Here is a 115,343-nt window from a genome sequence, read left to right as displayed (position 1 = left end):
TTTTCGTCGCGGAGAACCGTCTCCGCGTTGCCGCTGCAGAGGATTTTTCCCGCGAAGACGACGTAGCTGCGGTCGGTAATCGTCAGCGTTTCCCTTTCGCGGTGATCGGTCAACAGGATCGAAATTCCCGAGTTGCGGAGGTCCGCGATGATGTCCTGGATACTGTGAATCGTCACGGGATCAATGCCGGTGAACGGTTCGTCCAGCAGAATGAGCCGGGGCTTGCTCGCCAGGCAGCGGGCGATTTCCAGCCGGCGGCGTTCGCCGCCCGACAGCGTGGAGGCGATCTGCCTGCGTTTGTTCGTCAGCCCGAATTTGTCGAGCAGTTCGTCGAGTCGGAACTGGCGGTCTTTTCGAGAGAGGGGCAGAAACTCCAGCACCGCAATGATGTTCTGCTCGACGGACAGCTTGACGAAGATGCTTTCGTCCTGCGGGAGATAGCCCATGCCGAGCTGCGCCCGTCGATAGAGCGGCCAGTTCGTGACGTCCTGACCGTTGAAGATCACCTTGCCGGCGGTGGGCGTCACCAGGCCGCAGGTCATGCGGAAGCTGGTGGTCTTGCCGGCGCCGTTGGGTCCCAGCAGGCCGACGATTTCGCCAACGCCCACATTAAAGCTGACGCCGTCAACCGCCCGCTTGGACGGATACTGCTTGATCAATCCATGACATTCCAGCAGCGACATCGTCCAGTCCTCCATGACCTTGAGCAGCGAATAGGGAGTAGCGAATAGCGAGCAGCCAGAGGAAGATCGTGGATCGCTTATCGCGGATCGCCAGAGTCAAGTCGGCCTTGGCTTTTTTAATCTCAACTCTCAACTCTCAACTTATTCGCGTCTTTACGTTCCACTTTGCGCCGTTGCGTGAAATCTGTTCGCTTCCGTTTTCTCTCCGCTCTGCGCCTCTGCGGGAGATGTTCCTCGTCACCGAATCCGATGCATCCGCCAGAACTGCGGATAGAACGGAAACGTCACGCTCGGGTAATTCTCGACTTCGGATCGGGGCATGGTGGTGTGATTGAATAACGCGTAGCCCTTACCGTTGTTCAGGAACGGTACGCCGTGGGGCCAGAAGATGAAGAAAGCTTTGCCCAGGAGGGCGCTCCGCTTCACCGCCGGACGATTGACGGCGTCCCGACTGTTGGGCCACAGCCGGCTGTCCTGGCTGCGCGGACTGTTATCCCCCATCACGAAGTACTCGTCAGCCGCCAGAGGATCAAACTCCGCGGCCCGCGATCGCTCGCGGTACAGCCGAGCCCACTCCGTGGGATTCGTCAGTTGCTCGTTGAGATCGCGGGCGGAGATCTGCACCTCGGAATCATGTCCGCTGTAGCCGGTCGAGTCGTTGGAAACGCTCTCGGCCCGATAATAAATGTCCCGCTGCAGCAGCAGCTCGCCGACAGTCACCCCCAGACCCGACGCGGCAATTCCGACCGGAACCAAGTCCGCAATCTGTGGCGAAGGATCGGGGGGCGGCAGATACTCGGCGGCTTCCCCGAACGGGATCAGGCGGTCGTCGATCCACAGACAGACTCGATCGTCGACGTTCGCCAATGAAACCCGATACTTCCCGACGCCCGTGATCGGCGTCGCCGCCTTGCTCAGCTCGATTTCGCGATCGTCCCCGTCGCCGGCCAGGTCATCCGTGTGAGTCAGCGTCGCCGTTCCCGATGGCACGTCGATCCGCACCCGATACCGGCGTGCGCCTTCGACAAGTTCGAGGACCAGTTGCGCATTGGCTCCATTGACCTGTTGAATGTCGATCAAAGCATTGAGCGTCAGATCGCCGACCCAGAACTGATGATCGTCGGGGTCGGAGTTGGGAGTTCCGCTGGTGCTGTTGTAGCCGCAGTAATCTGTAATCAACGACGGTCGGGGCAGGCTGTGTGGAGCCTGCCCGTCGGCAACCGCTTCCCAGTCAAAACTGGTGGGAATCAGATGCTGATACCGCAGCCATTGCAGCTCCGACCCGGCGGCGAGCGAGTACGTCCGCTGGTCAGCTTCCCTGGACCAGCCGGCGGGGTCCGGAGACCAGCGGTCTACAGCCTCGGGAGTATCTTTCCGGACCAGCGGCTGCCAGCGCTCCGGCCAACCCTTTTCCAGGAGTTGGCGGGGGGGATGGGCGTCGTCGTAGACAAGCTGCTGCAGAACGCGCTGCTTGGAGGGGTCGTTCTTTCGCAGAATCCGGAATTCCCCCTGTTCGCCGAGCCGGGCGTAAGCATCTCCCCGCTGAATTCGCACGGTCTCCCCCGGCAGCCCGACCAGACGCTTGATGTAGTTGGTCTGGGGGTCCTCGGGATATCGGAAAACCAGGACATCCCACCGATCGGGCTCGCCGAACTCGTAGGGAAACTTATTGACCAGGATCCGATCCCCCTTGAAGGCCGGTTCCTGATACACATTCATCGTGAAGCGGCAGTTCGGGCAGGTCGCGTTGCGGACTCGGGCAATCAGAATCTGCTGCAGTTCCCGATCCAGTTCATCGCTGGCTCCGACGGTGAAATGGACGCCGCACTGAGAGCAGCAGACGTCCTTGTGCCGCCCCAGCAGCGTCGGCGCCATGGAACCCGTCGGAATAATAAACGCTTCCGAAGCGAACGCCCGAAATATGATTGCCAGGATCAGGGCGACAAAAATCGATTCGACCGGCTCGCGGAGTCCGTCCTGGTGACGAATCTGGCGTCCGGTGGTTTCGGCGCGGACAGTCGGCTTCGCAGCGGCGGCGCTGGCGGACATCTGTGATAAACCTTTGGCAGGCTTCATGTTTCTGTCGAGTCGGGGGCTGCCGCTCCAAACTATACTCGACGCAGCGTCCGACGGGAATCCGAACCCGAATTCGCCAGGTCCCGCACTCCTCTCAGTTCAACGGCGATGACGAATTTTGGTTCACCGCTGGCTGCCAGGCCGTTGACATCTGGCAAAATCGACTCGATTCCAGGTATCGTGGCAAATACCAGCGCAGATCGGTTCAAACGCTCAATCCGTGTCGAGAGCCGGTTTCATCCGCCAGTTCCCTGGGGGAGTCGATACCACGTTGGCGAGGGGTTTCTATGGCGACATCGGACTCCCGGATAACGAGTGGCGACTCGGTATCGACGTCAATCACGCTGCTGCTGAACAGCCTGAGGCAGGAAGATGCCGAGGCGATGCGGCAGCTCTGGGACCGCTATTTCGCCAGCCTGGCGGCCCTGGCCGAGAAAAAAATCCGCGGGACGCCGGTCCGCGGCAGCGACGGCGAAGATATCGCCGCCAGCGTGATGGAAAGTCTGTGGAACGGCGCCCGCAAAGGGAGATTCATCGACGTCCGCAATCGCGACGAACTGTGGTGGCTGCTGCTGGCGCTGACGCAACGCAAAGTGGCCAGCCATTTGCGCAGCGAGCAGGCCGCAAAACGCGGAGGCGGCAGTCGGCGACTCTCGCTGGATGAGCCTGTCGGGAGAGACGGCGGTCTGCTGAAAGATCTGATCGCCGTTCCTCCCCAGGAGTCTGACCTGATCGCCATAAACGATACAATTCAGCACTGGGTGGGACAAATTGTTGATCCCCGGACGCGCGAGATTGCGGTTTTGACATTACAGGGGTCGACGGCCGAGGAGATTGCTGCCGAGGTTGACGTGGCAGTCGCCACGGTTCGCCGAAAACTGAGAGTGCTTCGTCAACGCTGGGCCGAGGAATTGGATCGATGAACAATGTCAGTCATGCGCATCACGGCGTGGCGCTTGCCGAGGAAGTGTTGATCGACTCTGTCTGCGACCGTTTCGAGGATGCGTGGAAACACGGAGATAACCCCGAGATCACACGATTCCTGGCGACCACCACCGCGGTCTTGCGCCCCCGTCTCCTGATTGAGCTCGTCCGCCTGGATCGCGAATACCGGGTCAAGGCCGGTCAGACGGTGGAGCTGCAGGACTATGAAAGCAAATTTCCTGGCGATCTGGAGTCACTTCGCGCGATTGCCGATGAGTTTCAGTCTGCTGCGGCGTCACCGGCAACCGTTCAAGCCCCCCGCCGCGTTTTTGCAGCGAAAGACCGGGTTGGCGGGCTGATCCTGGTCAATCTGATCGGGGAAGGCGGATTCGGCGATGTGTGGATGGCTCACGATCCGCAATTGAATCGCGATGTCGCCGTCAAGATCGGGCGCACCGGATCCTCCCGCTCCATGCCGAACGCTCTGCTGATCCGGGAAGCTCAGGCGATCGCCCGCCTGAATCATCCGGGAATCGTGCATGTTCTGGCGACCGGAGAAGAAGACGGCATACAGTTTATCGCGATGGACTATATCGCAGGCCAGAATCTGCAGGACTGGCTCAAAGAGAATTCGCTGTCCCCGGAAGGCGCCGCACGACTCTGCCTGCAGATCGCCAGCGCCATCGATCATGCGCACCAGCGGCAGATCGTGCATCGGGACCTGAAGCCGGCCAACGTGATGATCGATCACGCAGGGAATCCTCACGTCACAGACTTCGGGCTCGCAAAACACTCTTATCGCGACTCCACGATTGGCCAGGACGGTGGGATTCTGGGCTCAATCGCCTACATCAGTCCGGAAATGGCCGCCGGACGAGGCCAGCAGACCGATGCGAGATCCGACATCTATTCCCTCGGAGTCATCCTGTATGAGCTGTTGACCGGCGCACCGCCGTTTGTCGGCGACGTTTCGCAGGTCTTACGGCAGGTGGCGGAGTCAGAACCAATCCCAGTCCGCAGGCGGAATCCCCTGATTTCCCCGGATCTGGAGAACATCTGCCTGAAAGCAATCGCCAAGCGCCCAGCCGACCGATATGCATCGGCGGGCGAGTTCGCGGCCGATCTCGATCGGTTTCTCGCAGGCCGGCCGGTGGTTGCACGACCGATCTCGCTTCCCACGCGCCTGGCCCGCTGGAGCTATCGTCATCGCTTTGCAGTCTTCCTGGGAACCGGTCTGTTCGCCGCCGGCGGCGCGGCGGCGGCGTTTGCAGTCGGGGCGATGAACGATGATCGGGTCCGCGTCGAGCTGCAGACAGAGCCCGCAGGAGCTCGGCTGGCCTTTATTCCGCTGGACTCGCGATCCGGAACTCCCGTTCCCGAAAACCTGCAGCAGTCCCGCTCCCCGGCCGACATCCGCCTGAAAGCCGGTGAGTACCTGGTCGTGGCCGCCCTTGAAGACGGACGGTTCCATGAGGTCTTCCGGAAAGTCCCCGGTCCCGGCGACGTCCCCCAGCCAGGGCTGCTCTTCCACAAAACGTGGACGCGGACCCCTTCGGGGACGGTCCGTCTGCCGCCGATTCAAATTCCGGCGGCGAACATCGCAGACTCCATGGTGCGAATCACCGGCACTGAAAATTTCGCGGCCGGTCTGCCGATCGCCCCGGTGCATTTTGCCGTGCCCGACTTCGATATTGAGCCCTTTGAACTCACTCCCGCCGACTATCGTCGGCTGACCGACCTGCCGCTCCCTCCCTCCGCAAAGGATCTGCCGCCCGATTTCGCCCTGCCGACATCGTGGGACAGCGCCGTTCGGATCGCCGAACTGCTCGGCAAGCGTCTCCCCGACGAGATTGAGTTTCAGTATGTGACAACCTCCGGCGGAAGTCACACGTATCCCTGGGGGGACCGCCTGCCCGCCGATCCCGCCGGGGCTCTCAAGGCGGCTCCCGTGGGGACTCCCGACTGGGACCGATTGCCCACTCAGCCACCGATCTACGGGATGTGTTCCAATCTGCCGGAGTGGACGTCGACTCGGGCGCCGGGACTGTTATTTCCCGACTTGCGGCCGATGGTGATTCCTGCGGGGCGGCTCGATGATCCTCTGCAGATGGGAGGCGATTTGAGCCGCAAGCGGATCGCGGGAGGAGCGGTTCATCTCGTGCCGACGGCGCCCACGCAGACGTTTCCATTTCCGAGACTGTCGACGGGTTGGCCGGTTACGGATTTAAAGGCGATCCGGCTGGTTCGGAGCAGCAGGGCGAGACTGACTCCTGCCGACTTCCTCCGGAGGCTGCCGGTCGCCAACAGGGCCGGCGATGGAAGGACCTATTGATTCCGCGATTCCGCCGCGCTGCGGACGGTTCAGACGTCGGGCGCCGCCGCCAAACCGGCAGCGACGCCCGACGCGGTGGAGTTCAACGCCGATTCGCGCGGGACAAGACGACTCGCTAACCGCCTGCAACAGCATTACTTCACCTGCAGCAGCAGTACCTTGTGGAGATCATTGCGGCCGTACTGCGTGCGGAGGATTCCCTTCGGAAGTTCGCAACGGAACGCGCGGGCGTCGTTTGCGTCGACGCCGCTTTCCGCCGGTTCCAGTTCGCCAATCCGATAGACGGTCTGGGACACCGTGGCCTCGGAACGCATTTCGTAGCCAATAAAGATCTCGCGTTCGAGCGGAAACTCGCGATCGGCTCCCCGGCTTTCGAGCGTCACTCGAACCCGGAAGCAGACATATTGACGCCCTTTTTCGTCCTTGAGATAGAATCTCAACCGCGAATCTTCTGCGGGCAGGAATTCCGCGAACTTCAGCGCCTCTGGCGAGACATCGGCCGACGCGCCATCGCCCGTCAGTCGCGGATCATGAGTCGGTTCGACAGCCTTCTTCCGCCCAGAAAACGTCGGGGCAACTCCGTTGCTGGCAACTCGCAGAGCCGGGACGCAGTCGGGGCAGTACTGAGGGCACGCATAATTGCCCGCCACCACTGTCGGGGTGCCAGGCGAAGTGCAGGGAGTCATCGCGTCGTAGTAAAGCGAGTAGTAATAGTACGAATTCGGTCCCTCCTGCCCGACGACCATCATCGGGCAGGTCTGGGGCGGAGAGACGAGGCTGCCGGCCGGCAGCGGTATTCGCGGCGACTGCGCCGCGGCATAATCCGCCATCAGGCTGGCGGCCAGCAACGCAACGGAACTCAGGACGGATTTCAAGACTCTCATAAACCTTGCTCCTGCAGGCCCGCAAAGGCAGTCACAATTCTCGGCCAGATCCGGCGCCAGATTGGCGGACGGGCCGTGTTCGCTGTTTCCAGGAAGATCGCCCGAATAGACGACGTGTCGATCACACAGGGCCGGTTCGTGTCCGGCGCATGCAGACCTGACATCTGAACGAGCTGATCGCGCGACTTGTCAGTCGTCCGTCGCATCAGCATTCAGAACGATTCTTGTTCAATTGTGCTCGCAAGAATCCTGGCGGACAGCGAAACCTGATTCGAGTCCATGACAAAGCCGATGTTTTGTCGACAGGTGTCGATTCTTCCCGTGGAATCGACAGATTCTCGCAATTCACCGAGTCTGGAATTCCGCAGCCTCTTCGAAGTCCGCGGCAAACGGCCACCAACCCGGACGCGCACGTCGGATCGAGTTCACCGGGAAGAGAGTGCTCCGAGGCGCGTCCCCGGCCCCTGGGACAGCATCACCAACGATCAAAACGCCGGAGGAATGCTGCGGACAGGCAGGGGCACTTACGCCTTGAAGACCTTCGGCAGATACCCACCGGGCTGAGGATGCTCAGAGGCCAGCTCCAGCAGACGTCCGACAATGTCATCGGGTCCCACTCCGTCCGCTTCTGCGTTGAAGTTCGTAATGAGACGATGACGCAGGACGGGGGCCGCAATCGCCCGGACGTCCTCGGTTGCGGCGGCGGGGCGGCCCTGCAGGATGGCGCGGGCTTTGGCCCCCAGCACCAGGTACTGGCCGGCGCGCGGCCCGGCTCCCCAGCTCACGTACTTCTGCACGAAATCCGGCGCGCCTTCCTGCCGTCGCGTCAGCCGGGCGAGTTGCATGGCATAGCGGACGACGCTGTCCGACGCAGGAACGCGACGGACGAGCCGCTGCAACTCCCGCCACTGGTCGCAGGTCAGAACGCGATCGAGCGTCGGGGGAACTCCGCCAGTCGTCTGGCGAATGATCTGAAACTCTTCGTCTTCGCTGGGATAGTTGACAAGGATCTGAAACATGAACCGGTCGAGCTGAGCTTCGGGCAGCGGATACGTCCCCTCCTGCTCGATAGGATTCTGCGTCGCCAGCACGAAGAAAGGATCGGGAAGCGAATGTCGTTGTCCGCCGGCCGTCACCTGCCGCTCCTGCATCGCTTCCAGCAGCGCCGCCTGGGTCTTGGGGGGCGTCCGGTTGATTTCATCCGCCAGCAGCACATTCGAGAAGACCGGCCCGGGGAGAAATTTGAAGTCGCGCTGACCCGTCGACTTGTCCTCCTGAATGACTTCGGTCCCGGTAATGTCGGCGGGCATCAGGTCGGGGGTGAACTGGATGCGGTTGAACGTCAGATCGAGAGTATCGGCGAGCGTCCGGACCATCAACGTCTTGGCCAGTCCCGGCACCCCGACCAGCAGCGCATGTCCGCCGGCAAGCATCGCGATCAGCATCTGTTCGATCACAACCGTCTGACCGACGATCACCCGACCCAGTTGACCGGTAATCTGACGATGGGCCGTCCGGAGCCGTTCGATCGCCGCCAGGTCCTGTTCGGATTCGGAAATGTCGGAACTGGTCACGCACGAGTCTCCGGAAGGGGCTCGGCCTGCGGATTGCCGAATCTGGTCTGGCCGCACGCCGTCGGCATCATCGGGGGTTCCGAGCCGGGTTGTCAAACCCGCCGTCGCATCACCGGTCCGCGGACTTCACGGCTTCCCGATCCGTTGCGGAACGGCGTGCGTACCGCAACTCCTCGGCCGCCCGGCAGGCGCCGACGAACGCCCGCACGCACAGCGCGATTGCCCCCAGTTCCAGAACGAAAGCAATCATGAAGGCGATCAACGGGAGTTGCGGTGAATCCGGTCTCAGGCCGAACGTCCCGAGCAGGGCATTCCAGGCGGGCAGTCCGACGTTTCTGGACGCTTCCGGGAAGTACCAGACTGAGAGGGAGAGAACGTCCAGGGCGATTCCGCGGAAAATCTGTCGGCAGCCGCGAGGATACCAGCCGATCAGGCGAAGGGCGAAGAATGCGGCCACTCCCCAGCCGACGGCGTGAATCGCGAGCAGAATGAGGCCAGGCAGCATCGACGGAACTCCGCACGAACGCGGCGGTCCTCCCGCTGACGAACGACGCCCGCTCGCATCAGTTTATGCTGCCTCTACGCCGTGAACCAGACCCTGTCACGCCACCCGCTGCTGGAGGACCGGAACGACCTCGGCCAGCACGCGCCGCATGTCGGCGACGATCCCTCGTTCGAGCTCGTCGGTCGAGATCCCCTCACAGGCGCGGACGCAGGCTTCAATCCGGCGGACCATCTCGCGGTTGGCGGGCGTGTCGACTCCCATCAGTTCTCCCTCGACAGAAAGGACGAACATGGGCGTGGAAGTCGAAGATTGCGGCCGATCCATTGGGCATCCTCGGGCAGAGTGGGCAAATCGCGGCACCGAAGACCGCCGACCGCCGAAGACTCGCGTGAGCATCGGTGGAAATCGGCATTCCCCGAGGCCGCCACGCAGGCGATTTTGCCGCCGACGCCATTTTTGCAGAACTGCGGACAGAACGGGGCGTCGAGGACGCATCGGCAGCGGCCGAAATTGAGCCGCCAGACTATTCCGTCGCGGTTTCCGGAGGGAACTGCAGTTCGTTGCGGACCGTCCTGACCCCCGGTTCCAGGCGGGCCAGATTCGCCGCCAGCCGGGCGTCTCGAGCTGTGGGGACAGTTCCGGTCAGCACGACTTCGCCATCAGCCCCTGGAGCCAGATCGATGTTCTGGAATTGCGGATATCGGCGGGAAATGCCGGTCAGTTGCTTCTGATAGGAAGCCTGAATTCTCGTTGGAGAGGGCTTCGGAAAGTCGAAAGCCACTCTCTGACGCGGACGAATCGCCGGTGCAGTCGACGTCTGACCTCCCTGGTTTCCCCCCCCTCCCGTCAGCAGATTCAGCAGATTCTGATTCTGCCCGCCACCGCCCCGGTTGCTGCCCCCGCGGTTCTGATTGCCTCCGTTGAAATTGCCCGTTTGCCCCTGGGTCGCTCGGCCGATGAAGCTGCCCGACGTATTCGCCCCGAGAAAGGAATTATTCCCGGCGCCCGCCTGACCCGCCTGTCCAAATCCGCTTTGACCGCCCCCCTGTCCGAATCCGGACTGGCCAAACCCCGATTGCCCGCCCGCGGATCCAAACGACGATCCGAAACCGCTCGCTCCCATCCCGCCGCCTGCGCCGCCGCCGGAGGCAGTGCCGAACATGTTGGAACCGACCCCCAGGCTGGTGGCCGATCCGGTCGAGCCCCGAGGCGCAGGCGTCGCCTGCGCCCACACGGACTGCTCAGCAACGAACAGAAACCCGGCAAGAACTGCAAGCAGCATTTTGGTGCGCATGGCGGACCTTCCGCGCGGCGGGAGGAATGGACTCTCTTTCTATTCTCTCGGCAACCGGGCGGACCGGCAAGCAGAATCTTTCCCGCCACGGCGTGAATCGACGGGGATCGTCAGACATTTCTGTCCCGGAAATCAATTCACCGGATCGACTGGATGATCGCCTCGACCTCGTCCTGATTCCAGACCGAATCCTCCAGTTCCAGCGTGAACGTCACCATTCCCTGCTTGCCGGTAAAGCTCCCCCGAACCTGATGCAGGGTCGTCTTCGAGCCCGCATCGTCCCCTTTTTCAAAGACAAACTCCGCTTCCTGCCCGCCAAGCTGAAAGGTTTTCGTCTCGCTCGACGTGTTGACCAGGGTGTGGAACTGATCCTGTTTCTCATCGAACGACTCGGCGAACCCCTTCTGAAAGCCTTCTTTGAAATCTTTCTCGTCGCCCATCCGGGGCAGGACTTCCATCAGCATCAGCCGGCCCTTGCCGTCGGTCCGCTCGAAGTGCACCAGCCGCATCAGCATCATGAAGTTGTCGATTTCCATCGACTGCCGACCTTCATAATCCGCCGGCAGCGTGATCTCGCAGATCTCGGCTCCCTTGGCGGCGACCTGCTGAGGATTGGTGGAGACATTCGGGGCAAAGCTGTAGCCGACGAAGCCGCAGACGCCGCAGCAGGCCAGCATGCCCATGCCGCCCACTATCCCAAAGACCAGCAGGAACTTCGAAAACGTGCTCATCCCCCGCTTCGGCTGAGCCGGCGCCTCGTCGTCCCAGTTGTCGCGGTCGTCCACCATTGCGGAAGTCCTTCACAAGTATTGGTCTGTCGGCCCGTGGCCGCATTGTTGGTCCGGCAGAGACAGGAGTCAAACGAGGCTCTGCCGCGCACGGATCAATGCCCCGCCGATTTTTCCACTGGCAAATCCATCCGCATGCCGCTCGCCCACTGGCGAAACCCCAGCTTCTCGTAATACGGAATCAGCGTCTCCGCGCAATCCAGAATCACCTTATAACAGCCGTGCTGACGGCTGATCTCGATCAGATGCCGGACGATCATCCCGCCGATGCCCCGCCCCTGCAGATCCGGATGCACGGCGACATCCTCAATGTGCCCGACCAGACCGCCGTTGTGCAGGAACTTGGGCTCGATAAACAGCGATGCAGTTCCGATCACCCGATCATTTTCCAGGGCGACAAACGTCGAAATTCGTGCCCGCAACCGATGCTGAAAGACGCCGATCGCCTCGTCCTCGGTCAACTGCAGCGCGGAAAACGCCGCCAGGCAGTCGAGGAAGCCCCGCTGCAGGTCGGTGGCGAACATCTGCCGAACTTCGATCGAACCGGCGGTTGCGGACATTGCGACGTGACCTGACTGAAGGGCGCTGCACGGGACATCAACAGACACACAATGTCGGCGCCCCCATTCCACCGTCAAGCGAATGCAGTCGCGCCGGACTCCGCATGGTCCTGTACGCGTTCGACGACGCCGTTTGGTTTCAACGGCGGGCCTGTTCGGCGCGCAGTCGGACGTAGTCAATGCCAACCAAGTACGACTTCGCCGCCTTGGCGTTGGCCCCGACGATCTGGAGCGACAGCACATGCGGACCGGGTTTCAGCGCCAGCTTGGAAAAAGTCAACACCCCCGTGGTGACGACCTGCGGATCGTAGAGATCAATCGGCTTGCCGAGCGGCTGCCCATCCAGCGCGAGTTGCACAATCCCATAGTCTCGCGCGCAGGTCAGGACAACATCCAGCTCCGCCGGACCGGCCTGCTCGGGCAGCATCACCTTCAGCGTGTCCCCCGGCCGGCCACCGGTCCAGAAGAGCTGTTTGCCGCCGCTCCACTTGTCGCCGGTAAAGCCGGTCATGGCCTGCGTCCCGACGTTGCCCGACGACGTCTTCGTCTTCAGCGATTCCCCTTCCAGAACCCCGGCGACTTCGCCGGTCGTTTCGTCCGGGGTCACCTTCGGCCCGCGGAGAGCTCTCGCTCCTTCGGCCGACGGCGCCGGCGGCCCCTGATAGCGTTTCGGCTGGGCGGCGTCCCAAGTCGCTTTGTCGACTTCAGTCCGGCGGTGCAGCAAAACGTGCCCCCCGACCATGCCGCCGACGACGATGTCCGGCAGATTGTCCTTGTTGAGATCAACCACCGAAATCTGCCGGCCGACGCCCGCCACGTCGTCGATCCGATACGGCGCCCAGTCCACGCCGTCCGGACCGCGGACGAGCCGGAACCAGTAGATCACCGCCCCCGCATCCCACATCGGGCTCCCTTTGTGGTGCGAATAGTAGGTCTTGCCGGTCACAATATCCTGCAGTCCGTCGCCGTCGATATCCGCCAGCGCCACCGAATGCAGCTCGCTGAAGACCAGCCCGTACCGGTTCTCGGCGGCGTGCGAGCCCATAATCAAGTGCGGCTTGAAGGCGATCTCGCCGTCCTGCTGAACCTGTTCAAACCAGGACAGGCCGAAGTCGTGGGCGGCCAGGCTGGTGATGACATCATTGTCGCCGTCGCCATCGACGTCGTAGGCATACATCTCGGCCCCGCCATAGGCGTTGGTGAAATCGGCGTCGTGCGACGGCCAGCGGGACGTCGTCGCAGCTTCGGCAGGCTGCTCGTACCAGCCCTTGGCGTGGATAATGTCCAATCGACCGTCGCCGTTGACATCGCCGATCCCGAGGCCGTGCCCGAACCGGTCGGCGGTCACCTTCTCGGAAATCTGGTGGAACTTCCAAGCTTCGAGCGGCTTCTCCCAGTCGATCGTCGCAAAGCCGAAAAAGCCTCCGCGAGTGCAGACCAGTTCGGGACGCTCGTCGCCGACCAGATTGATGAGCTGCGGCGATTCGTTGGCGACCGAATCGAACACCTGGTGCTTCTGCCAGTGCTTGTCGAAGGCACCCGCGCCGGGGTTCTGATAGACGTACGCCGGCGTCCCGGGAAAACCGACCGTGAAGACGTCTTTCCAGCCGTCGCCGTCGAAGTCGTAGATCCAGGCGAAGAAGTGATCGGAATAGCCTTCTCGGTTCTGCGGCCTGGGAGCATAAATCTCATGCTTCGTGGTGAAATCGGGGCCTTCGTACCAGTGCGGGCCGTAAACGGCGTCGCCGTGACCGTCGTGATTCAGATCCCCGCCGTTGGCCCCCTCGGAGTAGTATTCCGTCGTGAGCGGCTTCCGCTCGAACGTGTCGAGCGAATGCTTGTCGGCGGCGGACGCCGGAGTCGAAGACGCGACGGCCAACGCCATCAGCAGGCCGGTCAACAGAGCGGACAAAGCGCGGCAATTCACAGTCAACATCCTGGGAGTTCCTCGTGTGGCTCGAACGGCCGCTATGATGCCGAGTCTCTCCGCGGAAGGAAAGAAGTTTGTTCAGTTTCCAGCGATCACACTGGTTCCGGAAGAGCGTCTGGACGAGACTGCATGTCTGCGATTCGCGGGCGGGCCAAGTTGGCTGGTGATCCGACGACGGGCCGGCAGCGTTATCGATCTCTGCCAAAACTGACCGCAGTCGAGACAATCCTTTGCCAGGGCCGTTCAAAATGTCGTTTCCCGTTGCAACGCTGGCTCGACTGTGCGTTCTGACCGCTGTTGCGGCGGGAAGCCTGCTGCAGGCTCAGGATGCGAATCGCATCAACCTCGAACGACCGGGGCCGCGAGACTTTATCGTCGACAATGCGAACCTGATCAGCGAGGCCGACGAGCTGAAAATCCGGCAGCTCGCCGACAAGCTCCTGACCGACAAGGCCGCGCCGATCATCGTGGTCACCATCGAGTCGATGGCCGCGCACGGCGGAGCGGGTCTGCGGATCGAAACCTTCGCCCGGCTACTCTTCGACCAGTGGGAAATCGGGCCGGCCAAGCTGGGCGAGAATCCCTGGAACTACGGCATGCTGCTGCTCGTCTCGCGCGACGACCGCAAGGCGAGAATCGAGCTGGGAGCGGGCTGGCGGCACGACAAGGATGTCGCCGCCCAGAAAATCATGGATGAGCTGATCATTCCGCATTTCAAGGCGGGCGACTTCTCCGGCGGCATCGTCGCCGGCGTCGAGGGTCTCGACAAACTGGCGCGGGACCTGAAACTTCCACAGGCAGTCGCACCGCCACGACCGGCGTCGCACTACTGGATCGGCCTGGCATTCGTCGGGCTGTTGATTTTCACCGTCGTCTCGCTGATCCGGCGGGGATCGAGCGGCTGGGCGTGGCTCTTCTGGGGCGTCGTCTTCGCCGTGATCGGGACAATTCTCTATCAAATGGCCACCAGCCGATCCAGTTCCGGAGGCGGCGGTTACTCCGGGGGATCGTTCGGCGGCGGCTTCTCCGGGGGCGGCGGAGCATCCGGTTCCTGGTAATTGGCAACGGAGACGGGGCGAAACGTGACAGAACCAGACCATCGAATCAGCGATGCTGATCGCGAACGAGTCAATCGGGCCGTCCGGGACGCGGAGTCCGTGACCAGCGCGGAGCTCGTGCCGGTCGTGGCGCAGTGCTCCGGTCGGTACGATCGGGCGGAAGACGTCGTCGGGCTGTGGGGGGGCCTGCTGGCGCTGGCCGTCGTCTGGATGATGCTCCCCTCGACCGTCGCAGACAGCGGTAGCTGGGGGCATCCGTCGCCGGGCGGGCAGCTCGTCGCCCTGCTCGCGGCCGTCGTGGCGGGCTTTCTGGTCGGTGCCATTCTGGCCAGCCGGTTGCCGGAACTCCGGCGACCGTTCACCCCGTACCGACAGATGGAAGAAGAAGTCCTGCTGCGGGCCCGGTCGGTTTTCTACGACCAGCGCGTGCATCACACGGCGGGCGGTTCCGGGCTGCTGCTGTACGTGTCGCTCTACGAGCGGATGGCGGCGGTGATCGCGGACCAGAGCGTCCTTGAGAAACTCGGCCAGGACCAGATCGACTCCCTCTGCCAGGAACTGACACAGCAGCTCCAGCACCGCACGCCAGTCGATGCCCTGTGCGCCACGCTCGAAGTCGCCGGGCAACGACTGCGAACGGTCCTGCCGCGCAGCGAGGACGACGTCAACGAACTGGCCGATGCGCTGGTGGTTGTGGAGTGAGATGAAGTGGTCAAGGCTTTGCCGCAGGCAGCCGCCCTACGGTCGCCAGTCCGCCCTCTTCACAACATCTTTCACATCAATCGGCCCCTCGTCGCAAAGTAACGCATGGAGCTGCGGGTCCTGCAGCACTTCCGCGACCGCCATCGGCCGTCCATCGACGAGGAGCTCACTGGCCATCAACCGCACGCCGTGGCTGTAATCCAGATACCAGTCGACATGGCCGACATACAGAGTCTGGATCGGGCGGCCGTCCGGCTGATGCCAGCCGTAGATCGCCACCTTGTGCGGCTTCTCGCGCAGGCGATTGCTGAGCACCACATCTTTCTTGATCCCCGCCGTCAGCGGACCGGGAGGCTGCCCTTCGAACTGCTTCTCGATCAGCCACTGATGCTCGAAGAACGTCGCCAGGGCGTCGCGATTCTCCCTCAGCGGTCTGGGCGGAACTCTCCGCGACGCGGCGGCAAAGATGTCGTCCGAGATCTTTGTCGTGATCAGCGACGCCTGCAGCTTGCCGGCGAGGATCGCTCCCGTGTAAGGCGTCAGCGGCAGACGGAAGAAATCCGCGTCGGAACCGACGGCGAGATAGTCTGACGTCACGTAATAAACTGCCGAATGCGACTGGCCGGTGGCATCCGTCGCGGCCACTCGGATCGGTACCAGCCGGCGGAGAAACTCGGGGATGTTCCCGCGGGTGATCTCGCGGACGACGGCGGCTTCGCGAGCGACGCGATCGAGGTCGGCAACCTGCCGGTAGAACTCCGATCCGGTGACGGCATCCGCCGGACGGGGTGGCAGCGGCAGGCTGCGTGCGGAAACATCGTTCGCCACGACCGCCGCCGGGGGCTTCGCTTCTGCAAACGGGGCCGACTGAACCCAGGCCGTATAGGCGCGTGGTCCGCCGAACCGGCCCCAGGCATCCTCCCGAGGTCCGCCGACGGTCAGGCTCTGCAGCAGTCCGTTCATCTCGCCGACGAGAGCCGTGTGCAGGATCTTGTTCTCGGGATTGGGATGGACGAAGACTTGCACTTGGCCGTCGAGCGCAGTTGTCCGTCGGAACGGCCCTAACTCGGATTCCGTCAGCGGAGAATCCTTGCGGACATGGGCCAGCAAGCGGTCGGTCGCCCGGAACGTGCCGCCGTCCGGACCGACCACCTTTTTCCCGTTGAACGTGATCTCCCGATCGTCGTAGGCAATAACAACCAGCCGCCGCGAAGGACTCCCCTTGAGCCACGCCAGCAGCTTGTCGGCATGCTTCTCGTCGGAGTAGGAATAGTTCGCGTCGAGGAATGCGATCCGCTCAATCGCGTCTGGGATCGCGTCGACTGCCTCAATCCATCCATGCACAAAGGACCCGCCGCCGCTGTGGCAGGCGAGGTCGACGTGGTCTGCCGCGAATTCGCGGGTCAGATTCGCCACCAGGTCGCGAACGATCTCACCCGCCTCAGGCCGCTGCTGTCGAAAGGCGGGCCAGCTCAACTGGGGCGCCTGCACCACGGCGAGCAGAATGTCTTCGTCGGGTGTGACCTCCCGCTGCCGGCGAACCTGGGCGGCGATGTGCTGAATGTCGAAACGCCAGTCGAGATCCTTCGCCGCCGCACAGCCGAGCGTCTGCTCCAGAGTATTTCCGTTGGGCGTGGCGAAGATCACGAGCCGCCGTTTGCCCCTCTGCAGCCGGACCGGGGCGTCGATGAAAACTCGCACACCGGATGAAAGCCGGGTCGAGCGGACCTGCTCGTCGAACTGTTCGGTCCTGATGAAATCAGGCAGCAGCGTCTCCGCTCCGTTCACGGGCGCCTGACCGAGGACGAATACGCAATATCCGATGACTGCGAACAACCGAACCTGCATGGGGTGCTCCACGAGCCTCGGGGACTTGCCGGACGCGCCGGCGCATGCCGCGATTCACCGATATAATAGTGCTGCTCGGCAGCCGCCGAACCATTCTCCCGATCGAATTGTCCATCCGCGCATTCCGAACCCCTCCAGTCCCTTGCGAAAGACCCTCCATGTACGTCCCGGCGGCCTTTGCCGAGCACGACCTGGCGAAGTTGCACGATTTTATCGAGCAACACAGCTTCGGCCTGCTGGTCTCACAGGTGAACGGCGAACCGTTCGCGACACACCTCCCGTTACTGCTCGAACGCGCCGCCGGGCCGCAGGGAGCACTTGTCGGCCACGTCGCCCGGGCGAACCTGCAGTGGGAATCGCTGGCAGAGCAGGCAGTGCTCGCAGTTTTCTCAGGGCCGCACGCCTACATCTCCCCGTCCTGGTACGAGGCCGACAACGTCGTCCCGACCTGGAACTACTCGGCGGTGCACGTCTACGGCCGAGTGACGCTGATCGACGATCCCGACAGTCTGTTCGCGCTCGTCCAGGCGACGACCGAGGCCTACGAGAAATCCCGGCCGGTCCCCTGGGCGGTCGGCGAGCGAAACACCTTTCTGGACCGTCTGCTGGCGATGATCGTCGGCTTCCGGATCGACATCGAACGAATCGAAGGAAAATGGAAGCTCAGCCAGAATCATCCCGTCGAACGTCGCCAGAAAGTGATTCGGGAACTGCGAAAACGAGACCAGTCGGATGACTCCGAAGTTGCCCGGCTGATGGAGCAGATGCTCCCGGCGGATGAAGAAGTCTGACGCGGATGGTCGCCTCGGGCGCCAGTCCGAAATGCACGACGTCATTGTCGCGCTGCTGAATCTGTGGGGACTTCACATGGAGGCAACTGGGGAATGAGATCGAGTTTTCGAAACCTTGGCTCCTCGCCATCTGACACTTTCGACATTCCGCCTTCGTCATTCGACATTTCTTCTCACTCCCCCTTCCACACCGCCGGCCGCTTCTGCAGGAACGCCGCGATCCCTTCCTGCGCGTCGTGGGCCACCGCGTTCCGCGTCATCACCTCCACGGCATCGGCGTACGCCGTCGGCTCGTCGAGATGCATCTGCCGGTAGAACGCCTCCTTCCCCAGCCGGACCGTCAGCGGGCTCGATGCGACAATCGCGCCCGTCAGCTCGGCGACGACCGCGTCGAGATCCTCCGGCGCCGCGATCCGGTTGATCAGCCCCGCCTGCAGCGCCCGCTCGGCATTCAGCGGCTGGCCGGTCAACAGCATCTCCATCGCCAGTTTGGGAGTGATGTTCCGCACCAGCGGCACCATCGGCGTCGTGCAGAACAGGCCGATCTTCACGCCCGGCGTCGCGAACTTCGCCTCCGACGACGCCACCGCCAGATCGCACGCCGCCACAAGCTGGCAGCCCGCCGCCGTCGCCAGCCCCTGCACGCGCGCGATCACCGGCTGCGGAATCTGACGGAGCTGCTGCATGACCTGCGAACAGCGATCGAACAGCCGGCGGTACTCCTCTTCGCTCCGCCCGGACATCTCCGACAGATCGTGTCCCGAACAGAACACCGGCCCCGCCGCGCCAAGGACCACCACCCGCGCCGTGGTATCGGTCGCAATGGCCGACAAAGCCCCGCCTAGCTCAGTCAGCAGCTCCTCCGAAAGGGCATTGCGACGCTGAGGCCGATTGAGGGTGACGCGCACGACGCCCGCCGAGTGTTCGACGAGCAGATTGGGAGCAGCAGCGGATTCCATGATGGTGATTCCTGGGACATTGCAGCGATTGATCGATGCCAACGATTGTCTCAAACGTCAAGGAAAACGGACAGCCAACGCAATTCGGACGAAATACGCCACCCCTTGTCGTGCCGTCTCGACCCCGAAGGGGTCAAAGAGGGTAGCCAGGGGTTGAGCGAAGCGACACCCCTGGCGGACTGCGACGACGAAGTCGCCGGTTGAGGAGCGAAGCGCCCCCCCCGGCAATCCAGACTCGCCACTCCACCCCGGCACAAAGGTGTTGGCGGACGCTGGTGTTTCCGCTAGCCTGCCGTCGACGCTCGCAGTGAATTCAGTCCCCCGGAGCCCTCGACATGCCGCACGGATCGCAGCCACGCCACTTGTTCGGTTACGCCTCGCTGGCGATCCTGCTCCTCGCCGACGTCGCTCAAGCCGCCGACTGGCCGCAATTCCTGGGCCCCGCCCGCAATGGGATCTCCGCCGAGTCGGACCTGATTCTGCAATGGCCCGCCGATGGACCGAAAGTCCTCTGGCGCGTCGAGGGAGGCGCCGGGATGTCGGGCGTGGCCATCCTCAACGGCCGTGCCATCACACTGATTCAAACTGACGGCGACCAGATTGTCCTGGTCCTCGACGCGACCACGGGCAAGACGCTGCAGGCCGTGCCCGTCGCCCCGGAATTCGACAATCCCATGGGAGCCGGCCCGCGCGCGACGCCTGCGCTCGCCGGTGATCGCGCTTACGTCTACACGGGCGAAGGCATCCTGGCCGCCGTCGACGTTAAGGATGGCAAAGTCGTCTGGTCGCACGATGTCGTGAGCGAGCTGGGCGGCAAGCCTGCGGAATACGGCATGGCCTGTTCGCCGCTGCTGCTGGGCGACAACGTCATCGTTACGGCGGGGGCCTCCCGAGGGACGGTGGCCGCCTTCGATGCCGCAACCGGGAAGCCGGCCTGGCAGGCCGTGGCCGGGAATGGTCGGGACACCGCCGGCTACTCGTCCCCCGCGCTGCTCAACGTCGGCGACGAACAGCAACTCGTCGCATTCGAAGGGAAAGCCGCCATCGGACTCGCGCCAGCGACCGGCAAGCTGCTGTGGCGCTATCCCTACGTGACCGACTACGACTGTAACATCGCCACACCGATTTCGGTCGACGGAAAAGTCTTCATTTCCTCCGGCGAGAACCACGGCAGCACGCTCCTCGACATCGTCAAGACCGGCGACTCGTACAAGGCAACCGTCGCCTGGGAATCGCAGGGACCAAAGAGCGTCCTGCGGACCGAATGGCAGACGGCGCTTCTGCACGACGGCCATCTGTACGGCTTCGACAACGTCGGCAGCGCCGGACCGGTGACGCACCTCACCTGTGTCGAAGCGGCGACGGGCAAGAGAAAGTGGCAGGAACTGCGGTTCGGCAAGGGAAATCTGATCCTCGCCGACGGCAAACTGTTCGCCACGACGATGCAGGGAGAGCTGGTGGTGATCAAGGCATCGCCCGAGAAGTACGAAGAGCTGGGGCGACAGACGCTGCTGCGGTCAACCCGCCAGGCGCCGGCGCTGGCGAACGGAATGCTCTACCTCCGCGATGACCGCGAGATCGTGTGCGTGAACGTGAAGGCCGGCAACTGAACCGTTCGGCTGATCGACGCCGGGAATATCGCAGCAAACTCTCAGTCCGGTTCAACAACCGGCATCGCAATCTTCCGTCGCTTCCGCTTCTTCTTGCGCGGCGGATCGATCCGCCGTTCCAGCATCTGCAGCCCCATTCCGCCGGTAATGATGAGGGCCTCGACCACCAAACCGCCAATCAGCAGTCCCCGTCGCTCCGTCATCACATAGCCGATCACCCACGGCGCCGAGGGAATCTGCGCCACGCTGTGCCAGGCGAAGTTGCCGACCATCTGGACGGCAAACGCACGCGACGCAGCCCGCGGTCGCAGACCGCGCAGATCGATCGGATTGCCGTCTCGACTGGCATAGGCCGAGGCCGCGCAGCACCAGAATAAAATCGCCGCGACGATCGAGACGCCGATCGTCACCTGCGGGATCGACCAGTTTGCAGCGACAGGTGCGTCTTCACTCATGATCGGCCCGGCTCCCGGCAGCGATTTCTCTCGGGGGAACCCAGAGCGTGGGCAGCCCCCGGCAACTGCGGTATATTGAGTCCCGGCGTGCTCCGCCGTCCAGTGTTTTTTTCAGGATCTGCACCATGAGTGTTTCCCGACGTTCGTTCCTCAGCACGGCGGCCGCCGGCGCCGGACTGGCCGCCCTGGCGCCGCACGTTCATGCAGGGGCGGATTCCGCAGCGGATCTGAAATCGATCGGCAAGACGCCTCATACAAAGTTCGCCGTCAACTGCGAAATGTGGTGGACGAAGTTGCCATTTCTCGACCGCATCAGAAAGACGGCCGAGCTCGGTTTCCCCGGCTACGAATTCTGGCCGCTCGCCGGGAAAGATCTCGACGCCGTCGCGTCGCTGTCCCAGGACCTCGGCCTGGAAGTCGTGCAGTTCACCGCGTGGGGCTTCAAGCCCGGCATGAACGAACCGAAAAATCATCCCGCCGTCGTCCAGGCCATCAAAGACGCCTGCGTCGCCGCGAAGAAGCTCAAGTGCAAAAAGGCCTGCGTGGTCGCCGGCGACGATGTCCCCGGCATGACCCAGGCCGAGATGCACAAAAACGTCATCGCGGCCCTGAAGAGCGTGGCGAAGATCGCCGAGGACAACGACCTGACGCTGATCCTCGAGCCGATGAATATCCGCGTCGATCACAAGGGGCACTGTCTGTACGGCAGCGCCCCGGCAATTCACATCTGCCAGGAAGTCGGCTCGTCCCATGTGAAGATCAACTGGGACCTCTATCATATGCATATCACCGAAGGGGACCTGTGCGGGCACCTGCGCGAGGGGATGGCGACGAAGACCATCGGATACCTGCAACTTGCCGATCACCCGGGCCGGAACGAACCGGGAACCGGAGAAATTCACTACAATCGCGTCCTGAAAGAGGCCCATGACCTCGGCTATCGCGACTTCGTGGGTCTCGAATGTCGGCCGACGGAAGAAGTCGCCGCCGCCCGTCGCGTGGCCGCCGCGGATGTGTGGTGATTTCGCGAAGAGTCTGTGCAAAGTTCATGAACAGCGCGTCGGCGAATTGTCGCGTGCGGTCAGAATCGGTAGAGCTGAAGGCCGGCTGGCTTCAGCCAGGGAGAAGTCTTGATGCCTCGTTTGACTGTTGAGGGTGTGGGCGAATTCGAAGTCCCGGCGGGCAAACGCCTCGTCCTGGCCCTCACCGAAGACGCCAAAGTCGACCAGCTCCACGCCTGCGGCGGCAACGCCCGCTGCACGACCTGTCGCGTGGAGTTCGTCGCCGGCGAACCGCAGAACATCACCATCGCAGAAAAGGAGCTCCTCGCGGCTCGCGGTCTGTCTGGCCTGCGCCTGAGCTGCCAGGTCCTGGTCGATCAGGACATGACGGTCCGCTGCATCAGCCGGCTCGAAGGGAGCGGCCGGGCGAATGCCGGCGGCCAACCGACCCCCGAACTGCAGCCCCAGCCAGTCGCCTGGACCACGAAAGACTGATCTCTCCCCCCAACCATCCCGCCCAGCTCATTCAGGAAGCCGTTTCGATGCCTGCCCGCCCTCTGCTGCTCGCCTGCCTGACGGCCGTCATGGTCGCCTCTTCGCTCCCGGCCCAGGACTACATCCGCGATCTGCAGACGGCCGCCGTCAAGGCGAAGTCTGCAGACTTCGGCCATTGGGGTCCCGACCCGAAGAACTACGTCGCGTGGGGATCGCACTCGAACCGGCTGATTCCCGTCTACACGTTCGGCACGCTCGGGGCCGGCAAGGGTGTCGACCTCACGTCATACACGGGAGCGAACAGCCCGTATCGCAGCGAACAGGAGCTGAAACGGATTTACGGCAGACTGCCGTCGAACACGCTCAACCCGGAAGCGGAGTACCTCGACCAGACGAATCTGTACGACATCCAGAAGGCCGCCTTCGCCGCCGGCAAGAAACATGTCTTCCTCGTCGTCTTCGACGGCATGGACTGGGACACCACTCGTAACGCCGCGATTGACCAGCGGCAGAAGATCGAATACGACTCCGGCCGCGGAACCGGACTCCATTTTCTGGACTATACCGCCGGCGGTACGACGCAGTTCGGCTACATGTGCACCAGCCCGCACAACAACGGCACCGAGGTCGACGTCGACGCCCAGACCGTCAAGAACCCCGGCGGCACCATGTTCGGCGGCTACAGCGCCACCCACGGCGGCCCGAATCCCTGGACCCCCGGCAGCGATTCGCTCTACCCGATCTCCAAGGACCCGGACCCGGCGTTCCAGCACGCATATACCGATTCTTCCAGCTCGGCCAGCAGCATGACTGCCGGCGTCAAGATCTACAACAACAGCGTCAACGTCGATGCGACCGGCGCTCAGGTGGAAACGATCGCCCATCAGGTGCAGGCGCTGGGTTATGCGGTCGGCGCCGTCAGCAGCGTCCCCATCAGCCACGCCACCCCCGCCTGCACCTACGCCCACAACGTCGACCGGGACGATTATCAGGACCTCACCCGCGACCTGCTCGGACTGAAGTCGATCAGCCATCCGGACCAGCCGTTGCCCGGCCTGGATGTCATCATCGGGACGGGATGGGGAAGCGAACGGAAGAAAGACTCCGGGCAGGGAAAAAACTTCGTTCCCGGCAACGCCGTCCTGACCGACGCCGACCGGGACGCCGTCGACGTGAAGAACGGCGGGAAGTATGTGGTCTCGCAGCGAACGGCCGGCCAGTCCGGGGAAAACCGTTTGCTGGCCGATGCCGGCGCGGCGGCGGCGGGCGGACACCGCCTCCTGGGCTTCTACGGCGTCGCCGCGACCAGCCATCTGCCGTTCGCAACCGCGGACGGAGATTTTCGGCCCGCCCCGGGCCGGACCGACAAGATTGAAGAGTACACTCCCGCGGATCTGCTGGAGAATCCGACAATCGCGGATATGGCCACGGCGGCAATCACGGTCCTGTCGAAGAATCCGAAGGGATTCTGGCTGCTGGTCGAGCCGGGAGATGTCGACTGGGCCAACCACGACGACAACCTCGACAACTCCATCGGGGCCGTGAAGTCCGGCGACAAGGCCGTCAAAGCCATCACCGACTGGGTCGAGCAGCACAGCAACTGGCAGGAGTCGCTGCTGATTGTCACGGCCGACCACGGACATTATTTTGTTCTGAAGCGGCCCGACCTCCTCGTCGCTCCCGCGAAAACCGCGTCTCGTCGCTGAAGTCGTCCCTGTGGTCTGGAGACCTGCGCATGGCCCAGCCTCCCTTCGAAGTGGCGGTTGCTCACCAGTGGTTCGCCGTGGAATGCAACAACGATGCGTGGTCGCTGCTGGAGGCCGCCGCGCAGTCGACCGTTGAAAGCGAGCGGATCATCCATCTGGCGCATGCCGCCTGCCACCACTGGCTGCAGGTCGGGACGGTGCTCCATCACGCCCGGGCCCAAAACCTGCTCGCAAACGCGTACGCCGCAGCCGGTCGGGCCGAGCCCGCCCTGCATCACGCCCGTCGGACCCGGGAGTTGTTGAGCGAGGCCGCGGACGCCGCGGCCGACTGGGACTGGGCATTTGCCCACGATGCGCTCGCCCGCGCCCACGCAGTGGCGGGAGATGCTTCGGCGGCCGCGTTCCGGGCCGAAGCCCGGGCCGCCGGAGATCGAATCGCCGATCCGGAAGACAAAGCCGCCTTCGACCAATGGTTCATTCGAGAGCTTCCCATCTCTCGATAGCCGCTCGCCACGATGGCCAGCAACGCCAAACTTGAATCATTCTGCGGCTGACTCCCCAGCCAGCACAGGCGGCGAACGCACATCGACCTCCCTTGCCAGGTTGAAGAATCGGAGTCCGATTCACATCACGCTGTTGACTCTCCGAAACCACTGCCGAAAGATAGGCGCAATCGCCAAAGTCTTCCGAGAACCCCTGGAGTCTCGCGATCGGCGTCCGACTTTGCCCCTGACAGGTGCACGATGACTCTGCTTTCGCCCCGCCTCCTTGCCCGGCTGACTGTCGTCGCCGCCGCGTTTCTGGTCTCCGCCGTCGCCCCCGCCGCCGCTCAGACGCGGACGGGGTGGATCGAGCGCACATTGAAGGACGCGGACGGCGTCCACAAATACGACGTCTTCATCCCGCAGACCTACAGCGCCGACCGCACCTGGCCGACGGTGGTCTTTCTCCACGGGGCCGGCGAACGCGGCACAGACAATCGCAAGCAGCTTGCCGTCGGCCTGGCGCCGCACGTGGCGGCCCGCGCCTCCACCCTGCCGTTCATTGTCGTGTTCCCGCAATCCGAAGACACCGACGGCCGCCTCCTGGAAGGCTGGGCCGCGGGGACCCCCGACGGCGACCGCGTCGTGAAGATTCTGGACGACGTCGAGAGCCACTATCGCGTCGACAAGCGGCGGGTGACGCTCACTGGCTGGTCGATGGGAGGATACGGCGCCTGGAGCCTCGGCGCGGCGCACGCCGATCGCTGGAATGCCGTGGTCGCTCTCTCTTCCGGCGGCGATTCCACGAAAGTCGCCCCCCTCGCAAAGATCCCCGTCTGGTCGATTCATGGTGAACAGGACCGCCTGGTCCCCGTCGAGCGTTCGCGGGCGATGGTTGCGGCCCTCAAAGACGCTGGGGGAAATGTCACGTCCCAGGAGTTGCCCGATATGGGGCACGACATCCTCGGAGCCGTCTACGGCCGGGACGCCTTCTACGACTGGCTGGCGGATCCTTCGAAAACGCCGCCGGTCCTCAAGCCCAGCAACACGCCCGACAGAGTCGTGCCGAAGCCCGAGTTCCGTCCTGCGGTCAACATCCCTCAGGTCGCCGCCATCCGCCTCGGTAACGACTCGCTGAAGGCTCTCTCCTATTCGCTGGCCCAGCTCGTCCCTCCCAATCTCCTGACGGGCCGGCTCAACGACATGTACGACTCGACCTCCGCCGCCGGACGGTCCTTCTCCGTCCAGTTCTCCGGGCTCAGCTACACCGGTCAGCTCGAACGGGTCTACATCCAGGGCTGGCAGCCGGGCCGCCTCAGCATTCAGCTCGGCGTCCGCAATGTCGTGATGACGATCGGAGCCACCTATATCAACGGCGATCGGCACTCCGCCCAGGCCGGTCCGATCGGCATCTACATCGGCCAGAACGGCCCCGTCTGGCTCAGCCTGGACGTGACGCCTTACGTCGAAGCCGGAAAGCTCCGCCTCCGCCTCAACAACGCCAGCTTCCAGATTCCCGCCAACAACTACTCGGTCTCGTCTCCCGCGGGAATTTCGACCCAGGGCTTCGGCATGACCGAAGAGCGGGTCAACGACGGACTGATGAGCGGACTCTACGGCGCCCGCGGCCGGATCGAGAACGAAGTCCGTAATCTCGCCCCGAGCATCGTCGCTCAGCTCGAAAAACAACTGCAGGTCATCGACGTCGACCAGTACCTCGCCGGCCTGTGGCCGCTCCCCGTCTACCAGCCCCGCGTCCAGGTCTTCCCGGATCAGGTGACGGTCGACGCCAACGGCCTCTCCCTGGTGGTCGGGCTCTCTGCAGAAAGCCTCGATCCCGCCCACTCTCCCGCCACGCCGATTCAGGCGAAGCCGGCCGGTGCGAGCCTGGAATCGGTGGGGACCGGCGGCGACCTGTCGCTGGCGATCGCCCCTCAGCTCCTCGGTCCCCTGACGCAGCTCATCGTCGATTCCGGGCTGGCGAAGCTCGACGTCCTCGACATCCCCGAGCCGTCGTTCGCCAAGTTCGCCGACCCCGCCGTCCTGCGGGAACTGATTCCCGACTTGAAGCGCTACGGCGACGGGCTGCGGGTCCGCACCCAGTTCCAGATGCTCTCCCCGCTGGAAGTCGGTCCGTCCGCCGACGGCCCGCTGCAGTTCCGGCTCCCCCGCGGCCGGCTGATTGTCTCGATCAAGACCGACCCGGCTGAGAAGACCTGGCAGCCCTGCGCTCAAGTCGACCTGGAGATCCAGGAGCAGGTTTCCGCCGAACTTCAGAAGCCCGCCTTCGATCTGCGCGTCGTGCGCCTCGACTGGCTGCCGACCCAGCGGGTGGACGGCGTCGCCACGTTTGTGAAAGGCTATGAACCGCAGGACGCCGCTCTGAAATCCGACGAACTGGTCGAGCTGTTCCGCGAAAGCTGGGACGCGCTGACGAAGGACAAGCCGATCGCGGTCTCCGAAGTCCCCGACCTGGCGCTCGGCTTCACCCGGTTGCGGATTCAGGACTTCGGCTGGAAACCGTCCGTCCTGGAAGCGGTCTTCAAGCCCGCCGGGGTCAAGCTGACGAACCTCAGCGACGAGCCTTTCACGTACGAGACCAAAGGCCCCTACAGCGGCTGGGGCGGTCCCTATACCGTCAAGCCGGGCGAATCGCAGTTCTTCGATATCCCCTACCCGCTCACCTACCGTCGTTACGCCAAAGAGACCGGCTGGGAGATCTACACGCTGAACTGCGGCACCCACTCCGAATTCCGCGTCCCCCTGACCGGCGGCGCCCCCCGCCTCTTCCAGGCCCGCCGCCCGGTCGCCACCCCGACGGCTGAGCCGGCGAAAGAAGAAGCCGAGGCGAAGTGATGGGGGCTTCGCCCTGGACAGACTGCGGAGTGGCCCAGATTGGCCGCCCGCGGCCTATTCTGGGCGGCAAGGCCGCAGGAGGCTCACACGACCAACCATCTTGCTCGCCCTCCTGTCGCTCCGCGACCCTGGTTGCCATTGGAATGGCAACGGCGCCGCCGGCATCGTCTCGGATTGCTCGCCTCGCTAACTGTTGTTTATGAGTTGCCGAATGCTCTCGCAGTTTCTTTCAGCGATGGCGAGGCTCGTCGGAATGATCCTTTCGATTGATGCTCCCGCAACCTCGCCCGGCCGATACCTCACGGCGCCGATTTGACCTCGCACGTCAACGACATGCGCTTTGTCGCAGTTGCGCAGTTCAAGAGTTTCGATGATCTGCCGCTGCCAATCAGCGTCGTCTGGACGAGCTGGCCAATCGTCGTAGTCGATCAGCGGAATTCCGGCACAATGAAATACGGCAAGTACAAAAGACGCACACGTCAATCCATGCCGGGTCGGACCGAACAGCAATTGCCCGGTCGCCGCGTCGAACGCGTCGTTAGGATGGCTGAATCCGTAAGGCACCCGCTTACCATTTGAACGCCACACCTTCCGACCAATCGCTGCAACCTGGACGAGCCGCTCGTCGTCGACTCCCGGCCGAATCCACCAAACCGCGTCTTCGCAAGGTTCTTCCAGAAGATGAAAGTGCCATGCAAGATGCAGCTTTCGGATGGCCTGGGTGTCCGAGTCGCGATAAAGCAATCCGACGTGCTTGAGATGGCCGTTCTCAGTTTCAAAGAAGACTGCAAGAGCCCCCATTTGACGGACGGACGTGGAACTCGAAAGATGAACCCGCCGCATGCCGAGGTCCGTTGATCTTGAACGCACAGTCACTCACTGAACGACGTCTACAAACCTGCCAGCAACGACTCCCGGAATTCACCCCGGTGTCGTAGTTCGGCTTCGACGCGGGACTTTAGAGCTTCTCGCGCCGAACTCAGTTGGTCCCTTGCGGGCAATGTCGCCGTCAAGAAGCCAAGCATGACATGGATGGACATCTCGCTAACGTCTAACTCTTCCAGCAAGTCGCCAAGTTCAGGCAACTTTCCTTCGTAGAGCATTTCGTCGATGGCATCATACAGCTCATCCAGAGCCTTGTCCCGTTTTCCGGACGCTTCAATTGCGGTCAGGCGCTTGACCAGGCTGCTTTCGGCTGATGCTTTTTTCGCAGCGTTGACCGTGAGCCAACTGATGGCATTGGGGAACTGGCTTGGCCCCAACGGGTGACCGTATAACTCCCTGGCGCCGAGGAACAAGACAATCTCGCCGCCCTTCGTGATGGTGGCGGAGTTCAGCACACCTTCGACCTGCTTCTTCAGATTCGATTGAAGCGCCAGGAACCCTTCTTTGGAACCAATCCTCGCGGACGCTGCGGGAGAAAAAGCACGCTCAACATCCTTCCGCACGATCCTCGGCAGATTCTGCTGGACGTAATTGCTTTTGCTGCACTCGCGGGAAAGAGCGAACAACGCCTTGGAATCGTCCAATGACGCAATTCCCGGTTGCCGGACCTGCTTCCGATAGAAGTGCTCTTTTCGACATCGAGGATTCGCCGACGCACGGTCAAGTACGTTCGTCATCGTTTCACTCCCCGGTTATGAATGCCGCAAGATTCAGGGCAGCCATTTTGCCTTTAGCCGTGGCTCCCTTTTTCAATGCCTTCTCGCACTCCTGCTTCAGTTGTTCCACGTCCCGCTGATCCATCGCAAGGCTCAAGTCGTGGTCGCCGGCAACATTGTCGTAGCGTAGCCGAAGCGTGTAGGAAATGACGACGCCTTCAATGTCGTCGTTGGTCTGATTGAACAGAGGGCGTACGTCGGCGAGGATTCTGCCGCGTCGAAAGAGATTCGCGAAGTCGTAAGAGAGGTCAATGGCCTTTGCAGTCAATCGACAAGCTTTGGCTCCAACCAATCGCAAAAATGGTTCCCGCGAATTTCGCCAGGACCGTATGAATTCGGGATCGTCTTCTTCGTACGCTTCAATGGCCTTGTCAAGCCCTGAAGCCAGATCTTCGATTGCGAGGTTAGCCTGTCGCATCAGCCCATTCAAAGCGAGCGACTGCCGACAGACGCTTTCTGCGTCTGACCGATCTCCTCCCAGTGCTCCTTGAACCAGCACAAGAAGCTGGTCCGGCTGAAGCGGTAGCGTTCGAAGACCTTCAAGCACTTGCGCCACGGCGCTGAGGAGATCCGGACCGAGAAAACAAACTCGTCTCAGATCGGCAAGCTGTTCGTCGCCGATTTCGAATTGAGTCGCCATGATTGCCTCATTCGTGTTCCCGCAGGCCGGGAATCTCCGGTCCCGAACGAACAAGTGTAGGCCGTGCGAAGCCGAATTGCACCCGTTCAGTGGGGTCCTTGGCCCACCACTCCGCCGTACCCGATCCTGCGCAGTCTGCCGACGCCCAATGCCGCAAGCCCCTCACGCTACAAGGACTTGCTGCAAGCAACTCATCCACTTCGGGGTGCCGCTGAAGATCTGCCAGCAGGTTTCCACAACCCTACACCTCCGCCAGCCGCTCCGTCGAATCGCCGAACTCGCTCAGCGGCACGCCGAACTTGTCCAGCAGCGACAAATACAGGCTGCACATCTTGCGGTTCGGCTTGCCCAGGTAATCCAGCACCCGACCCGATTCCAGCTTGCCGCCGCCCCGGCCCACGACGATCAGCGGCAACTGCGTCGCGTCGTGGTGGCCGGTCATCATGCTCGAACAGTACATCAGGATCGAATTGTCGAGCGCCGTCCGTTCCCCTTCCTGGATGGCGTCGAGCCGGGCGGCGACGTAGGCCACCTGCTCCGCGAAAAAGCGGTTGACCTTCAGCCAGTCGTCGCCGTCCGTGTGCGACAGCAGGTGGTGGATCATGTAGTCGACGTTGAGGTTCGGAAACCGCAGCGACGAGTGGTCGTTGTTGAGCTTCAACGTGCAGAACCGCGTGGTGTCGGTCTGGAAGGCCAGCACCAGAATGTCGCACATCAGCCGCATGTGCTCGGCGATGTCCTGCGGCACGCCGTCCTTGGGGCGGGGAATATTCGGCTCGGCGAGCGTCGGCCGCCAGCCCTGGATCTGCCGTTCCTTGCCGGCCCGTTCAATCCGCTGCTCAACTTCGCGAACGGAGTTGAGGTACTCGTCGAGCTTCACCTTGTCCGCGCTGCTGATCTTGCCGCGCAGCGAGGTCGCCTCGGCCAGGACGGCGTCGAGGACGCTCTTGTCGTTCAGCGAATCGTCTTCCTTGAACAGCCGGTCGAAGGCGAGGGCCGGGTAGAGTTCCAGGGGCGTCGGCGTCGTCGGCGAGCTCCACGAGATGTGGGAGCTGTAGAGCATCGAGTAGTTCTTGTGAACCGCCGCCATCGAGTGTTCGCAGCCGAGGACGAGGCTGGGAACCTTCGTCTGATGGCCGATGTGCTGGGCCAGCACCTGGTCGATGCTGGTGCCGGAGCGAATGGCGCCGCCCGCGGCGAGAGGAGCCCCGGACAGCAGGTTGCCGGTCTGCGAACTGTGGATATTTCCCTTCAGGGCCTGTTCATTGTAAAGCCCGCGGATGAAGGTGAGTTTCTCCTTCGTCCCCTCGAACGGCTGGAGGACTTTGCCCAGCTCCATGTCCTTGCCAGCCCCCTTGGCCCACCACTCCTTGCTGTGGAAACCGTTGCCGGAGAAGAAGCAGGCGAAGCGGACGGGGGCCTGGCTGGAGGGCTCCTTGCCGACGGACTCATCCCCCCAGACGCGGAGGGATTCCATCCACGGGAGCGCCATCGTCACGCCCAGACCCCGCAGGAAGGTCCGGCGGTCAAAGGGATGCATCGTCAGCGGCGAAAGGTGGCGAGTCATCGAAGCACTCCACGCAGGTGAGGATTCAGGTTTTCAGACAAAGTCGCGTCGGATCTCAAATCGGTCAGCGGGCGCCGACTTCTTCCAGCGGGGTCTCGATCCCCCGCGTCTGCCGGAACTGCCGGCTGTCCAGAATGGCGTCCAGCGCCGCCGAGAACCGGTAGTCGTTCTCCTGCAGCTTCCGCTGCATCTCCTGCAGCAGCGGTTCATCGCTCAATTGTACTCCCCGGCCGAGGGCGTAGCCCAGCAGTTTGCGGCTGAAGTGGTGCAGGAAATCATCCCGGCGATGCGTCAGGATGTACGCCCGCAAGCCCTCGATGTCGCCAAACTTCACCCCGTCTGGAGTCTCGACCTGCGTCTCAATCGCGCGTCCGGCGAGATCCTTCGTACGACGGCGACCGATGGCGTCGAAGCCCTCCAGAGCGAAGCCGAACGGGTCGATCTTGCGATGGCACTTGGCGCAGGACTCGATGCTGCTGTGGGCTTCGGTGATCTGACGAACCGTCAGGCCATCGGTCCCGAGCTCGCTTTCCGGGAGCAGCGGCACATTCTTCGGCGGTTTGGGAAGTTTTTCGCCAAGGAACGTCTCGATCAGCCAGTTGCCCCGGAGGATCGGGCTGGTCCGCGACGCGCCCGACTGCTTGGCCAGCAGCGTCGCCATGCCGAGCACGCCCCCCCGATGATGGGCCTGCACCCCGTCAACTCGGCGGAATTCCGGTCCTTCAATGCCAGGCAGTTCGTAGAACTTCGCCAGCGCGTCATTCACAAACGTATGATCGGCGTTCACGACATCCAGAATGGAACCGTCGCGGGCGAACAGATCCATGAAGAAGCGGACCGATTCCTCATACATCGGGCCGCGGAGCGCCGCGAACTCCGGGAAGACCTGCTCGCTCTTTTCGTTGTGGGTATCGAAACCCCGGATGTCGATCCACTGGCAGCCGAACTCCGTCGCCAGCGCGCGGGCCTTCGGATCCTGCAGCATCCGCCGGGCCTGGGACTTGAGAACTTCGGGCTCGTGCAGCTTCCCGGCCGCCGCAAGCTGGCGCAGCTCGGCATCGGGCATGGTCGACCAGAGGAAGTAGCTCAGCCGGCTCGCGAGCTCCCAGTCGGAAACCGGCTTGGGCTCCGCACTCCCCGCCGGGGGTTCGCTCCGGTAGAGGAACGACGGAGCAACCAGAATCCGGGCCAGCGTCAGCCGGAAGGCGGCCTCGTGATCGAGATCCTGTTTCCGCAACTGGCCGTAAAGCTGCCGCAGGCCGGACTGTTCGTCGGCAGAGAGGGGCCGTCGGTAAGCGCGGTCGGCGAAGTCGACCAGTGCATCGATCTGCTGCGCTTCCGCAGCCAGCAGCCGCGCGCGGAACGCATCGGCCCGGTCCTTGATCGGCTTGCGGAGCGGCTCGAAAATCCGCACGTCGCCATCCTGGGTGACGTACTCCATGAACTGCACGTAGGCCTCTTCAACCTTCAACGCGTCCTGGCTGACGAACCGGAGCTCATCCCAGAGGCGGTCCAGGCGGCGCTGCTCTGCGTCGTCGAGCATCAGTCGCATCAGCGGCTCGTCTTCGCGGTGAAACAGGACCACCGTGACCACTTCGTCGACGGGGACGATCTGACCGTAGCAGAGGGCCGCGGGGAAAATTCTGCGGAAGTCCTCAAAGCTCTGCACGATTCGGGCTTCCGCCGGACTCCCCTTGCGGACCAGCACGGGACTGCCGGCGAGCATCCGGGCGGCAGCCGGCGGTTGATCGACCAGCACCTGCGCCTGGACGGCCGCCTGCGGACCGGCGTGTCGATCGACCGCCGCCGTGACCACGAACTCGCGTCCGCCGACCAGATCGGCCGGCAGCCGGATCTCGACCACGGACGGGGCTTCGGTCACAAAGCTGCCAGCGGGGAGTACCTTCCCCGACGGATGCCGACCGAACAGCCCGGGTTCAATTCCATAAGTCGAAGGAGCGGAACGCGCCTGGCCCGTCGCAGTGGCAAGCTGGCCGAAGTCGAGCGCGCCCAGCAACGGGCCGCTCAAAGCCGTCAACTGGCGATGCAGAACGGCATCGGGATGATCGGCCGCTGCCGGCGGTCCATTCTTGATCAACTCCTGCACCTGACCGGCCAACTTCATCCGTTCGCCGGCATCCGCCTCGTCGCGCCAGCGGTCGAGCAATGACCCGGCAGGGAGCCCCGCAAATGCAGCGCTGGCCGCCGCGGTGATCGGCTCGTGATAGAAGTACCAGACCTCGCGGTTGCCGAGCGAATCGGCGTGCGGATTGGCGGCGAGGAGATCGCTGGAGACGTCTTTCCAGAGCGACCACTGCCGCTTGTCCCCTTCGAGTTCCGTCAGCGTGAGGTTGGCTTCGGTCAGGTCGCACGTATGATCCGTGCCGCGCGGACCGACCAGCAGCGAGATCAGGTCGCCCGCCTGGACAGTCACCGAATCGATCGGAGGAATCGTCGCCGCCTGAGACCGTTCGATCTCTCCGCCGGCCAGGCGACGGCGCTCGCTGCCCCGTCGTCGTTCGATCGCCCAGGCGACGCCGTTGCCGCACTCGGGATGGGCATGGGCGACGACCGTCTCGATCCGGATGCGGCCCGCGATCGGACTGCGCCAGCCGACGGCGACGTTCTCCGTCGGCGAGGGATGGACTGCGACGCTGTGCGGCTTCATGATCCCCGGCACGCGGACCTGCTGGTCCGACGAGTTCGCCGAGATGATCGGCGTCGCAGCCGGTCCCAGGGACTTCACGAAATCGTAGTCGCCGCTCTTTTCCTGCTTCTCCGTGAAGAGCGTTTCGACTTTCAGAGTCGGCGTGCCGGCGACGCCCAGGTAGTCGAACCAGGCGGTCAGCAACTGCGGATCGAGCTTCCGCTGCTCGGCGAGCGTGGCCGCGGCGAGCGGAGTCGGACTCTGCCGGGCGGCGTCGACTGCGGCCAGATAATCGGCCGACACGTTGAGCAGATCCCGCTTCGCAGCGAGCTGCCGAAGACCGGCTCGAATGTCTTTCAGCAGAATCGCGGGGCGGCCGGGCGCTTCGAGGCGCGGCTCCTGCCATTCGACCCGGTCATCGGGCGAACCTTCTCCCGCGGATCCGGCGGCGAGAGACAGGACCACCTCTTTCGCCTCGGGCGCAGGAGACAGTTTGATCCGGAATGTCTGCGACTCGGCCACCGGATTGACCGGTTCGAGCCACTGTTTGAAGTGGGCGACGCTGTTGAACTTCGTCAGGGCAGCCTGCCACTGGCGAATTTCCGTGGCCAGTGCGGAAACGTCCTCCGGCTTTGCCGAGCGCCAGCGGTCGCGCAGCGCGTCCAGGAGCGGAGAAGGCTCGCGGCTCTGCAGGAGATTCCAGAGGAGGCCCAAATACTTCGGGCTGAGCTGAGTCTCGTCGGCGATCGCCGAAACGGTCTTCCGGCCGGCGATCAGCGCATCGCGATCGGCGACCAGCGGCTTCAGGTAAGCTTCGAGGGGAATTCGTCCGCCGGTGTCGGCTTCCCAGACGAGGCCGTGCAGATGGACCGCGCGGGCCCCTTCGGCGCTGGAGTGCTGACGGTAGAGCTGCTGGATGTCTGCGATGAGTGCGTCGCTCCAGTCCCGCGGCGTTGCCTTGGGAGAGAAGCGAAAGCCGTCCGGCAGGAGCACCGCATGTGTGGCGATCTGTCGGGCGGCGGCGAAGTACTTGTCGAGCATCGCGGGGGACATGACCAGGGCTTCGCCGACGTTCGTAAAGCCTTCGCCGGCGGCGCTGTCCGCCGGGAACTCGCGGGCCGGCTGCAGGTCGACGCCGGTCAGGTCGCGGATCGTGTTGTTGTATTCGACGTTGCTGAGCCGCCGGAGGACGACGGGGCCGGGATCGCCGGCGTTGGCGTGGGCTTCGGCGTCGAGATAGGAGCGGGTCCACTTCAGCAGTTGTTGTTTCTGCTCGGCGCTGAGCTGGGGGCTGTCCTTGGGAGGCATCTCTCCCGTGACGAGTTGCTCGACCACCTTCTGCCAGACGCGCGGCGACTTGCGGACGTCGCTCAAGCGGGCGAAGCGTTCGAGGTCGAGCTCCCCCTCCTGATCTTCCGTCGAATGGCAGCCCAGGCAGTAGTGTTTCAGCAGCGGGAGCGCCGCCTGGTCGTACTCGACGCCGAGCTTCGTGAAGGCCGCGGGCTCGGCGGCCGCCAGCGAAGCGCAATTCAACAGCAGAACGGCAGCCCAGGTGCTCAATCGGTGGTGCATGAACTCTCTCCGAGTCGATCGCGGTGACTCTCGATGTGGTGTCGCAGTTCGGCGGAGGCCCGTTCAATATCGCCGTCCCGCAGCGACTCGATGATCAACTGATGGCCGTCGAGGCCTATTTTCCATTCGGCCTTTTTGACGCTTTCGCGGAATCGCTGAAAGAAGATCGCCAGCAGGTCTCCGAAGGCCAGCAGGGGGGACAGTCCGCTGGCTTCGATCAGGCCGCGATGGAAGGCGATGTCGAGCTCCAGCCAGCGCTGAAGGCTCCGCGTCCGGCGGAGCTCGTCGTTGATTCCGGCCAGGCGTTCGAAGATCGCGGGAGAGGCCTGCATCCGCCGGGCGACGTGCGGCAGCACTCCCGTTTCAATCAGGACGCGGGTGTCGATCAGCTCCTCCGGGGCGATCGAATGGAGCGCGGGATGAAACCCGAGGTATTCAGTGACCCGTTCCATATTCACGGCCCCGACCGTCAGGCCCCGACCCGGCCGCGCTTCCACGATCCCCAGAAACTCCAGCGCTTTCGTCGCTTCGCGAAGACTGAGCCGACTGACGCCGAACTGGGCGGCGAGCTCGGTCTCCGTCGGCAGCTTGTCTCCGGCGCGGAGGTTCTCCGTCACGATGTACGACTTGAGGCGTTCCGCCACGACGTCGCGAAGCTTCGGACGGCCGATGGTCTCCAGCATGTTCTCCCTTTTGGGCAGGTTGCGTGCGGTCTCCGACCGGGATAGATTATCTGACAATCTGATCTTCGACAAGATTTCCTCCGTCATTAGTCACTGCACCTTCCCCGGCGCCGCGAAGACGGAGTGTCTCATATCAACGTCACATTCGCACTCTCGAATCTCAGCCGACCGGCTGAACCCGCTTCCGAACTGCACCTGGAACCCGCCATGAAAGTCGCCGTCACGGATTTCTCGTTTCCGTCGCTGGAACTCGAAGAGGCAATTCTCAAACCCGCCGGCGCCTCGCTGCTCAGCGGTCAGTGCAAGACCCCCGAAACGCTGATCCCGCTGGTCGCCGACGCCGACGCCGTCATCACCCAGTTCGCACCCCTCCGTCGCGAAGTCATTCAGGCCATGACCCGCGCAAAAGTCATCGTCCGCTATGGTATCGGCGTCGACAACGTCGACCTCGAAGCGGCCCGCGAATGCGGCATCCCGGTCTGCAACGTCCCCGACTACTGCATCGACGAAGTCGCCGACCACACCCTCGCCTTCATCCTGGCGACGACCCGCCAGGTCGTACCGAACTGCCTGCACGTCCGCGACGGAAAGTGGGGCCTGGCCACCCCGCTCGACAGCCTGAAGGCGCTGAATCACGTCACCGTCGGCCTGATCGGCTTCGGACGCATCGGTCGCGAAGTCGCCGACCGGCTGAAGGCGTTCAAGTGCCGGGTGCTGGTCCACGATCCCGTGACTCCGCCCGCAGACATCGAAGCCGCCGGCTGCATCCCGACCGATCGGACGGCGCTGTTGACTGAGTCCGATATCGTTTCGCTGCATTGCCCGTCGACGCCCCAGACCCGCGGGATGATCAACCGGGTCACGCTGGAACACATGAAGCCCGGCGTGGTGCTGATCAACCTGGCGCGCGGCGATCTGGTCGATTCAGACGCTCTGACGGCGGCGCTGCAGCAGGGGAAGGTGGCTGCCGCCGCTTTGGACGTATTCGCCCCCGAACCGATCCCCGCCGACCACCCGATCCTCAAGCTGCCCAACGTCATCGTGGCGTCGCACATCGCCTCCGTCAGCGTTCCCGCCGTCCGCAAACTTCGAGAAACCGCCGCGAAACTGGCCCTGGCCGCTCTTCGCGGTGAAGATCTGCCCAACATCGTCAATGGCGTCACGCCGGGGCGGAAGTCATGAGTCGATCCACCGCACTGGTCACCGGCGGCAGCGGCTTCATCGGAACCTGGGTCCTGCGGGAACTGCTCCAGCAGGGGATGACGCCGGTCGTGTATGACGTCCGGCCCAACGCCCGCCGCTGGAGCCAGGTCCTCGGTTCCGACGCCGCCCGAGTGATTTTTGTCGAGGGAGACCTCCTGGAGACGGAACGTCTCCGCCAGACCTGCCAGCAGCACGACGTGCAGCACCTGATTCACCTGGCAGCCCTGCTGACTCCCGCCTGCCAGCAGGATCCCTGGGCCGGCTGCAAGGTCAATGTGCTGGGAAGCGTCGCCCTGTTCGAGTTGATTCGAACGGCCGGACTCCCGATTCAGGGACTCTCCTATGCCAGTTCGTATGCGGTCTATGGTCCCGAAGAGGATGACGGCCCGCAGGCCGATGACGCGGCGCAGGACCGCCCGCCGACCTTTTACGGCGCTTTCAAGCTCGCCGTCGATCTGATCGCCGAGCAGTACTGGCGGCATTTCGGCATCGCATCGGTCGGCGTCCGCCCGCACGTCGTCTACGGCCCCGAGCGCGACGCCGGTCTGACCGCCGGTCCCTCGCTCGCGGCGAAAGCCGCCGCCCTGGGGGAACGCTACACGATCGGTTACACCGGAGTCGTGAGCTACGACTATGTCGAAGACGTCGCCCGCGCGTTCGTGCAGGCCGCTCTGGAGACGCCGCGGGGAGCCCATGTCGTCGACCTGCCGGGAAACCCTGCGACGACCGAAGACTTCGTGCGGGAGATTGACGCGGTCATTCCCGGCGCCGCCGGTCGCCTCAGCGTCGACGGGCCGCTGATTCCGTCAAACATCCCGCCCCACCCGCACTACTTCACGCAGCTCTTCCCGGACTGGCGAGTCACGCCGCTGGCGGAGGGAATTCGGAAAACCATCGACTTCTACCGCGTCGGGCGGCAAGATCCAGGCTCAACACACCAGCCCTGATCGCGTCCGGAAGGAACATTGATGCGAGTTCCCGTCGAATCGCTCCGCAGTTTCTGTCTCGCCGCTCTGAGGCAGGCCGGCCTGAATGAGGCCGACGCCGACGTCACCGCCGACGCCCTGGTCACGACCGACACAATGGGCGTCTTCACCCACGGAACCAAGCTGCTGGGGGGATACCTCAACCGTCTCAAAGGCGGCGGCTACCGCGCGACCGCCCGGCCGCGCATCGAACGCGAGGGACCCGCCTGGGCCGTCATCGACGGCGAATCGGCCCTCGGTCAGGTCGGCGGCGTCTTTGCGATGCAGACGGCGATCGACAAAGCCCGGACTGTCGGCGTCGCCTACGTCGGCCTGCGCAATACCGGACATATTGGAGCGGCCGGCTACTATGCCGCCCATGCAGCCCGGTCCGGCCTGATCGCGATGGTCGTCGGAAACGACGTTCCGAGCGTCGCCGCCCCCGGCTCGCGCGCCGCCGTCCTGGGAAGCAATCCATTGGCCTACGGGATTCCGGTCGAAGGGAACGAGCCGATCCTGCTCGACATGGCCACCGCAGCCGTCGCGGGGGGCAAGGTCTATGCAGCGCACCAGCGCGGCGAACCAATTCCCCCAACCTGGCTGATCGGTCCCGACGGCCAGCCGACGACCGACGGCGCCCTCTATCCCAAGCACGCGGCCCTCGCGCCGATGGCGGGCCACAAAGGCTACGGAATCGGCCTCTGGGCGGAGATTCTGGCCGGCGTCCTGCCGGGCGGCGCGATGACCTGGCAGGTGGGCACCTGGATGTTCGATCCGCCCGACAAACCGTCGCAGCACAATGCCGGCTTCATCGCGATCGACGTGGCGACGATTGCGCCTCCCGAGGACTTCGCCGCACGGATCCAGCATCTGATCGATGAAATTCACGCCGCACCCACCGCGGCCGGCATCGACCGCGTCCTGCTCCCCGGCGAACGAGAATGGAGCCTTCGCCAGCAGTCGCACGCCGCAGGGATCGACTTGCCCGAGGACGTCCGCGCCAAGTTGCGGCAGGTCGCCGCCGACTATCAACTGACTGCAGACTGGCTGACGTAACAACTCCCGAAGAACCCCACCTGGAGCGACCTCATGAGACAATTGCCGTTGTGGTTGATGGCCTGCTCTGCCAGCCTGCTGCTGGCAGCGCCTGGCGAGGCCCAGGTCTCGTCCGCCGACGTGAAAGACCTGACGCTGGTCGTGGCCCGCGACCTCCCCTGCGTCTGGCCGGTCGGCATGACGCCCCTGGCGGTGGTTCCGACGCGGACGATCGGACTCTCCCCCTACCACCGCGACCTGCTGGTCATCGACGAACACACCGGCACCCAGTGGGACGCCCCGGCCCACTTCGTCCCGCCGCCGGACTCGGGTCTCCCCGGCGCCGGACCGAACGGACTGATCACCGGCGAGAAGGTTCCCGTCTGGCAGTTCTGCGGCGAAGCCTGCGTGATCGACGTCACCGCCCACTGCGACGATGCTCCCGCCGGCAGCAGTTTTCTCATCGGTCCCGAGTTCGTCAAAGACTGGGAAGCGAAACACCGCCCGCTGCGCTTCGGCGACGTGGTCCTGTTCCGGAGCGACTATACCGACCGTTACTACCGGGCCTTCCCCGCCGGAGAGCGCTTTGTGTCGGACGCGCTGGCGAAGAAGTCCCCCGGCTGGCCTGCTCCGAAACCGGAAACGATGGCATACCTCGCCGACAAGGGGGTCCTGACGCTCGGTCTCGACGGCGCAAGCATGGGGCCCTTGCCCGATCTGGCGGTCGCAACGCATCAGGCGGGGGGCAAGCGGGGAATGATCTGGACCGAGTGCGCCACGAACCTCGGTTCGCTCCCCACGACCGGCGCGTTCTACGCCATGCTCGCCGCCAAGCACGCCGGCGGTTCCGGCGGCGAGGTCCGCTGCGTGGCGATTACGGAACCGAAGCTCGCCGCGAAGCTGATCGACAGCGCCCGCGGAAAGCGCGTGGTCGATCTGTCGGTCACGCTGCAGGAAGACCTGCCGATCACCTGGCCGGGATATGGTCCCGGCGAGGAGGCGAGCCGGTATGTTTCGAAGACGCTCAACGCCTTCTCTACGACGCGCGGCCCCTACTTCGCCATGACCCACCTGCTCGACAGCTTCGCGGGGACGCACGTGGTCCTGCCCGGCTACTCCCTCCCCCGTCCCGGCTTCGACGATCAGCAGTACGCCGCGCCGATTCGAGAACTCTTGAAAAAGTACGCATCCCAGTTCGGTCCTCGCGGAACGAGTGCGCTGACGACCGACCAGGCGCCGCTCGAACAGATGATGGGAACGGCCCACGTGATCGACGTCCGCAGTCTCGTCGGGACGACAAAAGAAGCCGACTGGCCCGCCTCCCCCCGCATCACGCTCGACCTCATCCGCAAGCACGAAGCCCGTGGCCGGCCGATCCAACGAGGCGAGGTCGTGATTTTCTCATCCGGCTACACCGACGATCACTTCCAGCCGCTTCCGGACGCTCCGACCCTGGACCGTCTGTTCGCCGCTCCGCTGGCGGGCAAGGCGGAAGGCTGGCCCGCCCCGACTCCGGAGGTGATCGCCTACCTGGCGGACAAGGGCGTCCGCTGCATCGGCACCGACGGCCCCACGCTGGGAGGCGTCGATCGCGAAAACGCGCTCTTCGTCAACTGGCTCGCCGCCTCCCGCGGGATCTTCGCCGTCGAGTTCCTGACCAACGTCGCCGACCTCCGCGACAAAGACGCCTTCTTTCTGTTCGCCCCGATCAAGATCGAAGGAACCCGCGGCGGCTATGGCCGGGCCATCGCCTTGTACTGATTTCCGAATGTTCCTCTACGAAGAGTTTTCGACATGAAACTGATCCGCTACCAGGACCCCCAGGGACAGACCCACTTCGGCCGCCAGCACGCCGATGGCCAGGTGACCCGCATCGCCGGCGACATCTACGGCAGCTACCAGGACACCGGCGAAGCGGCCACCGTCCAGAAGCTCCTGGCTCCCATCGAGCCGCGCGACATCCTCTGCATCGGCCTCAACTACCGGAAACACGCCGCGGAGGGGGGCCAGGCCATCCCCGAGCAGCCGATCCTGTTCATGAAGAATGTCGGGACCGTGCAGAACCCGGGCGACCCGATCGTCCTGCCGCGCAAGCTGCGCAGCGACGCGGTCGATTACGAATGCGAACTCGCCGTCGTCATCGGCAAGGCCTGTCACAACGTCTCCCGCGCGGATGCATTGAAGTACGTCCTGGGCTACACCTGCGCCAACGACGTCAGCGCCCGCGACTGGCAGCTCAAATGGGGGGGCGGGCAGTGGTGCCGGGGCAAAACGTTCGCCACGTTCTGCCCGCTCGGCCCCTGCCTGGTCACCGCCGACGAGATCCCGAATCCGAACGCCCTGGGAATCCGGACCGTCCTCAACGGCCAGACGATGCAGGACTGGAACACGAACGACATGATCTTCGACGTGCCGGCGCTCATCGAGTTCCTCAGCGGCAGCACGCTCCTGGTCCCCGGCACCGTAATCCTCACCGGCACCCCGCACGGCGTCGGCGGCGCCCGCAAGCCCCCCGTCTTCCTGCAGCCGGGAGATACCGTCACCATCGAGATCGACCAGATCGGAGCGTTGACCAATCCGGTGGTCGAGGAGCATGTCTGACCGGTGAAAACGACGAGGGGCGGCCAGGACAGACGTCGCTTCTGCGCTGACGTCGAAGCAACCGGGGCGGCTCCTGTGCCGCTACCGCCTCGCCTGACTGACAACCCGCGCTGACGCCAACTTCGATTGACCCTGCACCATGTCGCAACCGCCATCGCCGGACAGCCGTATTCCCCCGTGGGAGATCGCCGACCTCCCGGAACCCCAGCCGCTCCGCTGGAGCAACTGGACCCGTTTCATCGGCCCCGGCATCGTCATGATGGGGATTCAGATCGGCGGCGGCGAATGGCTGCTCGGGCCGGAAGTCACCGCCCGCTACGGCGGCAGCCTGATGTGGATCGCCACCGTCGCCATCGTCCTGCAGGTCTTCTACAACCTCGAATGCGGCCGGTACGCCCTGTATTGCGGCGAGCCGATCTTCACCGGCTTCATGCGGACCAGCCCCGGCCCGCGATTCTGGATGAGCGTCATCCTGCTGCTCAACCTGAGCGCCCTGATCCCCGGCCTGTCGACGCACGCCGCGGCGATGACCGCCGCCCTGTGGCTCGACCGCCCGCCGCTGGACGCGGACCGGGGGCTCGTGACCGTGCTGGCCTACGTCTATCTGGTGGCAGTTGCGCTTCCCGTCCTGATCGGCGGCAAGGTCTACAACATGCTGCAGCTCATTATGACCCTGAAGGTCGTAGTGGTCCTCAGCTTCTGTCTCGCCATCGGCGTCTTCTGCGTCAGCCCCGCCAACTGGTGGAGCGTCTTCAGCGGCTTCGCGAAGTTCGGCTCGGTCCCGACGATCGTCGACGGACGCGACAGCACCGTCAACATCTTCCAGTACTGGTGGACCGACGGCGGCTGGCCGATGGTCTCGCTGGCCAATATCGCCGTGCTCGGCGCATTTGCCGGCTATGCCGGCGGCGGAGGGCTCGCCAACGCCACCTACAGCAACTTCGTCCGCGACAAGGGCTGGGGTATGGGGAGCGTCGTGGGGGCGATCCCCAGCGCCGTCGGCGGCCACAACGTCACATTGAGCCACGTCGGCAAGGTCTTCGAGATCACGCCCGAAAACCGCCGGCGCTGGAGCACCTGGTGGCGGTACATTCTCGTCGATCAGGTCTACGTCTGGGCCCCCGGCTGCTTCATGGGGATGGCCCTTCCGGCGCTCCTCTCCCTGGAGTTCGCCCCGAACTCCAGCCTGACCGGCGTCAAGCTCGACTGGTCGCAGTCGCTGATCACCGCCGACGGCATTCGCCATGCCCCGCAGTTCTCCCCGAAGCTGGCCAGCGCCCTGTGGATCGTGACCGTCTGCGTCGGCATGCTGGTGATGCTCCCCAGCCAGATGTCGATCGTCGATGACTTCAGCCGCCGCTGGACCGACATTCTCTGGTCCGGCAGCCGCCGCATCCGGGGCAACCTCCGAGGGAACTCCGTCAAGCGGATCTACTACGGCATCCTCGGCATGTACGTCGCCTGGACCGTCGTCGCCACCTACCTTTTCAGCACGTACGGCACGCCGAAACTGATGACGCTGGTCATCGCCAACCTCAACAATCTGGCGCTCGGACTGACTGCCTTTCACCTCCTCTGGATCAACAGCTCGCTGCTGCCTCCGGCGCTCCGACCGCGCTGGTATCACCGGCTGGGTCTCATCGGCTGCGGCACGTTCTATCTCGGTATGGCGTGGCTCGTGTTCGCCACGAAACAACTGCCGATCCTTCGAGAATTACTGGGAGTTTAATCCAACGTAGGGTCCGCTGTGCGGACCGCAGTGTGTAACTGGTGTGACATCAATTGGTCCGCACAGCGGACCCTACGGCCTTGGGAACTTTTCGCACATGACCAGCCAACTCTTCGACCTGACCGGCCGCGTCGCGGCCATTTCCGGCGCCGCCAGCGGGATGGGCCGGGCCGCCTGCCTCGCCCTCGCCGAACATGGCGCGGACATCGTCCTGTTTGACCTCAACGCCGACGGGGCCGAGGCGACCGCCGGCGAGATCCGTGCTCTCGGCCGGCGCGCGCTGCCCGTCATCTGCAACGTCTCCGAACCCGACCGCATCCGCGAAGCCTTCGCCACGATTGACCGCGAGTTCGGCCGGATCGACTTTCTCGCCAACATCGCCGGCGAGGGCCTGCGCGTCTCGCCCGAAGACATCACCCAGGAGCAGTTGCTGCGGGTCTTTCAGAACCTCGTCTTCGGCCGCTTCTGCATGTGTCAGGAAGCAGGCCGCCGGATGCTCGCCGCGGGGAAGGGAAGCATTCTGAATATCGGTTCGATCGCCAGCGTGAGCGCTCTCGGCCGGAATCACATCGCTTACAGCATGGCGATGGGAGCCGTCGTCCAGATGACCCGCGAACTGAGCACCGAATGGGCCAGCCGCGGCGTTCGCGTCAACGCCGTCCTCCCCGCCCAGACCATGAACCCCGACCTCGCCAAACGAATCGGCGCGAACCCCGCCATGGAGGCCAAATGGCTCAGCGGCATCCCCCGCGGCCGGTTCGGTGACCCGAGCGACTTCCAGGGGCTCGCCGTGCTGCTCGCCTCCGACGCCTCCTCCTGGATCACCGGGGCGATCATCCCGATGGACGGCGGCAACCTCGCCATGAACGCCGGCGGAACGATCGGCGGCGTGGGAGTTGCAGGATAACTCGAATCTTCAGTCGGGCGGGCCGAGTCCTCGATCCCGCCAGTACGTCACTCCGTCTCAAGCCTCCGATTCAGAAACCCATCCATGCCCACCGAACACCCGCATCTGCGACTTTATCGCACGATGCTGACCATTCGCCTGACCGAAGAAGAACTGGCCCGCTGCCATCAGCGGGGACTCATTCACGGCGCCTGTCATACCTACGTCGGGCAGGAGGCCATCGCCAGCGGCGTCTGCGCTCACCTGACGCACGAGGACACCGTTTTCAGCACCCACCGCGGACACGGACACGCCCTTGCCAAGGGGATGCCCCCCCGCGAACTGATGGCCGAGCTGTTCGGCCGCTCGACCGGCTGTTCCCGCGGTCGCGGCGGGAGCATGCACCTGTTCTCCCCCGAAATCGGCATGATGGGGACCAGCGGCATCGTCGCCCCCTGCATCCTGCAGGCCTGCGGCGGCGGCTACAGCTCCAAACTGATGCAGTCCGGCCGAGTCTCGGCGGCCTTCTTCGGCGACGGCGCCGTCAATAACGGGGCCTTCCACGAAGGCCTCAACATGGCCAGCATCTGGAAGCTGCCAGTCCTGTTTATCTGCGAGAACAATCAGTTCGCCACCGAAGTCCCCTTTACGTACTCCAGTGGCATCCCCGACGTCGGCCGTCGGGCCGCCAACTACGGCCTGCCCGGCGTCGAAGTCGACGGCAACGACGCCCTCGCCGTCTTTGCCGCGGCCGAGGAAGCGGTCGCCCGTGCCCGCTCGGGAGGGGGCGCCACCCTGATCGAATGCAAGACCTACCGCACACGACCCCACGCCGAGGGGATGGGGGACTTCGGCTACCGCACCCGGGAAGACGTCGACGCCTGGAAGAAACGCTGCCCGATTGCTCTGTTCCGGCAGCGACTCATTACCGAGTTCGGCGTCGCCGAAGCGACCTTGCAGCAGATCGACGACGAAATTGCCGCGCTGGTCGCGGAATCGCGATCATTCGCCGAAGCGAGCCCGCCCCCAGAGCCAGCCACCGCGACGACGCAAGTCTATGCGGCGCCGCGTCCGGTTTCGCAGCCCGAGCCGACGCCGAGTGCGGATGACCGGCAGCTCAACTTCACGCAGGCCACGCTGGAGGCGCTTTCTACAGAAATGGCGGTCAATCCGAAGATCTTCGTCATGGGCGAAGGGATCGGGAAGCGCGGGGGCAACTTCATGACCACCGCGGGCCTCTATGACAAGTTCGGCCCGGTCCGGCTGTGCGACACCCCGATCTGCGAACGGGGGTTCGTCGGTCTGGCCTGCGGAGCAGGGATGACCGGGACGCGACCGGTGATCGATTTCATGTTCGCCGACTTTGTCCTCGATTCGTTCGGCGAAATCGTCAATCAGATCGCCAAGATGCAGTACATGTCGAGTGGCCGGCTGAAGATGCCGGTCCTGCTGCGGGGTTGTATCGGGATCGGTCACTCCGCCGCGACGCACCACTCCGGCAGCTACTACGGGATCTACGCCCAGGTCCCCGGCCTGTGCGTGGTCGTCCCCTCGTCGCCGCGGGACGCCAAGGGACTGATGCTGCGGGCGCTTCGGGGCGATGATCCGGTGATGTTCCTCGAACATCGCGAGATCCTGACGATCAAGGGGCCGGTCCCCGAGGGGGACTATGAGATCGAATTCGGCCAGGCGCGGATTGTCCGGTCCGGCGAGACGGTGACCGTCGTCGCACTGGCCCGGATGGTGCACCAGACGCTGGCGGTCTGCGAGGAACTGGCGAAGGATGGAATCTCCGTCGAGCTGATCGACCCGCGCACCGTGGTCCCGCTCGATATTGAAACCATCCTGGCTTCGGTCCGAAAGACCGGGCGATTGCTGGTCGTGGACGAACCTCCCGCATCCTGCGGATTCGCGGCCGAGATTGTCGCCCGTGTCGCCGATGCCGGCTTCGATGACCTCGACGCCCCCATCCGCCGCTTGACCGGCCTCTTCGCCCCGACGCCCTACGCTCCGTCGCTGGAAGCGGTGATGGTGCCGGGACCGCGCGAGATCGCCGCCGCCATCCGCGAACTGGTGGAGGAATAACCATGCCTGCTGAAATCCGCGTTCCGCGTCTCGGCTGGTCGATGGAAGAAGGAACCTTCGTCGACTGGCTCAAACGGGACGGCGACCGCGTCGCCGTCGGCGAAGCCCTGTTCGAACTCGAAGGCGAAAAGGCCCTGCAGCCGATCGAGTCGCTCGACGCCGGAATCCTGCGCATCCCCCCCGATGCCCCGAAGCCGGGGAGTGTCGTCCCGGTCGGCGGCCTACTCGGCTATTTACTGGCTGAGGGCGAAGCTCCGCCCTGGGAAGGCGGGGACAGCGCTCCACCACTCACGGCTCCATCGGTCGCCGCGCCGGAGCAACCTCCCGCAGCCCCCTCCGTCCGACGGAAGGCGCGGGAACTAGGCGTTTCGCTGCATCTCGTGGCCGGCTCGGGCAACGGCGGCCGGATCGTGGCGGCCGATGTGGAGCGCGCTGCGCGTCCGGCCGTAGAGATCCGAGTCGCCTCAACCGGTCCGTCGACCCCGACGGCGACGCCCCGCGCCCGTCGCGTCGCGCGCGAGCTGGGCGTCGACTGGACCCGGCTGACGGGCACCGGACGGGGGGGGCGGATTCGCGAGCAGGATGTCCGGGCCGCATCGGCGACGTCGACGATGGTCGGAGCCGCGCGCTCGATCCCCATCACGCCGCGCCGTCGGGCGATTGCCGAACGGATGCTCGCCAGCTCGCGCGAGACAGCGCCGGTCACGCTGACGACGCGCGTCGACGCGACGAACCTGGTAAATCTGCGGAACCAGTTCAAAGCGGCGGGTGCGACGCCCGTGCCGGCGTTCACGGACATCATCGCCAAACTGGCGGCGCATGTCCTGCAGGAACATCCGCGGCTGGCGGGTCGCTGGGCCGACGATCGGATCGAGCTGCCGGGCGACACGGGTTTCCATATCGGCGTCGCCGTCGACACCGACGACGGTCTGCTGGTGCCCGTGGTTCGCGACGTCCTCAATCGGCCGCTGCTGGAGATCGCCGCCGATTCGAGCAAGCTGATTGACCGCACTCGCTCGGGACGATTGACGCTGGCGGAGATGACAGGCGGAGTTTTCACGATCACGAATCTCGGCAATTTCGGGATCGACGCCTTCACGCCAGTGATCAATCTGCCGGAAACGAGCGTCCTGGGGCTGGGGGCGATCCGCAAGGAACCGGTCGTGCTGCCGGAGGGGGCCATTGCTGTCCGAGAGTTGCTGACGCTCAGCCTGACGTTCGACCACCGGGTGATCGACGGCGCCCCCGCAGCGCGGTTCCTGCAGGCGCTCGTTCAGGCCCTGGAAAATGCCTCGGCGAGTTTGTTAATGGCGGGTTGAGCAGGGAAGTCGTTCAGTCCGCCGACTCGGCCAGGCTGCGGATCGTCTCCGCGATATTCGAGGACTGCCAGCCCTGCAGGAGTTTGCCGTCGCGGGCGTGAATCCAGGTCATCCCCTGAAACGTCACCGGCTTGCGCGTCGGGCTGATCCCCATTCCGGTTCCCGTATGGGTCCCCGTCGCCGTCCAGCGGACCACGGCCTGGTCTCCCACGCCCAGGATGTCATCGATGGTGACGCGGACATCCGGAAACGCAGCCAGCAGCGGGGCGTACATCTGCTCGCGGAACTGGACGTGGCCGATGACCGGGCCGCTTTCCCCGAAGCAGACGCTCTCGGGCGACAAGAGATCTTCGATCGTCGCTTCCCGACGTTCGTTCCAGACTTCCTCGAACCAGCGCCGCGCCAACTCAACAATGTCCTGCGCCATGTTCATCCCCTGACTTGAGCCCGATCGATGCCGCAGACGACGCGACTGCGCGCCCCGGCGGTCCTGGCTGACAACCGGAAAAGTGTACATTCGATTCCACGGAACTGTCGAGATGTGGGAGTTCCGATTGGCAGGCAGGGTTGACCCCCTCTAAAATGGAGAGTGCCCGCCGCAGGCCCGCTTCCCTGCAAGCGACCCCTGCAAATCCTCCCGCCCGAGCCTGCCATGAAGTCGTTCCTGACCTGTCTCATCGCTTGTGGAATGTGCGCAACCGCCGCGCACGCCGCCGAACCGCGCACCGGCGAGCAGATCTACCAGCAGCTCTGCGCCAACTGCCACGGGCCGAACGGCGAAGGAACCGAGGAGCATTACCCGCAGGGGCTGGTCGGCGATCAGTCGATCGGGCAGCTCGCCTCCCTGATTACCCGGACGATGCCGCTCAAGGCCCCCGAGAAGTGCGTCGGCGAAGACGCCCGGGCCGTGGCCGAGTACATCCACCACGCCTTTTACTCGCCAACGGCCCAGGCGCGGAACAAGCCGGCCCGGATCGAACTTTCCCGCCTGACAGTGCGGCAGTATCAGAATTCCGTCGCCGATCTCATCGGCAGCTTCCGCCCGACCATCCAGCGCGACGCGCAGCAGGGGCTGAAGGGGGAGTACTTCAAGTCTCGTCGCCAGCGAAAAGAAGACCGGCTGATCGAACGCGTCGACCGGCAGGTGCAGTTCGACTTCGGCGAAGGTGCGCCCGGCAACGAGGGATTCGAAGCGGAGGAATTTTCCGTCCGCTGGCAGGGCGCCGTCCTGGCGCCCGAGACCGGCGACTACGAGTTCATCCTCCGCACGGAAAACGGCGTCCGACTGTGGGTCAACGACCAGCGCCAGCCGCTGATCGACGCCGGTGTCAAATCGGGCGCCGGCGTCATCGAACTGCGAGAGTCGATCCGCCTGCTCGGCGGCCGGGTCTATCCGCTCCGCCTCGAACTCTTCAAATCGAAACAGGCAAAAGAGAAGCGGGCCTCCGTCGCCCTGCTCTGGAAGCCGCCTTATCTGGTCGACGAACCAATCCCCGCCCGGCTGCTGTCGCCACAATGGTTCCCCGAGTCGTTCGTCGTGACGACGCATTTCCCGCCCGATGATCGCAGCATCGGCTACGAACGGGGGACGTCGATCTCCAAGGCCTGGGACCAGGCCACGACCGACGCCGCCTTCGAAACTGCAGCCTACGTGGCCGACCACCTTCCGGAACTGGCCGGCGTGAAGAATGATGCGGGGGACCGCGCTGAGAAACTGAATCAGTTCGCCGGCAAGTTCGTCGAGCGGGCCTTCCGCCGGCCCCTCAGCGATGACGAACGCCAGCTCTACATCGAACACCAGTTCGCCGAGGCAGGCGATCTGGACCTGGCGATCAAGCGTGTGGTGCTGCTGACGCTGAAATCGCCCCGCTTTCTCTACCGCGAAATCAGCCGCGGGTCCGCCGATGACCACACGATCGCATCGCGACTGTCGTTTGCGCTCTGGGATTCTCTCCCCGATCCTCCCCTGCTGCAGGCCGCCGCGAAGGGCGAACTGCACTCGCGCGAACAAGTCCAGCGCCAGGCCGAGCGGATGGCGACCGATCCGCGAGTGCACTCGAAACTTCGCGAGTTTCTGCTGCAGTGGCTGAAGGTCGATCAGCCGCCCGACCTGTCTAAGAGCACCGAGCGCTTTCCGGAATTCAACGCCGCGATGGCCGCGGACCTGCGAACCTCGCTGGACCTGTTCCTGGACGATGTCGTCTGGAGCCCGGACTCCGACTTTCGTCAGTTGATCCTGTCGGACGACGTTTATCTCAACGGCCGGCTGGCCGAATATTACGCTCCGGACCTTCCGGCGGACGCCACCAATCCGGGGAATGTCGAGTTCCGGAAGGTCACGTTGAATCCGGAAGTCCGGGCGGGAGTCCTGTCGCACCCATATCTGATGGCGGGCTTCGCCTACACGGCGACCAGTTCGCCGATTCACCGGGGCGTCTTCATCTCCCGCAGCGTGCTGGGCCGGTTCCTGAAACCGCCGCCGGAAGCGGTGGCGCCGTTGCCGCCGGATCTGCATGCCAACCTGACGACCCGCGAGCGGGTGCTGCTGCAGACGAAGCCGGAGGCCTGCCAGTCCTGCCACAACCTGATCAACCCCCTGGGATTTACGCTGGAACAGTTCGACGCCGACGGTCGATATCGAACCAGCGAGCACGGGAAACCGGTCGATCCGACCGGCGACTACGTCACCCGTTCGGGAGAAACGGTCAAGTTCACCGGCGTCCGCGATCTGGCGACGTTCCTGGCCGCCAGCGACGAAACGCAGGAAGCCTTTGCGGAACAACTGTTCCACTATCTGGTCAAGCAGCCGATTCGGGCGTATGGTGAAGGGACTCTCGACCGGCTCGAAGCCGACTTCGCCCGCAATCAGTTCCATATCCGCAAACTGGTGGTCGACATTGCCGTGAATGCCGCGCTGACCGCTGGAACGCAACAGACCGCCGCCGCAACAACACCACCTGCCCGCTGACATCGAAGACGTTTCCCTTGCCGCTGGAGACAGACTGTGGCCCGCTTTGCAAACCGCCGCGAATTCCTCCGCGACCTCGGCCTGGGCGCCGCCGCGCTGCCATTCGTACTGAACCTCCCCAGCCTGGGCTTCGCCGGAACTGGCCTCCGCAAGCAGCGGCTGGTCGTGATGTTCAGCCCGAACGGCATCGTCCCCAAGAATTTCTGGCCGGACGAAGAGGGAGACAACTTCGCCCTCAAGCCGATCATGGCGCCGCTGGAGCAGCTCAAATCGCGGACAATGGTCCTCAACGGCGTCTGCGACAAGGTCCGCGGCGACGGCGATAACCACATGCGCGGCATGGGCTGCCTGCTGACGGGCGTCGAGCTGTTCCCCGGCAACATCCAGGGGGGCTCGCACACCCCCGCCGGCTGGTCGAGCGGAATCTCGATCGACCAGGAGATCAAGAACTACCTGCAGGCCAACCCGGAGACGCGAACCCGTTTCGGCTCGCTCGAATTCGGCGTGATGGTCCCCGACCGGGCCGACACCTGGACCCGCATGGTCTACTCCGGCCCCAACAAGCCGATCGCGCCGATCGACGACCCGTACCAGATGTTCGGCAAACTCTACGGCCGGCAGAAGGACCAGGCCAGCCTGCGCAGCATCCTCGACGACGTGCAGGCCGACCTGAAGAAGGTCGAGTCGCTCGTCAGCGCCGAGGACCGCCAGCTCATCGAGGAGCACGCGACGTTCGTCCGCGAGATGGAGCAGGAACTGCGGAACACCGGAACGGCGGGCCTCGACCATCCGACGCCGGAGCTGGAGCCGGGCGTGAAGGAAGAGAACGATAACATTCCCCGCATCAGCAAGATGCAGATCGACCTGATGGTCAACAGCTTCGCGTCGGACTTCGCCCGCATCGCAACGTTCCAGATCACCAATTCGGTCGGCCAGGCGAAGATGCGCTGGCTCGGCGTCGAAGAGGGGCACCACGAACTGTCGCACGAGCCGGACTCGAACGAGTCGGCCCAGGAGAAGCTGACGCGGATCAACACGTGGTACTGCGAGCAGATGGCGTACCTCGCCGAACGGCTCGCGGCGACGCCGGAGCCGGGCGGATCGGGAAGCCTGCTCGATAACACGCTGATCGTCTGGACCAACGAGCTGGGCAAGGGGAACTCGCACACGCTGGACAACATCCCGTTCGTGCTGGTGGGGAACGGCCTGGACTTCAAGATGGGCCGTTCGGTGAAGATGCCGAAGGTGTCGCACAACCGGCTGCTGCTGTCGCTGGCCCACGGATTCGGGCACCACATCGAGAAGTTCGGGAACGCGGACTTCTGCGGGGATGGACCGCTGACCGGGCTGGTGTAGACGGTCGGGGCTTCTGCGAGTGTGATTTGAGCGCGGGGCCGGGGCACTCAATTGAGTGTCCCGGCCCTGTTTCGTATCGGGATTCGGGATTCGGGTATCGCAGACGGAAGAGCAGAAGACGCGGTGCGTCCAGCGAGGGATCAGACGTGTCTTGACGAATCTCGCTGGCCTGTGAACAATCCCACAGGTTTTGGACGCGGCCGGAATGAGACCCGCGTTTCAGTGCCGTCTCCGCGGGTGTGAGATCGTAAGTCGGCGCCCGCGGGATACGCCGCTTACGGGACTTTTCGTCCCTGGCTGCGCGACGAGTTCGACTTCCGCTGCGTCTACTGTCTGCAGCGAGAGACGTGGGGGCAGGTGACGTTTGAGTTTGAACTCGATCACTTCGAACCGCAATCGCTGAGTCCACAGTCGAAACTGGATTATCAGAATCTCGTCGACTCCTGCCGGCGCTGCAACGCGGTCAAGCGAGACCAGTCCGTCGCAGATCCGTTTCTGCTGCTGCGGGCGCCCCGAGTATCGACGCTGCCAGACGGATCGCTGCGAGCCGGCGATTCGAATGCGCAACGATTGATTCGCCAGCTCGATTGGAATTCTCCACGGTTGAAATCCTGGAGAGTCATGTGGCTGCGGATCGTCGCACTCGCAAAGGAACGCGACTCGGACTTGTTCCGTCAACTCGTTGACTTTCCGGATAATCTTCCCGATCTCTCCAGGCTCCGACCGCCGCGGAACGCGCGCAGCGAAGGGCTGTTGCAATGCCGGTTCGCACTCCGTGAGCGGGGCGAGCTCCCAGTCGAGTATTGAGATCCCGTCCGAACTGAGTCCGAGTGATCGCGCCCAATCTGCCGATGGGGGAGTTGTCTCGGGGTGTTCTGAAATACCAGCCGACGCACGCCCGACTGACGAGTGCAGCCACGACTCCTGCCGGCAGCGTGATGATGCCCAATACCAGCAAACCGAAAACGGCTCCCTGCAGAAGATCAGCCAACGTCAGCAACTCCCCAGAAGGAATACTCATCAGGAGGAAGTTGATCGGGTGAACGAAATCACCGGCATCGATTCTGAAACGGTCCGTCGGTTCCTCTTGTCCCCTCTCCCGCTGTCTTCAGTGGGAGAGGGCCAGGGTGAGGGTCTTCGAAGATGTCAAAGTGCCATCCACGGAGAAAGGACGGCGCGCCTCAAATTCGCGGCCCGTGAACGAGAGCTCCGCCCACAATTCCGGCGGTAACGGCTCGCCATGCCGGACGAAAACATCGAATGCCTCTTCCAAGGCTCCGCCTCGTCTTCCCTCGGTCAAATCCCAGCCGGAAAGAGGACCCGGAGCATCCAGGACCAGCACCACGCAGAAGCCTGGGAACGAGCAAATGGCCGCACCCCCCGCTCTCCTCAGCCCCGCAGGGGCGATCCAACGCCCCCGTTGACCGCATCACGTGCTTCGATCACGGGAATTCGCACAGGCGCCGTGCCGCTGGCGATCACGATCCACACCACGCATCGTCACTTCACCCCTCCCCCCCGACCCCCACAGTTCGGCCGTGCCGGATCACTCCCGGAATCGCCGACGGCGTCTCCAGCGGCAATCCCCGCAGATAGCCCGGCCGCCCCTCAATCGGCTGCTGTTCCAGCCACTCGCGATACCGCGCCCATACCACCTCCCGTCTGCCGAACCGCCGCGACAGCGTCATCCACGAATACGCCGCCAGCCGCTCGAACGCCGCCACGCTCGGAAACTCCCCGCACAGCTCTCCCACCCGGCTCAGCTCTTCAAACAGCTCCTCGTCGGTATAAACCACCCCCCGCCGGATCTGCTCCGGCAGTCCCGCCGCCGCACGCAACTGCGCCATCCCGCCCCACCGCCGCCGCACCATCATCGCATTGATCCCCGTCGCCGCCTCAAACCGCCACAACGTCACCCCCGGCCCCTCGACCGCCGCCAACCGTACCAGTTCTCGCACAAGATCTTCCCGAGTAACCATTTGCAATCTCCAGTCTCAAATCGAGAAATGTCGCCAGCGGCAGCCATCTTCTTCACTAGCCACGAATCACTAGCCACGAGCCACCTCTTCATCCCTCTCACTCTAAGCCGCTTTGTTGCGCAGAATTCACAATCCCCCCCAGGCGATGTCCTGAGCCCCGGACGGGGCGACGGGCTGTAGCCACGGGTGAAACGAAGTCCGCCGCCAGGCGGACGGAGTGCAACCCGTGGACCTCAACACCCTCCTGCCCGCACAGCCTCCCCCTTCCCCCAGCGTCCCGTACGGTGGACGTCCTCGTCCGCCGACGCACCCATCCACACCCTCGTACCCACGCTCCCGCACTCTGCGAATTCGCGAGGCCAAGCCAAGGCGCCCCGAGCGCCAACACACACAGCTCACGCTCCGGCGAACCGCATTCCGTCTGATCCGGACGCTCCAGAACCCCCCAGGAACCAACGAAAAAAGCCCAGGACATAAACCCCGGGCAATCTCTGGCAAACGACTGACGACTGACGACTGACGACTGACGACTGACGACTGACGACTGACGACTGACGACTGACGACTGACGACTGACAAATCACCAAACAAAACAACCGCCGCGGGAAATCCCGCGGCGGTCGCAACTTTCAACAGATCGTCTTCGGCGTCAGCTTACGGCAGCGTGCCCCACGAGTAAGGAACTTCGCCGGTGATCGAGCCGCCCCAGATGAATCCCGTGTACGGGAACGGCGTGTCGTCGATGAAGAAGCTTCCGTCTGTCGTATCCACGCGGAACGTGCTCGCTCCCACGCCCGGATACAGGAACGACGTGCCATTCGGCTGGCTGTCAGCATCCGGGAAGGCCCCAGCCAGGCGAGTCGCATTGCGGCGACGCGTGGCCGACGTGAACGGCCCCTGGTTGGCTCCGGGATTAGTCGTATTCAGACGTGACTTAAACGTTCCTTCCGAATTGTCGTAGAACGCTACGTTCGTCGGGTTGGCCGTCGAGATTCCCGAAGAGTTGTTTACGTCCTGCGACTCATAGGCATTGTTGTCGAAGTACAGATCGAGCCGGGACAACGGATCAGACTGGTACGTTGTCGGACCCACCGTCGGATTCTGAGTGTCCCCCCACGTGCCGGCCGTGGCCGCAGGATCGCCCGTCGAGACGAACGAGGCAAACTGAATATCGTTGCCGAAGTTGCCGCCGAACGTGTTGTCGTACATCGAGGCGATCACGCCGCCGGCCAGGGCGTTCTCCGAAAGTGCGTTCTGTCCGAATCCACCGTCGCTGACAAACGAGCCGGGTGTTGTCGAACTGCTGCTGCCGCCGCCACTCGTACCAACCCGCAACCAGAAGCCGGTTGTTGAGGCCGGGCTGTTGATACCGTTGGACCGCACTTCGTTGCCGTTAAACTGCAGTCGCAGGATCGGGTTGTTGAAAATCGACCCGTTGGTCAGCAGAGCCACGTTGCTGGAATCAAACTGGTTCTGCGTCGTCGACGCCGTGTTGATGATGTACACGCCCTCCAGGCCGTTCGAATTCACCCGGTTGCCGGAGATCTCGGCGTTGGTCACATTGCTGGCCCGGTTGATCAGGTCAATCCCGCGACCGGCATTGCTACTGATGACGTTGTCAGTAATTGAGACCCTTGAGAAGAATCCGGAAAAGCCCGTCTGCATCCCGTACTGCACGCCATCACCGCGATTGTTCTCAATATCGTTGTTGACCAGCGTCACATCGCTGAAGGGACGCACGTTGATGTAGACGCCGGCATCCTCGTTCGCCGTTCCCAGCTCGGAGAGCGTCCCGTTCTCCATGATCAAGTTGCTGCCGACCGTCACCGTTCCCGGACCGGTGATATGGACGCCGCTGGCCGCATTGAGACCAATGGCGTTACCCTGCAGCTGATCCGACAGATCCCCGATCAGCAACCCGCCATAGTTACCCATTGCGGCTTCCAGGAAGATGCCGTTCTGGCCGTTGCTCGTGATGGTATTGCGAGTCCAGGTACCGTCCACGCTTCGCAGGTCGGCGCCGGCGTTGACCTGCTCGATCGTATGAATGCCGTTCAGACCGTTGCCGCTGATGACGTTCAGATCCATGTTCGCGTCGATCGCGGCATCAGCCCGCACGTCGAAGAGCACGCCGTCCCGCGCGTTGCTGGAGAAGCTGTTCGAGTTGATTGTGTAATCGTCGATCTTATTGGCGTTCGCAGCCAGGATGTACAAACCATTGCCGGTATTCCCGGTCACCGTGTTGTTCAGGATCCCAATGAGGTCGATCTGGGCATCCGCGGTGCGGAGCACGCTGATGCCGTTGCCGACCCCGCCCACTCCGTTCCCGGTGATTGTATTCCCCAGATCAGGGGTCAGGCCGCCGATCGTGAAGTCCGTGATCGTGGAGAAAACGCCCGCATTGTTGCCGGTCGCGTTGAGGTGAACGCCGTCGCCGGCGTTGCCTGTGATCGTCGAGCCGGCGAGAGAGCCGGTGAGCACGCTTTGGCTGCGAAGGATCGCTTTGAAACCTTCTCCGGCGAAGTCGACGTCTCCGCCGTCCGTCGTTCCAGTGAGGCTGAGTCCCGTCATGTTGATCGTGGCGCTGGTGCTGCCGGTCTGACGGACTCCGATGCCGGCGTCGACGTTCGATGCAAACGTTGAGTTGGCGATCGTCGCGGTGCTGGCCCCGCTGCCAGCCATCTCCAGCAGCAGGCCGGGGCCGCCGTTGTTGCTGAACTCGTTCGCCGTTCCCGTCCCGCCAACGTTGAGCGTATAGCTGCTGGCGCCGGCAGTATTGATGAGAACGCCGGCTCCCCCATTACCGTTGATCTGGCTGTGCGTGAGGCCAGAGACTGGGTTCGGCGTGACATTGTCGCTGGTAATCGTCAGCGTACCGGTCGTTCCGGATGCCACGCCGTTGTTGGCCAGATTGAAGTTGATCCCCTCCTGACCGTTGTTGGTGATCGAGTCGTTGGTGAACGAGGCCGTGACGTTGGTCGCGTTCGGACTTCCGGTCAGGTCGATGTTGACGCCGCGCCCGCCGGTGTTCGAATCGATCGTGTTCCGGGCGAACGCCAGGTCAATGGCGTTGCTGGTGTCGCTCGGTCCCACCATGCGGAATCCGTCGCCGTTCGCATGGTCGCGGATCTGGTTCTCCGTCACCATCGTCGCCCCGAGGTCGCTGCTACTCACCAGCAGCTCGACCCCGTTCGTGCCGTTGGCGGCGATCACGTTTCCGTCGATATTCAGGTTGGCGATGTCAGACCCGTTGGTCTGATTCACCCGCACCCCGTCCAGTCCGTTGTTCGAGATGCCGTTCGAAGATGCCGCGAAAGACTGCACAATATCGAGCCCCGAGGACGTCAACACCCCGCTCACAGTTCGTCCATCGGCCAGCGTGACCGTCCCGATGGCTCCGGCGAGCGTGACGCCGCTCAGCCCGCTGCCGGTCGTCGTGGTCGGGAGCGCGTGAGACAGGCTGTAGTTGAGCTGTTCGCCCGGATTGAAATCGTTGAAATCCAGCGTTATGACCTGGTCGAACGGATCCGTGGTGGCCAGCCCGCCTCCCGGAATCACATTGTTGAAGATGTCTTCCAGCGGGTCGGTTCCCGCCGTCACCAGCGTCCCGTTCACCGCAGTCAGACCGACCGTGACGTCGGATCCGCCCTGCGGCTGGAAACCCTGCGCCACCAGCGGAGTCAGGTCCGGCCGCCAGACCTGCCCCGTCGGCGTCAGGTCGATCGACACCGAAGCGATGTCGACCGTCGATCCGGCGTTGTTGTCGACGAGCGTCGTCCAGATCAGATTGTTGAAGCTGAAGTCGAGCGTTCCAGCCGCAAAGCTCTGGCCGACGTTGTTGTCAATAATGTCCACCGATGCGATCGGCGCGTTGTCCAGTTCGAAGTTGATCCCGTTGAGGGCGTTGTTCGAAATGGAGCTGTTGCTGATTGTGATGCCGCCGGTCACCCCGCTGTCCGTCAGATCGACCAGCACGCCATCGCCGGCCCGATTGTCGGAAATTTCGCTTCCGTCGATCAAGACGGTCGTGATCGCGGAGCCGTTGACTCCGCGAATGACCAGGCCGTTGTCGGCATTCGTGATCACGGAGTTCTGCAGCATCTGGAGGGCGGCGATCGTCGCATTGTCCAGGCTGACCAGCACGCCGTCCGAGGCTCCGTCGCTGACGGCGTTGTCGCTGATCGAGTTCACGCCGCTGAGTTGAGCACCGCCATCCAGCGCGAGCCGAATCCCCTCGTTGAGCAACGCCCCCTGCACCGTGTTGCTGTCGATCCCCAGGTTGTAGTTCGCCAGATTGGTCAACTCGACGGCGATTCCCGTGTCTCCCGGAGTCGTGACGGTGTTGTTGAAGATGTCCAGCACCGACGATCCCCCGTCCGCGGTCACGATAATGCCGTTTTGCGTCATTTCGCTGAGCTGGTTGTCGTGAATCGAGATGAAGGCGGGCGTCGAGTTGTTCGTCAGGTTGACCTGGATGCCGTCTTCCATGTTCGGATCGATGTTATTGCTGATCGTAATCCCGCCGGTGCCGCTGACGGCGTTTCCGATCACGATAATCCCGTCCTGTCCCGGATTGGGGGGGCTGGTATTGTTGATATTGTAGCTGTCAATCAACACCCCGTTGGCGGTCGGCGCCGCAACCACGGTGTTGAGGGCCATCAGCGCCGGCGCCGGCAGGCAGATGTTGTTCGGATCGTTGTCGGTCAGGCTGAGGACGTCGACGTTGCCGGCCGCTCCGCCGACCAGCCCCAGAACCACGTTCGTCAAATCGACCTCGACCCCGTCGTCGCCATTGTCGGTCATCGTCGTGAGCGTCGTCGGAATTCCACGCAGATCAACAGCCGCAGCAGTGAAGATGTCCTGCAGAGCGACGTGAATGCCATCCGCACCGTTGTTGCTGATCGAAGTGTAACCCGTCACGCTCACGCCGGCTGTCGCCTCGTTCTGAATGCTGATGTTGACGCCGTTCCCGGCGTTCCCGTCGATCGTATCCGTCGTCCCGTCGCCGGTGAGGCTGACCAGAGCCGTGCCGGTCCCGTCGCCGGTGATGGAGATATTGACGCCGTCTCCGCCCGAACCGTTAAACGATCCGGTGAGAGCCGCCACCGCGTCGCCCGTATTCGTGAACGCAAGGTTGTAGTTTCCGAGCGTATTTCCGGAAACTGAGTTCGCGCCGCTGGCGGTTTCCGTAATCAGGTAGGCGTCGGTGCCCGCCCCGGTCGCGTTGAAGTTCACGCCGTACCCCGCATTGCCGGTGGCGGTGAACGCATCCAGCCGAGCGGACATGTACGCGCCGTTGCCGGCGACGTAGCTGAATCCGTCGTCGCTGTTCCCGCTGGCGGAGCTGTTGGAGAACAGGGTCAACGCCCGACCGCTGTTGTCGGCCGTGATCAGCACGCCGTCGGAGGCCGCGCCGAGTCCGTTGCCGTCGAACTGAGAAGCGACCGCTCGCAGGCGGAGCTCGCCGAAGTTGTCGGCCGTCCCCGCCAGCCCGCCGAGCTGGCTGCCGTTGACCTGGACGTTGTCGAGATTGGCGGAGATCAGCGAAGACGTCATGGCGTCGACGCCGTCGGCGAGCAGAGTCATGCCGACATCGCCGCTGCCGTTGAACGTCGTGTACTCCAGGCACATGTTGAGCGTGCCGCCGTTCTGGGCGAGGCCGTCGAAGCCGTTAACGCCGGCTCCGTTGAAGCTGGCCGGAACCGCGCTGCTCCCGGTGACCTCAAGGTTCACCGTACCGCCGTCGGCCACGGCGTGGATGCCGTCGTTCCCCGCGTCGGAGCCGCCAGTGCCGGTCAGACTGACATTGGCGGTTCCCAGGGCCGTGCCGAGAATACTGACGGCGTCGACCCCGGCATTGTTGAAGTTGCCGTTGGTCACGTTCGCCGTCGCGGTGCCCGCGTTGGCCGTGACCATCAGCCCGGAATCGTCGTTGGCGTTCGTGGTGAAGCCCGCTGGCGTATTGCTCATGGTCAGCGTCACGTCCGCCCCCGCCAGAGCGCTGAGATCGACCGCGGCCGCGCCGGCGACCGTCTGGCCGCTGTCGGTCAGATTGTTGCCGATGACCGAGACATCGACGACGGTCCCCGCGCCGGCGCCGGTGATGAACAGCCCGTCGTCGCCCGAGCGCTGCGTGCTGCCGCCGCTGAGGGCGACCCCGATCTGCGCGGCGTTGGCCCCGGAGATGGCGATGCCGCGGCCCGCGTTGTCGTCGGCCAGCAGCCCGTTGACGGGAGTCAGCGTGGTGCCGACAACGGTGGTGCCGCCGTCGCCGTTGATCTGCAAACCGTCGCCGGCGTTCGCCGAGACGTCGACCGTGGTCATGGTCGCCGCGAGAGTCGTGCCGCCGGTCTGGTTGAGCTGGATGCCGGCACTCGAATTGCCGCGAGTTTGAACGTCGTCCAGGATAACGGACAAGTTGCCGTCGTCGGCCGTCAGTTGAATGCCGACCGTCTGCGTGCCGGGCGCAGCCGCGTTCATCGAGACGCGGGTGATGTCGAGGTTGAGGCCGTCGGCGCCCGTGTCGATCACGATGCCGCCGCCAGCGTTGTTGCCGACGCCGATGGCGGGGGGAGTGTAGCCAGGGACGACGTTGCGGTTGATGTCGGCGATCAGGCCGCCGGAGATGGTCTGGCCGTCGAGGGTGGCGCCGCCGGTGCCGACGGCGTTCTGGAGAACGATGCCGCCGCCGACGTTGCCGGCGATTTCGAGGTTGTTGAGGTGGAAGCCGCTGACGCCGTTGCCGGCGATTCCGGCGCCGGAGGCGTTCTGGAGGACCATCGCGGAGACTTCGTTGTGGCTGGCGAGAGTCACGATATCGCCGGCGGGATTCGACAGGAACGGATAGAGACCGCTGTTGCTGAATCCGGGGAGGACGGTGTCGTTGTAGACCTGCGAATAGCCGCCGTAGTTGACGTAACCGTCGAAGATGTGGGCTTTGCCTTCGCCGAGCATGCGGGCGTAGTCGACGAGCTGAATGTTGCCGGTGTAAGGCGCCGCCTCGGTCGACTGACCGCGCTGGACAAGCACCAGGTCGGTCTGGTTGGGAACCGTGCCGGGCAGGTTGTGGTACGGGTTTTCGGCGGTCCCGTCGCCGGTTCCGGCTCCGGTGTTGTTGCTGTCGATATGGACGACAAAGTACGGCTGGTCATCGCGCGGATTGATGACCGGGATATCCTTCGAGATGAGGTATTGGTCGGTCGCGATTCGCCAGTTGCGCTGCACCTGGGTCAGCATGCGCTCCTGGGTGGTCCAGTTGGGGAAGTAGCGGGTGGGCAGGAAGCCTGAGAAGCGGAAGTCGACGACGGCATTGAGATTCGTGCCGTAGACGTTGTCGTGGGTGACGTTCAGGCCGACGAGCAGGTCGTTGCTGATGTTCGCGTCAATGCGTCCGCGGACGCCGACGGGGTCGTGTCCGTCGCCGTCGTAGAAATAGGCTCCCGCGAAGGCCCGAAGCCACGGGGTGCTCGGCAGGACGGGGACGCCGAATTCGACGTCGCCCCCCTTGAGGGACTGTTCGATGAGGTCGTAGCCGCGAACTGCAAGGCGGTTCTGGATGTAGTAGAGGGTGGAGTCGAGGCCGGCGGGGCCCATGTTGTTGGTCTCGCCCCCCGTTGGAAGGTAGACGTTCCCTCGCACGTCCAGCCACTCGCCCAGGGTTTCGAAGCCGAAACCGACCTGGTTGTAGCGGTTGTTGAGGTACGACTCGTCAAAGTCGTAGAAGAGGTTGGCGCCGATGATCCGGTCCCAGTCGCTGACGTACCGGCGACCGACGAGACCGAGGTTGCCCCCGATGCGTTGCGTGTCGGTGATGATCAGCCGCGCCTGAGGAGCGATGAACCAGTCATCGGAGCCCCAGAGCGGGATGAATCCGCCGACCTGCGTATAGCCGTTGCGGTACCCGACACCGCTGCCGGCCATATTCCGGACATCAATGTAGGCTCCCTGGCCGAGGGATGCGGTGCCGCTGAAATTGTCTTCCAGCGAAACCACCCCCGCGCCATTCGGGGACACGTCGTTCGTCTGCGCAAGGGCTGCTGAAGCTGCGAACAGCCACAAAACACTTGCCAGACTGAATTTCGCACGTTGCATGGACGTCTCTTTCCAGCGGTGCTCGAGAAAACTGGGCCCACCATCCGCGCCAGATCTTCCCCCCGGGAAGACTTCATGGGCGGACAGTGACGGATTTATCGCGTCTTCTGAATATTCGGCGGACAACGGACGTAGGGATGAGTCAAAATCTGCGGGTTGTAGCGGAAGTGAGGCGGCAGATGGGATCATCCGTCCCGCGCTCCGCTCGGGATCGGCAAAGTCTGCCGGTTCCAAGCTGTCCGAAATGCCAGCGTGTTGTCGTCGGGAGCCTGAAAGTCGTCAACGACGACTGCGGCCCAGGCGGCCGTAGCGGCCGACAAGAAATTCGAAGTCGCCCGATCAGCGGCAAGAACTGCCTGAGCGAAATTCCACGCCCGCTGCCAGAAGGGGGTGACTACGGCGGCCGGCGGCCGGTAGCGTAGGTCGTTGCGGGCGATTCCATCGGACGCCCGATCGATTCCGCCGTGGAAATTTCCCTGGAGCAGCAGCATGACTGGCAAACGAATCGGACTGACGACGGTGCTCTGTCTGGCAGTCTTCGGTCTGGCGGAGGTGGCTCGGGGGGATCTGGATTCCGGACCGACGGTGGGGGAAGGGGTTCCGAAGCTGAAGGTCACGATGGTGACCGGCGACCAGGCGGGACAGGAGGTGGATGCGACCGAGGTCCGCGGCGAGAAGCCGACTGTTTATCTGTTCGTCCCGGCGGACCGGTTTGATCGGAGCGTCGCCGGGTATCTGAAGAAGATTGACGAAGCTCTCGGCAAGGAGGGGAAGGAGAGTGGTGCGGTCGTCATCTGGTACTCGGACACGCCGGAGGCGACGCGGGATTATCTGACCCGCGTGCAGATGTCGCTGAAGTTTGCCCATTCCGCGGTGGGGGTGTTTCCCAGTCTGGCGACGCCGCCGGACGGCTGGGTGCTGCACCAGCGGGCCGTGATGACGGCGGTGGTGGTGCGCGGCAGGAAGGTCCGGGCGAAGTTCGGCTATGGATCGGTGAATGCGACGGTGGCGTCCGAGGTTGTGGACGCGTTGAAGAAGTCACTGGCGGAGTGAGAGCGATTGCAGAATGCTAATCGCCAAACGGACGGCAGGTCTGGTTCTGCGCCGATCGGACGGTGCGGATGAGTCGGGTTGGCGAATCAGAACCAAGGCGGAGACCTGGACCCGAACGTGGATGAGCGAGCGCCACTCTACGCCGATAAGTCTTTCTGTAGCCGCGGCCCAATTCACGACTTGGGGAAAGTGGCTGAAAACCGGAGATTTCAGAACTCGACGGTTCTCGACGAGGATGGAACCTCGGCGAATTTGTGGTCGTTTCCACCGCTTTGCAAGCTCTTCGCAAACGCAGTTTCGTCGACAATCCCAGAAGTTATGCGTGCGAGAATCAAGAGCTGGGAAAGGGGTTAACGGCGTCGAGCGCCACGGCTGTTTCCTCTGTGCGCGCGATCCAAAACCCCTGAATCAAAGGGCGGCTGGGGGTTCGCGTCTTCGAGCCCCCAGCTTCTCACGCGTTGACCGGGGGCGGCCCTGAGCGGCCGACGCCGGGCAGCGCCTGCGGCGTCAGGGCGAATTCGCGGCCACAGCGGGGGCCTCTGCGGACTCGATCACGTACAGCGCGTTGTCTGCCCGCAGGTTCGCGAGTCGGGCGTTGGGGACTGCGGTCCCTCGAATAATCGGGACCTCGTCGATCACGCGGACCCGCAGATTCTGCAGCAGGTCGCGGAAGTCGAGCATCGAGAGCAGGTGCAGGTTCGGCGTGTTGTACCAGTCGTACGGCAGCGACTGGGTCACCGGTGCGCGCCCCGTCAGCAGGAGCTGCAGGCGGACCCGCCAGTGGCCGAAGTTGGGGACGACCACCACCGCCCGGCGGGCGACGCGCAGCATCCGCTGCAGCAGATCCTTGGGATGCAGCACCTGCTGCAGAGTCTGGCTCAGCACCACGTAGTCGAAGGCCTGGTCGCCGATCTCGGACAGGCCTTCGTCCAGGTCAGCCTGAATCACCGGCACGCCCTTGGAGATCGCCTCGACGACCTGCGGAAGATCGCGCTCGATGCCCTGAATCGATACGCCGTGCTCGTCGCGCAGCCGGCAGAGGAGCCGGCCGTCGCCGCAGCCCAGATCGAGGACCCGGCTGCCGCGTTCGATGTGCGCCATGATCAACCGGTCCATCAGCGCGGACTCAAGATCGGGCAGGCAGTAGCGGCGTTGGTTCATCGTGATGGACTGACTTACGAATGGAAACGGACCCTTGACGTCGACCTCAACCGGGCAAGCACTCGCTTCACTGCCTGCCCACTACCCGTGCTGATACGTCTGATCCAGAAACGGCACCAGCAGTTTTTCGAGCTGCTCGACTTCGATCAGAAACGAGTCGTGGCCGAAGACGCTTTCGAGTTCAAGATAGGTGGCATGCCGACGGGCGCTGACGAGCGCGTGGACGATCTCCCGGCTCTGCGACATCGGAAACAGCCAGTCGCTGTGGTAGGACGCGACAAAAAACCGGGCCTGGGTCCGTCCGAGAGCGTTCTCCAGCGAGCCGTACTTCGTCGCCAGGTCGAAGTAGTCCATGGCCCGAGTCAGATAGAGATAGCTGTTGGCGTCGAACCGCTCGACGAACCGCTGGCCCTGATAGTGCAGATAGCTCTCGATCTGGAACTCGGTCTCGCGCTGGAGCTGGTAGGCGAGCTGGTCGCTGTGCTGCAGTCGACGGCCGAACTTGTGCTCGATCGACAGTTCCGACAGGTAGGTGATGTGCGCCAGCATGCGGGCCAGCGCCAGCCCGAATCGCGGACCGTCCTCGCCGAATCGGCGAGAGCCGTCCGGGCCGCGCTCGGCCATGTAGTAGTCGCCGTTCTGAAAATTGGGATCGGCATAGATCGCCCGGCGACCGACGGCGTTAAAGGCGATCCCCTGGGCCGACAGGCGCGAGGCGGAAGCGAGGCAGATCGCCGATCGAACGGCTTTCGGATGGCGGGCGACCCATTCCAGGACCTGCATGCCGCCGAGGCTGCCGCCGATGACCGCCAGCAGAGTCTCGATCCCCAGGCTCTTCACCAGCGCCTGATGGACTTCGACGATATCCCCGACGGTCAGGAACGGGAAGCGGAGCCCGAACGGCTTGTCGGTTGCGGGGTCGATGGAGCTGGGGCCGGTCGTTCCCTGGCAGCCCCCCAGGACGTTGGCGCAGATCACGAAGTACCGGTCGGTATCGAGCGTCCTGCCGGGACCGACCAGGCTGTCCCACCAGCCGCTCTTCCTGCTGTCCGGCGAGTGCCGACCGGCGACGTGCGCGTCGCCGGTCAGGGCATGGCAGACGAAGATGGCGTTGTCCGCGCGGGGGGAGAGTTCGCCGTAGGTCTCGTAGGCGACGCGGATCGGACCCAGTCGTTCTCCGCTCTCCAGCACCAGGGGAGCGGGGGGTTGAAACAACTCGGCATATTGCGTCTGGACGATGCCGACGGAGCGGTCATCGGCGACAACAGGTTCCGCGATCTCGGAGGCCATACAGGCAGCACTCCGGCAGGATTGAGGAGGACTGGGCCGTCAGGGAAATGGACACGTTCTCCATCATAGTGACGGAGCGGGGGAAGTTCGAGTCGGCAACCCCCTCCTGGTTCGGGGGGGCAGTCGGCGGTTAGCATTTCGCCAAAGCCGACGTCCGGGCCGTTCTTCGCTGCGCCCGACCCGTAACTCGTGGATCGGTCCCGAACGATATCCGAGGAACCGCCGAGGGGCGAAGGAACCTGCGCCCCATCGCTCGACTCACCGGCCTGCCCCTCCGCCGCCCCATCCGGGGCGGTTGAGAGTGTCGGGCGTCGTTTTCCACGGGTTGCACTCCGTCCGCCTGGCGGCGGACTCCGTTTCACCCGTGGCTACAGCCCGTCGCCCGCTTCGGGGCTCAAGACGCAAGCGGACGGCATCCAGGTTCACGACGCTGGCCGTTCAACAATCAGCGGTTGCCCCCGCACCGAAATTCTCGGTCCGCGAAAGTTGCTCCGATCCTTCGAGTTCCGCCGCAACTGACGACTCACCGACAGCAAATCACCAAGAACCAACCACGAATCACCCCTCCCAGAACCGATGCCCCGTCCGCAGGATAAAGACGTCTTCCAGCGTCGGGCGGGCGAGGGAGATGGCGGTGATCTGCGCGGGAAAGGCGGCCACGAGATCCCGCAGCAGTTCGTGGGCCGCCAGGGCCTCGACGCGTAAAGCGTCCCCCAGGCGACGGGGTTCGAGAGAGAAGCGCTCCCGGATCTGAACCGCCAGTCCGTCCGGATCGGGAGTCTGAATCGTCAGGCAATCGCCGCCGACCGTCTGCCGCAGTTCGTCGGGGGTCCCCAGCGCGACAAGTTGACCCCGGTCGAGGATTCCCAGGGAGTCGGCGTGCTCGGCCTCTTCCATGAGGTGCGTCGTGACGAGGATCGTGGTTTTCGCCGAGGTTCGCAGCCCGGTCAGGTATCGCCACAGATCGTGCCGGGCGCCGGGATCGAGTCCGGTGCTCGGTTCGTCGAGGAGCAGAACCGCGGGCCGATTCAGCAGGCTCTTGGCGATCTCGACCCGCCGCTTGAGTCCGCCCGACAGCGCCCCCGCCAGATCGCGCCGCCGGTCGCTCAGGGCGAGCGCCTCCAGCAGCTCGTCGATCCGCCGGCTGAGTCCTGCTCCCGACAGACCGTAGAGATGCCCCTGGTGGACCAGGTTCTCCCGCACCGTCAGTTTGTTATCGAGACTCGGCGACTGAAACGTCACGCCAATCTGCCGCCGAACCTGCTCGGGCTGCCGGGCGACGTCGAGCCCGGCAATGGCGATCTGCCCGCTCTGCGGCGGCAGCAGCGTGGCCAGCAGCCGGAACAACGTCGTCTTGCCGCCGCCGTTTGGACCGAGTAGTCCGAAGATCTGCCCGGCGGAGACTTCAAACGACACTCCCGCCAGCGCCTGATGAGCACCGTACCGGAAGGCCACGTCTGACACGACAACGGCAGACATCCCTCTTGCAGGGTGGGCCGAGTTTTCGAGTCCCACCGCATCTCCTTCACGAGGAATCACGAACCGGGCAGCCCGGCCGCAAGAGGCCGCCGTCGGGCTCTCATCAAACCAGGACGCCCGCCACTGCGATGCCGCTCCAGCGGCGACCGCTTGACGCTGTGCGATCCGCCCACAGGGCCGGACCGCCCGAACTCCCTACGGATGATGTTCGGCGGCGGGCGGAGCCCCCTCGGCCTGCTGCCGCTCATATTCCTGGGTCTGCGGGACATCCTGGAGGTAGTAGTGCATGCCGATATCCGGCGCAAGGGCCAGCGGCAGCGAGATCGCCAGCACCATCGTCGGACCCAGCAACAGGTACTTCCAGGCCCGTTCGAACTTGAGATGCATGAAGAACAGCATCACGCACAGCGCCTTCGCCGTCGACACGGCCATCACGATCGCCACCAGGACGCGGTGGTCGGCGAGGTGCAGCAGATCGGAGACGACCGACACCGCCGTCAGCGCGCAGAGCGCCAGGAAGACGGTGAAGTAGGTCGCGGCATGAGAATCGTGGTCGTCGCTCATCGCGTCAGGCCGTTCGGGTAAGTGTCGCTGCAGATCGTCAAACGATGTAGATCAGCGGGAACAGGAAGATCCAGACCAGATCCACGAAGTGCCAGTAGAGGCCGATATTTTCGACGTAGTCGGCGCTGGAGGTGGTCAGCCGCCACGGACTGAGCACAACCGTGAGGAACAGGGCCAGGCCGATGACCACGTGAATCGCGTGCAGTCCGGTCATTAAAAAGTAGTTCGAGGCGAACAGATTGCCGTAGAGAATCGGCACGGCGGGGTGACAGTGTTTCAGGAGCGGTCCCAGTTCGGGATCCTGCTGCAGAGTCGCCAGCTTCTCGTTGACGTCTTTGAGTTCCAGCGGCGCCTGCGGTTTGGCGCCGGCATCGAGTCTGAGCTGATTGATCTCGTCGGCCGTTGCGGTCAGCGTGACGCCGTACCGGGCATGTTCGCGAAGGCCGTTCGTCTCCTGGTTGAGTCGTTTGACCGCGGTCAGGCGCGACTTCACGTCCTTCGAGACTTTTTCGTCGGCGAGCTTTTCGTCGAGAACCGCGAGCCGATCTTCCCGACGAATCTTCTCGGGGGCGATCTGCTGGAGCGAGCGAGTCACCACGGTATCGAGCTGGTTCACGACGTTGTCGATGGCCTGCCGGGGGGATTCGGGGATCTGGCCGGGGAGGATGCCGTGGTCGAACTTGCCTTTGTACTCGACGGACTTCACTCCCAGAAACACGCAGCCGAGCAGCAGCGCCAGAGTCAGAAAACCGCGGGCTTTTCCGCCCTGGTTCTTCAGGATCGCGTCGTGCGCGACGACGACGAAGTAGCTCGACACGATCAGCACGAACGTGTTGAAGCCGCCGAGCCAGATATTGATGTGCGTCACATGCACGTCGGTGGGCCAGCCGGGGGAGCCCAGCCGGGTGACGATGAACGTGCCGATGAACGCGGTGAAGAACATGATTTCGGTGCCGAGAAAGAGCCACATGCCGAGCTTCCCGTTGGGAATCGGCAGGCCCATGCGTGGCACGTTCGTCGTGGCGGGGGCGGTCATCGGCGGAGAATCCGTGAGGCGACGAAGTCAACTTCGAGAACTAGAACGTCTGCAGCGACCAGTCCAGCAACTGGAAATGGTCGACCGTCAAAGCCACAAGCAGGAGCGGCAGATACACGAGCGAAACCAGAATCACGCCGCGAGCGGTCTGCGGCGTCTCATTCCACGCAAAGCGGATCGCGGACATGAGGTACATCGTACCGAGCAGGATCGCGGCGGCGGCGTAGGCGCGTCCGGCCAGGCCCAGCGAGGCCGGCCAGAGCGAAACTGCGAGGAGACAGAGCGCATAGCCGACCGCCATCAGGCCGGTGATTCGCGGCCAGGGTCGCACCGCGGGGAGCATTCGCAGTCCCGCGGCGGCATAGTCGTCCTGGTACTTCCAGGCGATCGCGAGAAAGTGCGGGAACTGCCAGAGGAACAGGATTGCGAACAGCGACAGCGCCTCGGCGTTCAGGGCGCCTCCCGCCGCCGTCCAGCCCAGCACCGGCGGCAGAGCGCCGGGAACGGCGCCGATGGCGGTGCAGAGCGACGTGTATCGTTTGAGGGGCGTATAGACACCGGCGTAAAGGACCATGGTCAGCAGCGTCAGCAGCGCCGTCAGCGGGCGGACGTTGGCCCACAGGTAGGCGGTCCCCAGGACGCCGCACGCCAGGCCGAACAGCAGCACTTCGGCGGCGTGGAGTCGACCGGCGGGGATCGGACGATCGATCGTCCGTTGCATCAGGCCGTCGGTTTTCTGCTCGAACCACTGGTTGAGGGCGGACGATCCCGCCGCGACGATCGTGATCCCGATGCAGGCGTGGACCAGCGGCGCGAGCTGCCAGACCCCTTGGCTGCCGAGGAGATAGCCGACGGTGACGGTCACCAGGACCATCAGCGAGATCCGCGGCTTGCTCATTTCCAGGTAGTCGGCAAGCCGGGCCAGCACGAGGGACGTCCAGGTGATTTGTCCGACGGGGGGACAGGTCGAAATTGGAGTGGAAGTGCTCATGACGCGGCCCCCATCAGAGGACCGGTTGTCGGAGAGGTCGTCCGGGCGACCACTGCTGAATCGCGAGATCTGACGCGCAGCACGCGCACCACCATGAGGACCGAGGCCATAAAGGTCAATGAGCCGACCACTTTGTGAACCGAGCGCGAGGCCGAGTTGAAGGACGTTTCCCGCAGCCCGACGATCCCCCATTCCGGAAAGCCGAAGTGATAACGCCAGGTGAGCAGTCCCAGGGCGGTCTGCACCGCCATAAGGGTCAGCAGCAGCACGGCCCACCGGCTGAGATAGACGTTTCCGGATCGCTGCGTCAGCACCACCAGGGCCAGGCCGCAGACCAGCACGACGATCGCAAACCACGGATGGACCAGCCACGCGAACGGCAGAAACAGATGCCGCAGCAGTCCGCCCAGCAGGTACTGAGCAAAGAGCGTCAGGACCGTGACCACCGACAGCGCCAGGAGTCCGCCTCCCTGCCCCGGCGGCAGCAGCGGCCGGTTGCGGAGCCACTTCTTGCCGGTGACCATGACGAGCGTTCCCATTACGGCGAAGACCAGCGCCGCGAGCGTGCCGTGCAGCATGGCCAGCAGTCGTTCGTCGGCCAGGACCCGCCAGCCCCCGAGCAGTCCCTGTCCGACCACCCCCAGCAGGACCAGCCCGCCGACCGCCTGGACCCAGCCCCGGCGTTCCTGGGCGAGAACCAGCCCGGTCAGAATCAGGGTGACAAAGCCGACGAGCATTCCGGCGAGCCGGTGACTGTGCTCCCAGAACTCGTCGCGTCCCGCTTTGTGCAGCGGATACTCGAGCATGCCGACGCCGTTGGAGGTCGGCCAGTCGGCGAAGGCCATGCCGGCGTCGATCGTGGTGACCATCGCTCCGACGCTGATGGGCAGCAGCGTCAGCAGCACGGTCACCCAGGCGACGGCGTGCAGCCACGGGCGATAGAGGTTGTCATTTAACATGGCTTAACCGGGTCCGGCGCGGGTTGCGCCGGCCTGAAACGTCAATGAGCGTCGACCTGCCGGCGCTGCGCCAGCGGCACGTATTCCGTCTGAGGAAGGTAGTCTTTGTCTCCCGACAACGGCGAACTGTATTCGTAAGGTCCGTGGTACACGATCGGCGGCACGTCGAAGTTGCCGTGCGGCGGCGGCGACGGGGCGAACCATTCCAGCGAATTGGCATGCCACGGATTCCGCCCCGCTTTCGGCCCGAAGAACATGCTCAGGAAAAAGTTCCCGATCAGCAGAATCTGGGCCGATCCCATCAGCATCGCCGCGTACGTCATGAACTGATTCATCGGCCCCAGGTGTTCCAGGTAGGGGAGATGCAGGTAGTCGGCATAGCGCCGGGGCATTCCCGCGATCCCCAGCAGGTGCATGGGGAAGAACGTCAGATTGAAGCCGATGAACGTCAGCACGAAGTGGCACTTGGCGACGGTGTCGTTCATCATCCTGCCGAAGAATTTCGGGAACCAGAACTGAATCGCCGCGAACACTCCGAACAGCGTCGAGCCGAAGAGAATGTAGTGGAAGTGAGCGACGATGAAGTAGGTGTCGTGGATGTAGACGTCGACGGGGACCGCGGCCATGAAGATGCCGCTGAGGCCGCCGATGACGAACATCGACACGAAGGCCACGCAGTTGAGGAGTACGGCGTTGAACTGCAGCCGGCCGCCCCACATGGTGCCGATCCAGTTGAACGTCTTAATCGCGGAGGGGAGGGCGATCATGATGGTGGCGACCATGAACGTCATGCCGAGGGCGGGGTTCATGCCGCTGGCGTACATGTGGTGGCCCCAGACGATGAAGCCCAGCCCGGCGATGGTCGCCATCGAGAAGACCATCGGCTTGTAGCCGAAGATCGGCTTGCGGCACATGCAGGCGAGCATGTCGGAGACCATGCCCATTGCGGGGAGGAGCATGATGTAGACGGCGGGGTGCGAGTAGAACCAGAACAGGTGCTGCCAGAGCAGGGGCTGACCGCCGCCGACGGTCGGGGCGGCGTTGTTGACGATGACCCCGGCGGGGATAAAGAAGCAGGTTCCCAGCAGGCGGTCGGAGAGCTGCATCAGTCCCGCCGACGTCAACACCGGCAGCGCGAACGCCTGGAGGATGGCGGTGATCAGCATGGCCCAGATCGTCAGCGGCATGCGGAACAGCGTCATGCCGGGGGCGCGCATGTTGATGATGGTCGTGATGTAGTTGATCGAGCCCATCATCGACGACACGCCGACAAAGGTGACGCCGAAGAGCCACCAGGTCTGGGCGTCGCGGGAACCGGGGGCGGCATCCCTTAACACGGAGAGGAGCGGATAGGAGGTCCAGCCGGCGGCGGCGCCGCCGTCGATCACCGTGGCCATGCCGAAGCAGACGATGGCCGGCAGGAAGAACCAGTAGCTCAGCATATTGAGCTTGGGGAAGGCCATGTCGGGCGCGCCGATCTGCAGCGGGATCAGCAGGTTGCCGAAGGCGCCTCCCAGGATCGGGATCACGACGAGGAAGGTCATCACCGAAGCGTGCATCGTGAAGAGCATGGTGTAGGCTTCGGGGGAGATCTGGCCCCCTTCGCCGGGGAAGAGCTTGTCGCCGTAGAACGGCATCCGCTCCCAGGGCCAGGCGAGCTGCCAGCGGACGCCCAGCGCGAAGAGTCCCCCGACCAGCATCATGAGCAGGGTGGTCATGAGGAACTGGATGCCGATCATCTTGTGATCGGTCGAAAAGAGATACGTCCGCACGAAGCCGAGTTCGTGGTGTCCGTGCCCCGCGTGCCCGTGCGGGCTGGCGTGATCGAGACTGGGATTGAGTGTGCTCACCGGCGAAACCTCGCGATGGTCAGCCTCTGCATGAGGCAGAGGATTATTCGGCTGTGTTCGGGGTCTGGTTGCTGTCCGGTGCTGCGGCCGTCACACCGTCGGTGAACTGCTCGACCGCGATCTGTTTCTTCCAGGCCTGAAACTCGTCTTCGGGCATGGCCAGGACGCGGGCTTTCATTTTGTAGTGTCCCCAGCCGCACAGTTCCGCGCAGACCAGGTCGTATTCCCCGGCTTTCGTCACGTGAAACCAGACCGGAATGACTTTGCCGGGCACGGCGTCCTGCTTGATCCGCAGATGCGGCACGAAAAACGAATGCTGGACGTCTTCGGTCCGGAGATTGATCGAGACCGACCGGCCGACGGGGACGCGCAGATCGTTGACGGTATGGACGTCGTCGGGCTGCGGGCGCAGTCCCAGCGGCTTCCCGGCCTGCGGGTAGCGGATCCGCCACTCGAACTGACGGGCGGTCACTTCCGCCACGACTTCGTTCGCTTTGGGAATCATGGTCTTGATGCGGTATTCGGCCCAGACGTCCATCTGATAGATCGCCAGGAAGAGCAGGATCGCCGCGGGGATGATCGTCCAGATGACTTCGAGCGTCGGATTGCCGTGCGAGAACTGGGCGGGCCTGCCGGTCGTGGCCGCCTCGGCCCCCTTCCAGAGGACGTAGCCCAGGGCGAGCTGAGTGCCGATGAAGACGACCACGACAATCCACAGGATCAGCATGAACAGGCTGTCGATCTTCACGCCGATCGTCGTGTAGGCCCGACCGTCGCCGGGAAAGCCGACGCCCAGCAGCGGCCCCGCGAACGTCGCGGCGAGCGCCGCGAGCGCGGTCAGCATGAAGAAGAGTGCCCAGAGTTTTCCGCCCACGTTCCGGCTCCCCTGCCGATCTGCTGTCTGGCTGTCCGCTCAATCGCGCGGAGGTGGTGGTGATTCAGTTGGAGGTCCGAGGCGCGGTCGCCGCCGTCTGCTGAGCCGGGACCGCACTGGAGGGTGCGCTGGATTCGTAAGGCAGGCTCATCACGTAATTGACGACGTCCCAGATCTGATCGTCCTTCAGCGCCGTGCCGAAGCCGGCCATCTGCGTCCCCTTGATCCCGGCGTGAATCCGTCGGTAGAGATCGAGCGGACGTCGTCCGCCGCGGTAGACGCCCCGGGTCAGATCGCGCGGCTGCTGGGGATTGCCCCAGACGTCGTGCAGACCGGGTTGTGCATACTTTTCGTCGGCGCCCGGCTTCGGCCAGTAGTCGAGAGTCGCCGGTCCGTCGCCCCGACCCTGCGGACCGTGGCAGGTGTAGCACTTGGTGGAATCGGAGAGAAACAGCATCCGTCCGCGCTCGCGGGAGGCCGCATCGTCGGCGACCCGCGCCGAGTGGGGCAGCACGGCGGCATCCGGTTCGTCGGCAGCCGTCCAGGCGTCCTTGATGAAGTCGGCCCCGTCTTCCAGTTCGGTTTTGAAATCCTCGGCGAGGAAGTCGGCGAAATCGTCGGTCGCCTTTTTCGTCAGTTGTTCGAGCGTTTTCGGCGGATCGGGATTCTCGCCCGCCTTCTTCTCCGCTTCGTAGTCCGCCAGTTTTTCGTCGTAGGTCTTCTGCACTTCCGACAGGGCGTAATCGGATTTGAGGATGTCTCCCAGCCGCTTCTCCAGTTCGCCGCGCATGGAGAGGTACAGGATGTACTCGATGACGGCGTCCGTCTCTTCGTCCTTCATCAGCAGGAACGACGGCATGTAGGTGCCGGGAATTCCCTCGCGAATCATTCGCTTGAGATCTTCGCGACTGGCCCGGGCCGGGGTGGCGGTCGACGTGAATTTCATGACGCCGTTGCGATAGTCGCGCGGGCGGGGATTCAAGTATTTTGCGGTCGGCCCCTCGCCGTCGCCGCTGGCGCCGTGGCAGTGGCCGCAGTTCTTGGCGTAAACGACGCGCCCGACCTGCAGCGTGTGCCCGAAGTTGAGGGCGACGCGATCGCCGACGGCCGGTGCGGGATCGGCCGCGCTCAGCGTCAGCAGCCGCTTTTCAGGATCGTAGGCGGCGACGGTATCGCCCGCTCCGACTTTCCCCGAGCGAACGCCGGAACCGGGCCAGACGACCGGCGAGCCGGGGGCCGACTGGGCGGGCGTCGGAGCGTGCCCCTCGTCCCATTGAACGACGACGTTGGGGCCATCGACCGACTCGACTTGTCCGACGGCGCCGCCGAACTTGAGGGGGAGTCGTTCCCAGGCGACGGCGGCGGTGGGGGTTCCAAAGTAGGTGAGCAGCGAGCTTTCGACCGCGGCGCGAGCTTCCGGAATCAAGTCGCGCGTCGTTTCGCGGATTGCAAACTCCTGCTGCGGCGCTTCGGTACAACCGCCGATCAGCCCGGTCAGCAGGCACGCGGCCCAGCACCCGGAGCGGCAGAGATTTCGATGACCTGACTCAGGCCGACGCATCATGGGAGTTCTGCTCAACGCGGTTCGCAATCAGGAGAGCTGGATCCGTCAGCGGCCATCCTGCCTCGAAAGTTCAAGACTCGTTCGTCTCGCCCGGCCGCTCCAGCCAGGCGTGCAGTTCAGGATTCTCTTATTCTTCGTTCTCGGCGGCCGGGGCTGCCGATGCGTCCCCCGCAGGTTTCGGGGCCGGCATTTCTTCGACGGCCTCCGGTCGGAAGGTCACGGTGGGGACGGTCGCCCCGCCGCCGCCGCAGCCGGCGCAAAGCAGCAGCAGCCCCGCCAGCATGGAAATCCGGCCCGGTCTCACCGGAGTCGCTACTGACGAATACATGCCGGACTCCCCACTCGACGGGACAGGGCAGGAAAGCGTAAGTTCAATTCGCCGAAGGGGTTGCCAACAGGCGGGACGGAGCGGCAGGCAGTTCCCGGGGACCGTCGTCCAACGAGGACCGGGCGGCGAGGACGTTCCGCCAGAATCCCTTTCCGGGACAGGCGTCGCAGCTTCGCACAGGGCATTCTGGCGACGTGGAGAAAGCGTGACAACCTTGTCCTGAATTCCCTCGGGAGATTTCTCAGAAGCGGGAGACGTCCGAAAGTCGCTTCTCGCCGCCTGACAACCCTCGATATTATCAGGACTTACGAAGATTCAAGCCGCGGCGCATCCTGCAGAACCCGCAAGGTCAGGGTGGCCGGCGCCGGAACGTCCGCAAGCCCCGGTCCGGGGATTTCCGGGGCTTCGCGAAGACGCTCCAGCCCCGGCCACCCGGCCGCACCAGTTTGCTCAGACTTCTCCCGACGAGGAACCTGTCGTGTCCGACCCGCGGCTTGCCGAACTGGAACGCCTGATCCGCCGGGATCCCGGACGACGGGGGCTGATTTCCGCCGAGGAAACCCTACCGCCCCTCTGTCCGGGGCATCTGGCCGGAGCGACCGAGGCGTTGTTGAACAGTGAGGGGCCGGTCTGGATCGTCACCGGTTTTTACATTCCCGCCGCGAACCCTCCCGCGGCGGAAACCGATGGTCCGCCGGGAGCGGCCTTTCTGGCGGCGATCCTGCAGCAGCTCGGGCGACCGGTCCGCGTGGTCACTGACGATCATTGTCGGCCGGTCGTGGCAGGGGCGTTGCGCGCCGCGGACCTCGATCCCTCCCTGCTCCTGAGCTGCCCCGTCGATCCCGCCGAGGGAACGGAGTGGTGCCGCGATCAATTCGCGGATTCGCCGCCGGGGCTGCTGCTGGCGATCGAGCGGGTCGGGCCGAGCCATACCCTCGACTCGTTGTCCGGCCAGCCCCGCAGCGGCCTGGCCCCGAGGAACGATTTTCAGGCGCGCGTCCCGGCTGAGACATGGGACCATTGCCACAACATGCGCGGCGTCTGCATCGATGCCCACACTGCGCCGCTGCATCGCCTGTTCGAAGCCGCGTCGGAGCGCGGGGCGCCGACGATCGGCATCGGCGACGGAGGGAATGAGATCGGAATGGGCACAGTCCCCTGGGAAGAGCTGGTCGCCCGACTGGCGGGTGAACACTCGGCGCGGATTCCCTGCCGGATCGCCACCGACTGGACGGTTCTGGCGGGGGTCAGCAACTGGGGAGGCTTCGCGCTGGCGGCGGCGGCGGCCGTGCTGGCCGGTCGGCCCGAGATCCTGCGGGGCTGGACCGCGGAGCGGCATTACGCCGCCCTGCAGCAGCTCGTGTCAGACACCGGGGCCGTCGACGGCGTGACACGGATGCCCGAAGCCACCGTCGATGGCCTGCCGTTCGAGACTTACATCCAGCCGTGGGAGGGGATGCGGCGGGTGCTGGGGTTTGCGTGAGACACTGGCGAGTGTCGATCCGAAGACCGGGGCATCGCGAAGACGCTCCTGTCCCGGCCACCCCGCCGGAAGGGACTGGCCGGGCCGTGGATCAGTGATCCCCGCACGACTCAAGGTCGCGGGACCTCAGCTCTTGAGATCGAAGTCAAAGACGTTCTCGCCGGGTCTCACCTCCGCTTTCAGCTCCGTCTCCGTGTTATAGCGCGCGGGGATCTCCTTCTTTCCGGAGTCGTCCGGCGTCTGCGCGACATCGTCGCCTTCCATTTCGGCGCCTTCGTCTTCCCCTTCGCCGTAGCCGATTTCCACCCGACAAGGCCCGACTTTGCACCCCGGCGTCTTCGGCATGTACATCAACTGGAAGTCGCCATTCTCGTCGGTCTTTCCAATCGCCGGACGGCCCTTGTCGGGCTGGAAGGTGACAGAGACTCCGGCCACCGGCTGGTTGTCCAGCATGACGGACCCCGTCACCAGCCCTAGAGCCGGTCGATCACTACCCCCGCAGCCCGATTGAGCCAGGGAGAGAATCGACATCGCCGCGATCAGAAATCCGCTTCGTACCTGCTTCATCGTGGGAACCTGCGCTTTCCTGGAATCTTGAAACATCGACGAGCAAGCCGGACCGCGAACGTCGGTCCGGCTTGCTCATCGACGTGATTTGCCCGAGTGTGAGCCGAGCTCGTCGCTTGAGAAGTCCCGCTGGCGCCATGCGCCGAACGCCTCCATTCCCATTCAGGGGAGGCACTCTGCGACAACGCGATCTTAGAACTCGCCGATGGTTTCTCCGCCCGCGCGGGTGCTGAGGGCCTGGTAGGTCGGCATGTGGATGTTTTCCGAGAGAAACCGGACGCTCCCGTCGCTCAGCAGGAAATGGGCTCCGCCGACGTGATGGCTGCCGGCCGCTTCCTCCGTGTATTGATTGATCGGGTCATTGCCCTCCGCGGCAATCAGGTACTCACTCATTTCCGTGGGCGGATTGCTGTCGGCGCCTCCGGAAAACCCATGCTTGCGGTCGCTGCCCCCGCCGCCCAGATTCGCGGCGTCTCCGCCGGAGTCGATCACTTCGCTGACGGCGATCGTGTTGGAGAGCCCGTCCGTGACATCGCGAAAACGAACGCTGCTGCTGATGAAGAACATCCCGTTGGCGTTCATGCATCCGCCGGGGGCTCGCATTCCGGCGGCATTGGTCACCGAGCCGCCATAGCAGTCGTCTCCGTTGTAGCCGATGAGGGTCCCCATGTTGCCGTTGTAGTTGGACGGGGAATAACCGTTCTTCTGAACTCCCCCGGTCGTATCCGGTTGCGAGGGGCACCAGAACACCGACATCACGGTCCGACCGACCAGCGCCTGCTTCGGATCAGTGGTTCCACCGAGCTCCGCACCCATGCCGCCCGAATTCGGCCCCTGAATCTCGTTGTACATCGGAGCCTGATCGAGATAGGGCAGGATGCTGGCGTGCCACGTCCAGCCGTGACCGTTGTACGTGGTGCCGGCGGCATTCAGGAGCACGATGCTGCCCGAGGGGATCGCCTGAAAGGTGTCGTGGTAGTTGTGCAGCGCCAGCCCGATCTGCTTCAGGCTGTTCTTGCACTGCGTGCGTCGGGCGGCCTCGCGGGCCTGCTGGACGGCGGGGAGCAGCAGGGCGATCAGGATGGCGATGATCGCGATCACCACCAGGAGTTCGATCAGGGTGAAGCCTCGCCGGGGTGAGCGAGACGATTGAGACGGCATGGGTGAAAGCTCCAGCAAGCGACGGAAGACACAACCCGGCGACAATCGCCGCCGAACAACACCGCGACGATAGAGACGGATTGTGTAGAAGCGATGCAGAGCCGATGAATTCGTCTTCACAATCTTCGCATATGAAGATTGCCATGCATTGATGTGTGCGGCGACTGCTGCCTGCCGTTCAGGGCCAGAACGCGTGCGGCAGGGCGGCAGAGGGCTCGCGCGGCGCGCCTCGGGTCACCTCACCGCTTCAGATCGAAGTTAAACACGTTCTCACCGGGCTTGACATCCGCTTCCAGCTCGGACTCAGCGTTATAGCGGGCCGGAATGTCTTTTTGCCCGGTGTCGCCCGGCGTCTGTACGGCGTCGTCCCCTTCCGTTTCGACGCCCTCGTCTTCTTCTTCGGCGTAGCCGATCTCAACCCGGTTATGCCCGACCTTGCACCCTGGCGTCTTGCCGATGTAAATCAACTTGTAGTCGCCATTCTCATCGGTTGTTCCGGTCGCAGGACGGCCGTTGTCCGGCAGGAACGTCACCGCAATACCGCTCAAGGGCTCGTTATCCAGCATCACGGTCCCGGTGACCAACCCCAACTCCGGCTGATCGCCGACGCCGCCGCAACCCGACAGAGCCAGGAGCAGAATCGCCGCTGCAAGAATACTGCCGCTCGTCGTCTTCACTGCTGGAACCCGCACTTTCCTGAAACCGCTGAAACGCAATACAGATCCAGAGCACGCTCTCGGGGAAGGCGGACTCTCAGAACTCGCCGATGGTTTCTCCGCCGGCCCGGGTGCTGAGCGCCCGATAGGTCCCCATGTGGATGTTCTGCGAGAGAAACCGGACGCTCCCGTCGCTCAGCAGGAAGTGCGCGCCGCCCACGTGGTGGCTGCCGGCCGCCTCTTCCGTGTAGCGATTGATCGGGTCGTTGCTTTCCGCGGCGATGAGGTATTCGCTCATTTCCTCCGGAGGATTGCTGTCGGCGCCGCCGGAAAATCCGTGCTTGCGGTCGCTGCCCCCGCCCCCCAGCATGTTGGCGGCGCCGCCGGAATCGATGACTTCGCTCACCGAGATCGTGTTGGAGAGTCCGTCCGTGACGTCTCGAAAGCGAACATTGCTGCTGATGAAGAACATTCCGTTGGCGTTCATGCAACCGCCGGGAGCCCTCATTTCAGCGGCGGTGTTGATGGAACCGCCGTAACAGTTATCGCCGTTGTTACCGATGAGCGTCCCCATGTTGCCGTTGTAGTTGGATGGGGAGTATCCGCCCTTTTGAGGCCCCGCCGTCGGATCCGGCTGCGAGGGACACCAGAACACCGACATGACGGTCCGGCCGACCAGGGCCTGCTTCGGATCGGCGGTTCCGCCGAGCTCAGCCCCGAGGCCGCCCGAATTCGGGCCCTGAATCTGATTGTACATGGGAGCCTGATCGAGATAGGGGAGGATGCTGGCGTGCCAGGTCCAGCCGTGACCGTAGTACCGGTTGCCGGCGGCATTCAGGACCACAATGCTGCCCGAGGGGAGGGCCTGAAAGGTGTCGTGGTAATTATGCAGCGCCAGCCCGATCTGCTTCAGGTTGTTGCGGCATTGCGTCCGCCGGGCGGCCTCGCGGGCCTGCTGAACGGCGGGGAGCAGCAGGGCGATCAGAATCGCGATGATCGCGATCACGACCAGCAATTCAATCAGGGTGAATCCCCGAGGACGGCGGCGGGCGAAGTGGGTGGTCACGGAGCGACTCCAGATAGTGCAACGAATGAATTCCAGAAATCATTCCTGTCTTAGAATTCGGGCACGATACGCACCGATCATGAAGAATTGGCGAGGAACTGGCGAAAACGCATTCACACGGTGCGATTTGCAGGGGCAGTGGATGCAACCCGGCTGAAAGCAAGGGCTTGGGAGTCGCCGGAAAATCACCGCCGGGAGGGACAGAGCCAGTCCACGATCGCGGAAACTCGCACGCCTTGAATCATTGCTGTCGGGAGCTCGTCCGGTCCCGTGACAATGCAGGCCGTCGACAACGCCTCGGCCGCTCCGGCCGACTCGGCGGTGACGCAGCAGGCCCGCTGCTCGCGCAGCGGCTGACCGGTCCGGGGATCGATCACGTCAGAGTCGCTTGCATCAGGCGCCAGCGCCGCCGAGCACGACAAGGCCCGATCTCGCAGCATCAGCTCCCGGACGATGACATCCGGCCGATTCGGATCTCGCAGCTTCACGGGCCAGCCATCGCCGGCCGGCCCTGCTCCGCACGTCAGGACCGAACTGGTTCCGATCTGCAGCAGCCAGTTGTCCAGACCCAGTTCGTGGATGATCGCTCCCGCCAGGTCGAGCGCGGCGCCTTTGCCGTATGCGCCCAGATCCAGGCGGAGGGCTTCGACGCGGAATCGGATGGCGCATCGTACGGCGTCCAGTTCGATGTCAGCGCCGCTGATTCGCGGGCCGTCTCCGCTCCGCCACGAATCCGCCGTGATGTCGAATGCGCCTGCCGTGAGCCGCCGCCAGCGGTCGCACTCGGCGAAGACGGCGAACAGCTCGCGATCGACGAGCACCCAGCCGCAGGCGGCCTCGCGATTGAGACGGGAGACTTCGCTGGCGGGTGAGAACCGCGACCAGCGATCGGAGAGACGTTCGATCTCGTCGAGAGCCGTCTCGGCGGCCGCGGCAAGCCGCCGTTCGTCGTCGCCGATCAGAAACACTTCGGCCAGTGCGCCCATCGCCGGGCGGCTGCGCCGCACCAGCGACGGCTCAATCCTCGTCACCGAACGGCCCCGCCTGCTGCGGCTGCTGCTGAGGCTGGCCGTTCTGCGGCTGCCCGTTCTGGGGTTGATTCGGCTTCGGTTGCCGAGACTTGGGTTCTTTGAGCATTTTGTCGAGCTTCTTCTGAAGCTCGTCGAGCGGAATGCCGCGGACCTGCAGAACCTGCATGGAGGGGACCGTCGGACGGGCGGCGTCATCGAGGGAGTCGATCATCTGACCGATGTTTTCGAGCAAGCCTTCCGTGGCCGAAACGACCAGCGTATTCGACAGTTCGTCGACGCCGATCGACAACAGCCCCTTGAATTTGACCGGGGACGGGGGCGCCTGGCTGTCTCCGGCGGCGGGCGGATCGTACAGATAGGTCACGGTTCGTTCGACGGGACGCTGGTCGTCCTTTTTCTGCTGATTGGCCAGAGCCTTGTCGTTCTCGCTGAGGAGGTCGCGGTAGACGTCCTTGATGGCGTCGGCGACGACCTTGGCCTTGCTGAAGCGGAGCGGAAAGATCTGCGTCTTCCGGACCGCCATGCTGTCGGATTCCGCCGGGACGTCGAACGCTTCGATCAGTTCTTCGATGATCCGCATCTGGGCGGGGTCGGCCCCGGTGACGAGGATCGAATTCGAGTCGCTGTCGGGGATGAACTTCAGCGGCTTCTTCTTCGACAGCCGGCTCCGTTCAGAATCCTTGGCCGGCTCCGGCTCGTAGTACCAGAAACGGGAGCGGCCCGAGTCTTCGTTGTCCTTGTCTTCCTTGAAGAAGTCCTCCAGCCGCTGGGCCACGCCCCAGGCCCAGGTGCTTTTATTCTTCATCTGAAAGATGCGGTAGTCTTTGCGCGGCGGCGTCAGATCCTGCAGCAGGTCCTCAATCCGGTCCAGAGCGGCGGTGTCTTCGGACTGCAGCGTCCAGCGACCGTTCGCATCCTGCAGGATCCGGATCGGGGCGGGCTCGGCGATCCGCGGGTTGCGCCGGGCTGGAAAACCGGGCGCCGCAGTCTCATCGCCCCCGGTGGCCGGAGGGGCGGACTCGCGAGCCTCTTCGGCGGGTTCCGTGGCAGCCTCCGCCAGCAATTGCGACGGCGCGGCGCGGCGAACGGTGCTCTTGCTGAATCGGAACGACGGGCTGTTCTCAGGGCGCGACGTTGGTCGGGCGCGAGCTGGCGAGCCGGCGTCGGTCGAGGGTTCGGCCGGTTTCCGGGGCTCCGGCTTCTGCGGGGCGGGTTCGATGATCAGCGGATTGTTGCCCATGCCGGGCCAGAGCTCCCGCAGACGTTCGAGCACCTGCTGGCCGTCCTCGAGCGGAATCGAGTCGAGTCGACGCAGCCGCGACCCGACTTGTTCGCCGATGGGAATCTCTCCCAGTTTCTGGAGCAGATTGGTGACTTCGGCCATTTCGACTTCGTTGGCCCAGATCAGCAGGCGATTGTGTTCGACGTCGGCGTCGACGCGGAACCCCTGGCGCGGGTTGGCTTCTTCGCTGTTGCCGCCGCTCGATCCGAACGGGTCGTAGTAGAACGAGTAGCTGCGGCGATTGTTCTGCTTCTTTTCCCCGGCGCCCATCATGAATTCAATGGTCCCGGCGACGTATTCCGCCTCCAGCCGGCGAAGCCGGACGACCTGGAAATTCCGATCGGTGCCGTCCATCCGGTCGACGAGCTGCCGAATCGTCAGATGGTCGGCAAGGGTCCCCTGGACGATGATCGCTTTGTTTTTTTTGTCGACTTTGACCTGCGTATTCGGATCGAGCTGGCCGAGCTCCTGCAGGACTTCCGCGAATGCCTCGGGATCGATCGCGGACAGGCGGTAGACCTGCATCCGGTTCGGGTTCTGCAGCAGGGACTGGTCGTTCTCGGACGGGACATCGAGCGTTTTGACCGCCTGCGCCACGACGGCGATCAGGTTCGGCGGACCATTCGCCAGGATGCTGTTTTCACGGCGGTTGACGACCAGGTAGACCTTTGACGGCTGCGTCGGACCGCCGGGCTTGCCGCCTCCCTGCTGCTGCATTTGCTGCATCTGTTGCATCTGCTGCTGCATCTGCATCATCCGCCGGGGATCCATCGGCGAATTGTCGTCTTTCTTGGGCTTTTCCTGGCCGAGCAGGTCCATCAGCATGGAGTAGGCGTCGTCGGCGCGCACGTGCTGGAGCTTGAATTCCTGCACCAGCCGCTCCTGGCCGTTGTCAGACTGCTCCTGGCTGAGGAGCGAGGCGATTTCGCGGAGGTTGGCGACGGCGTCGATGGCCTCAATGCGATTGGTCGCTTTCAGGCCGACGAGTTTGCCGTAGGGGCTGAGCATCGGCTTGAGCTCTTCGACCGCCTGTTCGGCGATCAGCCAGTCGAGTCGGAAGGAGACTTTGACGAACTCGTGGTCCTGGCGGGTGTCGAGTTCCTTGAGGTCGACGCGCGGGAGGAGGCCGGCGTCGAGCTTCTTCAGGTTGGCGACGGTGAGGACTTCGCCGTTGAGGAGCAGCGTGTAGCCGCGGTCCAGCAGGTGGCGGTTGAGAATGTCGCGGACTTCGTCGACGGTGTAACTGCGCTGCGTGCGGAGGTTGAGTTCGTCGCCGGGGAGCTCCTGCCAGTCGAGGCTGAGGCCGGCGAGGTCGGCGTACCACTCCAGGACGTCGAGCCATTTCTGGCCGACGAAACTGAGCTGCACTTTGCCGTCGGGGCCGAGCGGCAGCACCAGGCGCTTGCCACGGATTTCCGGCCGCTTCAGCGCCGAGCGGTTGATGGGCGCGGGGGCGCCGGCGCCCGGTTGCTCGCCCGGTTTGGCTTCGCCAGGTTTCGCTTCGCCGGGCTTTGCCTCGCCCGGATTGGGCTGACCGGGTTGCCCCGGATTGGGCTGGCCCGGGACGGGTTGGCCGCCGGGTCCGCCCGGGCGTCCGGGTTGGGCGCAGAGCGTCTCCGGCCCCATGCAGGCGAGAGCAACGACGACGGCAAGGGAGGCAGATCTCTGGAGCGACATCGGAGAGCATCCGGCCGGTTGATTGGGGTAGGCCCAGGAGTGAGTACGCCTGTCGAGCGGCTGCCATTATTCCACTCTCCGCGCGGCCCCGACAAGGCGGATCTGCGGGGGGCGTTCCGAAAATGCGACAAACCGACGGGAATTCGCGGAGCGACTGGAATCGCTGGCGGCAGTCAAAATGTCTGCAAGATGAAGCCGCGGCGAGACTTGAGGCAGAATTGCCGGTCATGTCGTCACAGGGCGACATTAGACGGACCGGCCGAGCCGGCGCTGCCGGTAGTATTTCAGTCCGGGGAGAAAGAAGCACAGACCCAGCACGAAGCCGAACAGCGTGATGCTGATGTCATACGTGGGATGCGCGTGCAGCAGCGCCATGACGAACGATGTCGCAAACAGGGCGGCCGACTGGATGTAAAACTTGCCCGACAGGATGCCGGCCTTCACCAGAAAGGTCTGACCGGCGATCAGCGGCAGGACGGCCGAGAGGGTCAGCACGGGGAGATCGAGGGCCCATTCCAGCCCGAACAGCAGCGTGCTGGCGATCGTGCTGCCGGCCCAGATATGGGCGATCTGGCGCTCAACGAACGTGATCGGTCCTGAGCGTCGTCGGAGCTCCCAGAAGATCGCGGCCCAGGTTCCGACGCCGAGGGACCACAACGCCACATAGGGCCAGCGGGAGGCGATATCGCTCCACTGCATGGTGTTGGTGATCAGGCAGAGGGCGAAGACGACCGCGCTGTGCCACATCCAGAGCAGGCCCCAATTTTCGAGGATCGAGGCATGATGCGTTTCGCGGAACGCGCGGGTGATGATCTGCGAGAACTGCGACGATCGGGCGGCGATCGGTTCGTTCTGTAAGAAGGCCCGCAGATCGTCGGCCAGGGCGTCCGCCGAGACGTAGCGGAGGTCGGCCGGCTTCTGCAGGCACTTGAGCGCGATCATTTCCAGGTCGGCGTCGGCGCGGGGGTTGAGCATCCGCGGGGGGAGCGGCTCCTGCTCCAGCACGAGCAGAAGCGTGTCGACCGGAGTCGCGGCCTGGAACGGCGGACGTCCCGTCAGCATCGCGTACAGAATGGCGCCCAGACTGTAGACGTCGGAGACCGGACCGACGACTCCCCGCTGCCCGGCGGCCTGCTCGGGGGCCATGTAGCCCGGCGTGCCGAGGATCGCTCCGCTGTTCGTCAGGCTCTCGCCGCCGCCGGCAGTGTCGATCCGTTTCGCCAGGCCAAAATCCGTCACGAAGCTGCGCCCGCTGCGATCGATGAGGATATTCGACGGCTTCAGATCTCGATGCAGGACGCCGTGCCGGTGGGCCTCGGCAATGGCCCGGCAGACCGGCAGGAGGATTTCCGCAGACTGTTGCGCGGGGAGCGGGCCTTCGGCCAGGCGCTGCGCCAGCGTGACTCCTTCGACGAGCTGCATGCTGAAGTAAGGCCGGCCCCGGTGCTCGCCGACTTCGTAGACGGGGACGATGTGCGGGTGCTGCAGGCGGGCGGCGGCTTCGGCCTCGGCGCGGAAGCGGGCAACGTCGTCCGGTGAGGCAAGATCGCCGCGGAGAATCATCTTCAGGGCGACGACGCGATTGAGCGTCTGCTGCCGGGCGCGATAGACGACCCCCATGCCCCCGCGACCGAGCTCTTCGAGGAGTTCGTAGTCGCCAAAGTCGGGATCGCGCGGAAGATCGGCGCTCAGCTCCAGCCGGACCGGCCAGGGCTCGTCGGCCCGGGCGACGGTGCTGCCGAGGTCCTCGGCGACGAGCATCGTCGCCCAGAGGGAACGAAGCTCGTCCGCCAGTTCCGGATGCTGGCGGGCGGCGGCTTCGAGGTCGACGGGCCGCCCGGCGCGAGCCTCCTCCAGGAGTTGCTCCAGGATTTCGAAGAGGATCTCGTCGCGGTCAACGGCAGGCACGGAGGAAAACCTTCAAATGACAAACTCCAAATCACAAAACACCAATGACCAACCCCGCGGATTGTAGTCGGGGATGACCAGTGGGCGATATGGCCTGTCGGCGGTCGCGGCGGCATCCCTGAGAATCGGTCTCCGCGTACGATATTCGAACCGGGAGGGGTCGTAGAGAATTCGAAGCGGGCGAGCTACGTTCGACGTTTTGCGACCCCTGCGGGGTCGAATTCGTGTTTGAATGCGTGCGCGAGATTGCGCCCTTTCCAGGGGTGTCGGAGCGAAGCGCTCCTCAACCCCTGGCGACCCTCTTTGACCCCGCCGGGGTCACGGAGCGTGGCGAACGAACGCTGCGTGTGCATCCCGGAGTCTGCATCGGAGAACTCTCATGGCGGTTTATCTGCTGGCGACGCTCGATACCAAAGGGGTCGAGCTCGATTTCGTCCGGAGCGAGTTGCGGCGGTGCGGGTTGGCATCCGTGGTGGTCGATGCCGGCTGCCTCGGCGAACCCGCAATCACGCCCGATGTTTCGCGCGAGCAGGTGTTTGCCGCAGCGGGGACGACGCTGGCGGCCGTCCGGGAGCGGAACGACCGGGGCGAAGCGGTGACGCTGGCGGCGGCGGGAGCGGCGAATCTCGTCGCAGCGGCATATGCCCGCGGCGAGGTCCACGGCGTGCTGGGGATCGGGGGCTCGGCGGGGGCGACGATCGGGACCGCGGCGATGCGGGCGCTGCCGCTCGGCGTGCCGAAGGTGATGGTCAGCACGCTGGCCTCGGGCCAGACGCGGCCGTATGTCGGCGGCAAAGACATTTTCATGCTCAATGCGGTGGTCGACATCGCCGGGCTGAACCGGATCAGCCGGACGGTGCTGAGCGCGGCCGCCCGCGCGATGGCGGGACTGCTCCACTTTCCCAAGCCCGTGCTGCCGGCGGGGGACCGGCCGCTCGTCGCGGCGACGATGTTCGGCGTAACGACGCCGTGCGTCGACCGGGCCCGGCAGCGGCTGGAGGAGGCCGGCTATGAAGTGCTGGTGTTCCACGCGACGGGGAACGGCGGCGAGGCGCTGGAAGGGTTGATTGCCGACGGGCTGATCGCCGGGGTACTGGACATCACGACGACCGAGCTGGCGGACGAACTGGTGGGGGGCGTCCTCTCCGCCGGTCCAACCCGGCTGACGGCGGCGGGGAAGCGGGGGGTGCCGCAGGTGATTTCGGTGGGGGCGCTGGACATGGTGAACTTCGGCCCGCGGGCGACAGTGCCGGACAAGTTCCGCGACCGGCTGTTCTATCAGCACAACCCGACAGTGACGCTGATGCGGACGACGCCTGATGAGAACCGGCTGCTCGGCGAAGAGATCGGCCGGAAGGCCGCGGCGGCGACGGGCCCGACGGCGATTCTGCTGCCGCTCAAGGGAGTCTCAGCCATCGACGCGGCGGGGAAGCCGTTCGACGACCCGGCGGCGCGAGAGGCATTGTTTGCGGGGATCCGGGCGACGCACGGGGCGGTGCCGGTGGTGGAGCTGGAGCGGCATATCAATGATGCGGAGTTTGCGGATGCGGCTGTGGAGCGGTTGGTGGGGATGATGGAGGCGAGAGGGGTATCGACGGTTGGTTAATGCTCCCGGCTGGCAGATCCAGCCGTGGGATACAGCGCCGATCATCTTCGGTCATCGCTCGGTTGGTACTGCCAACCGCGTTGTTCCGCTGCAGCGTTGAGTTTCTTTGAGGCCTTCTCAATCTGTCCGTTTGAAGTGAGTTCGGTGTAGTCGATCAAGACGTGCTCAGGAAACTCTACTGGATCGGGTGTTGCACGCAGCCCAGCTCCGTTGCACTCCGATACCAATACGGATCGGACGCCCACCGACGTGAGCCCACGGCTCGACGTGTAGTGGTGCCACGAGCGTTCTGGAGAGATCTGATCTCCGTCATACACCGAGAGCTTCAATTCATCCTTCGGCGTTGGCTTGAAAGACTGGGAAGTGACTCGATGGTTTTGAATCCAGGACGGGTGGATCTGCCGATGCAGAAGAGTTGTTTCCTCCATCACTGACCCTCAGAGAATTTCTGAATCGTGCCGATCAATTCTCGGATCTGATCTTCGTCCTCCAGAGCGACGGTTCGCTCCTCGGATTCATCGGTACTGAGATCGAGCGAGTGCCAAAAGGCCTCTTTCGTTCCGACGTTAAACTCCAAGGAAATTTCGTTCTGCCCAAGAGTCCATTCGGCGCGGACTTTTCCGTCAATCGTTGGATACAGGTGTGGAAGCGGCAAGTCATCCTGGATGAACGAGCTGAACCAGTCTTCGAGCCATCTCAGTTCGGACGGATCCAGCGCTTTGCCTTCGCCGTCCAGCCAGCCGTCCTTAAGCGCCGCAAGCTCAGTTAACCGCGCATAGACATCGAGTTCGTCAATCAGCACAAGCTGATCAACGCTGTCGACGTGCTCAAGCCGATTGGATCTGCTGAAGATGCCGATTCCCTGCAGGCACACACGGGCACTCTGTTTGTAGCAATTGAATGCTTCCATGACGGTGTCATTGTACGACGCCAGGAGCGGGGCTTTTATTTTGCGCCCGTCCGGTACCTCGATATGGAAGGTCATGTCCTTCTGGTCGGCTTCCGGAATCAGACCATAGAGAGTGACCGTCTCCTGCACCGAACAAACCCCGTGACCAGCGAGCAGGAGAGTGCGACGCGTCGCCTTCGTCAATACGACAGGGGCGATGCAATCGCCGGAGGCAAATTCGATCGCCTCTCCATCGAGCAGACCACGTCCGATTTTCTCGAAGTGACCGAGGACTCGTTCCGGGATATACCGCCCAACGTCATCGCCGGAAGCGGCCGCTCCAATCGCTCGCACAATGGACTCACGGGCGGCCTCGAAACATTCTTCAACTTCCGTCGGGAACAGGAGCTTGGAAGCGATTACCAGGCTGATGACTGGAATGGCGCTTCCTTCCTCGATTGACGTGAGTTTCAACGCCAAACCTTTCGTGAAGCCGCGCCGCAACCGCTTACGCTCGGGATTACGCTTGAGGAAATGCCACTTTGCCACGTCCGTAATCAGGTCTTCCAGCGCCGAAAGATCGCGGAGCATATCGAGTGGGATCGCGTGTTGTTCAAACCGAGCCCCAATGAGCCTCGGCTTCAAGAATTCGGCGTTGTGCATGGCTATCGCGCGCGAGCGAAAGGCAATTGGAACACCCGGCGTTGGCCGAGAAGAATATACAAATGTATTCAGCCCAAGAAGGCAAGTCAACTGGTCGTACCAAATCGTACGCGGTCGTCGTGTCGAGTCGCAACCACATTCTGATCAAGTGGTTGCGGCTGACGCCAAGGTCGCCAAGTCGGTGACAATCCTCCGAGTGCCACTGCTGGACCGTCGTCGGGCCAGCAGTGCGCCTCTGAGCGGGAAAACCGGTGCGAAGCAAGCAAAGTGCGACCCCGCCGGGGTCGGGTGGCGTGCACCGCGGTTCCGGGGGTGTCGTCGCCGCGCTCCTCAGCCCCCGGCTACTCTCTTCGACCCCTTCGGGGGTCGTTTCGGCGGCCGGCGAGAACGGTTCTGTCCGTGAGGACAGTTCTTCGGCTATCATCGGGTTCATTCTCCTCGGAGCGACCCAACTCATGGCAGTCCGCGACGACGATTCCGACGGCGGCAGTTTCGGCGACGACGCGGGTTGGTGGTCGGGCGATGAGCGGTCGCTCGACCAGCTGCTGGAGTTCGTCGGACCCGGTTCGCGGCTCGTCTATGAGTACGAGCCGACAGCTCGCGTGGGCGGAGTGGTCAACTTTCTGGACCTCGCGCCGGTGGTCGGCGTTACTCGCTACGCCGAACGCCACGAGATTCTCACGGGCGTCCATTTCAGCAGCCGGGGCAAGAAGTGCCTGCTCGATTTTGCCGAACTGACGGGACTGGTGAAGTTCCTGGAGGCGTGGATTCGCAGGTGCTGCCGTGAGGTTGGTGACGACCGCCCGCGAGTGAAACAGATGCGATACGAAACGCGCAACGGCCTGGTCATCGAGAGCGCGACATGGGTCTGGGGCGGTGTCGCGAGTGTGTACGTGGCGTCGCCGGTGATGACCTCGTTGAGTGGAGCGCAACTGGAGCAGCTCCTGCGCGAGTTGCAGAGGGTCCAGGCGTTTCTGGAGGAGTTTAGGGGGTGAGCGATGGCGACCGGTACGACGTTCAGCCTGAAGGGCAAGGACCGGGATTCGTATCTCGAACTCGTGATGGCGTTTCCGCTGGCCTCGATCCAGTCCGAGGTGCATCTGGCGGAGGCCCAGCAGGTCATGGACCGCCTGCTCGCCCGGGGGAAGCTCGATCACGGCGAGGAGACCTACCTCGACGCGCTGAGCGATCTGGTGGCGACCTACGAGGACGCCCACCATGCCATCAGCCCGGCCTCGGACGCCGACATGTTGCGGCACCTGCTCGATGCCCGGGGGATCACACAGGCGGAGCTCAGCCGGGAGACGGGGCTGGCGAAGTCGTCGCTGTCGGAGGTTCTGGCGGGGAAGAAGGCGTTCAGTCGTTTGATGATCCGGAAGCTGGCTGACTTTTTCGGGGTGGATGTGAGCCTGCTGGCGGCGAATCTGTGAGTGCGACCCCCCCGGCGTCGAGCGGCGTGCAACGCGGTTCCGGGGGTGTCGTCGCTGCGCTCGTCAACCCTTGGCGACCGTCTTTGACCCCTGCCGTCGTCACGGAACGGGAATGCGTCGTCATCGAATGAGGATGCGGCGTGGATTGTCGAGGATTTCGGTCCTGGGGTTGCGTTACCCGATCGCCCTGAGTGGCGGCTGGGTGGCCTGTGCAGTCTCCGCTTGCGCCCCAGCGACGTCGCCAGACGCTACCGCACCGGTCTGGTCGTGTGAATCGCGGAGCTGTCAAGGTCGACATGAATCTTCTTCGCCCGCGGATAACGCTGCGTCAGCTCCCACGGCAGCAGCACGAACGACGCCGTGTCTTTCCGGCGGCCTTCAATGACGATCAGGTCCTTCGTCCGCGCGTCCTGAGCCCCCGCCAGGGATCTCTTCTCGCTCTTCCCCGACGTGAACACCGGCTTCTGCGGGCCGCGCAGCATCCAGTCCTGCCCGAGTTTCGGGTTCAGCGGAATGTCGATTTCGTCCTCCCAGACCGCCACTTCGCTCGTCGGCAGATGCGTCACCAGTTCCTCGATCTGCTCCCGACACTGCTGTTTTTCGGCCTCCGGCCACGACCTCTCGCAATTGCGTCAGGTATTCCTCGGTCAGTTTCCGTGGCCCGTTGCCGCCGCGACGGTCGAACAACCCGACCTCGCCGGCCTCGCGGAACCGGCGTTCGGTTCGAGAGACCATGCTGCGACTGACCTTCAGCGAGAGGGAGATCCAGGTGGGGGAGCGCCCCTCCAGTCGATGGATCACAATCAGAGACCGCGTTCTCAGCCCGGCGTCTTTCAGAAACCTCAACGGCTTCGACAACCGCTGCTTGGGGCGCTCCGTCCGGGGTGAAAGAAGGCCTTCCATGGGGAACTCCTTCCTTGGTTTGGAGATGCGATACTCCTAAGGCCAGGGTTTCCCATCTCGTTTCCGCTGGATTCCCTGTTCCCGGCCGCCGCGCGCCTCACAGTTCGTGGCCGGTGATTCAGCAGGCTGAGCGAATAGCGAGTAGCCAGCGGAGACGGCGGATCGCTCATCGCCAGAGAAGACGATCGGCAGGCTGACTTCGCTGACTCTCGACTTCTTCCTTTCGAGATTCCGCCTTCCTCATTCGACGGTGTAGCCGTTACGCCGTTGCGTGAAGTCTTCCGTCTTCTCCGCGGCCTCTGCGTTCCGTTCTGCGAGAGATCTTCGTCTTTACAGAGCCCCGCTGCCTGTCAGCACGACACGCACGGTGCGCAGCAGCACCTTGACGTCGTTCCAGACGCAGCAGTTCTGCAGGTACAGCAGATCCAGGCTCACCTTCCGACGGAAGCCGTCGATGTCGTTGTCGTAGCCGTTGATGACTTGAGCCAGACCGGTCAGTCCCGGCTTCAGTCCCAGGCGATGCAGGTAGTTGGGAACTTCGACCGACAGCTTCTCGATGAATTCCGGGCGTTCGGGACGGGGACCGACGAGCGACATCTCGCCCCGCAGGACATTCCACAACTGCGGAACTTCGTCGAGCCGGGTCTTGCGGAGGAAGCCCCCGATCGGCGTCACGCGCGGATCGTTGGCCACGGCGAAGCGGGCGCCATCCTTCTCGGCGTCGATCCGCATGGTTCGGAACTTGTAGATCGTGAATGGCAGACCGAATCCGTACGTCTGACGACGATCTCTCTCCGATTGCCGCCGTTCCTCCCCGTCCGCGAGCGGCTGGAAGATCCGGTTTCGCCGATCGCGCCGCCGACTGCGCTGATTCAGTCCGACTCGCGTCTGCCGGAAGATGATCGGACCGCGGGACGTCAGCCGGACGGCGATCGCTGTGACGACCATCGGAACGGCAAGGATCGTCAGCAGCACCAGGGCTCCGACGATGTCGAGCACGCGCTTGCCGATCCGCGTGGACAGACTCAGGCAACGGACGTTGCGCCGCGGCCGTTCGAGCTTGAGCCGCGTCAGCCATTCCGGCGACGGCAGATTCTCATCGGCGACGTAATGATCGAAAATGTCCGACAGATCGTCAGACCGGACGTCGGCGTCGTCGACCAGGACTGAAGCGCTCATCGGCCTGCGTTCTCAGAGATTCCGTCGAAACCGGCTGCATCGGTTCGAGATGCAGTCCATCGACGGAAGCATAGAACGTCAAACGGTCGTCGGAGCGTTTCCCGCTCGCCATCCCTGCGGACCGAGTGACGATTCGCCGCCTGGCGCGGAACTTGACGATTAGAACGATTTCAGCGGCGAGCTGGCCCGGGAAGATTCATTGGACTCTCTCCAGCGGCCGCCCGGATCACGGCGGTCCCCATCGGATCGACGCTGTTGGACTGCCGGAGCGGCGACAGGATTTCGTCGACAGAGAAGGATTTATCCGGCTCGTTCGCACCGAGTTCCCGCCGACGGGCTGTGATGTAGGCCCGGGCGGCCATCTCCAGGAACTCGACCCGCTCCTCGTCGCTGACCTGATCCAGCCGGCGACCGATCGATTCCACCCAGCCCGGCTGTTTGCCCGCGGCCTGAGACATCATGTACATGAACAGCGTAATCTGCTTGAAATTTCGATCCGCGATCGAGTGGCTGACGGGCGAGATGATCTTCGCCACGGTCTCAACCGTCGTGGAGGGAAACTGCACGAAGACGTCGCCGTTCTGAACAGCGACCACGCGACCATCCATTTCGCGATGAAACTCCGTCTGGACGCGCATCAGGGCTCGCGCCACGATCGGTCGGGCCAGCAACGGACTCTTGAATGCGCCGTCGCAGGCGATCAACGTGTCGCCGGGCGTGCGATAGAACACTTCCACCTCGCCGACCGAGCCGTCGCCGGCATCCGCGTGGTAGACACCGGCGCGAACCGGCTTCAACTCGAACTTCGAAATCTCCATCGCCCGCCAGGTTCCGACGGCGACGTCCGGATGTTCGAGGAAGTAACGATAGACATCCGGATCCACTTCGAACTGCAGGGCAGGCAGGCGGCGGAAGAGACCGACGTCCTTCAGGATCGACTCGGCCCGGGCGCGGGCTTCCGGTCGAAGTCGATCCAGGGGCAGTTCGCTGATCGCCGCGCGGCGTGTCGCGCTCGACGAACTGCCCGGCTGAAGCGTTTCGATGCCGCGGTAGAGCCAGTCATCAGACTCAGCATCGCGAGCTGGTCGACGAAACTGGACCCGCGTCACCTCGCCCTTCGCGTCGATCCCTTCCGCCGCCGGCGCGATCGCCGCCGGCAGCAAAGCGACTAATGCGGCCCCGGTGCTCATGGCGCACCGCAGGTAGCCGCTCACTCTGGAGCGCAGCATGCCCACCCTCTCCCCCCTGTGGAACGCCTGCGGAGACGGCAGTCCGCGTCTGGGTCGTCGCGGCGCCGTGAGCATTCCACTTGCACCAGTCGGGAGTCATCGCCCGCTTGAGATTTCCGATCGCAGCGGGCGACGCGACTGGCGTACCAGATTGATCGGCAGAGTCGCTACGATGAGACCAACGGATTTCTCAAACGCCAGATCACGCTGAAATCGCGTCTGTTTCCCTCAAGTTCAGGGCGCCGCAATGGCCTCAAACCCGCCCTGAATCCACGTCAAACCTGCAGGATAATCGTTAATGTCAACCGAGCTTCCCTCAGATGAAGCGCTGCTGGTTGTCGCCCGCGAACTGGCCCTGGTCCTCGAGCGTAAGAACCTGCAACTCGTCCTCGCCGAAAGCTGCACCGCCGGTCTGGCCGCCGCCCACCTCGCCCGCATCCCAGGCGTTTCACGCTTTTTCTGCGGATCCGCCGTCGTCTACCAGGAAGCGACGAAAACCGCCTGGCTCGGCGTCCCGGCCAGCCACTTTGAGTCGGATGGACCGGGAGTCGTCAGCGGCGAAACGGCAGCGGCCATGGCGGAGGGTGTTCTGGAACGGACGCCGCAGGCGGATTTCGCCGTGGCGATCACCGGCCATCTCGGACCCGGTGCCCCGGTCGATCTCGACGGGCTGGCGTTTCACGGCTGGGCCACTCGCGATTCACAGGGTCACGTTCGTCATCGGCTCCCGAAATTCCCCGCTGACCTCGTCGCGGGGGCGTCGGAGCGGGAGCTCCGCCAGCGACTGGCCGCCTGGCAGCTCTTGAGGACCGCAATCGCCGTCGCTGCAGAAACTCGTGGTGTCGGAGCGCCGCCGGAGGTATAGTCGAAGATTCTCCCCTCCTTTCAATGTGGTGGCTCGACGCCGCCGGGCAGTTCCAGGATCTCGAACCATGAACGACAATCCCGAGCCGCGAGTCTCTCTGAACGGCGAGCCCCTGCTCAATGTTTACGAAATTGGCGAGCTCACCGTCGTCGGGTTTTCGGGAAGGGATATTCCCGACGAAATCTGCATCGCCGGCTACCGCGAGCAGTTGCTGGCGCTGCTCGGCGAGTATCCCGTCCGCACGCTCGCATTCGACCTCACCGGCGTCAAACTGATCCCTAGCGGCATGCTGGGTCTGCTGACGTCGTTGCGGCGGAGAGTCGATCAGATCGAACTCTACAACCCCTCCGAGGACATCCGCGAAGTCCTGCGGATCACGAATCTCGATTCGCTGTTCGTCATCAAAGACGTTCCGGTTTGAAAGTCGGATCATCGACGAACCATGGCCAGTCAGCATTCGCCGCAGTGCGACCGAACCCGTCTGACATCCGATATGGCGTGGCTGTGGCTCTCCATGCTGGTGATCTTGGCCGCGCTGGTACTCGAAGTCCGCGCGGATCAGAAGGTGGCGCTGGCAGTTTTCCCGGACAGCCCGCTGCCGGAATCCTGTACGGCCCGCTCGCTGCTCGGCATCGACTGTCTGCTCTGCGGCATGACTCGCAGTCAGATCCATCTGGCCCACGGCCGCTGGCAGGAAGCCTTCACCACGCATCGCCTCGGCTGGCTGGCGGCCCTGCTGATCGCCGGTCAGATCCCATATCGACTTCTACGGATCTCGGGATGGATCGCTCCTCCAGGGAAAGTCCTCTCGGCGACAATCGCGGCGCTCATTCTGGGCCTGTTGCTGGTGAACTGGTTTGATCGCTGTTTGAGACTCTGGCTCTGACGCGTCTTGTCCGGAGTCTCTCAAACCGGTTCGCCGAGTCGTATGGTCTCGACCGGTTTGCACGCCGCAGCTTATGCTGTGGGCGCAATGTCCGTTTCACTCCCACGTTTCTGTCTGGAGGCATCATGCTCACTCGTTGGCCACTGCAGCTCATGGTCGCCGTGTGCGCCGCCGTCTGGATTCCCGCCGCCAGCTTCGCCGCTGATGCGTTCGGTCCAGACCCCGCAGCTCTCGCGAAGTCCCGGTCTCAGGCCATCGCCTACCTGACCGCCGCCCAGGCGGCCGACGGAAGCTGGACCGCCCCCAACGCCCCAGGCGTCACCGGCCTGGTCGTCTACGGATTGCTCTCGGGCGGCGCCCCCCCCGATCACCCGGCCGTCAAGAAAGGGCTCAAGCACCTGGAGTCGTTCACGCAGCCCGACGGCGGCGTCTACAACAAAGACGCCCACCACGGCAACTACGAAACCGCCATCGTCATGCTCGCCTTCCAGGCCGCTAACAAAGATGGCCGCTACAAAGACCGCCTCGCCGCCGCCGAAAAATACATCCGCAAGGTCCAGTGGGACGAGGGCGAAACCGACCCCGCCGACGCCAAGTTCGGCGGCGCCGGCTACGGCCGCACCGGCGACCGACCCGACCTCTCCAACACCTCGTTCTTCCTCGACGCCCTGCAAACCGCCGGCGCCACCAAAGACGACCCCGCCGTCCAGAAGGCCCTCGTCTTCCTCTCCCGCTGCCAGAACCTCGAATCCGAAAACAACACCACCCCCTTCGCCGCCAAAATCAACGACGGCGGGTTCTACTACACCCCCGCCGCCGGCGGAAACTCGCAGGCCGGCAACACCCCCGAAGGAGGTCTCCGCTCCTACGGCAGCATGACCTACGCCGGCCTCAAAAGCATGATCTTCGCCGGACTCACCCCCGAAGACGAACGCGTCAAAGCCGCCCTCACCTGGATCCGCAAGTTCTACTCCGTCAAGGAGAACCCGGGCCTCGGCCAGCAGGGCCTCTACTACTACTCCCAGGTCTTCGCCAAAACCCTGGCCACGCTCGACCTCGACGAAGTCGCCGACGCCGACGGCGCAAAACACGACTGGCGCAAAGAGCTCGCCACCCACCTGTTCTCCCAGCAGCAGCCCAACGGAAGCTGGGTCAACGAAAACGCCCGCTGGATGGAAGGGGACCCCAACCTCGCCACCGCCTACGCGCTGATCGCCCTCAAATACTGCGATCCCAAACCTGCAAAACCCGCCAAATAGCCGCGGCAATCATCAACAACAGCCCCCTGCAGACTCCCCTCCGCAGGGGGCTGTTTCCATTCCCGGTCCCAGCGTTTCTCAAGTCCCGCCCCCACCTGGAAGTCTGCCATGCCTGCGCCGATCATTCGGTTCGCACTCCTGGGCTGCGGTCGCATGGGATTGCATCACGGCCGCCTGCTCGCCCGCGATCTCCGCGCTACAATCCAGGCTGTCTTCGATCCCGTCACCGCCGCCGCCGAGGCCCTCTGCCAGGAGCTCGCCCCCGCTGCGGCCCGCTGTGCGTCGCTGGAGGCCCTCCTCGACCGGGACGATGTCGACGCCGTCGTCATCGCCACACCCACCGGAGATCACTTCCTGCACGCCTCCCGCTGCCTCGATCGCGGCTGGCACATCCTCTGCGAAAAACCCCTCGCCACCCGCCGCCAAGATCTCCTCGAACTCATCGCACGGGCTGGTCAAGCCAGACAGTCCGGAAAAGCCTTCTCCGTCGCCTACCAGCGCCGCCACTGGGCCACCTTCCGCACCCTCCGCAACGAAGTCCGCTCCGGCCGCTGGGGCGCCGTCCGAGCTGTCGCCGCCCACAACGTCGAAGACTGGCAATCCTCCATCCCCGGCACCTGGCGCGACGACCCCCTCCAGAACCCCGGCGGCTTCGTCGCCGACGCCGGCAGCCACAAGCTCGACACCCTGTTCTACGTCACCGGCCTCAAACCCCTCGAAGTCTTCGCCCGCAGCCAGAGCTGCGGCAGCCGCGTCGAAATCGTCACCAGCGTCTCCGCCCTGCTCGAACGGAACGTCATCGCCACGTTCGATTTCGTCGGCCACGCCCGGCACCTCGGCGAAGACCTCCACATCCACTGCGAACGGGCCGACCTGATCCTCCGGCAGGATCGGCTGTGGATCGCCCGCGACAATCGGATCGAGCCGTTCGAAGTCACGGCCCCGCAGTCCGAACCGGTCCCCGACTTCCTCGATTCCGTTTGTAACGGCGCGGAAGAACTTGCCCCACCAGAATGTGCGTTACCAGTATGGGAAACTACGCAGGCAATCCTGTCTTCCAGCCGATTACAAACTGTGGTACGTATCCCGTCGCTGCAATGAGCAAGGTTTCGCAGTCCGACAATCGATCGTCATCCAGAGCCGAGCGCCTCTTCCGGGCTCTCTCTTCTCTGGTTTCATGAAATGACATATCAGTCTTAGTAGAGCAGCGCCGGTCGCTGTGGATAACTCGGACTGTGCAGAGCCGAAGCGTCGTTGACAAAACAGCTTGCGTACCGTTCTCCACAATCGCCGCCTGTGGGAAACGTGTGGGACGCGCGGTGAGGGCGCGTGGGCCGGCTGACGATCCCGTACGGGGTTGTCGACGACGACGAACGTCGCCGCAGAAGCCTGTCGACAAACCCGCCCGGAGCCGCGCGGGTTGTCGACGAGTTATCCACATTCCGCCTGCGGCATGCGCTGCAGCCGACGCTTCAAAGACAGCACCTGCTGACGCAGCGTCGGCGACTGCTTGAGTTGATCCCGCAGCCTCTCGCAACCGTGCGCAACGGTCGTATGCGTACGACCGTAAAAGGCGCCGATCCGCTCCAGCGACTGCCCGGTCAACTCGCGCGTCAGCGACATCGCCACCTGACGCGGCACAATCAGCGCCTGTTGGCGCGATCGCGAAGTCAGCTCCGTCGACGGCAGACCGAACTCGATCGCCACAGCCGTCACGATCTGCTCGAACGACAGGAGTCGAACTTCAGAGGGCTGCTGCCACAGCAGTTCGAGCTGGGCGGCGGTCACCTGGTCCTGCCGGCGTCCGATCCGCCGCGCCAGCGACTCGATCGCCCCCCGGATCTCCCGCGGCGAACCCGTCAGCCGTTCGCCAGCCAGGTCAGTCGCGTCCTGGTCGAATGCCACGCCAGCCAGTTTTCCGAAGTGCTCGATCAGCCGATTCCGTCCCTCTTCGCCCGGCAGTCGAATCCCCGCCGTCAGCCCGCCATGCAGACGATTGGCCAGCCGCAGACTCAAACCATCGATCTCTGCGGCCGGCATCCGCGACGTCACCACAAGCTGGCGCCCATCCTCCAGCAGTTGATCCCATAGCGTCGACAAGCGCTCCTGCAGCCCCCCGAGCGGCGGCAGCTCGTGCACGTCTTCGCAGACGACAACCGCGTGTCCGACCAGCGTCGCCATCACGTCCGACCACGTTCCCAGTTCGTCCGCCGCCTCCAGCGTCTCCGCCAGATCGACCGCGCTGGCCAGCAGCAGCCGGCTGCGAGGCGCCTGATCGAGGATCCGTCGCAACGAAGTCCGCACCAGATGCGATTTCCCGGCGCCCGCCGGACCGTGGAGAAAGGTCAGCAGACCGTGGCCCCGATTCCGGGACTCCACCTGGTTGATCCGCTGCAGAGCCGACTGCGCAAACTGGTTCTCCGGGAACGCGATAAAGCGTTCCGGCGTACCAAGCGTGGCGAGGGGATCGGTCAGCCAGGGGGCGAACATGGGCGAACGACCGGAGTGTGGTCGGTTCGCAAGAGTCCGTTTGCGGAAGATCCTCCGTGAACGCAGAGCACCCGCACCGCGAGGCCGATGGGAATCGGCTGGCGGATGCAGTCTCTACCAGACCGAGAACCTAACGCGCTCTGTCCGGGGGAGCAATCGGGACGGCTGGGAAATCTCTGCCGCCGCCCGCCGAAATCCTCAAGCGCATGAGCGAGTTACAAATCCGGAAACGTCTGCGGAGTGCCGCGATCCATCGCCTCGTGGGCCATCAGCACCGTTGCTGTATTAATCAGTCCGTCGCGCACAGTGCAGACCGTCGCCGGATCGTTCGACCGGACGTGCTCGATGAACGACACCAGCTCGTCCCGCGTGTCATCGCCGGCCGCGTCGATCTCGAACGGCGTCCCCCGGCGCGCCCAGGGATCGCTGGAAAGCTTCAGCGTCTTGCCGGAGGTGACAACCGCGGCGTTTCGATCAGCGGCTTTCGACCAGGCGATGTCGTCCGCCGCGGCTTCGCGGTAGAGCAGTCCTTTGTTCTGCGACAGGAACAACGTCCCCTTCGTTCCCAGAATCAGCTCGCTCGCCCCCTCGTATGCATTGTTCTGCAGCGAGGACCAGGTCACCCGGACCTGATAGGGCCGGTTGTCCACGCCGGGCGGCAGCGGCGGCGCATTCGGACGTTCGGGCGGCGGCGTCACCTCGTACTCGTAGATGCAGAAGACATTGTCCGCCACGTCGCGACCGTCGCGCCAGTAGTCCACGCCCCCCGTCGCCAGCACCCGCTTCGGCGGCACGCCGAGCATCCACTGCACAACGTCGAGCTGATGACTGGCCAGCTCGGCCAGCAGTCCGCGGGAAAAGGGACGATACAGCCGCCAGTTCAGCTTGTGGTCGAGCCGGGTGAAGTCCTCGTGCTCCGCCGCGACCGGGACCGGTCTCCGCCAGTCGTTATGGCGATGCCACTGACATTCGACGGCGGTAATCCGCCCCAGGAGTCCCGTCTGAACCATCGCGACCGCCTGCTGGTAGATCGCGTTGGACCGTCGCTGCAGCCCCACCTGGAAAACGGCCCGCTTCTCTTCGACCAGTCGCACCAGGCCGCGGGCCTGATCCAGATCGTAAGCCAGCGTTTTCTCGCAGAAGACTGCGCACCCGGCCTTGAGCGCCGCCGAAGCCATCTCGAAGTGCAGAAAGAGCGGCACCGCGATCGCCACTGCCTGCGGTTTCGTTTCGTCGAGGAGTTTCCGGTAGTCGCTGAACGAACGCGCCTGCGGCCCGGCGTACTGCCAGCCCCGTTCCAGGTGCGGTCCGTAGTCGTCGCAGACGCCCACGATGCGGACGCCTTCGATCGTACTCAGCGAACGAATCAGATCGCAGCCCCGACCTCCGGTGCCGATCACTCCCACCGTGATCGGAGCCGAATCCTGAGCGGCAACCGGCTGAGCGGCGCAACTGGCCGCCAGCACAGCTCCGGCGCCTCGGAGAAACGATCGACGATCAGCAAAGTGCAGGGGAGACATGGTCGTTTCAGATTTCGAGGTCAAAGTGTCGCGAGCCTCACCCTTCCTGCCCCCTCTCCCGCCGTCTTCGGTGGGAGAGGGCCGGGGCGAGGGTCTTCAATCGACCGAAGAGTCATGCATCGGCCGCCAACGCATCGAATCTCCTCGTTGCGCCGCCTATTGATAGATCACAACGAGAAACACCATCGCATCCGAGCGGCCCGAATTCTCCAGGGAGTGCACGACATCGGCGCGATAGCTGGCCGAATCACCCTTCGCCAGTTCGGACGTGTCCTCGCCCGAGGTCAATCGGATGCGTCCCTGCTCGACCGTCAGAAACTCCCGCGTCCCCTGAAAGTGAGCCGCACTTCGAAGCGACCCGCCGGGTTTCAGGCGGACCGTGTAGAACTCGACATCCTTTTCGAGGTGCAGCGGAGACAGCGTGCGGATTTCGCAGTCGGCGTCGGACCGGTACAGATGCGCCCGATCATCGGCCCGGATCACGTGAATCGACGACGATGCGCCAGGAATTTCGACGAACTCGGCCAACGACATCCCGAACGCCTGGGCGATCTTGCAGGTGACTGCCAGCGTCGGATTGGCCTGGTTCCGTTCGATCTGGCTGAGCATCGAGCGGCTGACGCCGCTCCCGGCGGACAACTGCTCCAGCGACCAGCCGCGCTGCTGCCGGAGCACTTTCACGCGCTCGCAGACCTGGCTGCTGATCGGATCGGCGTGGCTCTCGGCCGGCGCAGCGACAGCCTTACGACGGGGCATGGAAAATCTTCCCGGAAACGACGGGCCGCCAGACGGGCGACCCTGACCTTACGCTACTTCCACCTGCAGACAGAAGCAATCACAGCACAAATGTACGATCGACCCTTCGGTACGACGGACGTCCTCGTCCGTCGTTGTCTTAGTCAAAGTAGGGTGAGTCGAGTCTTCGAGGCTCACCTCTGCCATAACGAGTTAGGGTGAGCCTCGCGAACTCGACTCACCCTGTAAACCGTGCCTCATCGGAACTTGGAATGAGCCGTGATCGCCTCCAGAGTCTCCCCCACCAGCAGCCCACAACCTGCTAAACTGAACCCCCCCGCTCTGCTCACGATTCCGGACATTCCCATGTGTTTCCGCAGAACCATCGCCGCCGGGCTGCTTCTCCCGTGGTGCCTGCCCTCGGCCTCCGCCGATGTTTTTACCGTCAAAGACGACAACGGCGAGCAGGTGACCGTGTCGGCCCGCTGGGGCGGCAGCGGTCGACAGGTGGCAGTCCTCGAATTCCCCAACGGTCGCGTACAGCCCATTCCCGAAGATCGGATCCTCGCCCGCGAGCCGGCCGACGATCCAGCACCTCTCACGGGCGAAGAACTCGCCGGGCAACTCGTCGACCGCTTCGGAGCCGGACGCACGGTCACGCGGGTTGAAGCGCCGTACGTGCTGGCCGTCGTCATGGCGGCTCCGAACGGGGCCGACCGGGCGACGAAGAATCGCGTCCAGGCCCTGCTGAAGAAGGCGGGCTTGTTCCTCAAAGGGGTGCAGACTTCGTTCGAGAACGAAATGCGGGAGCTGGAGATCGACCTGCAGCCGCTCCGCTACGCTCTGCCAGTCGTCATCTTCGAGTCCGACAGCGACTTCGACGCATACTACCGGACCGAGCTGGGAGAACAGGCCGGACTGTCGGCGAAGAACGTCGCTTCGTTCTACGACGTGCTGTCCAATCGTCTGATCCTGCGGGCTCGCGAGTGCCGGTCGTTCGATACGCCGCTGCACGAGTCCATCCATCAACTGGTCTACAACCGCGGCCTGATCCGCCGGCTCGCCCCGGTCCCGCTATGGCTGCACGAAGGCTTGGCCAGCGGCTTCGAAGGGGACGGCGTCCGCGTCAAGAGCGGTCCCCGCGCCGTCAACGAGCGGTATGCCTCAGTGGCACTGCGGACGCGCAAAGCCGACTGGACCGATCTCGTCGAAAACGACAAGGCCTTCCAGGGGGATGTTCTCGCCGCCCAGGCCTACGCCCAGTCCTGGGGACTCCACTGGCTGCTGCTGACTCGCTACCCGGAAGCCTATCAGCAGATTTTGAAGCACTACCGTCAGGTCGAGCCGCTGGCGGAACCGGACCCGGCCGAGCGAAAGCTGCTCGTCGAAAGATCGACCGGGAAGACGCTGCCAGAGCTGCAGTCAGAATTCGTCGAGGCGGTCTCCAAGGCCCGAGCCCGGAAGCGCTGACATCGACAAGGAACGCGACAATCCGGGTGGCCCGGGGCAGGAGCGTCTTCGCGATGCCCCGGTCCGTTTTCTGCTCCCTCGCCCAGCGCCGTTTCCTCGTTCCCAGGCTCCGCTTGGGAACGAGGAGAGAAAAGTCGCGGACGGACGAGGCCGTCCATCCTACAGAAGTCGCCGTCTGCGTACGGTGGACGTCCTCGTCCGCCGAGGGACGCCGTTCTCCGCGGGCGGAGACCGCCGTCTTTGCATTGGAAGACGTGAATCATGCGGACTCACAAAGAGGTGGGGAAAGACAAGCGCTCCCCTAACTTCACTCGGGACTGAAGAGGCGCGTCCGATCTGCGACCCCGGAAGGGGTCGAAGAATGTAGCCGGGGGTTGAGGAGCTTTGCTCCGACACCCCCGGAACGCGGCTGCGACCGCTGCGACCGCTCTGGGGTCAAAAACGGCGGGTGGCCGGGGCAGGAGCGTCTTCGCGATGCCCCGGTCTTATTCCTGCTCCCTCGCCCGGCGGCTTCGCTGGGAGAGGGCTGGTGTGAAGGGCACTGACGTATCTCGTAACGTCACCTCTTGTTGCGGAGACCGTTCTTTCAGGGAGAACCGTGGCGTTTGAGGGTAGGATAATCTGAGCGACGTTGTTTCGTGTCGCGCGGCTGGGACGGTTCCCCAAGCGATGGCGGGCGACAGCTTCTCAGCCGCCGCACTGAAGGACAAAGGCGAGAGGGTGGCAATGAGCAACAGAACAACGGGATACACGGCGGAAGTGATCGGTGCAATCCTCGCCAACCTGTTTGTGTTTGCCGTCGCATTTAGCGTCGGGGCAATCGTCGGTACGGAGCCTGCATCTGTCGACCATCCGATCGAAGGAGGCAGCGCCCAGGCTGCAGAAAACGGAATCCAGGGCGGCGTTCATCTTGTGAAATACGTCGCATGGACCTACGTCATTTCGTTGGGCCTGATACCTCTCGTCGTCTCGGGCCTCGGGGCATTCCTCGCTGCGACGCTGGGGTTTGTGTGTTACGCGTGGCGCACGATGCCGCGCCCAGACCCCTAGGCTTCCACATCAGTCACTCTCCTGTCAGCCAGGGCGCGGCGATCGAGACCCCTTCGATTCTGGTTTGTCAGATGGATACGTTTCGTTGATATCGGTTGAATGCCAAAACAATTAAGAACGCCGTCAGTGCCATTCATCTCTGGGACCAGTGGCGCATCTTGCGAACTAGAAACAGCCAAATAGCTTCAGTGAGGGTCGAGGTGCCAACCAACGACACTCCCGAATCACTTCAAGCCGCGCGCCGCGGCGCACTCTCTCCCGGCCAGACCGCTTCCAGCAGCTCGACCGTCCGCTGCGTCGCCCCCTGCTGCATCTCGACAAACTCGCGGGCGCGTCGAGCACGTCCTGTCGCAAGGTCCGGTTCGCTCAGCAACCGACGAACGGCAGCCGTCAACTCGGCCCCGTCGCGGACGACCTCCGCAGCATCCCGCGCGAGCAGCTCGGCGACGATGTCCTTGAAGTTCCAGGTGTTCGGTCCGAATAGCACCGCGGCCCCATAGGCCGCCGGCTCAAGCATGTTCTGCCCACCCCGCTGCGTCAGACTCCCCCCCACAAAGGCGACGTCGGCCAGACCCCAGCACGCCCCCAGTTCCCCGAGCGTGTCGAGCAGCAGCACCGGCTGACCGGAAATCGTCGCGGCCGGCTGGCTGCGACGGAACAGCGGCAGCCCCCGGTCGGTCACGAGTCGCGCGACATCTTCGAACCGTTCCTTGTGCCTGGGGACAAGGATCAGTCGCAGTTCGGGAAACTGGAATCGCAGTCCCAGCCAGGTCTCGACCGCCAGTTCCTCCTCGGTTTCCTGCGTGCTCCCCGCAATGAAAACCCGCTCGCCCGGTTTCAGCCCGAACGCCTTCGCCAGCTCAAGCGTCCGGGGATTGTCGCGCCGCAGCTCGACGCGATCGAACTTGATGTTTCCAGTCACCCGGACGCGATCCGGCGACCCCCCCAGCGCGATCAGCCGCTCGCCGTACTCCGGCGTCTGCGCGCCGACGAGGCTCAGGCCGCCGAGCAACCGCGACACCAGCGGACGCAGCCGCTGATACCCCCGGAAACTTCGGGGACTCATCCGCGCATTGATCAGTGCGACGGGAATCCCCAGCAATCTCGCCGCCAGCAGAAAATTCGGCCAGAGCTCCAGCTCGACAAGCACGATCAGATCGGGACGGACCGACCGCAGCGCGCGGCGGACGGACCAGGAGAAATCGAGCGGAAAATAGGCGACGGTGCACTGCGGGAACTTGGCCCGCGCTACGTCGTAGCCGGTCCCCGTGGTCACGGTCAGCAGCAGCTCGGCGGTCGGATGCCCGGCCTGCAGCGCGGGGATGAGTCCCTGAAGCTGCAGCACCTCGCCGACGCTGACCGCGTGGATCCAGAGGCAGCGCTGTTCCGGAAACCGTCGCTCGATGCGGCCGACGAGTTTCTCCCGCAAACCGGCGACCGGCTTGCGCTGCACCCAGCGGCGGTAACACAGCCACGGCGCAGCGAACAACAGCAGCGAACCGTAAATCAGGTTGAGCAGCAGCGCCGCCATCGGGACTCCCTTCCCCAGTGTGCAGGGAGTTATAGCCGGCCCCGCCATCCGCGCACAGCGGAGTGCCAAGCCGCCTTGGCCGGGTAGGGTGAGTCGAGTCCGCGAGGCTCACCTCTTCTACCACCAGTGTCCCATGAGTCTCGTAAACGGGTGGCTGGGTCGGAGTCCGCGACGACCCAGTTTCCACGGGGTGCGACGCTGGCTCCGGGTCGTCGAAGACTTCGACCCGGCCACCCTTCGCGACTGGCTTAGCGAATCTTTGACATCACATGCAGGTAGATCAGCGACCCGCCCGAAATGGCCAGCGACGCATACACAAAGTTTTCGGGGGACCAGAGATGAATCCAGTCCACGACCGACAGGACGAGCGATTCCATGACAGGCGCCTCCCAGAAGTTCCGGGAGTCGAGCATGACCCCCGCTGGAGAGACTAAACACGGACCGCAGTCCGCAGGATTTCCTCGAACCGGCGACTCTGGCTCCGGAACGACGACCTCAGTGAGGACTCGCGGAATATGCCGTTTCTGCGGGAGCGCTGCCGCTAACCATCACTGCAACAACGTGTTACGACGCTGCACTCCGCCGCAGAATTCCGCAGTCGCCACGAACCATTCTGCAACAGGCGGCGCATTTTGCGCCGCCTGGGATAACTGGCGAAGCAGGATGAGGCGTGTCGAGCGCTTTGTCACGGTCACGTTTTCGGCTGCTGATGCAGGACGAACAGGGAGCAACCAGAGGAAGTCTCTTGGGTTTCGCTGTTGTCTGGCTATTCGCTATTCCCTGCTCGCTATTCGCTCAATCTGGAGTCCAAAGTGTGGCACAGCACTACGAGTTCAAACCGCAGCACTTCTTATACTTCTTCCCGCTGCCGCACGGGCAGGGGTCGTTCCGCCCGACCTTGTCGCCGAAGTTGCGGATCGTCTCCACCGCCTGCACTTCGCCCGGACCCGTCGAGCCGCTCCCGCTCGACGTCGTCTGCTGCTGCGGCTCCGCTTCAATCGCCGCCGGGGCGGAGTGCGTCGCGGCGCTGATCCGCCACAACGAACCGACGAACTCCGGACTCTGGTGCTCGATCCGGAAGATCGCCGAGGTCACCTGACCCCCGATCCGGTCCCACATCTGCTCGAACGCCCGCATCCCTTCCCGACGGTACTCGACCTTCGGATCCTTCTGGGCATATCCCACCAGGCCGATCCCGGCCCGCAGATGGTCCATATAGTAGAGGTGGTCTTTCCAGGCGGTGTCGAGGATCTCCAGGATCAGCGACCGCTCGGTCTGATACAGCTCGGGCCGGAACCGTCGCTCGAACCCGACGCGGACGGCCTTCGCCACGGCATCCCGGCCGGATTTTTCCAGTTCCGTCGCGTCCAGGCTGGCCTGGAACTCGGCATTCGCCCAGTTGATCAGGTTCTGCAGTCCCTGCGGATCGACGGGGTGTTCCACCTTCGCCCCGTTCGCGCCGGGACCAACGCCGTTCGATGCGCCGTAGGCCTTGTCGAGATAGCCGTTAAGCTGCTCGATCGCCGTCCCTCGCGCCAGAAACTTCTGGCTCAGTTCGAACAGCATCCGGGCGATATCGTTGCGAGGTTTCGACTCGACCTCGCCGGGATCGAGATGCGTGTTGAACCGCCCGCTCGCCCAGCGAATCAGGCCTTCCCGGTCGTAGCGCTCCCCGGCCCCGGCCCGTTCCGCCATGAAGTTCGTCATCCCCACCGAGACGGGGAATTCGACTTCCTTGTGCCGGTACAGCTCGTCGATCCGGGCACGGATGAACGTCGCGGCCTGTTCCGGAGTCATGTCGTTAAAGACATCGGGTTCCAGTCCGATCGCGTACTGTTGCGCCACCCAGCCGACCAGCGAGCGCTGATTCCAGTCGGGGGCCAGGAAGGCGTCCAGCGGGCTGTAGTCGATCCGGGCCAGCGCCTCGCGGGCGCGGTCCAGCAGATAGACCTGCAGGCCTTCGAGACCGATCTTCTTCAGCTCGCGATCGTTGGTGTTGAGGGCGAACCGCGCGTTGACCCAGCGGGCCATCGCGTTCCAGTTCCGTTCGCGATCGTCTGCGACGTCCTCGGGCAGGTTCTCGTCGATCTGTTCCTGAATCGCCAGATCGGCCTGCCGCTCGGCCTGCCCGGCGATGTGCGCCTCCGCCTGCTCGCGCGTCATGTTCTGGACGTCGCGCGGCTCGATGTCGAGCCCCAGCGCCTGACTCGCCCACTCCGCCACCGTTTCCCAGCGGTAATTCGCCGACAGAAAGTGCTTCGTCCAGCGTTCGAGCTGCCGGTCGATCATCTCCAGAATCAGGGAACGGCAGTCCGAACCCTCCAGAATCCCCTGACGATAGCCGTAAACGCGCTTTCGCTGCTCGTCCATGACTTCGTCGTATTCGAGCAGATGCTTTCGCATGTCGAAGTGCCGCTCTTCGACCTTTTTCTGCGCGGCCTCGATCCGGTTGCTGACCATCCGGCTCTCGATCCGCTCCCCTTCCTGCATGCCGAGAGCGGTCAGCCAGTCCTTGACCCAGTCCCCCGCAAACTTCCGCATCAGATCGTCTTCCAGCGACAGGAAGAACCGGCTCGAGCCAGGATCCCCCTGACGACCGGCGCGGCCGCGGAGCTGCAGGTCGATCCGGCGGCTGTCGTGCCGCTCGGTGCCGACCACGTGCAGGCCGCCCAGCTCGGCGACCTTGCGCCCCTCGGCGACCATCCCTTCCTGCGTGGCGATCCGCTTCGTCGTTTCGTCCCACACCGACTTCGGGACATCGAGACGCGTCGCATAGATCTGCTTCAGCTCGTCCCAGGCCATGTACTCGGGGTTGCCGCCGAGGATGATGTCGGTGCCGCGGCCGGCCATGTTGGTGGAGATGGTGACGGCGTTGTGGCGGCCGGCCTGGGCGATGATCTCGGCCTCCCGCTCGTGGTATTTGGCGTTGAGGACGTTGTGCTTGATGCCGTGCTGCTTCAGCTTCAGGCTGAGGTACTCGGAGCTTTCGATCGAGACCGTCCCGACCAGCACGGGGCGGCCGGTGGCGTGGACTTCTTTGACTTCCTGAATGACCGCGTCCCACTTTTCATTCATCGTGCGATAAATGGCGTCGGGATGGTTGATCCGCTGCGTCGGCCGGTTGGTGGGAACCGCCAGCACGTCGAGCTTGTAGATCTTCCAGAACTCGTTGGCTTCGGTCATAGCCGTTCCGGTCATGCCCGAGAGCTTCTTGTAGAGCTTGAAGAAGTTCTGCAGCGTGATCGTCGCCAGGGTCTGCGTCTCTTCCTTGATCCGGACCCCTTCCTTCGCCTCGACCGCCTGGTGCAGCCCGTCGCTCCACTGCCGGCCGTCCATCTTGCGGCCGGTGTGCTCGTCGATGATGACGATCTCGCCCGTCGGCTCGACGACATAATGCACGTCGCGCTTGTAGAGCCAGTGGGCCTTCAGCGAGTTGTCGAGGAGGTGGGGCCATTCCATGTTGCCCGCGGTGTAGAAGCTCTCCACCCCGACCAGTTCTTCGGCATGCCGCACCCCCGCCTCCGTCAGGTGGCAGGTGTGCTCCTTCTCTTTGATCTCGAAGTGCTCCCCCGGCTTGAGCTGCCGGGCGATCCGGTCGGCCTTGGGGTACTTGGTGACGTCGTCGTGGGCGAGGCCCGAGATGATCAGCGGCGTCCGCGCCTCGTCGATGAGGATGTTGTCGATTTCGTCGATCACCGCATAAACGAGCTTCCCCTGCACCTGCGACTCGGCGGTGGGCTTCATGTTGTCGCGGAGGTAGTCGAAGCCGAATTCGTTGTTAGTGCCGTACGTGATGTCGCAGTCGTAGGCTTTCTTCCGTTCGTCGATCGGCATGTTCGACTGGATGGCGCCGACCGTCAGGCCCAGGCCCATGTAGGTCGGACCCATCCACTCCATGTCGCGGCGGGCGAGGTAGTCGTTGACGGTGATGACCTGCACGTTGCCGGCGAGGGCGTTGAGGAATGTGGGAAGGGTGGCGACCAGGGTCTTGCCTTCGCCGGTGACCATTTCGGCGATCATCCCCTTGTGGAGGATGTAGCCGCCGACCATCTGCACGTCGTAGTGCCGCATCTTGAGATAACGCTTGCCGGCTTCGCGGACGGCGGCAAAGGCGTCTGGCAGCAGGTCGTCGAGCGTCTCCCCTTTCGCCAGCCGGGCGCGCAGCCGACTGGCGGTCTGACGGAGCTCGTCGTCCGAGAGCTGTTCGTACGCCGGTTCGAGCTTGTTGATTTTGTCCAGCGGCGATCCGGGGACGATTCGCGCCTCCCCCGTTTTCTTATCGCGAACAAAGCCGATCTGCCGGACTCGGCGCTCGTTGGACGAGCCGAACAGCCCGGTGACGAACCGTTCGATGGTCGCCAGCACGGTGCTGAAAATGACGCCGATCTTCTCGAGAAATTCCATGACGCTATCCGCTCGCGGAGTTATCCCGCTTCCCGGTTCCCGCTGGCGTGTCGCCGGACCGGCGGACACTTCAGAATGGAATGCAGGAGCAGGGGGTTTGACTCTATCGGTATCCGTACGGAATGCCGGCTCCAGGCCAGACGGAAGGAAATCGCGATCCGGTCGCAAGCCGGGCGGCTTGCGCTTCCGGGATTCCCGGCACCGTCCAGACTGGTGCAGACTTCCAGAAAACAATCCCTTGAATGCTCGAAACCGGGGATGCGACGTCACTGCATCGGGTTCACCGGACCTCAGATCGGGTCAGCTTGACTTCCGACCGGTAAAAGTTGCCACGTTTCCCGTCACAATCCGCACGCCGCTGCCAGACTGACAGGGGCGTCGCTCCCGATCCGCCGCCCCTGCCAGAATCGGGCTATCGCTGGAAAGCGGCTGCCGAGAGCGGGAAGAGAACGACGTAAACTGTCCTGGCATCGGAGTTTATTGGGTCCAGGAGAGAGGGTCAATGCCGGTCCCTGCCCCTGGAAAGTCTTCGTACAACCCCTGGAAATGCAAGCGGTGTGCCGTGGGAATCGTTCCCCACCGAACCGCCGAGCCGCGGAAAACCGATACGGATCGGTCGCGAGCAGAGCCCCGCCTGTGTCCGCGATTGAAAGAATCTGCCGTAAGTGGCTTCCGGGAAACACGTTAAGCGGAATCTGGCGAACCCGTCTTCGCAGGCCATCGACTCCGTCGTAGAATCGCCTGTGCAGATCCGCGCGTCCGCGGATTGCGTTCTCTCCTGAGCCAGCCGCCGGAATCCTATCGGAAAACCGCTCATGTCGTTCTCCGGGCTGCGCGCCGTCGCAACTGCCGCGTGTCTCCTGTTTGCAGTCCCCGTCGAGGCTGCGCCGGGGCGTGAGTTGATCGGACTGCAGCAGCAGTTTCAGAAACTCCATGCCGACTATGTGGTGCAACTGAATTCCGTTCGCGAGCGCTGCGTCGAACTCGGGCTGACCCCGATGGCGGAGGAGATCGACCGGCTCCGTGAGCTGCCGAAACCATCGGAGCTGAGAAGTGAGGATCTTCCGGAGACCGCTCAGTCGAATCCGCCGGATGTTTTGACGCGAGACGCGCGAACCGTCTGGAATCGACTGCGCGATCTTCGAGAAAGACACGCTGGCGACGTCTATCTATTCGCTCGCCGTGTGCTGAAGGCCGGATTCTCGGGCTATGCCTACAACATGGTGCGGGAAGCGTTACGGCACAATCCCGATCACGACAAGGCTCGACGAGTGCTGGGCTTCGTGCGGCACGAGCAGCGCTGGGTCTCGGCGCTGGCCGCCGACATGCTGCGCAACGGATATGTCTGGGACGATCGGTTCGGCTGGGTGCTCAAGAGCCACCTGCCGCATCTGGAGGCTGGCGAGGAGCTGGTGGACAGCCGCTGGATGTCGGCGGCGCGGGCCGCAGAAGTCCGTCGGGACTTCCGGAAGGCGTGGGAGGTCCGGACGGACCACTACAAGATCCGGACGAATGTGAGTCTGGAGAAAGGGGTCGAGCTGGCGCAGGCGCTCGAAGAGTATTACGAGCTGTTTCACGAGGTCTTCGCCGGGTACTTCAGCACGCCCGACCAGATGCGGAAGATGTTCGAGGGGGCGAGTTCGCGGTCGGTGGCGCCTCCCAAACTGGTGTACTACTACCGGACGCGCGAGGAATACGTCGACCGGCTCAAGGACCGGTTTCCGCAGATCGCGCAGACCAACGGGATGTACTACACGTCCGACCGGACGGTGCACTTCTTCCACGATGAGGCGGCGGAGAATCTGGCGACGCTGTACCACGAATCGACGCATCAGTTGTTCTATGAAGCGTTCGATCACGAACGGCCGATCGCCGAGGAGGCTCATTTCTGGATTGTCGAGGGGATCGCCTGTTACATGGAGTCGTATCGTCGCAGCGACCGGGGCGTCTCAATCGGCGACCCGTCGTACATCCGCTTCGAGAATGCGCGGCAGACGCTGCTCGTCGACCGATACTACGTCCCGCTGCAGGAGCTCTCGGGGATGGGGGCCAAAGAGTTTCAGCACCATCCCCAGGTGGGCAAGAACTACTCCGAGGCCTCGGGGCTGGCGGCGTTTTTCATGCATTACGGTGACGGTCAGTACCGCGACGCCCTCGTCGCCCACCTGACGCAGCTCTACAGCGGAGACGCGTCCATTCGCTCCCGGGCCCGGTCGCTCGACGATCTGACCGGGGTCCGGTACGAGGAGCTGGATCGGCAGTACGCGGAGTTTCTGAGGGAATTTGTGCCGTAGCGGGTTGAGAAGGGAATAGCGAGTAGGGAATAGCGAGTAGCCAGAGGAGAGGGCTTATCGCGGATCGCGGATCGCTTATCGCCGGAGAAGATGAGCGGGAGGCTGACTTTGCTGGCTCTGGACTCTCGACTTCTTCCGTTCGCCACTCATTCGTCTTCTGGCGTCTTTGTGTTCCGTTTTGCGCCGTTGCGTGAAATCTTCGCTCTTCCGCTTTGTCTGCGATCTCCTCTTCTTTCTGCGCCCCTGCGAGTGATCTTCCTCCAGTTCGGCTGGCGGAGTCGGCGCTACTCCGGGCGGCTCAAACGCTGGTCGATGTGTTCGATGATCACTGGAAAGTAGACGATCACTTTGTAGTGGTCGCCCCAGAGCGTGACGTGATGGTCGGCGGGGAGCTTCGCGGCGTCCGCCAGTCGCTGGACGTTCTGCAGCGGTACGACCTGATCCTTGTCTGCGGAGTAGATCCAGGTGACGTCGGGTCGAATCCGGTGCGCCAGGCGCAACGGCTCGATGGGCAGGATGATCTCCCGCAGTCGCTCGCCCGTGTAACCCTTCTTCTCCAGCAGTTCGCGGAGCTGGGCTGCTTCGCGCGTGCCGTTGGTGATGACGCCGTAGAGGTCTCCCCCGGCCAGCATGATGAAAATCCGCTGGTAGCCGGCGTCGAGTCCGGCGACGGAGGCCGTCACGAAGCCCCCCAGGCTCGTTCCCTGCAGGCTCACGTGCGCGCCGTCGACGTCGGGGAGCACAGCGACCGCGTCGCGCGCCCGCCGGACGTCGGCGACCGCCTGCCGGAGCGCGGGGAGGACGTTGTCGGCGTCGCGGCTGAAGCCCTCGGGCTTCCGCGGTCCGTAGTAGGGGAGCTGGATCAGGAAGGCGTGGACTTTCCGGGCGGCGAGTGCTTTGGCGAACAGCCGGCCGACTTCCATCTGGGAGCCGGACTCGTGGACCACGACGACAGCCGGCGCCCGCATCCGTTTGCGGTCAGCATCCAGAGCCGGATACCACTCCATCGACACCAGGTCGTTGATGGCATTGCCGCTGGGTCGGGGAGAGGGAAAGCGGACGTAGGCTTCCATGCCGCCGTGATCGCGCGGGGGTTCGAGCGTGACGTCGAAGGTTGTCGGCGTCCAGCAGAGCCCGTCGAGACAGGCTTGCGCATCGGCGGACGTTTCCTTGCCGACCGACAAGGTGTCTCGCGCCTGAAATGTGGAGGCCGGTTCGGCGCCGCGCGTGAAGGAGAGGCTGGAAGAGATGATCAACAGCGAAAACAGCAGGCGGTGGAGCATGAACGCGGCTTTCTGAGGGGCAGACCCTGGAGTTTGCAAGCTGGGAAAGACTACCCCGTGACGGTCTGTAAGGTTTCGGATCCCGGACCGTTTCGACATCCGACTCCGCCATGTCGGTCAACACGACGCGGCAGGTCATATCACTCGTCCGAAGTGGGGATCCCATACTTCCTGGCGAGCGCTTTGAGCGCCCGCCGGGCCGGCTTTACTCGGCCGGCCTCCGCGTCGGCCAGTCCGTCACGAATCGCGGCAACGGTTTCGTCCCGGTCCGTTCGTGCGGCGCGCTCGACCAAGGGCTGATCAGCGGCTGCGTCCTGGACGACCACTGCGGTCTTGCCGTTCACCGTCAGCACCAGCGGGGATCCGGTGGTTTGTCGTCGCCTCAGGTCGTCGGCGGTCTGCCGCTTGAAGTTGGTCAGCGAGTCGACGTCTTCCGGAATGTCGAGCATGGTTTCTCCTGTCCGTATGAAACTCGGGGCCAATTCCACGCGGACGGGATTTCTCAACCTGCGCAAATCCGATGATGGATTCGTCGCTTCGATCCGCGCCAGGTCCTATCTCCCGAAGTTCCGTTGGATCGCGACGTGCCCGACTTCCACCTACGGTCGCAACTGCGGTACTCCCACGGACTGACCGTAGCGGACGAGGAACTGCTGGTAGTTCATGCCGTAGGACTGCTGCAGGCTTTCCTCGGGCGGCAGACCTTCTTTGATACCGTCGATGAACTGCCGGTAGCGCTTGCCGTCGAGCTTGAGGAGGAAGGTGACCATGTTGGTCGCCAGGCCGTATTGCCAGGCTTCGATCCGGGCGTCGTCGGCCAGGAAATTCGTGCCGACCGAGCCGGTCTGGCGGATCCGGGTGATGCCTTCCTGCTGGCGATGCTGCACCTCCGTGTCGCTGGTGACGACGGCCTGGGCGATCCAGTCGGCGATCCCTTCGTTGACCCAGGAGGGGACGCGGGCGGAAGATTTCACGCGGTGTACAAAGCCGTGAGAGGTTTCGTGCACCAGCACCACGCCGAAGAATGTGGGGTTGTCGCCGCGATAGCAGGACATGATCACCTTGCCGTCGCCGTGGGAGTGGCACAGGCCCTGCGCGCCGGTGGCGTCGTGGTTGTAGTACTTCTGCTCGAAGGCATAGAAATTTTCTTTGTCGACGAACGCCAGGATTACGCACT

Annotated in this window: 91 protein-coding genes and 1 pseudogene (2 of these 92 running past the window's edge); 36 read left to right on the top strand and 56 right to left on the bottom strand. The window is 63.9% G+C overall.

Translation table 11 applies throughout. The features are described from left to right. Positions 1–683, bottom strand: partial view of an LPS export ABC transporter ATP-binding protein gene (lptB, locus tag SH412_RS25630; protein WP_336520884.1) — the 5' portion only. It extends 109 nt beyond the left edge of the window; 683 of the gene's 792 nt are visible here — the first part of the coding sequence; the start codon lies at positions 681–683; its stop codon lies beyond the left edge, outside the window. A 237-nt stretch (positions 684–920) separates the two neighbouring features. Next, positions 921–2,732 (bottom strand): signal peptidase I, encoded by a 1,812-nt coding sequence (gene lepB / locus SH412_RS25625; RefSeq protein WP_336520883.1) that lies wholly within the window; start codon positions 2,730–2,732, stop codon positions 921–923. 314 nt (positions 2,733–3,046) lie between these two features. Between lepB and SH412_RS25620 the strand changes: the two genes are divergently transcribed. Further along, complete coding sequence (locus SH412_RS25620; protein ID WP_336520882.1) at positions 3,047–3,682, top strand: ECF-type sigma factor; 636 nt, start codon at positions 3,047–3,049, stop codon at positions 3,680–3,682. Next, positions 3,679–6,015, top strand: coding sequence for a protein kinase domain-containing protein (locus tag SH412_RS25615; RefSeq protein ID WP_336520881.1), 2,337 nt, complete (start codon positions 3,679–3,681; stop codon positions 6,013–6,015). Before SH412_RS25620 ends, SH412_RS25615 begins: the two co-directional genes overlap by 4 nt. 134 nt (positions 6,016–6,149) lie before the next feature. On the opposite strand, the gene SH412_RS25610 is transcribed toward SH412_RS25615, so the two are convergent. From SH412_RS25610 to SH412_RS25570, 9 genes are all read right to left on the bottom strand, one after another. Then, positions 6,150–6,899 carry a hypothetical protein gene (locus SH412_RS25610; RefSeq protein ID WP_336520880.1) on the bottom strand — a complete coding sequence of 250 codons (750 nt, stop codon included), beginning with the start codon at positions 6,897–6,899 and terminating at the stop codon, positions 6,150–6,152. Then, the gene (locus SH412_RS25605) at positions 6,896–7,111 is read right to left on the bottom strand and encodes a hypothetical protein (RefSeq protein WP_336520879.1); all 216 of its coding nucleotides are present in this window, start codon (positions 7,109–7,111) and stop codon (positions 6,896–6,898) included. The genes SH412_RS25610 and SH412_RS25605 overlap by 4 nt, the downstream gene beginning before the upstream one ends. 312 nt (positions 7,112–7,423) lie before the next feature. Next, complete coding sequence (locus SH412_RS25600) at positions 7,424–8,473, bottom strand: AAA family ATPase (protein WP_336520878.1); 1,050 nt, start codon at positions 8,471–8,473, stop codon at positions 7,424–7,426. 109 nt (positions 8,474–8,582) lie between these two features. Then, entirely contained in the window at positions 8,583–8,978 is a 396-nt protein-coding gene (locus tag SH412_RS25595) for a hypothetical protein (protein WP_336520877.1), read from the bottom strand. Between the two features lie 96 nt (positions 8,979–9,074). Further along, the gene (locus SH412_RS25590) at positions 9,075–9,302 is read right to left on the bottom strand and encodes a hypothetical protein (RefSeq protein WP_336520876.1); all 228 of its coding nucleotides are present in this window, start codon (positions 9,300–9,302) and stop codon (positions 9,075–9,077) included. 199 nt (positions 9,303–9,501) lie between these two features. Further along, on the bottom strand, positions 9,502–10,272 hold the full coding sequence (locus SH412_RS25585; protein ID WP_336520875.1) for a BON domain-containing protein: 771 nt from the start codon (positions 10,270–10,272) through the stop codon (positions 9,502–9,504). Positions 10,273–10,409: 137 nt separating this feature from the next. Further along, positions 10,410–11,060 (bottom strand): hypothetical protein, encoded by a 651-nt coding sequence (locus tag SH412_RS25580; protein WP_336520874.1) that lies wholly within the window; start codon positions 11,058–11,060, stop codon positions 10,410–10,412. A 95-nt stretch (positions 11,061–11,155) separates the two neighbouring features. Continuing rightward, positions 11,156–11,620 (bottom strand): GNAT family N-acetyltransferase, encoded by a 465-nt coding sequence (locus SH412_RS25575; RefSeq protein ID WP_336520873.1) that lies wholly within the window; start codon positions 11,618–11,620, stop codon positions 11,156–11,158. A gap of 139 nt (positions 11,621–11,759) precedes the next feature. Continuing rightward, entirely contained in the window at positions 11,760–13,556 is a 1,797-nt protein-coding gene (locus SH412_RS25570; RefSeq protein WP_336520872.1) for an FG-GAP repeat domain-containing protein, read from the bottom strand. Between the two features lie 242 nt (positions 13,557–13,798). On the opposite strand from SH412_RS25570, the gene SH412_RS25565 reads away from it, so the two are divergent. Together SH412_RS25565 and SH412_RS25560 are read left to right on the top strand one after the other, a co-directional pair. Next, the gene (locus SH412_RS25565; protein WP_336520871.1) at positions 13,799–14,608 is read left to right on the top strand and encodes a TPM domain-containing protein; all 810 of its coding nucleotides are present in this window, start codon (positions 13,799–13,801) and stop codon (positions 14,606–14,608) included. 99 nt (positions 14,609–14,707) lie between these two features. Next, positions 14,708–15,310, top strand: coding sequence for a TPM domain-containing protein (locus SH412_RS25560; protein WP_336520870.1), 603 nt, complete (start codon positions 14,708–14,710; stop codon positions 15,308–15,310). A 36-nt stretch (positions 15,311–15,346) separates the two neighbouring features. Here SH412_RS25560 and SH412_RS25555 read toward each other — a convergent pair whose 3' ends face one another. Further along, positions 15,347–17,158 carry a hypothetical protein gene (locus SH412_RS25555; protein ID WP_336520869.1) on the bottom strand — a complete coding sequence of 604 codons (1,812 nt, stop codon included), beginning with the start codon at positions 17,156–17,158 and terminating at the stop codon, positions 15,347–15,349. Positions 17,159–17,316: 158 nt separating this feature from the next. On the opposite strand from SH412_RS25555, the gene SH412_RS25550 reads away from it, so the two are divergent. Next, on the top strand, positions 17,317–17,949 hold the full coding sequence (locus SH412_RS25550; protein ID WP_336520868.1) for an FMN-binding negative transcriptional regulator: 633 nt from the start codon (positions 17,317–17,319) through the stop codon (positions 17,947–17,949). Between the two features lie 173 nt (positions 17,950–18,122). Here SH412_RS25550 and SH412_RS25545 read toward each other — a convergent pair whose 3' ends face one another. Then, positions 18,123–18,908, bottom strand: a complete 786-nt coding sequence (locus tag SH412_RS25545) for an enoyl-CoA hydratase (protein ID WP_336520867.1) — start codon at positions 18,906–18,908, stop codon at positions 18,123–18,125. Positions 18,909–19,243: 335 nt separating this feature from the next. Between SH412_RS25545 and SH412_RS25540 the strand changes: the two genes are divergently transcribed. Further along, positions 19,244–20,518: a PQQ-binding-like beta-propeller repeat protein gene (locus SH412_RS25540; protein ID WP_336520866.1), complete on the top strand. Its 1,275-nt coding sequence runs from the start codon at positions 19,244–19,246 to the stop codon at positions 20,516–20,518. A gap of 41 nt (positions 20,519–20,559) precedes the next feature. Here the strand turns inward: SH412_RS25540 and SH412_RS25535 are convergent, their stop codons facing one another. Next, positions 20,560–20,973 carry a hypothetical protein gene (locus tag SH412_RS25535; protein WP_336520865.1) on the bottom strand — a complete coding sequence of 138 codons (414 nt, stop codon included), beginning with the start codon at positions 20,971–20,973 and terminating at the stop codon, positions 20,560–20,562. Positions 20,974–21,098: 125 nt separating this feature from the next. Between SH412_RS25535 and SH412_RS25530 the strand changes: the two genes are divergently transcribed. From SH412_RS25530 to SH412_RS25510, 5 genes are all read left to right on the top strand, one after another. Continuing rightward, entirely contained in the window at positions 21,099–21,995 is an 897-nt protein-coding gene (locus SH412_RS25530; protein ID WP_336520864.1) for a TIM barrel protein, read from the top strand. Positions 21,996–22,106: 111 nt separating this feature from the next. Continuing rightward, on the top strand, positions 22,107–22,469 hold the full coding sequence (locus tag SH412_RS25525; protein ID WP_336520863.1) for a 2Fe-2S iron-sulfur cluster-binding protein: 363 nt from the start codon (positions 22,107–22,109) through the stop codon (positions 22,467–22,469). Positions 22,470–22,516: 47 nt separating this feature from the next. Continuing rightward, on the top strand, positions 22,517–24,175 hold the full coding sequence (locus tag SH412_RS25520; protein ID WP_336520862.1) for an alkaline phosphatase: 1,659 nt from the start codon (positions 22,517–22,519) through the stop codon (positions 24,173–24,175). 29 nt (positions 24,176–24,204) lie between these two features. Further along, the gene (locus SH412_RS25515) at positions 24,205–24,678 is read left to right on the top strand and encodes a hypothetical protein (RefSeq protein ID WP_336520861.1); all 474 of its coding nucleotides are present in this window, start codon (positions 24,205–24,207) and stop codon (positions 24,676–24,678) included. A gap of 240 nt (positions 24,679–24,918) precedes the next feature. Further along, on the top strand, positions 24,919–27,513 hold the full coding sequence (locus SH412_RS25510) for a carboxylesterase family protein (RefSeq protein ID WP_336520860.1): 2,595 nt from the start codon (positions 24,919–24,921) through the stop codon (positions 27,511–27,513). Positions 27,514–27,699: 186 nt separating this feature from the next. On the opposite strand, the gene SH412_RS25505 is transcribed toward SH412_RS25510, so the two are convergent. From SH412_RS25505 to SH412_RS25480, 6 genes are all read right to left on the bottom strand, one after another. Then, the gene (locus SH412_RS25505; protein ID WP_336520859.1) at positions 27,700–28,356 is read right to left on the bottom strand and encodes a hypothetical protein; all 657 of its coding nucleotides are present in this window, start codon (positions 28,354–28,356) and stop codon (positions 27,700–27,702) included. A 47-nt stretch (positions 28,357–28,403) separates the two neighbouring features. After that, a complete protein-coding gene (locus tag SH412_RS25500; protein ID WP_336520858.1) occupies positions 28,404–29,042 on the bottom strand; it encodes a hypothetical protein in 639 nt (212 codons plus the stop codon). Positions 29,043–29,139: 97 nt separating this feature from the next. Continuing rightward, positions 29,140–29,814: a hypothetical protein gene (locus tag SH412_RS25495; protein ID WP_336520857.1), complete on the bottom strand. Its 675-nt coding sequence runs from the start codon at positions 29,812–29,814 to the stop codon at positions 29,140–29,142. A 241-nt stretch (positions 29,815–30,055) separates the two neighbouring features. Beyond that, on the bottom strand, positions 30,056–31,381 hold the full coding sequence (locus SH412_RS25490) for a DUF1552 domain-containing protein (protein ID WP_336520856.1): 1,326 nt from the start codon (positions 31,379–31,381) through the stop codon (positions 30,056–30,058). A gap of 64 nt (positions 31,382–31,445) precedes the next feature. Next, the gene (locus SH412_RS25485) at positions 31,446–35,600 is read right to left on the bottom strand and encodes a DUF1592 domain-containing protein (RefSeq protein ID WP_336520855.1); all 4,155 of its coding nucleotides are present in this window, start codon (positions 35,598–35,600) and stop codon (positions 31,446–31,448) included. Continuing rightward, complete coding sequence (locus SH412_RS25480; RefSeq protein WP_336520854.1) at positions 35,585–36,283, bottom strand: FadR/GntR family transcriptional regulator; 699 nt, start codon at positions 36,281–36,283, stop codon at positions 35,585–35,587. The genes SH412_RS25485 and SH412_RS25480 overlap by 16 nt, the downstream gene beginning before the upstream one ends. A gap of 123 nt (positions 36,284–36,406) precedes the next feature. On the opposite strand from SH412_RS25480, the gene SH412_RS25475 reads away from it, so the two are divergent. From SH412_RS25475 to SH412_RS25435, 9 genes are all read left to right on the top strand, one after another. Further along, entirely contained in the window at positions 36,407–37,465 is a 1,059-nt protein-coding gene (locus tag SH412_RS25475; RefSeq protein ID WP_336520853.1) for a C-terminal binding protein, read from the top strand. Next, positions 37,462–38,433: an NAD-dependent epimerase/dehydratase family protein gene (locus SH412_RS25470; protein ID WP_336520852.1), complete on the top strand. Its 972-nt coding sequence runs from the start codon at positions 37,462–37,464 to the stop codon at positions 38,431–38,433. The genes SH412_RS25475 and SH412_RS25470 overlap by 4 nt, the downstream gene beginning before the upstream one ends. Positions 38,434–38,454: 21 nt before the next feature. Continuing rightward, positions 38,455–39,507, top strand: a complete 1,053-nt coding sequence (locus SH412_RS25465) for an Ldh family oxidoreductase (protein WP_336520851.1) — start codon at positions 38,455–38,457, stop codon at positions 39,505–39,507. A 33-nt stretch (positions 39,508–39,540) separates the two neighbouring features. After that, positions 39,541–41,247: a cyclase family protein gene (locus SH412_RS25460; protein ID WP_336520850.1), complete on the top strand. Its 1,707-nt coding sequence runs from the start codon at positions 39,541–39,543 to the stop codon at positions 41,245–41,247. A gap of 33 nt (positions 41,248–41,280) precedes the next feature. Beyond that, positions 41,281–42,087: a fumarylacetoacetate hydrolase family protein gene (locus SH412_RS25455; protein ID WP_336520849.1), complete on the top strand. Its 807-nt coding sequence runs from the start codon at positions 41,281–41,283 to the stop codon at positions 42,085–42,087. Positions 42,088–42,226: 139 nt separating this feature from the next. Further along, positions 42,227–43,816: an Nramp family divalent metal transporter gene (locus tag SH412_RS25450; RefSeq protein WP_336520848.1), complete on the top strand. Its 1,590-nt coding sequence runs from the start codon at positions 42,227–42,229 to the stop codon at positions 43,814–43,816. A 97-nt stretch (positions 43,817–43,913) separates the two neighbouring features. Continuing rightward, positions 43,914–44,723, top strand: a complete 810-nt coding sequence (locus tag SH412_RS25445; protein WP_336520847.1) for an SDR family NAD(P)-dependent oxidoreductase — start codon at positions 43,914–43,916, stop codon at positions 44,721–44,723. 84 nt (positions 44,724–44,807) lie between these two features. Next, complete coding sequence (locus tag SH412_RS25440) at positions 44,808–46,787, top strand: alpha-ketoacid dehydrogenase subunit alpha/beta (RefSeq protein ID WP_336520846.1); 1,980 nt, start codon at positions 44,808–44,810, stop codon at positions 46,785–46,787. 2 nt (positions 46,788–46,789) lie between these two features. Then, positions 46,790–48,106, top strand: a complete 1,317-nt coding sequence (locus SH412_RS25435) for a dihydrolipoamide acetyltransferase family protein (protein ID WP_336520845.1) — start codon at positions 46,790–46,792, stop codon at positions 48,104–48,106. Between the two features lie 13 nt (positions 48,107–48,119). Here SH412_RS25435 and SH412_RS25430 read toward each other — a convergent pair whose 3' ends face one another. Continuing rightward, positions 48,120–48,533: an ester cyclase gene (locus SH412_RS25430; protein WP_336520844.1), complete on the bottom strand. Its 414-nt coding sequence runs from the start codon at positions 48,531–48,533 to the stop codon at positions 48,120–48,122. A gap of 225 nt (positions 48,534–48,758) precedes the next feature. Here SH412_RS25430 and SH412_RS25425 point away from each other — a divergent pair, with 225 nt between their 5' ends. The 3 genes from SH412_RS25425 to SH412_RS28720 all read left to right on the top strand — a co-directional run bounded on the left by SH412_RS25425 (position 48,759) and on the right by SH412_RS28720 (position 53,237). Then, on the top strand, positions 48,759–51,074 hold the full coding sequence (locus SH412_RS25425; protein ID WP_336520843.1) for a DUF1592 domain-containing protein: 2,316 nt from the start codon (positions 48,759–48,761) through the stop codon (positions 51,072–51,074). Between the two features lie 36 nt (positions 51,075–51,110). Next, positions 51,111–52,430, top strand: coding sequence for a DUF1552 domain-containing protein (locus SH412_RS25420; RefSeq protein ID WP_336520842.1), 1,320 nt, complete (start codon positions 51,111–51,113; stop codon positions 52,428–52,430). A gap of 297 nt (positions 52,431–52,727) precedes the next feature. Further along, entirely contained in the window at positions 52,728–53,237 is a 510-nt protein-coding gene (locus SH412_RS28720) for an HNH endonuclease (protein WP_419555825.1), read from the top strand. A gap of 698 nt (positions 53,238–53,935) precedes the next feature. On the opposite strand, the gene SH412_RS25415 is transcribed toward SH412_RS28720, so the two are convergent. From SH412_RS25415 to SH412_RS25405, 3 genes are all read right to left on the bottom strand, one after another. Next, on the bottom strand, positions 53,936–54,409 hold the full coding sequence (locus SH412_RS25415) for a homing endonuclease associated repeat-containing protein (RefSeq protein ID WP_336520841.1): 474 nt from the start codon (positions 54,407–54,409) through the stop codon (positions 53,936–53,938). Positions 54,410–55,063: 654 nt separating this feature from the next. Continuing rightward, positions 55,064–62,500: a right-handed parallel beta-helix repeat-containing protein gene (locus SH412_RS25410; protein ID WP_336520840.1), complete on the bottom strand. Its 7,437-nt coding sequence runs from the start codon at positions 62,498–62,500 to the stop codon at positions 55,064–55,066. 185 nt (positions 62,501–62,685) lie between these two features. Continuing rightward, positions 62,686–62,991, bottom strand: a complete 306-nt coding sequence (locus SH412_RS25405) for a hypothetical protein (protein WP_336520839.1) — start codon at positions 62,989–62,991, stop codon at positions 62,686–62,688. Here SH412_RS25405 and SH412_RS25400 point away from each other — a divergent pair. Next, positions 62,990–63,553: a hypothetical protein gene (locus tag SH412_RS25400; protein ID WP_336520838.1), complete on the top strand. Its 564-nt coding sequence runs from the start codon at positions 62,990–62,992 to the stop codon at positions 63,551–63,553. The two genes, SH412_RS25405 and SH412_RS25400, sit on opposite strands and share 2 nt — an antisense overlap. 507 nt (positions 63,554–64,060) lie before the next feature. On the opposite strand, the gene metW is transcribed toward SH412_RS25400, so the two are convergent. The 11 genes from metW to SH412_RS25345 all read right to left on the bottom strand — a co-directional run bounded on the left by metW (position 64,061) and on the right by SH412_RS25345 (position 75,649). After that, positions 64,061–64,714 carry a methionine biosynthesis protein MetW gene (metW, locus tag SH412_RS25395; RefSeq protein ID WP_336520837.1) on the bottom strand — a complete coding sequence of 218 codons (654 nt, stop codon included), beginning with the start codon at positions 64,712–64,714 and terminating at the stop codon, positions 64,061–64,063. 81 nt (positions 64,715–64,795) lie between these two features. Continuing rightward, the gene (gene metX / locus SH412_RS25390; RefSeq protein ID WP_336520836.1) at positions 64,796–66,004 is read right to left on the bottom strand and encodes a homoserine O-acetyltransferase MetX; all 1,209 of its coding nucleotides are present in this window, start codon (positions 66,002–66,004) and stop codon (positions 64,796–64,798) included. 558 nt (positions 66,005–66,562) lie between these two features. Continuing rightward, positions 66,563–67,483, bottom strand: coding sequence for an ABC transporter ATP-binding protein (locus SH412_RS25385; protein WP_336520835.1), 921 nt, complete (start codon positions 67,481–67,483; stop codon positions 66,563–66,565). A 195-nt stretch (positions 67,484–67,678) separates the two neighbouring features. Next, a complete protein-coding gene (locus SH412_RS25380; RefSeq protein ID WP_336520834.1) occupies positions 67,679–68,047 on the bottom strand; it encodes a cytochrome C oxidase subunit IV family protein in 369 nt (122 codons plus the stop codon). Between the two features lie 37 nt (positions 68,048–68,084). Then, entirely contained in the window at positions 68,085–69,083 is a 999-nt protein-coding gene (locus SH412_RS25375; RefSeq protein WP_336520833.1) for a cytochrome c oxidase subunit 3, read from the bottom strand. Between the two features lie 40 nt (positions 69,084–69,123). Further along, complete coding sequence (cyoE, locus tag SH412_RS25370; protein WP_336520832.1) at positions 69,124–70,074, bottom strand: heme o synthase; 951 nt, start codon at positions 70,072–70,074, stop codon at positions 69,124–69,126. After that, the gene (locus SH412_RS25365) at positions 70,071–71,033 is read right to left on the bottom strand and encodes a COX15/CtaA family protein (RefSeq protein WP_336520831.1); all 963 of its coding nucleotides are present in this window, start codon (positions 71,031–71,033) and stop codon (positions 70,071–70,073) included. Before SH412_RS25365 ends, cyoE begins: the two co-directional genes overlap by 4 nt. Before the next feature lie 41 nt (positions 71,034–71,074). Next, positions 71,075–72,883: a cytochrome c oxidase subunit I gene (locus SH412_RS25360; RefSeq protein WP_336520830.1), complete on the bottom strand. Its 1,809-nt coding sequence runs from the start codon at positions 72,881–72,883 to the stop codon at positions 71,075–71,077. A gap of 43 nt (positions 72,884–72,926) precedes the next feature. Beyond that, on the bottom strand, positions 72,927–73,757 hold the full coding sequence (coxB, locus tag SH412_RS25355; RefSeq protein WP_336520829.1) for a cytochrome c oxidase subunit II: 831 nt from the start codon (positions 73,755–73,757) through the stop codon (positions 72,927–72,929). Between the two features lie 64 nt (positions 73,758–73,821). Beyond that, positions 73,822–75,321, bottom strand: coding sequence for a c-type cytochrome (locus SH412_RS25350; RefSeq protein WP_336520828.1), 1,500 nt, complete (start codon positions 75,319–75,321; stop codon positions 73,822–73,824). A 127-nt stretch (positions 75,322–75,448) separates the two neighbouring features. Then, positions 75,449–75,649, bottom strand: coding sequence for a hypothetical protein (locus SH412_RS25345; RefSeq protein ID WP_336520827.1), 201 nt, complete (start codon positions 75,647–75,649; stop codon positions 75,449–75,451). Positions 75,650–76,127: 478 nt separating this feature from the next. Here SH412_RS25345 and SH412_RS25340 point away from each other — a divergent pair, with 478 nt between their 5' ends. Continuing rightward, the gene (locus SH412_RS25340; protein ID WP_336520826.1) at positions 76,128–77,132 is read left to right on the top strand and encodes a DUF4392 domain-containing protein; all 1,005 of its coding nucleotides are present in this window, start codon (positions 76,128–76,130) and stop codon (positions 77,130–77,132) included. Between the two features lie 126 nt (positions 77,133–77,258). Here SH412_RS25340 and SH412_RS25335 read toward each other — a convergent pair whose 3' ends face one another. The 7 genes from SH412_RS25335 to SH412_RS25305 form a co-directional block, all read right to left on the bottom strand. Further along, entirely contained in the window at positions 77,259–77,699 is a 441-nt protein-coding gene (locus SH412_RS25335) for a transthyretin-like family protein (RefSeq protein WP_336520825.1), read from the bottom strand. A gap of 192 nt (positions 77,700–77,891) precedes the next feature. Continuing rightward, complete coding sequence (locus tag SH412_RS25330) at positions 77,892–78,860, bottom strand: DUF1559 domain-containing protein (RefSeq protein ID WP_336520824.1); 969 nt, start codon at positions 78,858–78,860, stop codon at positions 77,892–77,894. Positions 78,861–79,099: 239 nt separating this feature from the next. Then, positions 79,100–79,576 (bottom strand): hypothetical protein, encoded by a 477-nt coding sequence (locus SH412_RS25325; protein ID WP_336520823.1) that lies wholly within the window; start codon positions 79,574–79,576, stop codon positions 79,100–79,102. Between the two features lie 37 nt (positions 79,577–79,613). Further along, on the bottom strand, positions 79,614–80,582 hold the full coding sequence (locus tag SH412_RS25320) for a DUF1559 domain-containing protein (RefSeq protein WP_336520822.1): 969 nt from the start codon (positions 80,580–80,582) through the stop codon (positions 79,614–79,616). A gap of 185 nt (positions 80,583–80,767) precedes the next feature. After that, complete coding sequence (locus SH412_RS25315; RefSeq protein ID WP_336520821.1) at positions 80,768–81,613, bottom strand: FAD:protein FMN transferase; 846 nt, start codon at positions 81,611–81,613, stop codon at positions 80,768–80,770. Further along, on the bottom strand, positions 81,600–84,572 hold the full coding sequence (locus tag SH412_RS25310; RefSeq protein ID WP_336520820.1) for a secretin N-terminal domain-containing protein: 2,973 nt from the start codon (positions 84,570–84,572) through the stop codon (positions 81,600–81,602). Before SH412_RS25310 ends, SH412_RS25315 begins: the two co-directional genes overlap by 14 nt. Before the next feature lie 246 nt (positions 84,573–84,818). Beyond that, positions 84,819–86,480: a serine/threonine-protein kinase gene (locus tag SH412_RS25305; protein ID WP_336520819.1), complete on the bottom strand. Its 1,662-nt coding sequence runs from the start codon at positions 86,478–86,480 to the stop codon at positions 84,819–84,821. A gap of 379 nt (positions 86,481–86,859) precedes the next feature. On the opposite strand from SH412_RS25305, the gene SH412_RS25300 reads away from it, so the two are divergent. Continuing rightward, on the top strand, positions 86,860–88,086 hold the full coding sequence (locus tag SH412_RS25300; RefSeq protein WP_336520818.1) for a Tm-1-like ATP-binding domain-containing protein: 1,227 nt from the start codon (positions 86,860–86,862) through the stop codon (positions 88,084–88,086). Between the two features lie 427 nt (positions 88,087–88,513). On the opposite strand, the gene SH412_RS25295 is transcribed toward SH412_RS25300, so the two are convergent. After that, a complete protein-coding gene (locus SH412_RS25295) occupies positions 88,514–89,638 on the bottom strand; it encodes a hypothetical protein (protein WP_336520817.1) in 1,125 nt (374 codons plus the stop codon). Positions 89,639–90,093: 455 nt separating this feature from the next. Between SH412_RS25295 and SH412_RS25290 the strand changes: the two genes are divergently transcribed. Further along, positions 90,094–90,633, top strand: coding sequence for a hypothetical protein (locus SH412_RS25290; RefSeq protein WP_336520816.1), 540 nt, complete (start codon positions 90,094–90,096; stop codon positions 90,631–90,633). 3 nt (positions 90,634–90,636) lie between these two features. Next, positions 90,637–91,068, top strand: a complete 432-nt coding sequence (locus SH412_RS25285) for a helix-turn-helix domain-containing protein (RefSeq protein WP_336520815.1) — start codon at positions 90,637–90,639, stop codon at positions 91,066–91,068. Between the two features lie 248 nt (positions 91,069–91,316). On the opposite strand, the gene SH412_RS25280 is transcribed toward SH412_RS25285, so the two are convergent. The 4 genes and pseudogenes from SH412_RS25280 to SH412_RS25270 form a co-directional block, all read right to left on the bottom strand. Further along, positions 91,317–91,634, bottom strand: coding sequence for a transposase (locus tag SH412_RS25280; RefSeq protein ID WP_336520814.1), 318 nt, complete (start codon positions 91,632–91,634; stop codon positions 91,317–91,319). An 85-nt stretch (positions 91,635–91,719) separates the two neighbouring features. Beyond that, positions 91,720–91,971 (bottom strand): annotated as a pseudogene (locus SH412_RS28715) (helix-turn-helix domain-containing protein); the annotation flags it as partial. Positions 91,972–92,301: 330 nt separating this feature from the next. Then, a complete protein-coding gene (locus SH412_RS25275; protein WP_336520813.1) occupies positions 92,302–93,150 on the bottom strand; it encodes a sugar transferase in 849 nt (282 codons plus the stop codon). 170 nt (positions 93,151–93,320) lie between these two features. After that, positions 93,321–94,379 (bottom strand): hypothetical protein, encoded by a 1,059-nt coding sequence (locus SH412_RS25270; RefSeq protein WP_336520812.1) that lies wholly within the window; start codon positions 94,377–94,379, stop codon positions 93,321–93,323. Positions 94,380–94,677: 298 nt separating this feature from the next. On the opposite strand from SH412_RS25270, the gene SH412_RS25265 reads away from it, so the two are divergent. From SH412_RS25265 to SH412_RS25245, 5 genes are all read left to right on the top strand, one after another. Further along, positions 94,678–95,244 (top strand): CinA family protein, encoded by a 567-nt coding sequence (locus tag SH412_RS25265; RefSeq protein ID WP_336520811.1) that lies wholly within the window; start codon positions 94,678–94,680, stop codon positions 95,242–95,244. A gap of 67 nt (positions 95,245–95,311) precedes the next feature. Beyond that, positions 95,312–95,665: an STAS domain-containing protein gene (locus tag SH412_RS25260; RefSeq protein WP_336520810.1), complete on the top strand. Its 354-nt coding sequence runs from the start codon at positions 95,312–95,314 to the stop codon at positions 95,663–95,665. Between the two features lie 21 nt (positions 95,666–95,686). After that, complete coding sequence (locus SH412_RS25255; RefSeq protein ID WP_336520809.1) at positions 95,687–96,130, top strand: DUF2752 domain-containing protein; 444 nt, start codon at positions 95,687–95,689, stop codon at positions 96,128–96,130. Positions 96,131–96,255: 125 nt separating this feature from the next. Then, on the top strand, positions 96,256–97,389 hold the full coding sequence (locus SH412_RS25250; protein WP_336520808.1) for a prenyltransferase/squalene oxidase repeat-containing protein: 1,134 nt from the start codon (positions 96,256–96,258) through the stop codon (positions 97,387–97,389). A gap of 108 nt (positions 97,390–97,497) precedes the next feature. Further along, positions 97,498–98,490 (top strand): Gfo/Idh/MocA family protein, encoded by a 993-nt coding sequence (locus tag SH412_RS25245; RefSeq protein ID WP_336520807.1) that lies wholly within the window; start codon positions 97,498–97,500, stop codon positions 98,488–98,490. A gap of 330 nt (positions 98,491–98,820) precedes the next feature. Here the strand turns inward: SH412_RS25245 and SH412_RS25240 are convergent, their stop codons facing one another. The 3 genes from SH412_RS25240 to SH412_RS25230 all read right to left on the bottom strand — a co-directional run bounded on the left by SH412_RS25240 (position 98,821) and on the right by SH412_RS25230 (position 102,155). Then, positions 98,821–99,879 (bottom strand): DnaA/Hda family protein, encoded by a 1,059-nt coding sequence (locus SH412_RS25240; protein ID WP_336520806.1) that lies wholly within the window; start codon positions 99,877–99,879, stop codon positions 98,821–98,823. A gap of 215 nt (positions 99,880–100,094) precedes the next feature. Further along, positions 100,095–101,399 carry a Gfo/Idh/MocA family protein gene (locus tag SH412_RS25235; RefSeq protein ID WP_336520805.1) on the bottom strand — a complete coding sequence of 435 codons (1,305 nt, stop codon included), beginning with the start codon at positions 101,397–101,399 and terminating at the stop codon, positions 100,095–100,097. A 156-nt stretch (positions 101,400–101,555) separates the two neighbouring features. Further along, positions 101,556–102,155: a helix-turn-helix domain-containing protein gene (locus SH412_RS25230; RefSeq protein ID WP_336520804.1), complete on the bottom strand. Its 600-nt coding sequence runs from the start codon at positions 102,153–102,155 to the stop codon at positions 101,556–101,558. A 345-nt stretch (positions 102,156–102,500) separates the two neighbouring features. Here SH412_RS25230 and SH412_RS25225 point away from each other — a divergent pair, with 345 nt between their 5' ends. After that, positions 102,501–103,604 carry a DUF1570 domain-containing protein gene (locus SH412_RS25225; RefSeq protein WP_336520803.1) on the top strand — a complete coding sequence of 368 codons (1,104 nt, stop codon included), beginning with the start codon at positions 102,501–102,503 and terminating at the stop codon, positions 103,602–103,604. Between the two features lie 669 nt (positions 103,605–104,273). Continuing rightward, positions 104,274–104,654, top strand: a complete 381-nt coding sequence (locus SH412_RS25220) for a hypothetical protein (protein WP_336520802.1) — start codon at positions 104,274–104,276, stop codon at positions 104,652–104,654. Between the two features lie 229 nt (positions 104,655–104,883). Here the strand turns inward: SH412_RS25220 and SH412_RS25215 are convergent, their stop codons facing one another. The 3 genes from SH412_RS25215 to secA form a co-directional block, all read right to left on the bottom strand. Beyond that, on the bottom strand, positions 104,884–106,185 hold the full coding sequence (locus SH412_RS25215; protein ID WP_336520801.1) for a 3-deoxy-D-manno-octulosonic acid transferase: 1,302 nt from the start codon (positions 106,183–106,185) through the stop codon (positions 104,884–104,886). Between the two features lie 248 nt (positions 106,186–106,433). Further along, positions 106,434–106,562, bottom strand: a complete 129-nt coding sequence (locus tag SH412_RS25210; protein ID WP_336520800.1) for a hypothetical protein — start codon at positions 106,560–106,562, stop codon at positions 106,434–106,436. A gap of 448 nt (positions 106,563–107,010) precedes the next feature. Next, positions 107,011–110,589, bottom strand: a complete 3,579-nt coding sequence (gene secA / locus SH412_RS25205; protein WP_336520799.1) for a preprotein translocase subunit SecA — start codon at positions 110,587–110,589, stop codon at positions 107,011–107,013. A gap of 815 nt (positions 110,590–111,404) precedes the next feature. Between secA and SH412_RS25200 the strand changes: the two genes are divergently transcribed. After that, positions 111,405–112,883 (top strand): hypothetical protein, encoded by a 1,479-nt coding sequence (locus tag SH412_RS25200; RefSeq protein WP_336520798.1) that lies wholly within the window; start codon positions 111,405–111,407, stop codon positions 112,881–112,883. Between the two features lie 284 nt (positions 112,884–113,167). Here the strand turns inward: SH412_RS25200 and SH412_RS25195 are convergent, their stop codons facing one another. From SH412_RS25195 to SH412_RS25185, 3 genes are all read right to left on the bottom strand, one after another. Beyond that, on the bottom strand, positions 113,168–114,166 hold the full coding sequence (locus tag SH412_RS25195; protein WP_336520797.1) for an alpha/beta hydrolase family protein: 999 nt from the start codon (positions 114,164–114,166) through the stop codon (positions 113,168–113,170). Between the two features lie 140 nt (positions 114,167–114,306). Continuing rightward, the gene (locus SH412_RS25190) at positions 114,307–114,615 is read right to left on the bottom strand and encodes a hypothetical protein (RefSeq protein WP_336520796.1); all 309 of its coding nucleotides are present in this window, start codon (positions 114,613–114,615) and stop codon (positions 114,307–114,309) included. 150 nt (positions 114,616–114,765) lie between these two features. Then, positions 114,766–115,343: the end of a hypothetical protein gene (locus tag SH412_RS25185; RefSeq protein WP_336520795.1), read on the bottom strand. 667 nt of this gene lie beyond the right edge of the window; 578 of the gene's 1,245 nt are visible here — the last part of the coding sequence; its start codon lies beyond the right edge, outside the window; its stop codon occupies positions 114,766–114,768.

This window comes from Planctellipticum variicoloris (genome assembly GCF_030622045.1).
Classification (GTDB): domain Bacteria; phylum Planctomycetota; class Planctomycetia; order Planctomycetales; family Planctomycetaceae; genus Planctellipticum; species Planctellipticum variicoloris.
The sequence above is the reverse complement of the archived record's forward strand: the minus strand, read 5'-3'. Positions and strand labels throughout refer to the sequence as shown.

Excerpts from the sequence above, each read along its gene's own strand:
- lepB (WP_336520883.1), bottom strand. The coding sequence starts at position 2,732 with ATGTCCGCCAGCGCCGCCGCTGCGAAGCCGACTGTCCGCGCCGAAACC.
- SH412_RS25620 (WP_336520882.1), top strand. The coding sequence starts at position 3,047 with ATGGCGACATCGGACTCCCGGATAACGAGTGGCGACTCGGTATCGACG.
- SH412_RS25615 (WP_336520881.1), top strand. The coding sequence starts at position 3,679 with ATGAACAATGTCAGTCATGCGCATCACGGCGTGGCGCTTGCCGAGGAA.
- SH412_RS25610 (WP_336520880.1), bottom strand. The coding sequence starts at position 6,899 with ATGAGAGTCTTGAAATCCGTCCTGAGTTCCGTTGCGTTGCTGGCCGCC.
- SH412_RS25605 (WP_336520879.1), bottom strand. The coding sequence starts at position 7,111 with ATGCTGATGCGACGGACGACTGACAAGTCGCGCGATCAGCTCGTTCAG.
- SH412_RS25595 (WP_336520877.1), bottom strand. The coding sequence starts at position 8,978 with ATGCTGCCTGGCCTCATTCTGCTCGCGATTCACGCCGTCGGCTGGGGA.
- SH412_RS25590 (WP_336520876.1), bottom strand. The coding sequence starts at position 9,302 with ATGGATCGGCCGCAATCTTCGACTTCCACGCCCATGTTCGTCCTTTCT.
- SH412_RS25585 (WP_336520875.1), bottom strand. The coding sequence starts at position 10,272 with ATGCGCACCAAAATGCTGCTTGCAGTTCTTGCCGGGTTTCTGTTCGTT.
- SH412_RS25580 (WP_336520874.1), bottom strand. The coding sequence starts at position 11,060 with ATGGTGGACGACCGCGACAACTGGGACGACGAGGCGCCGGCTCAGCCG.
- SH412_RS25575 (WP_336520873.1), bottom strand. The coding sequence starts at position 11,620 with ATGTCCGCAACCGCCGGTTCGATCGAAGTTCGGCAGATGTTCGCCACC.
- SH412_RS25570 (WP_336520872.1), bottom strand. The coding sequence starts at position 13,556 with ATGTTGACTGTGAATTGCCGCGCTTTGTCCGCTCTGTTGACCGGCCTG.
- SH412_RS25565 (WP_336520871.1), top strand. The coding sequence starts at position 13,799 with ATGTCGTTTCCCGTTGCAACGCTGGCTCGACTGTGCGTTCTGACCGCT.
- SH412_RS25555 (WP_336520869.1), bottom strand. The coding sequence starts at position 17,158 with ATGCAGGTTCGGTTGTTCGCAGTCATCGGATATTGCGTATTCGTCCTC.
- SH412_RS25550 (WP_336520868.1), top strand. The coding sequence starts at position 17,317 with ATGTACGTCCCGGCGGCCTTTGCCGAGCACGACCTGGCGAAGTTGCAC.
- SH412_RS25545 (WP_336520867.1), bottom strand. The coding sequence starts at position 18,908 with ATGGAATCCGCTGCTGCTCCCAATCTGCTCGTCGAACACTCGGCGGGC.
- SH412_RS25540 (WP_336520866.1), top strand. The coding sequence starts at position 19,244 with ATGCCGCACGGATCGCAGCCACGCCACTTGTTCGGTTACGCCTCGCTG.
- SH412_RS25535 (WP_336520865.1), bottom strand. The coding sequence starts at position 20,973 with ATGAGTGAAGACGCACCTGTCGCTGCAAACTGGTCGATCCCGCAGGTG.
- SH412_RS25530 (WP_336520864.1), top strand. The coding sequence starts at position 21,099 with ATGAGTGTTTCCCGACGTTCGTTCCTCAGCACGGCGGCCGCCGGCGCC.
- SH412_RS25525 (WP_336520863.1), top strand. The coding sequence starts at position 22,107 with ATGCCTCGTTTGACTGTTGAGGGTGTGGGCGAATTCGAAGTCCCGGCG.
- SH412_RS25520 (WP_336520862.1), top strand. The coding sequence starts at position 22,517 with ATGCCTGCCCGCCCTCTGCTGCTCGCCTGCCTGACGGCCGTCATGGTC.
- SH412_RS25515 (WP_336520861.1), top strand. The coding sequence starts at position 24,205 with ATGGCCCAGCCTCCCTTCGAAGTGGCGGTTGCTCACCAGTGGTTCGCC.
- SH412_RS25510 (WP_336520860.1), top strand. The coding sequence starts at position 24,919 with ATGACTCTGCTTTCGCCCCGCCTCCTTGCCCGGCTGACTGTCGTCGCC.
- SH412_RS25505 (WP_336520859.1), bottom strand. The coding sequence starts at position 28,356 with ATGCGGCGGGTTCATCTTTCGAGTTCCACGTCCGTCCGTCAAATGGGG.
- SH412_RS25495 (WP_336520857.1), bottom strand. The coding sequence starts at position 29,814 with ATGGCGACTCAATTCGAAATCGGCGACGAACAGCTTGCCGATCTGAGA.
- SH412_RS25490 (WP_336520856.1), bottom strand. The coding sequence starts at position 31,381 with ATGACTCGCCACCTTTCGCCGCTGACGATGCATCCCTTTGACCGCCGG.
- SH412_RS25485 (WP_336520855.1), bottom strand. The coding sequence starts at position 35,600 with ATGCACCACCGATTGAGCACCTGGGCTGCCGTTCTGCTGTTGAATTGC.
- SH412_RS25480 (WP_336520854.1), bottom strand. The coding sequence starts at position 36,283 with ATGCTGGAGACCATCGGCCGTCCGAAGCTTCGCGACGTCGTGGCGGAA.
- SH412_RS25470 (WP_336520852.1), top strand. The coding sequence starts at position 37,462 with ATGAGTCGATCCACCGCACTGGTCACCGGCGGCAGCGGCTTCATCGGA.
- SH412_RS25465 (WP_336520851.1), top strand. The coding sequence starts at position 38,455 with ATGCGAGTTCCCGTCGAATCGCTCCGCAGTTTCTGTCTCGCCGCTCTG.
- SH412_RS25460 (WP_336520850.1), top strand. The coding sequence starts at position 39,541 with ATGAGACAATTGCCGTTGTGGTTGATGGCCTGCTCTGCCAGCCTGCTG.
- SH412_RS25455 (WP_336520849.1), top strand. The coding sequence starts at position 41,281 with ATGAAACTGATCCGCTACCAGGACCCCCAGGGACAGACCCACTTCGGC.
- SH412_RS25450 (WP_336520848.1), top strand. The coding sequence starts at position 42,227 with ATGTCGCAACCGCCATCGCCGGACAGCCGTATTCCCCCGTGGGAGATC.
- SH412_RS25445 (WP_336520847.1), top strand. The coding sequence starts at position 43,914 with ATGACCAGCCAACTCTTCGACCTGACCGGCCGCGTCGCGGCCATTTCC.
- SH412_RS25440 (WP_336520846.1), top strand. The coding sequence starts at position 44,808 with ATGCCCACCGAACACCCGCATCTGCGACTTTATCGCACGATGCTGACC.
- SH412_RS25435 (WP_336520845.1), top strand. The coding sequence starts at position 46,790 with ATGCCTGCTGAAATCCGCGTTCCGCGTCTCGGCTGGTCGATGGAAGAA.
- SH412_RS25430 (WP_336520844.1), bottom strand. The coding sequence starts at position 48,533 with ATGGCGCAGGACATTGTTGAGTTGGCGCGGCGCTGGTTCGAGGAAGTC.
- SH412_RS25425 (WP_336520843.1), top strand. The coding sequence starts at position 48,759 with ATGAAGTCGTTCCTGACCTGTCTCATCGCTTGTGGAATGTGCGCAACC.
- SH412_RS25415 (WP_336520841.1), bottom strand. The coding sequence starts at position 54,409 with ATGGTTACTCGGGAAGATCTTGTGCGAGAACTGGTACGGTTGGCGGCG.
- SH412_RS25410 (WP_336520840.1), bottom strand. The coding sequence starts at position 62,500 with ATGCAACGTGCGAAATTCAGTCTGGCAAGTGTTTTGTGGCTGTTCGCA.
- SH412_RS25400 (WP_336520838.1), top strand. The coding sequence starts at position 62,990 with ATGACTGGCAAACGAATCGGACTGACGACGGTGCTCTGTCTGGCAGTC.
- SH412_RS25405 (WP_336520839.1), bottom strand. The coding sequence starts at position 62,991 with ATGCTGCTGCTCCAGGGAAATTTCCACGGCGGAATCGATCGGGCGTCC.
- metW (WP_336520837.1), bottom strand. The coding sequence starts at position 64,714 with ATGAACCAACGCCGCTACTGCCTGCCCGATCTTGAGTCCGCGCTGATG.
- metX (WP_336520836.1), bottom strand. The coding sequence starts at position 66,004 with ATGGCCTCCGAGATCGCGGAACCTGTTGTCGCCGATGACCGCTCCGTC.
- SH412_RS25385 (WP_336520835.1), bottom strand. The coding sequence starts at position 67,483 with ATGTCTGCCGTTGTCGTGTCAGACGTGGCCTTCCGGTACGGTGCTCAT.
- SH412_RS25380 (WP_336520834.1), bottom strand. The coding sequence starts at position 68,047 with ATGAGCGACGACCACGATTCTCATGCCGCGACCTACTTCACCGTCTTC.
- SH412_RS25375 (WP_336520833.1), bottom strand. The coding sequence starts at position 69,083 with ATGACCGCCCCCGCCACGACGAACGTGCCACGCATGGGCCTGCCGATT.
- cyoE (WP_336520832.1), bottom strand. The coding sequence starts at position 70,074 with ATGAGCACTTCCACTCCAATTTCGACCTGTCCCCCCGTCGGACAAATC.
- SH412_RS25365 (WP_336520831.1), bottom strand. The coding sequence starts at position 71,033 with ATGTTAAATGACAACCTCTATCGCCCGTGGCTGCACGCCGTCGCCTGG.
- SH412_RS25350 (WP_336520828.1), bottom strand. The coding sequence starts at position 75,321 with ATGATGCGTCGGCCTGAGTCAGGTCATCGAAATCTCTGCCGCTCCGGG.
- SH412_RS25345 (WP_336520827.1), bottom strand. The coding sequence starts at position 75,649 with ATGTATTCGTCAGTAGCGACTCCGGTGAGACCGGGCCGGATTTCCATG.
- SH412_RS25335 (WP_336520825.1), bottom strand. The coding sequence starts at position 77,699 with ATGAAGCAGGTACGAAGCGGATTTCTGATCGCGGCGATGTCGATTCTC.
- SH412_RS25330 (WP_336520824.1), bottom strand. The coding sequence starts at position 78,860 with ATGCCGTCTCAATCGTCTCGCTCACCCCGGCGAGGCTTCACCCTGATC.
- SH412_RS25310 (WP_336520820.1), bottom strand. The coding sequence starts at position 84,572 with ATGTCGCTCCAGAGATCTGCCTCCCTTGCCGTCGTCGTTGCTCTCGCC.
- SH412_RS25300 (WP_336520818.1), top strand. The coding sequence starts at position 86,860 with ATGGCGGTTTATCTGCTGGCGACGCTCGATACCAAAGGGGTCGAGCTC.
- SH412_RS25295 (WP_336520817.1), bottom strand. The coding sequence starts at position 89,638 with ATGCACAACGCCGAATTCTTGAAGCCGAGGCTCATTGGGGCTCGGTTT.
- SH412_RS25290 (WP_336520816.1), top strand. The coding sequence starts at position 90,094 with ATGGCAGTCCGCGACGACGATTCCGACGGCGGCAGTTTCGGCGACGAC.
- SH412_RS25285 (WP_336520815.1), top strand. The coding sequence starts at position 90,637 with ATGGCGACCGGTACGACGTTCAGCCTGAAGGGCAAGGACCGGGATTCG.
- SH412_RS25275 (WP_336520813.1), bottom strand. The coding sequence starts at position 93,150 with ATGAGCGCTTCAGTCCTGGTCGACGACGCCGACGTCCGGTCTGACGAT.
- SH412_RS25270 (WP_336520812.1), bottom strand. The coding sequence starts at position 94,379 with ATGCTGCGCTCCAGAGTGAGCGGCTACCTGCGGTGCGCCATGAGCACC.
- SH412_RS25265 (WP_336520811.1), top strand. The coding sequence starts at position 94,678 with ATGTCAACCGAGCTTCCCTCAGATGAAGCGCTGCTGGTTGTCGCCCGC.
- SH412_RS25260 (WP_336520810.1), top strand. The coding sequence starts at position 95,312 with ATGAACGACAATCCCGAGCCGCGAGTCTCTCTGAACGGCGAGCCCCTG.
- SH412_RS25255 (WP_336520809.1), top strand. The coding sequence starts at position 95,687 with ATGGCCAGTCAGCATTCGCCGCAGTGCGACCGAACCCGTCTGACATCC.
- SH412_RS25250 (WP_336520808.1), top strand. The coding sequence starts at position 96,256 with ATGCTCACTCGTTGGCCACTGCAGCTCATGGTCGCCGTGTGCGCCGCC.
- SH412_RS25245 (WP_336520807.1), top strand. The coding sequence starts at position 97,498 with ATGCCTGCGCCGATCATTCGGTTCGCACTCCTGGGCTGCGGTCGCATG.
- SH412_RS25240 (WP_336520806.1), bottom strand. The coding sequence starts at position 99,879 with ATGTTCGCCCCCTGGCTGACCGATCCCCTCGCCACGCTTGGTACGCCG.
- SH412_RS25235 (WP_336520805.1), bottom strand. The coding sequence starts at position 101,399 with ATGTCTCCCCTGCACTTTGCTGATCGTCGATCGTTTCTCCGAGGCGCC.
- SH412_RS25230 (WP_336520804.1), bottom strand. The coding sequence starts at position 102,155 with ATGCCCCGTCGTAAGGCTGTCGCTGCGCCGGCCGAGAGCCACGCCGAT.
- SH412_RS25225 (WP_336520803.1), top strand. The coding sequence starts at position 102,501 with ATGTGTTTCCGCAGAACCATCGCCGCCGGGCTGCTTCTCCCGTGGTGC.
- SH412_RS25220 (WP_336520802.1), top strand. The coding sequence starts at position 104,274 with ATGGCGGGCGACAGCTTCTCAGCCGCCGCACTGAAGGACAAAGGCGAG.
- SH412_RS25215 (WP_336520801.1), bottom strand. The coding sequence starts at position 106,185 with ATGGCGGCGCTGCTGCTCAACCTGATTTACGGTTCGCTGCTGTTGTTC.
- SH412_RS25210 (WP_336520800.1), bottom strand. The coding sequence starts at position 106,562 with ATGGAATCGCTCGTCCTGTCGGTCGTGGACTGGATTCATCTCTGGTCC.
- secA (WP_336520799.1), bottom strand. The coding sequence starts at position 110,589 with ATGGAATTTCTCGAGAAGATCGGCGTCATTTTCAGCACCGTGCTGGCG.
- SH412_RS25200 (WP_336520798.1), top strand. The coding sequence starts at position 111,405 with ATGTCGTTCTCCGGGCTGCGCGCCGTCGCAACTGCCGCGTGTCTCCTG.
- SH412_RS25195 (WP_336520797.1), bottom strand. The coding sequence starts at position 114,166 with ATGCTCCACCGCCTGCTGTTTTCGCTGTTGATCATCTCTTCCAGCCTC.
- SH412_RS25190 (WP_336520796.1), bottom strand. The coding sequence starts at position 114,615 with ATGCTCGACATTCCGGAAGACGTCGACTCGCTGACCAACTTCAAGCGG.